At 60.0% G+C, this 101,274-nt stretch carries 81 protein-coding genes and 1 other RNA gene; 45 read left to right on the top strand and 37 right to left on the bottom strand.

What is annotated here, in order from left to right; translation table 11 throughout:
• Positions 1-919: 919 nt before the first annotated feature.
• Positions 920-1,600: an alpha/beta family hydrolase gene (locus CKW18_RS14900; protein ID WP_095189485.1), complete on the bottom strand. Its 681-nt coding sequence runs from the start codon at positions 1,598-1,600 to the stop codon at positions 920-922.
• Between the two features lie 95 nt (positions 1,601-1,695).
• On the opposite strand from CKW18_RS14900, the gene ccoN (CKW18_RS14895) reads away from it, so the two are divergent.
• The 8 genes from ccoN (CKW18_RS14895) to ccoP (CKW18_RS14860) all read left to right on the top strand — a co-directional run bounded on the left by ccoN (CKW18_RS14895) (position 1,696) and on the right by ccoP (CKW18_RS14860) (position 8,593).
• On the top strand, positions 1,696-3,120 hold the full coding sequence (ccoN, locus tag CKW18_RS14895; RefSeq protein WP_095189484.1) for a cytochrome-c oxidase, cbb3-type subunit I: 1,425 nt from the start codon (positions 1,696-1,698) through the stop codon (positions 3,118-3,120).
• A 10-nt stretch (positions 3,121-3,130) separates the two neighbouring features.
• On the top strand, positions 3,131-3,739 hold the full coding sequence (ccoO, locus tag CKW18_RS14890) for a cytochrome-c oxidase, cbb3-type subunit II (protein WP_095189483.1): 609 nt from the start codon (positions 3,131-3,133) through the stop codon (positions 3,737-3,739).
• Between the two features lie 3 nt (positions 3,740-3,742).
• On the top strand, positions 3,743-3,940 hold the full coding sequence (locus CKW18_RS14885; RefSeq protein ID WP_095189482.1) for a cbb3-type cytochrome c oxidase subunit 3: 198 nt from the start codon (positions 3,743-3,745) through the stop codon (positions 3,938-3,940).
• A complete protein-coding gene (gene ccoP, locus CKW18_RS14880; protein ID WP_095189481.1) occupies positions 3,937-4,890 on the top strand; it encodes a cytochrome-c oxidase, cbb3-type subunit III in 954 nt (317 codons plus the stop codon). Before CKW18_RS14885 ends, ccoP (CKW18_RS14880) begins: the two co-directional genes overlap by 4 nt.
• Positions 4,891-5,371: 481 nt before the next feature.
• A complete protein-coding gene (gene ccoN, locus CKW18_RS14875; RefSeq protein WP_095189480.1) occupies positions 5,372-6,814 on the top strand; it encodes a cytochrome-c oxidase, cbb3-type subunit I in 1,443 nt (480 codons plus the stop codon).
• A complete protein-coding gene (gene ccoO / locus CKW18_RS14870) occupies positions 6,814-7,422 on the top strand; it encodes a cytochrome-c oxidase, cbb3-type subunit II (RefSeq protein WP_095047713.1) in 609 nt (202 codons plus the stop codon). The genes ccoN (CKW18_RS14875) and ccoO (CKW18_RS14870) overlap by 1 nt, the downstream gene beginning before the upstream one ends.
• Before the next feature lie 5 nt (positions 7,423-7,427).
• Positions 7,428-7,613, top strand: a complete 186-nt coding sequence (locus tag CKW18_RS14865; RefSeq protein WP_003175465.1) for a CcoQ/FixQ family Cbb3-type cytochrome c oxidase assembly chaperone — start codon at positions 7,428-7,430, stop codon at positions 7,611-7,613.
• Positions 7,610-8,593, top strand: coding sequence for a cytochrome-c oxidase, cbb3-type subunit III (ccoP, locus tag CKW18_RS14860; RefSeq protein ID WP_095189479.1), 984 nt, complete (start codon positions 7,610-7,612; stop codon positions 8,591-8,593). Before CKW18_RS14865 ends, ccoP (CKW18_RS14860) begins: the two co-directional genes overlap by 4 nt.
• A 55-nt stretch (positions 8,594-8,648) precedes the next feature.
• On the opposite strand, the gene CKW18_RS14855 is transcribed toward ccoP (CKW18_RS14860), so the two are convergent.
• Entirely contained in the window at positions 8,649-9,650 is a 1,002-nt protein-coding gene (locus tag CKW18_RS14855) for a metallophosphoesterase (RefSeq protein ID WP_095189487.1), read from the bottom strand.
• 318 nt (positions 9,651-9,968) lie between these two features.
• On the opposite strand from CKW18_RS14855, the gene CKW18_RS30580 reads away from it, so the two are divergent.
• From CKW18_RS30580 to hemN, 7 genes are all read left to right on the top strand, one after another.
• Positions 9,969-10,145: a hypothetical protein gene (locus CKW18_RS30580; RefSeq protein ID WP_157815152.1), complete on the top strand. Its 177-nt coding sequence runs from the start codon at positions 9,969-9,971 to the stop codon at positions 10,143-10,145.
• 257 nt (positions 10,146-10,402) lie between these two features.
• Complete coding sequence (gene ccoG, locus CKW18_RS14850; RefSeq protein ID WP_095189478.1) at positions 10,403-11,818, top strand: cytochrome c oxidase accessory protein CcoG; 1,416 nt, start codon at positions 10,403-10,405, stop codon at positions 11,816-11,818.
• 11 nt (positions 11,819-11,829) lie between these two features.
• Positions 11,830-12,369, top strand: coding sequence for a FixH family protein (locus tag CKW18_RS14845; protein WP_095189477.1), 540 nt, complete (start codon positions 11,830-11,832; stop codon positions 12,367-12,369).
• 123 nt (positions 12,370-12,492) lie between these two features.
• On the top strand, positions 12,493-14,943 hold the full coding sequence (locus tag CKW18_RS14840) for a heavy metal translocating P-type ATPase (protein ID WP_095189476.1): 2,451 nt from the start codon (positions 12,493-12,495) through the stop codon (positions 14,941-14,943).
• A 22-nt stretch (positions 14,944-14,965) separates the two neighbouring features.
• Positions 14,966-15,178: a cbb3-type cytochrome oxidase assembly protein CcoS gene (ccoS, locus tag CKW18_RS14835; RefSeq protein WP_095189475.1), complete on the top strand. Its 213-nt coding sequence runs from the start codon at positions 14,966-14,968 to the stop codon at positions 15,176-15,178.
• The gene (locus CKW18_RS14830; RefSeq protein WP_095189474.1) at positions 15,171-15,854 is read left to right on the top strand and encodes a sulfite exporter TauE/SafE family protein; all 684 of its coding nucleotides are present in this window, start codon (positions 15,171-15,173) and stop codon (positions 15,852-15,854) included. The genes ccoS and CKW18_RS14830 overlap by 8 nt, the downstream gene beginning before the upstream one ends.
• 200 nt (positions 15,855-16,054) lie before the next feature.
• Positions 16,055-17,437 carry an oxygen-independent coproporphyrinogen III oxidase gene (hemN, locus tag CKW18_RS14825; protein ID WP_095189473.1) on the top strand — a complete coding sequence of 461 codons (1,383 nt, stop codon included), beginning with the start codon at positions 16,055-16,057 and terminating at the stop codon, positions 17,435-17,437.
• Here hemN and CKW18_RS14820 read toward each other — a convergent pair.
• Positions 17,434-17,916, bottom strand: a complete 483-nt coding sequence (locus tag CKW18_RS14820; RefSeq protein ID WP_095189472.1) for a hypothetical protein — start codon at positions 17,914-17,916, stop codon at positions 17,434-17,436. The two genes, hemN and CKW18_RS14820, sit on opposite strands and share 4 nt — an antisense overlap.
• Before the next feature lie 154 nt (positions 17,917-18,070).
• Between CKW18_RS14820 and fnr the strand changes: the two genes are divergently transcribed.
• Entirely contained in the window at positions 18,071-18,805 is a 735-nt protein-coding gene (gene fnr, locus CKW18_RS14815; protein WP_095189471.1) for a fumarate/nitrate reduction transcriptional regulator Fnr, read from the top strand.
• Positions 18,806-18,883: 78 nt separating this feature from the next.
• Positions 18,884-19,432, top strand: a complete 549-nt coding sequence (locus CKW18_RS14810) for an adenine phosphoribosyltransferase (RefSeq protein ID WP_007918333.1) — start codon at positions 18,884-18,886, stop codon at positions 19,430-19,432.
• A 110-nt stretch (positions 19,433-19,542) separates the two neighbouring features.
• Here the strand turns inward: CKW18_RS14810 and CKW18_RS14805 are convergent, their stop codons facing one another.
• From CKW18_RS14805 to dnaX, 5 genes are all read right to left on the bottom strand, one after another.
• The gene (locus tag CKW18_RS14805) at positions 19,543-20,691 is read right to left on the bottom strand and encodes an acyl-CoA dehydrogenase family protein (protein ID WP_095189470.1); all 1,149 of its coding nucleotides are present in this window, start codon (positions 20,689-20,691) and stop codon (positions 19,543-19,545) included.
• 201 nt (positions 20,692-20,892) lie between these two features.
• Complete coding sequence (recR, locus tag CKW18_RS14800; protein ID WP_095189469.1) at positions 20,893-21,495, bottom strand: recombination mediator RecR; 603 nt, start codon at positions 21,493-21,495, stop codon at positions 20,893-20,895.
• Between the two features lie 66 nt (positions 21,496-21,561).
• Positions 21,562-22,596 carry an NADP-dependent oxidoreductase gene (locus tag CKW18_RS14795; RefSeq protein ID WP_095189468.1) on the bottom strand — a complete coding sequence of 345 codons (1,035 nt, stop codon included), beginning with the start codon at positions 22,594-22,596 and terminating at the stop codon, positions 21,562-21,564.
• A 262-nt stretch (positions 22,597-22,858) separates the two neighbouring features.
• The gene (locus tag CKW18_RS14790; protein ID WP_093103000.1) at positions 22,859-23,197 is read right to left on the bottom strand and encodes a YbaB/EbfC family nucleoid-associated protein; all 339 of its coding nucleotides are present in this window, start codon (positions 23,195-23,197) and stop codon (positions 22,859-22,861) included.
• A gap of 67 nt (positions 23,198-23,264) precedes the next feature.
• Positions 23,265-25,358 carry a DNA polymerase III subunit gamma/tau gene (dnaX, locus tag CKW18_RS14785; protein WP_095189467.1) on the bottom strand — a complete coding sequence of 698 codons (2,094 nt, stop codon included), beginning with the start codon at positions 25,356-25,358 and terminating at the stop codon, positions 23,265-23,267.
• 145 nt (positions 25,359-25,503) lie between these two features.
• Here dnaX and CKW18_RS14780 point away from each other — a divergent pair, with 145 nt between their 5' ends.
• Entirely contained in the window at positions 25,504-26,253 is a 750-nt protein-coding gene (locus CKW18_RS14780) for an ABC transporter substrate-binding protein (protein WP_095189466.1), read from the top strand.
• 193 nt (positions 26,254-26,446) lie between these two features.
• On the opposite strand, the gene ffs is transcribed toward CKW18_RS14780, so the two are convergent.
• From ffs to CKW18_RS14750, 6 genes are all read right to left on the bottom strand, one after another.
• An RNA gene (ffs, locus tag CKW18_RS14775) (signal recognition particle sRNA small type) lies at positions 26,447-26,543 on the bottom strand.
• 146 nt (positions 26,544-26,689) lie between these two features.
• Complete coding sequence (locus CKW18_RS14770; protein ID WP_095189465.1) at positions 26,690-27,853, bottom strand: putative zinc-binding metallopeptidase; 1,164 nt, start codon at positions 27,851-27,853, stop codon at positions 26,690-26,692.
• 154 nt (positions 27,854-28,007) lie between these two features.
• Positions 28,008-30,365, bottom strand: coding sequence for an NAD-dependent DNA ligase LigA (ligA, locus tag CKW18_RS14765; protein ID WP_095189464.1), 2,358 nt, complete (start codon positions 30,363-30,365; stop codon positions 28,008-28,010).
• Positions 30,366-30,513: 148 nt separating this feature from the next.
• Positions 30,514-31,374 (bottom strand): cell division protein ZipA, encoded by an 861-nt coding sequence (zipA, locus tag CKW18_RS14760; RefSeq protein WP_095189463.1) that lies wholly within the window; start codon positions 31,372-31,374, stop codon positions 30,514-30,516.
• A gap of 259 nt (positions 31,375-31,633) precedes the next feature.
• On the bottom strand, positions 31,634-35,122 hold the full coding sequence (smc, locus tag CKW18_RS14755) for a chromosome segregation protein SMC (protein WP_095189462.1): 3,489 nt from the start codon (positions 35,120-35,122) through the stop codon (positions 31,634-31,636).
• A gap of 2 nt (positions 35,123-35,124) precedes the next feature.
• Positions 35,125-35,784 carry a GntR family transcriptional regulator gene (locus CKW18_RS14750; RefSeq protein WP_095189461.1) on the bottom strand — a complete coding sequence of 220 codons (660 nt, stop codon included), beginning with the start codon at positions 35,782-35,784 and terminating at the stop codon, positions 35,125-35,127.
• A gap of 290 nt (positions 35,785-36,074) precedes the next feature.
• Between CKW18_RS14750 and xdhA the strand changes: the two genes are divergently transcribed.
• The 4 genes from xdhA to guaD all read left to right on the top strand — a co-directional run bounded on the left by xdhA (position 36,075) and on the right by guaD (position 42,215).
• On the top strand, positions 36,075-37,529 hold the full coding sequence (xdhA, locus tag CKW18_RS14745) for a xanthine dehydrogenase small subunit (RefSeq protein ID WP_095189460.1): 1,455 nt from the start codon (positions 36,075-36,077) through the stop codon (positions 37,527-37,529).
• Positions 37,522-39,921, top strand: coding sequence for a xanthine dehydrogenase molybdopterin binding subunit (gene xdhB / locus CKW18_RS14740; RefSeq protein WP_095189459.1), 2,400 nt, complete (start codon positions 37,522-37,524; stop codon positions 39,919-39,921). The genes xdhA and xdhB overlap by 8 nt, the downstream gene beginning before the upstream one ends.
• A gap of 118 nt (positions 39,922-40,039) precedes the next feature.
• Positions 40,040-40,897, top strand: coding sequence for a xanthine dehydrogenase accessory protein XdhC (gene xdhC / locus CKW18_RS14735; protein ID WP_095189458.1), 858 nt, complete (start codon positions 40,040-40,042; stop codon positions 40,895-40,897).
• A 13-nt stretch (positions 40,898-40,910) separates the two neighbouring features.
• Positions 40,911-42,215 carry a guanine deaminase gene (gene guaD, locus CKW18_RS14730; RefSeq protein WP_095189457.1) on the top strand — a complete coding sequence of 435 codons (1,305 nt, stop codon included), beginning with the start codon at positions 40,911-40,913 and terminating at the stop codon, positions 42,213-42,215.
• 155 nt (positions 42,216-42,370) lie between these two features.
• Here guaD and CKW18_RS14725 read toward each other — a convergent pair whose 3' ends face one another.
• Positions 42,371-43,135 (bottom strand): GntR family transcriptional regulator, encoded by a 765-nt coding sequence (locus CKW18_RS14725; protein WP_007961054.1) that lies wholly within the window; start codon positions 43,133-43,135, stop codon positions 42,371-42,373.
• A gap of 356 nt (positions 43,136-43,491) precedes the next feature.
• Between CKW18_RS14725 and CKW18_RS14720 the strand changes: the two genes are divergently transcribed.
• Positions 43,492-44,682, top strand: a complete 1,191-nt coding sequence (locus CKW18_RS14720; protein ID WP_095189456.1) for a benzoate/H(+) symporter BenE family transporter — start codon at positions 43,492-43,494, stop codon at positions 44,680-44,682.
• Between the two features lie 130 nt (positions 44,683-44,812).
• On the opposite strand, the gene CKW18_RS14715 is transcribed toward CKW18_RS14720, so the two are convergent.
• Entirely contained in the window at positions 44,813-45,157 is a 345-nt protein-coding gene (locus CKW18_RS14715; RefSeq protein ID WP_095189455.1) for a YggL family protein, read from the bottom strand.
• Positions 45,158-45,391: 234 nt separating this feature from the next.
• Here CKW18_RS14715 and dacB point away from each other — a divergent pair, with 234 nt between their 5' ends.
• Entirely contained in the window at positions 45,392-46,852 is a 1,461-nt protein-coding gene (dacB, locus tag CKW18_RS14710; protein WP_095189454.1) for a D-alanyl-D-alanine carboxypeptidase/D-alanyl-D-alanine-endopeptidase, read from the top strand.
• 136 nt (positions 46,853-46,988) lie between these two features.
• Here dacB and CKW18_RS14705 read toward each other — a convergent pair whose 3' ends face one another.
• A complete protein-coding gene (locus CKW18_RS14705) occupies positions 46,989-49,370 on the bottom strand; it encodes a GGDEF domain-containing protein (RefSeq protein ID WP_095189453.1) in 2,382 nt (793 codons plus the stop codon).
• Positions 49,371-49,518: 148 nt separating this feature from the next.
• Positions 49,519-51,789 carry a bifunctional 23S rRNA (guanine(2069)-N(7))-methyltransferase RlmK/23S rRNA (guanine(2445)-N(2))-methyltransferase RlmL gene (rlmKL, locus tag CKW18_RS14700; protein ID WP_095189452.1) on the bottom strand — a complete coding sequence of 757 codons (2,271 nt, stop codon included), beginning with the start codon at positions 51,787-51,789 and terminating at the stop codon, positions 49,519-49,521.
• A gap of 531 nt (positions 51,790-52,320) precedes the next feature.
• On the opposite strand from rlmKL, the gene rmf reads away from it, so the two are divergent.
• Positions 52,321-52,536: a ribosome modulation factor gene (gene rmf / locus CKW18_RS14695; RefSeq protein ID WP_003223300.1), complete on the top strand. Its 216-nt coding sequence runs from the start codon at positions 52,321-52,323 to the stop codon at positions 52,534-52,536.
• Between the two features lie 236 nt (positions 52,537-52,772).
• On the opposite strand, the gene CKW18_RS14690 is transcribed toward rmf, so the two are convergent.
• Complete coding sequence (locus tag CKW18_RS14690) at positions 52,773-53,792, bottom strand: quinone-dependent dihydroorotate dehydrogenase (protein WP_095189486.1); 1,020 nt, start codon at positions 53,790-53,792, stop codon at positions 52,773-52,775.
• A gap of 234 nt (positions 53,793-54,026) precedes the next feature.
• Here CKW18_RS14690 and CKW18_RS14685 point away from each other — a divergent pair, with 234 nt between their 5' ends.
• The 8 genes from CKW18_RS14685 to cobA all read left to right on the top strand — a co-directional run bounded on the left by CKW18_RS14685 (position 54,027) and on the right by cobA (position 65,676).
• Complete coding sequence (locus tag CKW18_RS14685) at positions 54,027-55,238, top strand: CmpA/NrtA family ABC transporter substrate-binding protein (protein WP_095189451.1); 1,212 nt, start codon at positions 54,027-54,029, stop codon at positions 55,236-55,238.
• A 15-nt stretch (positions 55,239-55,253) separates the two neighbouring features.
• Positions 55,254-55,829: an ANTAR domain-containing response regulator gene (locus CKW18_RS14680; RefSeq protein ID WP_095189450.1), complete on the top strand. Its 576-nt coding sequence runs from the start codon at positions 55,254-55,256 to the stop codon at positions 55,827-55,829.
• A gap of 283 nt (positions 55,830-56,112) precedes the next feature.
• Positions 56,113-57,324: a NarK/NasA family nitrate transporter gene (locus tag CKW18_RS14675; RefSeq protein WP_095189449.1), complete on the top strand. Its 1,212-nt coding sequence runs from the start codon at positions 56,113-56,115 to the stop codon at positions 57,322-57,324.
• A gap of 7 nt (positions 57,325-57,331) precedes the next feature.
• Positions 57,332-59,002, top strand: coding sequence for a bifunctional protein-serine/threonine kinase/phosphatase (locus tag CKW18_RS14670; RefSeq protein ID WP_095189448.1), 1,671 nt, complete (start codon positions 57,332-57,334; stop codon positions 59,000-59,002).
• 411 nt (positions 59,003-59,413) lie between these two features.
• The gene (nirB, locus tag CKW18_RS14665; protein WP_095189447.1) at positions 59,414-61,867 is read left to right on the top strand and encodes a nitrite reductase large subunit NirB; all 2,454 of its coding nucleotides are present in this window, start codon (positions 59,414-59,416) and stop codon (positions 61,865-61,867) included.
• Positions 61,864-62,181, top strand: coding sequence for a nitrite reductase small subunit NirD (gene nirD / locus CKW18_RS14660; RefSeq protein ID WP_095189446.1), 318 nt, complete (start codon positions 61,864-61,866; stop codon positions 62,179-62,181). Before nirB ends, nirD begins: the two co-directional genes overlap by 4 nt.
• Positions 62,181-64,895 (top strand): nitrate reductase, encoded by a 2,715-nt coding sequence (locus CKW18_RS14655; protein WP_095189445.1) that lies wholly within the window; start codon positions 62,181-62,183, stop codon positions 64,893-64,895. Before nirD ends, CKW18_RS14655 begins: the two co-directional genes overlap by 1 nt.
• Positions 64,896-64,908: 13 nt before the next feature.
• Positions 64,909-65,676, top strand: a complete 768-nt coding sequence (gene cobA, locus CKW18_RS14650) for a uroporphyrinogen-III C-methyltransferase (RefSeq protein ID WP_095189444.1) — start codon at positions 64,909-64,911, stop codon at positions 65,674-65,676.
• 93 nt (positions 65,677-65,769) lie between these two features.
• Here cobA and CKW18_RS14645 read toward each other — a convergent pair whose 3' ends face one another.
• The 8 genes from CKW18_RS14645 to ppsA all read right to left on the bottom strand — a co-directional run bounded on the left by CKW18_RS14645 (position 65,770) and on the right by ppsA (position 74,029).
• A complete protein-coding gene (locus CKW18_RS14645) occupies positions 65,770-66,804 on the bottom strand; it encodes an OmpA family protein (protein WP_095189443.1) in 1,035 nt (344 codons plus the stop codon).
• Between the two features lie 107 nt (positions 66,805-66,911).
• Positions 66,912-67,502: an RNA polymerase sigma factor SigX gene (gene sigX / locus CKW18_RS14640; protein WP_011333251.1), complete on the bottom strand. Its 591-nt coding sequence runs from the start codon at positions 67,500-67,502 to the stop codon at positions 66,912-66,914.
• 90 nt (positions 67,503-67,592) lie between these two features.
• Positions 67,593-68,417: a mechanosensitive ion channel domain-containing protein gene (locus CKW18_RS14635; protein WP_007916401.1), complete on the bottom strand. Its 825-nt coding sequence runs from the start codon at positions 68,415-68,417 to the stop codon at positions 67,593-67,595.
• A 2-nt stretch (positions 68,418-68,419) separates the two neighbouring features.
• Positions 68,420-68,668: a CrfX protein gene (locus tag CKW18_RS14630; RefSeq protein WP_095189442.1), complete on the bottom strand. Its 249-nt coding sequence runs from the start codon at positions 68,666-68,668 to the stop codon at positions 68,420-68,422.
• Positions 68,669-68,731: 63 nt separating this feature from the next.
• The gene (locus CKW18_RS14625; RefSeq protein WP_095189441.1) at positions 68,732-69,727 is read right to left on the bottom strand and encodes a zinc transporter ZntB; all 996 of its coding nucleotides are present in this window, start codon (positions 69,725-69,727) and stop codon (positions 68,732-68,734) included.
• A 21-nt stretch (positions 69,728-69,748) separates the two neighbouring features.
• Positions 69,749-70,240, bottom strand: coding sequence for a ribonuclease E activity regulator RraA (gene rraA / locus CKW18_RS14620; protein ID WP_095189440.1), 492 nt, complete (start codon positions 70,238-70,240; stop codon positions 69,749-69,751).
• Between the two features lie 224 nt (positions 70,241-70,464).
• The gene (locus CKW18_RS14615; RefSeq protein ID WP_095189439.1) at positions 70,465-71,454 is read right to left on the bottom strand and encodes an alpha/beta fold hydrolase; all 990 of its coding nucleotides are present in this window, start codon (positions 71,452-71,454) and stop codon (positions 70,465-70,467) included.
• Between the two features lie 199 nt (positions 71,455-71,653).
• Entirely contained in the window at positions 71,654-74,029 is a 2,376-nt protein-coding gene (gene ppsA, locus CKW18_RS14610) for a phosphoenolpyruvate synthase (protein WP_095189438.1), read from the bottom strand.
• A gap of 174 nt (positions 74,030-74,203) precedes the next feature.
• On the opposite strand from ppsA, the gene CKW18_RS14605 reads away from it, so the two are divergent.
• On the top strand, positions 74,204-75,022 hold the full coding sequence (locus CKW18_RS14605; protein WP_095189437.1) for a pyruvate, water dikinase regulatory protein: 819 nt from the start codon (positions 74,204-74,206) through the stop codon (positions 75,020-75,022).
• 430 nt (positions 75,023-75,452) lie between these two features.
• On the opposite strand, the gene CKW18_RS14600 is transcribed toward CKW18_RS14605, so the two are convergent.
• Positions 75,453-76,862, bottom strand: a complete 1,410-nt coding sequence (locus CKW18_RS14600; RefSeq protein WP_095189436.1) for a PLP-dependent aminotransferase family protein — start codon at positions 76,860-76,862, stop codon at positions 75,453-75,455.
• 90 nt (positions 76,863-76,952) lie between these two features.
• Between CKW18_RS14600 and CKW18_RS14595 the strand changes: the two genes are divergently transcribed.
• Together CKW18_RS14595 and CKW18_RS14590 are read left to right on the top strand one after the other, a co-directional pair.
• Positions 76,953-77,873 carry a DMT family transporter gene (locus CKW18_RS14595; protein WP_095189435.1) on the top strand — a complete coding sequence of 307 codons (921 nt, stop codon included), beginning with the start codon at positions 76,953-76,955 and terminating at the stop codon, positions 77,871-77,873.
• Positions 77,874-77,903: 30 nt separating this feature from the next.
• Positions 77,904-78,632, top strand: coding sequence for an alanyl-tRNA editing protein (locus tag CKW18_RS14590; RefSeq protein WP_095189434.1), 729 nt, complete (start codon positions 77,904-77,906; stop codon positions 78,630-78,632).
• A 3-nt stretch (positions 78,633-78,635) separates the two neighbouring features.
• Here the strand turns inward: CKW18_RS14590 and prpD are convergent, their stop codons facing one another.
• The 6 genes from prpD to CKW18_RS14560 all read right to left on the bottom strand — a co-directional run bounded on the left by prpD (position 78,636) and on the right by CKW18_RS14560 (position 87,170).
• The gene (gene prpD, locus CKW18_RS14585) at positions 78,636-80,120 is read right to left on the bottom strand and encodes a 2-methylcitrate dehydratase (RefSeq protein WP_095189433.1); all 1,485 of its coding nucleotides are present in this window, start codon (positions 80,118-80,120) and stop codon (positions 78,636-78,638) included.
• A 120-nt stretch (positions 80,121-80,240) separates the two neighbouring features.
• Positions 80,241-81,431 (bottom strand): 2-methylaconitate cis-trans isomerase PrpF, encoded by a 1,191-nt coding sequence (gene prpF, locus CKW18_RS14580; protein ID WP_095189432.1) that lies wholly within the window; start codon positions 81,429-81,431, stop codon positions 80,241-80,243.
• 54 nt (positions 81,432-81,485) lie between these two features.
• The gene (acnD, locus tag CKW18_RS14575; RefSeq protein ID WP_095189431.1) at positions 81,486-84,080 is read right to left on the bottom strand and encodes a Fe/S-dependent 2-methylisocitrate dehydratase AcnD; all 2,595 of its coding nucleotides are present in this window, start codon (positions 84,078-84,080) and stop codon (positions 81,486-81,488) included.
• Between the two features lie 204 nt (positions 84,081-84,284).
• Positions 84,285-85,412, bottom strand: coding sequence for a 2-methylcitrate synthase (gene prpC, locus CKW18_RS14570; RefSeq protein WP_095189430.1), 1,128 nt, complete (start codon positions 85,410-85,412; stop codon positions 84,285-84,287).
• 145 nt (positions 85,413-85,557) lie between these two features.
• On the bottom strand, positions 85,558-86,451 hold the full coding sequence (prpB, locus tag CKW18_RS14565; protein WP_095189429.1) for a methylisocitrate lyase: 894 nt from the start codon (positions 86,449-86,451) through the stop codon (positions 85,558-85,560).
• On the bottom strand, positions 86,448-87,170 hold the full coding sequence (locus tag CKW18_RS14560) for a GntR family transcriptional regulator (RefSeq protein WP_170947258.1): 723 nt from the start codon (positions 87,168-87,170) through the stop codon (positions 86,448-86,450). Before CKW18_RS14560 ends, prpB begins: the two co-directional genes overlap by 4 nt.
• Before the next feature lie 340 nt (positions 87,171-87,510).
• On the opposite strand from CKW18_RS14560, the gene CKW18_RS14555 reads away from it, so the two are divergent.
• The 4 genes from CKW18_RS14555 to pabB all read left to right on the top strand — a co-directional run bounded on the left by CKW18_RS14555 (position 87,511) and on the right by pabB (position 92,229).
• Positions 87,511-88,047 carry an ATP-dependent zinc protease gene (locus CKW18_RS14555; protein WP_095189427.1) on the top strand — a complete coding sequence of 179 codons (537 nt, stop codon included), beginning with the start codon at positions 87,511-87,513 and terminating at the stop codon, positions 88,045-88,047.
• Between the two features lie 5 nt (positions 88,048-88,052).
• Complete coding sequence (locus CKW18_RS14550; protein WP_095189426.1) at positions 88,053-89,588, top strand: inactive transglutaminase family protein; 1,536 nt, start codon at positions 88,053-88,055, stop codon at positions 89,586-89,588.
• Positions 89,588-90,574 (top strand): alpha-L-glutamate ligase-like protein, encoded by a 987-nt coding sequence (locus CKW18_RS14545; protein ID WP_095189425.1) that lies wholly within the window; start codon positions 89,588-89,590, stop codon positions 90,572-90,574. Before CKW18_RS14550 ends, CKW18_RS14545 begins: the two co-directional genes overlap by 1 nt.
• Before the next feature lie 311 nt (positions 90,575-90,885).
• The gene (gene pabB / locus CKW18_RS14540) at positions 90,886-92,229 is read left to right on the top strand and encodes an aminodeoxychorismate synthase component I (RefSeq protein WP_095189424.1); all 1,344 of its coding nucleotides are present in this window, start codon (positions 90,886-90,888) and stop codon (positions 92,227-92,229) included.
• Positions 92,230-92,316: 87 nt separating this feature from the next.
• Here the strand turns inward: pabB and thrH are convergent, their stop codons facing one another.
• Positions 92,317-92,934, bottom strand: coding sequence for a bifunctional phosphoserine phosphatase/homoserine phosphotransferase ThrH (gene thrH, locus CKW18_RS14535; protein WP_095189423.1), 618 nt, complete (start codon positions 92,932-92,934; stop codon positions 92,317-92,319).
• A gap of 164 nt (positions 92,935-93,098) precedes the next feature.
• Here thrH and CKW18_RS14530 point away from each other — a divergent pair, with 164 nt between their 5' ends.
• The 3 genes from CKW18_RS14530 to CKW18_RS14520 all read left to right on the top strand — a co-directional run bounded on the left by CKW18_RS14530 (position 93,099) and on the right by CKW18_RS14520 (position 96,733).
• Entirely contained in the window at positions 93,099-93,833 is a 735-nt protein-coding gene (locus CKW18_RS14530) for a phosphoadenylyl-sulfate reductase (protein ID WP_075949106.1), read from the top strand.
• A 577-nt stretch (positions 93,834-94,410) separates the two neighbouring features.
• Positions 94,411-95,949, top strand: a complete 1,539-nt coding sequence (locus CKW18_RS14525; RefSeq protein WP_095189422.1) for an NCS1 family nucleobase:cation symporter-1 — start codon at positions 94,411-94,413, stop codon at positions 95,947-95,949.
• Positions 95,950-96,004: 55 nt separating this feature from the next.
• On the top strand, positions 96,005-96,733 hold the full coding sequence (locus tag CKW18_RS14520; RefSeq protein WP_095189421.1) for an aspartate/glutamate racemase family protein: 729 nt from the start codon (positions 96,005-96,007) through the stop codon (positions 96,731-96,733).
• 120 nt (positions 96,734-96,853) lie between these two features.
• Here CKW18_RS14520 and CKW18_RS14515 read toward each other — a convergent pair whose 3' ends face one another.
• On the bottom strand, positions 96,854-97,780 hold the full coding sequence (locus CKW18_RS14515; RefSeq protein ID WP_095189420.1) for a LysR family transcriptional regulator: 927 nt from the start codon (positions 97,778-97,780) through the stop codon (positions 96,854-96,856).
• A 126-nt stretch (positions 97,781-97,906) separates the two neighbouring features.
• Between CKW18_RS14515 and CKW18_RS14510 the strand changes: the two genes are divergently transcribed.
• On the top strand, positions 97,907-98,653 hold the full coding sequence (locus CKW18_RS14510; protein WP_095189419.1) for a 3-oxoacyl-ACP reductase family protein: 747 nt from the start codon (positions 97,907-97,909) through the stop codon (positions 98,651-98,653).
• Positions 98,654-98,736: 83 nt separating this feature from the next.
• Here CKW18_RS14510 and CKW18_RS14505 read toward each other — a convergent pair whose 3' ends face one another.
• Positions 98,737-99,432, bottom strand: a complete 696-nt coding sequence (locus tag CKW18_RS14505) for an HAD-IA family hydrolase (RefSeq protein ID WP_095189418.1) — start codon at positions 99,430-99,432, stop codon at positions 98,737-98,739.
• A gap of 245 nt (positions 99,433-99,677) precedes the next feature.
• On the opposite strand from CKW18_RS14505, the gene CKW18_RS14500 reads away from it, so the two are divergent.
• Positions 99,678-101,274 (top strand): DUF6531 domain-containing protein (locus tag CKW18_RS14500; protein WP_256586971.1); only part of this gene is annotated, 1,597 nt, incomplete at its 3' end.

Raw genomic sequence — 101,274 nt, 5'->3', positions numbered from 1 at the left:
CTGTCTGGAAATTATCACGCTCGCTCCTGATCGACATGCCAAAGAGCGAATCCGGCGCTGGCACGGATCCGCTCTGGAAACACCCACGCGTCCACGCGCAATGAGCCTGTCCAAGAAACGAAGTCAGAGGAAAAAATTTAGGCTCTCCACGTAATCCCCGAAGCAGAATCAAAAGCCCCTCACCCTAGCCCTCTCCCGGAGGGAGAGGGAACTGACCGAGGTGATTGCCAGAGTTACGCCGACTTGAAATACCGAGCCGAACTCAAATCCAGAAGCAGATCAAAAGCCCCTCACCCTAGCCCTCTCCCGGAGGGAGAGGGAACTGACCGAGGTGATTGCCAGAGTTACGCCGACCTGAAATACCGAGCTGGACTGAAATTCAGACGCAGATCAAAAGCCCCTCACCCTGGCCCTCTCCCGGAGGGAGAAGGAACTGATCTGAGGTGACCAAACCCAACCACACCCCGCCCCTCACCACTCCACAGGATGAGCGTTAGCTCGGCTGCCGCTCTTGATCTTGCCATGGGCGACGTCGGAAGGCTGAGTGGAGGGATTGATCCGGGGGTGGGAGCGCAGCGACCGTTTGGCGCAGCCAAACACAGCGAGAGGAGGTGCAGCGAAGCAAACCGTAGGCGCTGCGCCCGGATCGATTCCGGAGCGAAGGGACCCCGAGCCTCAGCGAGCGGGCCGCACGTAGGAGCAAGCGTTTTTGGTTACTTTTTAGGCGTTTGTAAAAAGTGACCCGCCGTAGGGGCGGAACCCTAAGTGGCCGTTACCGCAGGAATGGATATGTACCCAAAAAATATGTCGTAGCTGAAATCGATACCCCCCAGCCCTCCCGAAACGTCGGACCGCCCCCATGGGGGCGAGGGGGAAGGGAGCAGATCTTCATGCAGTTCAAAATCTCAGCCCGGCTCGGTCACTTGCTGAGAAACTCGGATACTTTCTGCGCGGCGCTAGCCAAATGCTGCTCATGGGTAAACCCGGAAACCTTCAACGGCTTCAAATCATGATCCCCGGCCGCCAGCCACGCCACCTCAATACCCGGTGACAACGTGTAAGCCTCGACAGCCTCACGATTGCCCAGCGCATCCCGCTCCCCCTGCACAATCAACGTCCGCGTCTGCAAACCAGCCAAATGCTCAACCCGTGGCTTCTCCGGCTTCCCCACCGCATAAAACGGATACCCCAGACACACCAACGCATCAGCCCCCAACTCGTCGGCCAAGAGACTGGCCATCCGCCCCCCCATCGACTTCCCGCCAATGGCCAAAACCCCAGCGACATGACGTCGCACCTCGGCATACACCTCACGCCAGCATTCCTGCAATTTCACAGCAGGATTCGGCGGTCGCTTCACCCCATCAACGCGCCGCTGCGCCATATAAGGAAACTCAAAGCGCAACACGTTGACCCCAAGTGCAGCAAGGCGCCGAGCCATGTCAGTCATCCAGTCGCTATCCATCGGCGCCCCAGCCCCATGCGCCAGGATCAGCGTCGCCGAAGCCCCACCACTGGCGGCATCCCAAAGCCATCCATGATCGAGCACGCACTGCGCCCATTGATCCCCGTCAATACTGGCCTTGTGCTGTTTGTCCATGCTTGCCTCGCTTTTAGTCTGCCTATAACTCCAGACGAAGGATTCGCAGCGTTTTCTGCGTGCGCTCACTTCGGCTGAACCGTGGATGGGGAACCATGAACACTTCTATCAGTACCGCCTACAACTACAAGGTGGTCCGCCAATTCGCCATTATGACGGTGGTGTGGGGCATCGTCGGCATGGGGCTCGGGGTTTTTCTCGCGGCCCAATTGGTCTGGCCCGAACTCAACTTCGATTTACCCTGGACCAGTTTCGGCCGTCTGCGCCCGCTGCACACCAACGCGGTGATCTTCGCGTTCGGTGGCTGTGCGCTGTTCGCCAGTTCGTTCTACTCGGTGCAACGCACCTGCCAGACTCAGCTGTTTGCGCCGAAAATCGCCGCGTTCTGCTTCTGGGGCTGGCAACTGGTGATCCTGCTGGCGGCCATCAGCCTGCCACTGGGTTACACCAGTTCCAAGGAATACGCCGAGCTGGAATGGCCGATCGACATCCTGATCACCATCGTCTGGGTCGCCTACGCCATCGTGTTCTTCGGCACGATCATGCAGCGCAAGAGCAAGCACATTTATGTGGGCAACTGGTTCTTCGGCGCGTTCATCATCACCGTGGCGATTCTGCACATCGTCAACAACCTTGAGTTGCCGGTGAGTTTCACCAAGTCCTACTCGGTGTACGCCGGTGCAACCGACGCGATGGTGCAATGGTGGTACGGCCACAACGCCGTGGGCTTTTTCCTCACCGCCGGTTTCCTCGGGATGATGTACTACTTCGTACCGAAACAGGCCGAACGTCCGGTGTACTCGTATCGCCTGTCGATCGTGCACTTCTGGGCCCTGATCACCTTGTACATCTGGGCCGGCCCGCACCACTTGCACTACACCGCCCTGCCGGACTGGGCGCAGTCGCTGGGCATGGTGATGTCGCTGATTCTGCTGGCACCGAGCTGGGGCGGCATGATCAACGGCATGATGACCCTCTCGGGCGCCTGGCATAAATTGCGCAGCGACCCGATCCTGCGCTTCCTCGTGGTGTCGCTGGCGTTCTACGGCATGTCGACTTTCGAAGGCCCGATGATGGCCATCAAAACGGTCAACGCCCTCTCCCACTACACCGACTGGACCATCGGCCACGTACACGCCGGCGCCCTCGGCTGGGTGGCGATGATCTCGATCGGCGCGCTGTATCACATGATTCCGAAAATCTTCGGCAAAGAGCAGATGCACAGTGTCGGTCTGATCAACGCGCATTTCTGGCTCGCGACCATCGGCACCGTGCTCTACATCGCCTCGATGTGGGTCAACGGCATCGCCCAAGGCCTGATGTGGCGCGCGGTGAACGAGGACGGCACGCTGACCTACTCCTTCGTCGAAACCCTGGTGGCCAGCCACCCAGGCTTTGTCGTGCGGCTGATTGGTGGGGCGATCTTCCTCAGCGGCATGTTCCTGATGGCTTACAACACCTGGCGCACCGTGCGGGCCTCGCAGCCTGCTGACGTCGTCGCTGCCGCGCAGATGGCCTGAGGATTCCGCCATGAAACACGAAACGATTGAAAAGAACGTCGGCCTGTTGATGTTGCTGATGGTGTTCGCCGTGAGCATCGGCGGCCTGACCCAGATCGTCCCGCTGTTCTTCCAGGACGTCACCAACAAACCGGTGGAAGGCATGAAGCCCTACACCGCGCTGCAACTGGAAGGCCGCGACATTTACATCCGCGAAGGCTGCGTCGGTTGCCACTCGCAGATGATCCGACCGTTCCGCGCCGAAACCGAACGCTACGGGCACTACTCGGTGGCGGGCGAAAGCGTGTGGGATCACCCGTTCCTGTGGGGTTCGAAGCGTACCGGTCCGGACCTGGCCCGGGTTGGCGCGCGTTACTCGGATGACTGGCACCGCGCGCACTTGTACAACCCGCGCAACGTCGTACCTGAATCGAAAATGCCGGCCTATCCGTGGCTGGTCACGCAAGCGGTCGACAGCAGCCACACCGAAACCAAGCTCAAGACCATGCGCACCCTCGGCGTGCCATACACCGACGACGACATCAGCGGCGCGGTGGCCAGCCTCAAGGGCAAGACCGAAATAGACGCGCTCGTCTCCTACCTGCAAGTGCTCGGCACTGCGATCAAGAGCAAGAGGTGAGCCATGGTCATTGAAATGAGTGCAGGCCTGATTCGCGGCCTCGGCACGGTCGTGGTGTTCGTCGCCTTCGTCGGGCTGACGCTGTGGGTGTTCAACCGCAAGCGCACCCCGGAATTCGCCGAAGCGCGCCTGCTGCCATTCGCCGACGAACCGCTACCCGACACAACCCCAGTATCTGAACCAAGGAGTACCCGGCCATGACCACCTTCTGGAGTACGTGGATCTGCGTACTGACCATCGGCAGCCTGATCGGCCTGACCTGGCTGCTGATCGGCACCCGCCGGGGCGAGACCAAGGGCAGCGTCGACCAGACCATGGGCCACAGCTTCGACGGCATCGAGGAGTACGACAACCCGCTGCCGCAGTGGTGGTTCATGCTGTTCGCCGGCACGCTGGTGTTTTCCGTGGGCTATCTGATCCTGTATCCGGGCCTGGGCAACTGGAAAGGCATTCTGCCGGGCTACGAGGACGGCTGGACCGGCGTCCACGAGTGGGAAAAGGAGATGAACAAGGCGGATGCCAAATTCGGCCCGATCTTCGCCAAGTTCGCCGCCATGCCGGTGGAAGAAGTGGCGAAGGATCCGCAGGCGCTGAAAATGGGCGGCCGCTTGTTCGCCTCCAACTGCTCGGTGTGCCACGGCTCGGACGCCAAGGGTGCCTTCGGCTTCCCTAACCTGGCTGACAGCGACTGGCGCTGGGGCGGCGATGCCGACACCATCAAGACCACCATCATGGGTGGGCGGATGGCGGCGATGCCAGCCTGGGGCGAAGTACTGGGTGAGGCCGGGGTGAAGAACGTTGCTGCCTACGTTCGTCATGAACTGGCCGGGCTGCCATTGCCGGCCGACAACAAGGCTGATCTGCAAGCCGGACAACAGGCGTTCAGCACGACCTGCGTCGCCTGTCATGGGGCAACCGGCCACGGCACTGAAGCCATGGGCGCGCCGAATCTGACGCACCCGGCCGGATTTATCTATGGCACCAGCCTGACCCAGCTTGAACAGACCATTCGCCATGGTCGCCAAGGCCACATGCCGGCGCAGAACGAACTGCTGGGCAACGATAAAGTGCAATTGCTGGCGGCTTACGTGTACAGCCTAAGCAATGGATTGAATACAGAAAAACTTATTACCGAAGACAATAAACAGTAAATATTGCGTACATCTCTGCCGCACCATTCTCGGTGCGGCAGATCCCGCCCCTTTGCGACGCATTGTCGCACCCCTTTACACCCTCTCCTTTCGGTTCCCCGGATTCGGGTCTACGCTTGGTCGATGCGGACTGGCTCGCGCCGGTTCCAGGTCAACGCTAACCGCTGTGTTCTTCGAACCGGCTGACTGACGTGGCCGCAAAGGCCGGTAGATACCGGCTGTCGTGCCATTTACCGTCCGTCACCCGAACGAATCGTTTGAACACACCCCGTTACGCGCGATCTGAACCCCTCGCTTTTTTCGTCCGCTGCGACATTTTGTCCGAGGCCAATTTTGACCTTACGCGGCGCATGGAAAGGCCGCAGAATCAGCGTTGGAAAGCATTGACCCAGGTCATGGCGCGTTGCAATGACCCCCTGCTCTCTGCATACTTGCGGCCGATTTTAATCCTAATAAAACACCCAAACCGTGGAACCTTAGAATGAGCACAGCAATCAGTCCGACTGCTTATAACTATAAGGTAGTCCGCCAGTTCGCCATCATGACGGTGGTCTGGGGGATCCTTGGCATGGGGCTCGGTGTCTTCATCGCCTCGCAACTGGTCTGGCCGGAATTGAACTTCGGTCTGCCGTGGACGAGCTTTGGACGCCTGCGCCCGTTGCACACAAACCTGGTGATTTTTGCCTTCGGTGGCTGTGCACTGTTTGCCACTTCCTACTATGTCGTGCAGCGAACCTGCCAGACGCGACTGATTTCCGACAGCCTCGCCGCCTTCACCTTCTGGGGATGGCAAGCGGTCATTGTCGGCGCGATCATTACCTTGCCGCTGGGTTACACCACCACCAAGGAATACGCGGAACTGGAATGGCCACTCGCCATTCTCCTGGCCATTGTCTGGGTCACCTACGGTCTGGTGTTCTTCGGCACCATCACCAAGCGCAACACCAAGCACATCTATGTCGGTAACTGGTTCTACGGCGCGTTCATCGTCGTGACCGCGATGCTGCACATCGTCAACCACATGTCGCTGCCGGTCAGCCTGTTCAAGTCGTATTCGGCTTACTCGGGTGCCACCGACGCGATGATCCAGTGGTGGTACGGCCACAACGCCGTGGGTTTCTTCCTGACCACCGGCTTCCTGGGGATGATGTATTACTTCGTGCCGAAGCAGGCCGAACGTCCGATCTACTCCTATCGCCTGTCGATCGTGCACTTCTGGGCGCTGATCACCCTGTACATCTGGGCCGGCCCGCACCACTTGCACTACACCGCGCTGCCGGATTGGGCACAATCGCTGGGCATGGCGATGTCGATCATCCTCCTGGCGCCAAGCTGGGGCGGCATGATCAACGGCATGATGACCCTCTCGGGCGCCTGGCATAAGCTGCGCACCGACCCGATTCTGCGCTTCCTCGTGGTATCGCTGGCGTTCTACGGCATGTCGACCTTCGAAGGTCCGATGATGGCGATCAAGACCGTCAACTCGCTCTCGCACTACACCGACTGGACCATCGGCCACGTACACGCCGGCGCTTTGGGCTGGGTGGCGATGATCTCGATCGGCGCGATCTACCACATGATCCCGAAACTGTTCGGCCGTGCGCAGATGCACAGTGTCGGCCTGATCAACGCGCACTTCTGGCTCGCGACCATCGGTACCGTGCTGTACATCGCGTCGATGTGGGTCAACGGCATCACCCAGGGCCTGATGTGGCGTGCAATCAACGACGACGGCACCCTCACCTACTCGTTCGTCGAAGCGCTGCAAGCCAGCCACCCGGGCTTCATCGTCCGTGCGCTGGGCGGTGCCTTCTTCGCCAGCGGCATGTTCCTGATGGCTTACAACGTTTGGCGCACCGTGCGCGCCTCGAACCCGGCTGAAGCCGAAGCCGCCGCCCAGATCGCTGTCGTTGGAGCTCACTGATGAAGCATGAAGCTGTCGAGAAGAATATTGGCCTGCTGGCCTTCTTCATGGTCATCGCCGTCAGCGTTGGCGGCCTGACCCAAATCGTTCCGCTGTTTTTCCAGGACGTCACCAACAAGCCGGTCGAAGGCATGAAGCCGCGTTCGGCGCTGGAACTGGAAGGCCGCGACGTCTACATCGCCAACGGTTGTGTCGGCTGCCACTCGCAGATGATCCGTCCGTTCCGCGCTGAAACCGAACGCTATGGCCACTACTCGGTTGCCGGGGAAAGCGTCTGGGATCACCCGTTCCTGTGGGGATCCAAGCGTACCGGTCCGGACCTGGCCCGTGTGGGCGGTCGTTACTCCGATGACTGGCAACGTGCGCACTTGTACAACCCGCGCAACGTGGTGCCTGAGTCGAAAATGCCGGCTTACCCGTTCCTCGTGGAAAACAAGCTCGACGGCAAAGACACGGCCAAGAAAATGGAAGTGTTGCGCACGCTCGGCGTCCCTTACACCGACGAAGACATCGCCGGTGCAAAAGATGCCGTGAAGGGCAAAACCGAAATGGACGCGCTGGTGGCCTACCTTCAAGGCCTGGGCACCATCATCAAAAGCAAACGGTGAATTCGATGGATATCGGGATGATTCGTGGCCTGGGCACCGTTGTCGTGATGGTGGCCTTCATCGGTCTGGCGTTGTGGGTGTTCAGTCCCAAGCGCAAGTCGGAGTTTGAAGACGCGACCTTGCTGCCTTTTGCGGATGATCCCGAAGCCATCAAGCACGTCGAGCAAGCTTCTAGGAGTAACAAAGAATGACTACATTCTGGAGTCTGTACGTCACAGTCCTCAGTCTCGGTACGATCTTCGCCCTGACCTGGCTGCTGCTGTCGACCCGCAAGGGCCAGCGCAGCGAACAGACGGACGAGACGGTCGGCCACTCCTTCGACGGGATCGAGGAGTACGACAACCCGCTGCCGAAATGGTGGTTCATGCTGTTCGTCGGCACCATCGTGTTTGCGCTGGGTTATCTGGTGCTGTACCCGGGCCTGGGCAACTGGAAAGGCCTGCTGCCGGGCTACAACTACCTCGATACCGACAAGCAGACCGCGTTCGCCAACGGCCAGACCGGCTGGACCGGCGTTCACGAGTGGGAAAAGGAAATGGCGCGCTCGGACGCCAAGTTCGGTCCGATCTTCGCCAAGTTCGCCGCCATGCCGATTGAAGAAGTGGCCAAGGACCCGCAAGCACTGAAGATGGGTGGCCGCCTGTTCGCCTCCAACTGCTCGGTCTGCCACGGTTCCGACGCCAAGGGCGCCTATGGCTTCCCTAACCTGACCGACGCCGACTGGCGCTGGGGCGGCGAACCGGAAACCATCAAGACCACCATCATGGGCGGTCGTCACGCGGTGATGCCAGCCTGGGCTGAAGTGATTGGTGAGCAAGGCGTTGCCGACGTCGCCGCTTACGTGATCACGAACCTTGATGGCCGCAAGCTGCCGGAAGGCACCAAGGCTGATCCAGCCAACGGCGGCAAACTGTTCGCCGCCAACTGCGTGGCCTGCCACGGCCCAGCGGGCAAAGGCACCCCAGCCATGGGCGCGCCTGACCTGACTCACCCGGGTGCGTTCATCTACGGTTCGAGCTTCGCGCAACTGCAGCAGACCATCCGTTATGGCCGTCAGGGCCAGATGCCGGCGCAGGAACAGCTGCAAGGCAACGACAAGGTGCACCTGCTGGCGGCGTATGTTTACAGCCTGTCCCACGGTGAAAAAGCTCCGGAAGCGAACGCCGAGTAAGGCCGACGCTTGATGCACAGAAAGACCCGGCCAATGAGAATTGGCCGGGTCTTTTTTATGGACGATTGGCCCAGATTGATTTCACCGGGATCGTATCGATCAGCGTACGGCTGCGCCATTGATTGTTCTCCACCAGATAGATCTGCAGTTGCTTGCGATCCTCGGTGAAACTGGTGATCAGGTAGGTTTGTTGAGAGGTGGCCCCGCTCAGGTACATCGGCACCTTGCCCAGCCAATAGGCTTCGCCGCCCCCCTCATGCATATGACCGGCAAAGACGGCAGTAACCTGATACTTGTCGAGCATTTCCCGGAAGCGCCTCAACTGAGCGTTGTCGCCCATCATGCCAAACGGCTTGTGCATGTTGATGATGATCGCGTAACCCTCAACCCTCGCCAGACTGAGGTCTTTCTCCAGCCAATCCAGTGCGCTATTGATCTCGAACGTCGTCGGGTTCAAAAAACTTGAAATCCTGGTTGTGTACGTCGGCTCGTTATTGAGCTGAACCAGATGAACTTCACCAATATTCTTGGAATAAGCAAGGCTCCCGGAATACAGCGGGAATGGCCAGCCAGTAATACTCAGATCAAAACTGTCTACCTTGTTCGCATGATGCTCTTTAAACTCAACAATACTGCCCGCCGCACAATTATTAGTGACACAGTCATCTACATTATTTTCATAATCGTGATTGCCCAAGCCATACAGATAATCCGTCCCAAAGTGCTTCTTCAATGTCGCCGCCATATAGTCACGTTGCCAGCCATGACCGAAAGCGGTGATATCGCCGTTGATCATCAGTGGAACTTGTGCCTGCCCGTCGTGGTGGTCTCTAAAGTCAGCGATGCTGGCGAGTTGAGTCTCTACCAGCCACTTGGAGCGGACCTTGAAGTCTGCGTCGGATTCGGGCTGACGGCGATCGGTCTTATCCGTCCAGGGATATTGTGTATCCGATGCAAACACCATGTGCTTCGGAGTATTCTCCATTGAATGAGCCGGGACAAACGAAAATAACAAACAGACACCCAGAATAAAACATTGAACCTTATTGTTAGTCATCAGATAACACTTCCATTTAATCAAATACAATGACGACCTCATGCCGTCAAATCTCAAACTATTCGAAAAGAACCAAAACCTCAAATACACAATCATGACCAATCAATTACTTTTATTTCAAAACTGTAAACACCGACAACAATCAATGCGCAAAGCAAGCGCATCAACATAAAGTGCCATTCCTCAACTAACAGAAAAATTTACGAATCGAGACGTATGCTCGATGGATTTGATTTTCAACGGTGTGTAAGTTGTCTTTGCACTTGACGAGCATCGTCAGGCCGCCCCATTAACCCACACGTTTCAAGGAAGAAAGCCATGCGAGAATCCGATCACGATTGCGTCCAGCCATTCGAGAATTTCACTTACGCCGAACAAGCTGCTGAGACTTCCACTGCGCATACACCTGCCATCGATGACGCCACGACTGACCACGCCGTCAAAAAAAACAAAGACAGCGGGTTAGACGGGCTTGGCGGCGGAAGGCTGCTCTGACGGGTTTTCGACTCGACTGTCGACACAAAAGAGGGACTCGCTCGCCAGAGCGAGTCTCATGCGTCGTCTATAGTCAATTGATCTGGGTCAGGACTTGTTACATCTGCTACACCATTTCAACCACTCCCCCAACGCGACCAAAGGTCGCACCCGTTCGTCGGCGTGACAGGCGTATCATCACGCCACTGCAACGCCCTTTCTGACCGCGGTCGGCACGTATCGACCGAGGCATTTTTCCACTGCCGTGGGATGCAATGATGAGCAACCAGATTCCGGTACACGACGTCACGCCACCGAGTAAAAACGCGAACAACAGCGTCGATCTTTACGCCTCTCGAGAAAAAATCTACACCCGTGCTTTCACCGGTCTGTTCCGCAATCTGCGGATGATGGGCGGCGCCGCGCTGTTCCTGCTGTATTTCGGCACGGTCTGGCTGAACTGGGGTGGCCATCAGGCCGTGTGGTGGAACCTGCCGGAGCGCAAGTTCTTCATCTTCGGTGCGACCTTCTGGCCCCAGGACTTCATTCTACTGTCGGGCCTGCTGATCATTGCCGCGTTCGGCCTGTTCTTCATCACCGTGTATGCCGGCCGCGTCTGGTGCGGCTACACCTGCCCGCAAAGTGTGTGGACGTGGATTTTCATGTGGTGCGAGAAGGTCACCGAAGGCGACCGCAACCAGCGCATCAAGCTCGACAAGGCGCCGATGAGCGGCAACAAGTTACTGCGCAAACTCGCCAAGCACTCGCTGTGGCTGTTGATAGGCTTCGTCACCGGCATGACCTTCGTTGGCTATTTCTCGCCGATCCGCGAACTGGTGTTCGAGTTCTTCACCGGGCAGGCCGATGGCTGGTCGTATTTCTGGGTCGGTTTCTTCACCCTCGCCACCTACGGCAACGCCGGCTGGTTGCGTGAGCAGGTGTGCATTTACATGTGCCCGTACGCCCGTTTTCAGAGCGTGATGTTCGACAAGGACACGTTGATCGTCTCCTACGACCCGCGCCGGGGCGAAAGCCGTGGCCCGCGCAAGAAAGGCGTGGACTACAAGGCCATGGGCCTGGGTGACTGCATCGACTGCACCATGTGTGTTCAGGTGTGCCCGACCGGTATCGACATTCGCGACGGCCTGCAGATCGAGTGCATCGGCTGCGCTGCGTGTATCGATGCCTGTGACAGCATCATGGACAAGATGGACTACCCGCGCGGCCTGATCAGCTATACCACCGAACACAACCTGTCCGGGCAGAAAACCCATAAACTGCGACCACGCCTGATCGGCTACGCGGTGGTGTTGCTGGCGATGATCAGCCTGCTGGTGACCGCGTTCGTCATGCGCTCGCTGGTCGGTTTCGACGTCAGCAAGGACCGCGTACTGTACCGCGAGAACGCCGAAGGCCGGATCGAGAACGTCTACAGCCTGAAGATCATGAACAAGGATCAGCGCGATCACACCTACGTGCTGGAAGCCGCCGGCCTGCCGGATCTGCGCCTGCAAGGCAAGCGCGAGATCAAGGTCGCCGCGGGAGACATCGTCAGCATGCCGGTCGAACTGTCGAGCGCGCCGGAACAACTGCCATCGAGCACCAACGAGGTGAAATTCATCCTCAAGGACGCCGATGACGACAGCGTCCACGTTGAAGCCAAGAGCCGATTCATCGGCCCACAAATCCGTTGAGAGAACTGAACATGCCCGTAGCAAACGCCGCAAGCCCTTGGTACAAGCACCTATGGCCCTGGATCATCATCGCGATTCTGGCCTGTTCGGTGACGCTGACCTTGTCCATGGTGACCATCGCGGTGAACAACCCGGACAACCTGGTCAACGACAACTACTACGAGGCCGGCAAAGGCATCAACCGCTCGCTGGATCGCGAACTGCTGGCGCAAACCCTGAAAATGCGCGCGGCGGTGCATCTGGATGACGTGACCGGCGAAGTCGACCTGCGTTTGAGCGGCGACAGCCAGCCGAAAACGCTGGAACTGAACCTGATCTCGCCGACCCAGCCGGAAAAGGATCGCAAGATCGTCCTGACGCGCAGCGAGACTGAAACCGGTCGTTACATTGGCCAGTTGAGCGACAAGGTCGATGGCCGCCGGTTTGTCGAGTTGCTGGGTTCGCAGGACGACCATGTATGGCGCATGTTCGAAGAAGAACTGGTCAACCATGACAAGGAGTTGCTGCTCGGTGATGAACCGCTGCAAGGCGCCGAAGACCTGAAGAAGTAAAAAACTGCGCTTCGCGCATTCGCGAGCAGGCTCGCTCCCACAGTGGATCTCCAGTGTCCTCAAAACCTGTGGGAGCGAGCCTGCTCGCGAAGAGGCCCTTGCGGACAATAAAGATTTCCTCTGATGACCACCCCACTGCCCTGCTACCACTGCGCCCTGCCCGTTCCGTCCGGCAGCCGCTTCACCGCTGTCGTACTCGGCGAGTCCCGCGAGTTCTGCTGCCCGGGCTGCCAGGCCGTGGCCGAAGCCATCGTGGCCGGTGGCCTGGAAAGCTACTACCAGCATCGCAGCGAAGCCTCGGCCAACCCCGAAGCGTTGCCGGTGCAACTGGTGGATGAGCTAGCGCTGTACGACCGCGCCGACGTGCAAAAACCCTTCGTCCGCCACGAAGGCGAACTCGCCGAAACCACCCTGTTGATGGAAGGCATCAGTTGCGCCGCTTGCGGCTGGCTGATCGAGAAACACCTGCGCACGCTGCCGGCGGTCGACGAAGCCCGGTTGAACCTGTCCAACCATCGCTTGCATGTACGTTGGGCCGACGGGCAATTGCCGCTGAGCCAACTGCTCGCCGAACTGCGCCATATCGGTTACGCCGCCCACCCGTATCAGGCCGACCGCGCCAGCGAACAACTGGCCAGCGAAAACCGCCTCGCCCTGCGTCAACTTGGCGTCGCGGGCCTGCTGTGGTTTCAGGCAATGATGGCGACCATGGCGACCTGGCCGGAATTCAACATCGACCTCAGCCCCGAACTGCACACGATTTTGCGCTGGGTCGCGTTGTTCCTGACCACACCGATCGTGTTCTACAGCTGCGCGCCGTTTTTCAAAGGCGCGATGCGCGACTTGCGCACCCGTCATCTGACCATGGATGTCTCGGTCTCGCTGGCCATCGGCAGCGCTTACATTGCCGGGATCTGGACGTCGATCACTGGCGTCGGCGAGTTGTATTTCGATGCGGTTGGCATGTTCGCGCTGTTCCTGCTCGCCGGGCGTTATCTGGAACGCCGCGCCCGCGAGCGCACTGCCGCCGCCACCGCGCAACTGGTGAATCTGTTACCGGCGTCGTGCCTGCGTCTCGATGATGCTGGCCAAAGCGAGCGTATCCTGCTCAGCGAATTGCGCCTCGGTGACCGGGTGCTGGTGCAACCGGGTTCGATTCTGCCGGCGGACGGCAGGATTCTCGACGGCCAGTCGAGCATCGACGAATCACTGCTGACCGGTGAATACCTGCCGCAACCGCGCTCCCTCGGCGATGCGGTCACTGCCGGCACCCTCAACGTCGAAGGTGCGCTGACTGTTGAAGTGTCGGCGCTGGGGCAGGACACGCGATTGTCAGCCATCGTGCGTTTACTCGATCGCGCTCAAGCCGAGAAACCGCGCCTGGCGGAAATCGCCGACCGCGCCGCGCAATGGTTCCTGTTGTTGTCACTGATCGCCGCAGCCGCCATCGGTCTGTTGTGGTGGGAGCTGGACTCATCGCGCGCGTTCTGGATCGTCCTCGCCATGCTGGTCGCGACCTGCCCTTGCGCCCTGTCGCTGGCGACGCCGACTGCGCTCACAGCCGCCACCGGCACCCTGCACAAACTCGGCTTGCTGCTGACTCGCGGGCATGTGCTGGAAGGTTTGAACCAGATCGACACGGTGATCTTCGACAAGACCGGCACGCTCACCGAAGGTCGCCTTGTGCTGCGTTCGATTCGTCCGCTGGGTGAGCTGGACAGCGACCAATGCCTGAGCCTTGCCGCCGCACTCGAGAACCGTTCGGAACATCCCATTGCTCGCGCCTTCGGTCGTGCGCCGTTGGCGGCTGAAGAAGTCCACAGCACGCCAGGACTGGGGCTCGAAGGCCTGGTCGGCGAGCAGCGTCTGCGCATTGGCGAGCCGGCATTTGTCTGCGCCCTGAGCGGCGCCGTTGTGCCTGTGATGCCGGACGAGCCGGGCCAGTGGCTGCTGCTCGGCGACAGCTCGGGGCCATTGGCCTGGTTCGTTCTCGACGACCGCTTGCGTGACGATGCCCCCGCCCTGCTCGCCGCCTGCAAGGCCCGTGGCTGGCGCACCTTGCTGCTGTCCGGCGACAGCTCGCCGATGGTCGCCAGCGTCGCCGCTGAACTGGGTATCGACGAAGCCCGTGGCGGGCTGCGTCCGGATGACAAGCTGCAAGTGCTGCAACAACTGCACAAAGAAGGCCGCAAAGTGCTGATGCTCGGCGACGGCGTCAACGATGTGCCAGTGCTGGCCGCTGCCGACATCAGCGTGGCCATGGGCTCGGCCACCGATCTGGCGAAAACCAGCGCCGACGCCGTGCTGCTGTCCAACCGCCTCGACGCCTTGGTGCAGGCTTTTACCCTGGCCCGACGGACTCGCCGGGTAATCATCGAAAACCTGCTGTGGGCCGCGCTGTACAATGGCCTCATGTTGCCGTTCGCCGCCCTCGGCTGGATCACTCCGGTGTGGGCCGCGGTCGGTATGTCGATCAGTTCGTTGACCGTGGTGCTCAACGCCCTGCGCCTGACTCGCCTGCCGAGCGCGCCGGTTTTAAACACCCGATCAGAAACCCGCCCGTTGCCGGCCTGAGCCGCGCGGGCATGGAGTACCGATGCCAGCTCTCTACGTGATGATTCCGGCCGCGCTGCTGATCGTCGCCATCGCCGTGTACATCTTCTTCTGGGCGGTGGACAGCGGCCAGTACGACGACCTCGATGGCCCGGCCCACAGCATCCTGTTTGACGACCAGGATCCGAACCACACCGCCGCCGTCGACGAAGCCAACGCGAGCAAACCGCACGACAAGGCGCCACCCCATGCTTGAACTGGCGCCCCTGCTGGTCTCGGCGCTGATTCTCGGCTTGCTCGGCGGTGGCCATTGCCTGGGCATGTGCGGCGGTTTGATGGGCGCGCTGACCCTGGCGATTCCCAAGGAACAGCGCAGTCGGCGCTTTCGCCTGCTGCTGGCGTATAACCTTGGGCGCATTCTCAGTTATGCCACGGCCGGATTGCTGATCGGCCTCGCGGGGTGGGCAGTGGCCAACAGTCCCGCCGCGTTATTTATGCGCGTATTGGCGGGGCTGCTGTTGATCGCCATGGGCCTGTATCTGGCCGGCTGGTGGAGCGGACTGACCCGCATCGAAAGCCTCGGTCGCGGCTTGTGGCGTTACATTCAACCGGTGGCCAACCGCTTGCTGCCGGTGTCGAGCCTGCCCCGCGCCTTGCTGCTTGGCGCGTTATGGGGCTGGCTGCCGTGCGGGCTGGTTTACAGCACGTTGCTGTGGTCGGCGAGCCAGGGCAATGCGCTGGACAGTGCGTTGCTGATGCTCGCGTTCGGGCTGGGCACTTGGCCGGTGCTGCTCGCCACCGGGCTTGCCGCCGAGCGGGTCACGGCGTTGTTGCGCAAACGCAGCGTGCGCATGGCCGGTGGGATTTTAGTGATCCTGTTCGGCCTCTGGACCCTGCCCGGCCCGCATCAGCATTGGTTGATGGGCCATTAGATCGGCGCCGCGGCCTTCGCGAGCAGGCTCGCTCCCACAGGGGATTTGTGTAGCACCACCGATCCAATGTGGGAGCGAGCCTGCTCGCGAAGAGGCCCGCACGATCAACACACCTCTTTGCTGTTGATGCAAATCAAGATGCCCCGCTACACCCTCCCCTAGACTCGCCACACTGCCAGCCTATCCGGGGGAATGCCCGCATGCTCGACGCCATTCGTTGGGACACAGATCTGATCCGCCGCTACGACCTGGCGGGGCCGCGCTACACCTCGTATCCGACGGCCGTGCAATTCAACAGTCAGGTCGGTACGTTCGATCTGTTCCATGCCCTGCGCGACAGCCGCAAGGCCCTGCGTCCGTTATCGCTGTACGTGCATGTGCCGTTCTGCGCGAACATTTGCTACTACTGCGCCTGTAACAAAGTCATCACCAAGGATCGCGGTCGCGCTCTGCCCTATCTGCAACGGCTTGAACAGGAAATCCAGCTGACCGCCTGCCACCTCGACCCGGCGCAAAAAGTCGAGCAACTGCACTTTGGCGGCGGCACACCGACCTTCCTCAGCCATGACGAACTGCGCCAACTGATGGCGCACCTGCGCAAGCATTTCAATCTGCTCGATGACGACTCCGGCGATTACGGCATCGAGATCGACCCGCGTGAAGCCGACTGGTCGACCATGGGTCTGCTGCGCGAACTGGGCTTCAACCGAGTCAGCATCGGCCTGCAAGACCTCGACCCGGCGGTGCAACGGGCGGTCAATCGCCTGCAAAGCCTGGAAGAAACCCGCGCCGTGATCGACGCCGCACGCACCCTGCAATTTCGCTCGATCAACATTGACCTGATCTACGGCCTGCCCAAGCAGACGCCGGACAATTTCGCCCGCACGGTGGAAGAAGTCATCAGCCTGCAACCGGACCGGCTCTCGGTGTTCAACTACGCGCACTTACCCGAACGCTTCATGCCGCAGCGGCGAATCAACGGCAATGAATTGCCGAGCCCGGCGCAAAAACTGGAAATGCTCCAGCGCACCATCGAGCAACTGACGGCTGCCGGCTACCGCTACATCGGCATGGATCATTTCGCCCTGCCCGACGATGAGCTGGCGATTGCTCAGGAAGAAGAAACCCTGCAGCGCAACTTCCAGGGCTACACCACGCATGGTCATTGCGACTTGATTGGTCTGGGGGTGTCGGCGATCAGCCAGATCGGCGACCTGTACTGCCAGAACAGCAGCGATCTCAACGAATACCAGAATACCCTCGCCTCCGCGCAACTGGCGACCAGCCGTGGCCTTGTGTGCAACGCCGATGACCGCTTGCGTCGGGAAGTGATTCAACAGTTGATCTGCAATTTCAGCCTGGACTTCGCCGAGATCGAGCAGCAGTTCAACATCGATTTCCAGGGTTACTTCCTCGCGCTATGGCCGCAGCTGCAAGGCATGGCCAAGGATGGCCTGATTACGCTGGACAGCGATCGGATCGAAGTATTGCCGGCGGGACGCCTGTTGGTGCGCTCGGTGTGCATGGTCTTCGACGCTTACCTTGAGCAGCAGAACCGCCAGCGGTTTTCCCGGGTGATTTAGTTTTTCATCAGCAGCGAACCCACTTGCATGTTTTGCTCTGACGTCAGACCCGACTGCCCCACCACTTTGGACAAAGCCAGATTGGCGGTGATCAACCCGGTGTTCAACGCGGCAATGGCGCCGCGAAGCGCGGCGACCTTGATAATTTTTTCTTCGTTGGAAAGGCGCTTGTCGGCCATGATCTTTTCGATCTGCGCCTTTTTCTCGGCAATCTGCTTTTGCAACTTGCGGATCATCTTCAGCAATTGCTGGATGTTCTCGGGCAAACCGCTTTCTTCGATGTCGCGATTGTCGCCGCCGGCTCCGGCCGACTTTTCGATCGCGGCACCGGACAGCGACACTTTGACGCCCTCGACCAAGGTCGGGGTTGCATCAATTGTCGAGTCGGTGTCGTGGCCGTGGTCGGCGGGGGATTTAAACGTTTCCGACAGCGTCTCAACGCCGCTGCTACCGGGGCCCAGCGTACCAATGGCAGCCATCGAAGCAATTCCTTGATGCGTGATGATCACAGTTTATCGGCCAGTTGCCCGGCGACTTTACGGCTGAGGGCCAAACTCGCCATACGCTGGCCTGAATGTCCTCCCGTGGGTTACCCTTACGGCTTATGTGTGTTTTCCCACAAGGATTAAAGAAATGTCCGAGCCAGTTAAACTGCGCGCTCACAACCAGGCCCATTGCAAGGATTGCAGCCTGGCCCCTCTCTGCCTGCCACTTTCTCTGAATCTGGAAGACATGGATGCGCTGGACGAAATCGTTAAACGCGGCCGCCCGCTGAAAAAGGGTGAGTTCCTGTTCCGTCAGGGCGACACGTTCGATTCCGTTTATGCAGTACGCTCCGGCGCCCTGAAGACCTTCAGCCTCAGCGACAGCGGCGAAGAGCAACTGACCGGTTTCCACCTGCCGAGCGAACTGGTCGGCCTGTCCGGCATGGACACCGAGAAACACCCGGTTTCCGCCCAGGCACTGGAAACCACCTCGGTGTGCGAAATCCCTTTCGAACGCCTCGACGAACTGGCCCTGCAACTGCCGCAACTGCGCCGCCAGTTGATGCGTGTGATGAGCCGCGAGATTCGCGACGACCAGCAAATGATGCTACTGCTGTCGAAGAAAACCGCCGACGAGCGCATCGCCACCTTCCTGGTCAACCTGTCGGCACGCTTCCGCGCTCGCGGGTTCTCGGCCAACCAGTTCCGTCTGAGCATGTCGCGCAATGAAATCGGCAATTACCTGGGCCTGGCGGTGGAAACCGTGTCGCGGGTGTTTACCCGGTTCCAGCAAAACGAACTGATCGCCGCCGAGGGCAAAGAGATTCACATCCTCGACCCGATCCAGCTCTGCGCCCTGGCCGGCGGCTCGCTCGACGGCTGATCTCGACCCGCGGCCGAGCGAATCGTTTCAGCCGCGGGTATACTGCGCCGTTTGCAGCCCTGCCAGGACACCTCGACGATGGTCTTCGACTCCTTCGACATCAAATCCCTGATCCGCCCCGTGATCGACTTCCCGAAACCGGGCGTGATCTTTCGCGACATCACCCCGCTGTTCCAGTCGCCAACGGCTTTGCGCCTGGTGATGGACAGCTTCGCCCACCGCTATGTGGAGGCCGACTTCACCCACATCGGCGCGATGGACGCCCGCGGTTTCCTGATCGGTTCGGTGCTGGCTTATCAGTTGAACAAGCCGCTGGTGCTGTTCCGCAAGCAAGGCAAACTGCCTGCGGACGTGCTGGCCGAAGGTTACGCGACCGAGTACGGCGAAGCGTTTCTGGAAGTGCATGCCGACAGCCTGTGTGAGGGTGATTCGGTAGTGATGTTTGATGATTTGATCGCCACTGGCGGCACGCTGATTGCGGCGGCCAACCTGATCCGCCGCATGGGTGCGCGTGTGCATGAAGCGGCGGCGATCATTGATTTGCCGGAGCTGCAAGGTTCGCAGCGTCTGGAAGACATGGGAATTCCGACGTTCTGCCTGACGCAGTTCGCCTTGACTGATAAGTAAGTAGCGCCTTTCAGACCGCTTTCGCGAGCAGGCTCGCTCCCACATTTGGAATGCATTCTCCTGTGGGAGCGAGCCTGCTCGCGAAGGCGTCGGCCGCCTCAACGCAAAACCTAAAGCCCCATCTGCTTGCTGATGATCTCGTTCATCACCTCCCGCGTCCCGCCGCCAATCGACAAGATGCGGTTATCCCGATACAGCCGCTCAACCAGACTCTCACGCATATAACCCATCCCGCCCAGAATCTGCACCGCCTCGGTAGTGATCCGGTCTGACGTGTCCGTGGCAAAGTTCTTCGCCATGGAAATTTCCTTGATCACACTTTTTCCGGCGGCCATTTTGGCTGCCTGCCGATACGTGAACTCGCGCGACACTTCCAGCGCCGTGGCCATTTCGGCGAGGCGATGCTTGATCACCTGAAACTTGCCGATCGGTTTGCCGAAGGCCTCACGCTCGCGCGCCCACTTCAGGCTCTCCTCAAGCGCAAGCTGCGCGGTCATGTTGGCCATCAGCGCGAGGGCCAGCCGCTCGCTCTGAAAGTTGCCCATGATGCAGGCGAAGCCCATGTTCTCGGCACCGATCAGATTTCCCACAGGCACCCGGCAATCGTCAAAGAACAATTCAGCCGTGTCCGACGCCCACCAGCCCATTTTCTTCAACTGCCGACCGAGGGTGAACCCCGGCGTACCCTTCTCGATCAGCAACAGGCTGATGCCGCCGAAACCGGGATCGCCAGTACGCACCGCAACCGTGTAGAAATCGGCGCGCACGCCGCTGGTGATAAAGGTTTTGCTACCACTGACCCGGTAGACATCGCCGTCACGCACGGCGCGGGTTTGCAGGTTGGCGACATCTGAACCGCCGCCGGGCTCAGTGACGGCCAGCGCGCTGATCTTCTCGCCACTGAGCACTTGTGGCACCACGCGGTCACGGACGTCGGGGCGTGCCCATTTGACGATTGGCGGCAGGCCGATATCCAGCGAACCCAGCCCCGCTACCAGGCCGCCAGAGCCACAGCGCATCAACTCTTCACTGGCGGCGACCTTGGCGAACAGATCGCCCTCATGACTGCCACCCAGCGCTTCGGGGTAACCGATACCGAGGATGCCGGCAGCGCCCGCCTTCAGGTACAGCTCACGAGGGAAGCTTTCGGCTTCTTCCCACAGATCAATGTCCGGCAGGATCTCGCGTTCGACGAAACGTCTGACGCTGTCGCGGACCAATTGGTGGCCGGGATCGAAATATTCCTGAAAGGCAGGCATGGGCGAGCTCCATCGAAGAGTTCGCCGACGTTAACCGAGCGCTTGCTTGGTTTTCAACTCAATTGTGTGAATCAGATCAACCGAGGCGCCCCGTTCGCGAGCAAGCCCGCTCCCACAGTTGATCGCGTTCATTCAGATTGAATGCGGTCGAATTTCGGAGCGGGCTTGCTCGCGAAGACGTCTATTCAGACACCCTATAACTCAGAGGGCGATCGGTTTACGCCCGGCAAACGAATGCGCCAGCGTCCCGCCGTCCACCAACTCCAGCTCACCACCCAGCGGCACGCCGTGGGCAATCCGCGAGGCGATCAAGCCTTTGTTGTTGAGCAGTTGAGCGATGTAATGCGCTGTCGCCTCACCTTCCACGGTCGGGTTGGTGGCGAGGATCACTTCGGTAAACGTACCGGCCTCTTCAATCCGCGCCATCAACTGCGGAATGCCGATGGCCTCAGGCCCGAGCCCGTCGAGCGGCGACAAATGGCCCTTGAGCACAAAGTAACGGCCACGGAAACCGGTCTGCTCGACCGCGTAAACGTCCATCGGCCCTTCCACCACGCACAGCAACGTATCGTCACGGCGGGTATCGGCGCATTGCGGGCACAGGTCGTCTTCGGTCAGCGTGCGGCACTGGCGGCAGTGACCGACCCCTTCCATGGCCTGACTCAAGGATTGAGCCAGGCGCAGACCGCCACTGCGATCACGTTCGAGCAACTGCAACGCCATGCGCTGGGCAGTTTTCTGACCCACACCCGGCAGAATTCGCAGGGAATCGATCAGTTGGCGAATCAAAGGGCTGAAGCTCATGGGTAAAAAGTCCGACAAAACAACGAGACGCGGTTTATACCCGCGCCTCCGGCCAGCGTCAAATACTCAGTCCTGGGCGACCTTCACCACCAGTTTGCCGAAGTTGCGCCCTTCCAGCAGACCGATAAACGCGTCGGGCGCCTGCTCCAGGCCCTCGACCACGTCTTCGCGGAATTTGACCTTGCCCTCACGCACCCACGGCACCATGTGGCTGATGAATTCCGGCTGACGATCACCGTAGTCGTCGAACACGATGAAGCCCTGAATCCGCACGCGCTTGGTCAACAGCGTGCGCTGCAACATCGGCAGGCGATCCGGGCCTTTCGGTGCTTCGGTGGCGTTGTAACCGGCAATCAGCCCGCACAGCGGAATGCGTGCCTTGGCGTTCAGCAGCGGCACCACTGCATCGAAGACATGACCACCGACGTTCTCGTAATAAACGTCAATGCCATCCGGGCAGGCCTTGGCCAATTGCTCGGCGAAGTCCGCAGCCTTGTGATCGATGCAGGCGTCGAAGCCCAACTCTTCGACCACGTATTTGCACTTCTCGGCACCGCCGGCCACGCCGACCGTGCGCAGGCCTTTGATTTTCGCCACTTGTCCGACCACCGAGCCGACAGCACCCGACGCGGCCGCCACGACCAAAGTCTCGCCTTCTTTCGGCTGACCGATGTCCATCAGGCCCATGTACGCCGTCATCCCGGGCATGCCCAACACGCCAAGCGCCATTGACGGACTCGGCAGCCCGGACGGAATCGGAATGATGTTGCGCCCGTCGCTGATGCTATGGCTCTGCCAACCGGTCGCGCCGACCACCAGATCGCCTTCGTGGAATTTCGGATGACGCGAGCGCTCGACACGGCTGACAGCGCCACCGGTCATCACCTCACCGATTTCTACCGGCGCGGCGTAGGACGGCGCGTCGCTCATACGTCCGCGCATGTAGGGATCTAGCGACAGGTACAGGGTTTTCAGCAGCACCTGGCCGTCTTCCAGATCCGCCAGTGCTTCGCGCTCCAGGCGGAAGTTTTCCGGGGTCGGCGCGCCCACCGGGCGGGAGGCCAGGACGATGCGTTGATTGAGGGTCAGAGGGTCGGACATGTCAGCGTCTCCTGTGAATGAGGAATTCGAAGGTATAGGGAGCAGACCTTTGTGGCGGTGGCGCGTTCGATGTTTATTCCGGTAAATCGTGTTGACGCTTTCGCGAGCAAGCCCGCTCCCACATTTGAAATGCAATCCCATTTGGGAGCGGGCTTGCTCGCGAAGGCGTCATTACAGCCAACACATCTCTACCGACCAGAAACAAAAATGCCAGGCGCGATGCCTGGCATTTTGTGTAGCTCATCTGACGCGCAATGGCGAATCAGAATGGCAGTTTCATACCGGCTGGCAGGTTCATGCCGGCGGTCATGCTGCCCATTTTTTCCTGGCTGTTGGCTTCAATCTTGCGCACGGCGTCGTTGACGGCGGAAGCCACCACGGCCTCCAGCATTTCCTTGTCGTCTTCGCTCATGCCTTCAACCAGGCTTGGGTCGATAGTGACGCTTTTCACGTCGTGACGACCGGTCATTACCACGGTGACCATATCGCCACCGGCCTTACCGATGACTTCGGCATTGGCCAGTTCTTCCTGCATCTTGGCCATTTTTTCCTGCATCTGCTGCGCCTGCTTCATCAGGCCGGCCATGCCACCTTTCATCATGGGAATCACCTCAAAAGTACTTGGATCAAAACAGCGTCCGGCAATCAAGACCGGACACCTTCAGTTATTAGCCTTGGGCGACCAAGGCATCGACAGGTTCAATAGTATCGTGTCGCACCACCGCACCGAACTGCTGGACCATCTGCTGGATGAACGGATCGCCGTGGATCGACTCCTCCGCCTCGCGCTGACGATTGGCACGCCGACGGGAAGCGGCCTGAGCCGGGGTTTCCTGCTCGGGCTTGATCAGTTCGATGGTCAGGCTCAGCGTGCGGCCGTGGAACTGGTTCAACGCATCGTTGAGACGGCGCTGTTGCGTGGCGTTGAACAGTGCACTGTGAGCTGGGTCCAGATGCATCAGCCAATGGTCGCCATCGACGGCGATCAACGTGCAGTTGGCGGCGATGCTGCCGGTCATGCCGGAGATCGGCAATTTCGGGAACAGCTCCAGCCATTGCAGGGCCAGACCGGTGGCGGGTGCCGCAGCAGGCTCAGGCTCGGGTTCCGGGGCCGGTTCTGCGGCGTGTTCACTGGCCAGCTCGTCGAGGTAGCTGTAGGCCGAATCCATGTCCGGCTCGATGTAATCCTCGTCCAGCGGCGGCTCGTCGTCCATGTCCATGCCCGGTGTGGCAGCATCGACGTCGGCGACAGACGGCTCGGGAATCGGCGCGGCAGCCCACTCGGGTGCGTCCGGCACGACGCTGTCCGGGGTCGGCAGCGGCATCGGCGGCAACTCGGGCTGCTCGGCGGCGGTTTCCAGCACAGGCTCGACGGCGGGTTGCTGTACAGGCTCAGGCGCCGGTTCTACCGGGTCGTTCCATGGCAGGTCGACGGCGGCCTCGACGGCAGCCGGTTCGGGCTCAGGCTCAGGCTCAGTTGCAGGTTCCGGCTCAACGGCAAGCACAGGCTCAGGGGCCGGGGCCGGTGCAACCACAGGCGCTGGCGTCGGTGCCGGTGCAACTGCCGCAGCGACTACCGGCGCGGGTTTAGGCGCGGCAGCCACTGAATTTGCGGAATCAACTGTGGCCTGGCTGATCCCCACTGGCTTTAGCGGCTGTCTCGGGGCATCCGTCGTGTCTGCCGGCCGGAAGGCCAGCATCCGCAGCAGCACCATTTCGAAACCACCACGCGGATCCGGCGCCAGCGGCAAATCGCGGCGCCCGATCAGGCCCATCTGGTAATAGAACTGCACGTCTTCGGCCGGCAAGGCCTGGGCCAATGCCAACACGCGATCACGGTCGCCATGGCCATTGTCGACGCCTTCCGGCAACGCCTGAGCGATGGCCACGCGGTGCAGCACATTGAGAATTTCCGAGAGCACGCCGTTCCAGTCCGGGCCCTGTTCGGCCAGGTGACGCACGGCTTCAAGCAATGCCTTGGCGTCGCCTTCGATCAGCGAATGCAGAACGTCATAGACCTGCCCATGATCCAGCGTACCGAGCATCGCCCGCACGTCGGTGGCCAGAACCTTGCCTTCACCGAAGGCAATTGCCTGATCGGTCAGGCTCATGGCGTCACGCATCGAACCGTCAGCCGCGCGACCGAGCAACCACAGCGCGTCGTCTTCGAACGGCACGTTTTCGGCGCTGAGAACGTGGGTCAAATGCTCGACCACGCGCTCCGGCGTCATGTTCTTCAGGGAGAACTGCAGGCACCGCGACAAAATCGTTGCCGGAAGTTTCTGCGGGTCAGTGGTCGCCAGGATGAACTTGACGTAGGGCGGCGGCTCTTCGAGGGTTTTCAGCAGCGCATTGAAGGAATGGCTGGAGAGCATGTGCACTTCGTCGATCAGGTAGACCTTGAAGCGCCCGCGGCTTGGCGCGTACTGCACGTTGTCGAGCAGCTCGCGGGTGTCTTCGACCTTGGTGCGGCTCGCGGCGTCGATCTCGATCAGGTCGACGAAGCGGCCCTCGTCAATCTCGCGGCACACCGAACATTCGCCGCAAGGGCTGGAAGTGATACCTGTCTCACAGTTCAGGCATTTGGCAATGATCCGCGCAATCGTGGTTTTACCCACCCCGCGCGTACCGGTGAACAGGTACGCGTGGTGCAGCCGCTGGCTGTCCAAGGCATTGATCAGAGCCTTGAGCACATGGGTCTGGCCGACCATTTCGCGGAACGAGCGCGGACGCCATTTACGTGCAAGAACCTGATAACTCATCGAAAACCGTCGCAACGAAGGAAGCTGAAGCGGCTAATGCTAGCGGAGCAAGGGCAAAATTGCATCCGGTGTCCTTGTCTAATATGGCTAAGCTGCATCAGCAGGGGCTTTTATCGGCTCGGGATCGGGAATTACCGGAGCGTTTATGCGGTGGGCCGTGGGGGCGTTGCTGGGAATCAGCCTGAATGTGACGGCAGCGCAAGCCCCGTTGCGCTTCGCCATGCCCGACAGCTGGGCGATGCCGATGGTGCAATATGAACGCGGGCGACCGACGCAGGGCATTCTCTACGATCTGATGCTCAGCCTGGCCACGCAGGTCGGCGTACCGGCCGAGTTTCACGTCCTGCCCCGCGCACGCGTGCAGAGCGCCATGGAACATGGCGAAATAGATGTGCGCTGCTATGCCGCGCAGTCATGGCTGCCGAATCAGTCGGGGGATTACATCTGGAGTCTGCCGTTGTTCTTCCAGCGCGATCTGTTGATCAGCCGCAAGGATCAACCTGCCAGTGTCGATCCCGCTCACCTGCCCCGCCAATCCATCGGCACCGTTCTGGGCTACAGCTACCCTACTCTGCAACCGCTGTTTGATGCTGATCGGCTGCAACGCGAAGATGCGCGCAATCAGGAGCAGGTGCTGGAGAAACTGCTGGCCGGGCGCTACCGGTATGCAGTGAGCAATCAGTGGACGCTGGACTGGTTTAACCAGCGATTGATGCCGGAGCAGCAACTGCAAGGCGTGGCGGTGCTGCAGGAGCAGAAAGTCGGTTGTTACGTGAGGAATGATCCGAAGGTGCCGGTGCAGCGCATTTTGCGCACGTTGCTGAGGATGAAAATGTCGGGGGAGATTGATGAGATTATTCGGCTCTATACCGGCAACCCTGAGAACACCCCATAACCCTGTGGGAGCGAGCCTGCTCGCGAAAGCGGTGTCACAGTCAACTCATCTCTGGCAGGGCTGACAGCTTCGCGAGCAGGCTCGCTCCCACAGTTGATTTTGGGTGTTCGTTAAATCGCAGACGCAAAAAAACCGCAGTGGGCGAAACCCATGCAGTTCTGTTGAAGCGTTCTATTGTTCGTTAAGGTGGTAACCCCACCAGCCACACCCCGGCACACAATGTTCCCGCTGTGGCTGCTGCCTTCCGGCTCTGACCAGGTTCACGGGTAATCGTTGCGGGGGGACCGATGGGGTCACCATAACGACACTCGCCAGTCGGCGAGCCGCGCCATTGTACCTATCTGAGATGAAGTTACAACCGTTGGTTGTAGATAAAAAATATGAATGGCTTCAAGGACATGCGATGACGGCAAAAGATTGCAGCCCGCGGCCGCTCCTACAGGGATATCACCTCGTCCGCCCGGCCGCCCACCCGCTGGATCACCAAGTGAATGAAATGCAGCTTGGTGATCGCCGCCGCCGGCAGCACAAACGGGTAGAAATCCGGCTGGCCCATGCTGCGTGACAATTCGTTGAGCATCCCGGCCAGTTCGATCCATGCGTTGACGAAGGACAGAAACGCCTCACCGCCGGGGTGCGACGGATCGAACAAGGTGCTCGGCAGAAACGGCTGGTAGTCGAAGTCCATCTCCCGCGCGCTCATGCCGAAGCCCAGCGCGGTGTCTACCGCGTCCATCATGTGCAGGTAATGCGCCCAGGTTTCCGCCCAGTCTTCCCATGGGTGCATGGTCGCGTAGGCGCTGACGTAGTGTTGCGGCCAGTCCAGTGGGGCGCCCTGCTGGTAGTGTCGATCCAGCGACTCGGCATAACTGGCGCGCTCGTCGCCGAACAGGTTGCGGAATGATTCAAGCCACGGGCCATTGGCGATCAACCGATCCCAATAGTAGTGCCCGACCTCATGGCGAAAATGCCCGAGCAAGGTGCGATAGGGTTCATGCATTTGCGCCCTCACCTGCTCACGGTGGGCGTCGTCGGCCTCCTTGATGTCGAGGGTGATCAGGCCGTTGGCGTGGCCAGTCATCGGCGCATTGCCTTCGAGGTCGACGCCGATGAAGTCGAAGGCCAGCCCGGTTTCCTCGTCCACGGTTTTCGGGGTGACCTGCAGGCCCAAAGTGATCAGTTGTGCGACCAGACGACGCTTGGCGATTTCCACTTTGCGCCAGCGTTCGGGGTTTTCCGGATCAGACAGGTCGGGGATGGTGCGATTGAGGCTACAGGCGATGCACAAAGTGTCATGAGCGTTGAACGGCAGTAACCAGTTGCACGCTGCTGGCGTATCGAGGTTGGCACAACGGCGGAACAACCCGGCGTCGGGGTCGGCGTCTAGCGTCCAGGTGCCATCCTGCGGCCCCGGTTGCAGCGAGGCAAGACGACTTTGTTCCGGTTGATAGCCGAGCAATGCGTTACAGGCCAGGCACTGGCTGTTGCGAAAGAACAGCGACTGACCGCAGCGGCACGGCCAGACTTTGCTGTTGCGCGAGGATTCGCCCATGAACGGCGCGACGATGCGGGAACTGAGCTGCTCGAAAAAGCGGTACATGGCGATCTCTCCTTGGGCTTGCCAAGACTAGATCATTCCCGCCTAGAGATCGTTCCCACGCTCTGCGTGGGAATGCCGCCCCGGACGCTCCGCGTCCGTTGTGACGCAGAGCGTCACGGGATGCGTTACCACGCGGAGCGTGGGAACGATCATCTTAAACGGCGATGCCGTGGGTTTTGAGGAAGGCGATAAACGCCTCTTCATCCATCACTTTTACGCCCAGCTCATTGGCCTTGGTCAGTTTGGAACCGGCACCCGGCCCCGCCACCACGCAATGGGTCTTGGCCGATACCGAACCAGCCACTTTGGCGCCGAGGCTTTCCAGATGTTCCTTGGCCACGTCGCGACTCATTAACTCGACCTTGCCGGTCAGCACCCAGGTCTCGCCGGACAGCGGCAACCCTTCGACGACTTTCTTCTCGCTCTGCCAGTGCATGCCGAAATCACGCAGCTGTTTCTCGGAGTCCAACGCAAGCTGACGATGCTGCGGCACGGCAAAAAACTCGCGCACCGAATTCGCCTGTTTCTCCGGCAACGCCTGACGCATGTCCAGCCAGTCAGCGTTCATCACCGCCTCGAGCGAGCCGAACTTGTCCGCCAGTTTCTGCGCGCCGCCCGGGCCGACCGAAGGAATGTGCAGCTTGTCGAGAAAGCCACCCAGCGTGGTGCTGGCAGCAAACTCGGCGCCCAGTTCGCCCTGATCCTGAATCTGCATACCATGACCGAGCAATTCAGTGATCACCTGCTGGTTATGCGCATCTTCAAAGAAACTGTGAATCTCGTGCGCCACTTCCAGCCCCACGTCCGGCAGGTAGGTCAGCACTTGCGGCAATGCCTGCTGCACACGCTCCAGCGAACCGAGTGAGCGTGCCAGCACCTTGGCCGTTTCTTCGCCGACATCGGGAATGCCGAGTGCATAGATGAAACGCGCCAGCCCCGGTTTTTTGCTGTCGGCAATGGCTGCCAGCAGTTTGTTGCTGGAGACCTCGGCAAAGCCTTCCAGATCGACGATATCGTCAAACTTCAGCGCATACAGATCGGCCGGCGAACTGACCAGCCCTTCGTCGACCAATTGCTCGACGCTCTTGTCGCCCAAGCCTTCGATGTCCATCGCACGGCGCGAGACGAAGTGGATGATCGCCTGCTTCAACTGCGCACCGCAGGCCAGACGACCGACGCAGCGATACACCGCACCTTCGCTGACGGTTTCCTTGCCCTTGCTGCGCTTGATCAGTTGCGTGCGCTCGACATGGGAACCGCACACCGGGCAATTCTCAGGGATCGCTACCGGCCGCGCATTGTCCGGGCGGCGCTCGGTGACCACTTGCACCACTTGCGGGATCACGTCACCGGCACGACGGATGATCACCGTGTCGCCGATCATCAGTCCCAGCCGCGCGACTTCGTCCATGTTGTGCAACGTGGCGTTGGCCACCGTGACGCCCGCGACCTTGACCGGTTTCAGACGCGCCACCGGCGTAACGGCGCCAGTACGGCCGACCTGGAATTCCACGTCGAGCAGCTCGGTGAGTTCTTCCATGGCCGGGAATTTATGCGCGATCGCCCAACGCGGTTCGCGGGCGCGGAAGCCCAGTTCGCGCTGATCGGCAATGCTGTTGACCTTGAACACCACGCCGTCGATTTCATAGGCCAGCGAATTACGCCGTTCGCCGATGTCGCGGTAGTAATCCAGGCACTCGCCAATGCCCTTGGCCAATTTCAATTCGTGACTGATCGGCATGCCCCACTTCTGCAACTGCTTGAGGTTGCCGATGTGGGTGTCGGAAATATCGTGGGAGACCTGACCGATGCCGTAGCAGCAGAATTCCAAAGGACGGTTGGCGGTAATCTTCGAATCAAGCTGACGCAGACTGCCCGCCGCCGCGTTGCGCGGGTTGGCGAAGGTCTTGCCGCCGACTTCCAGCTGCGAAGCGTTGAGGCGCTCGAAACCGGCCTTGGACATAAACACTTCACCGCGCACTTCCAACGTCGCAGGCCAACCTTCGCCGTGCAGTTTCAGCGGAATGTTGCGCACGGTGCGCACGTTGACGCTGATGTCTTCACCGGTGGTGCCATCGCCGCGCGTGGCGCCGCGTACCAATACGCCGTCCTGATACAACAGGCTGACCGCCAGGCCATCAAGCTTCGGCTCGCAGCTGTACTCCACCGCTGCGCCGTTGCCGAACAGATCGCCGGCCGGCAGATCCAGACCTTCGGTCACCCGGCGGTCGAACTCGCGCATGTCGTTTTCTTCGAAGGCGTTGCCGAGGCTGAGCATCGGCACTTCGTGACGTACCTGAGTGAACGCAGTCAGCGCCACGCTACCGACACGCTGGGTTGGCGAGTCGCTGGTGATCAGTTCCGGGTTGGCCGCTTCCAGCGCCTTGAGCTCGTGGAACAACCGGTCGTACTCGGCGTCCGGAATGCTCGGCTCGTCGAGGACGTGGTAACGGTAGTTGTGCTGATCGAGTTCAGCACGCAGCTCTAGAATGCGGTTTTTGGCGGCGGTCATGGGTGTTCTCTCATAAAGCAAAAGAGCAGCCGAGGCTGCTCCAGTTTCATCATTTAAAGATCGCAGCCTCGTTGCTCTCGACAGCTCCTACAGGGATCGCGTTCCTCTGTAGGAGCTGGCGAAGGCTGCGATCTTTTGATCTTGGCCTTTAGCGCTTCTGGGTCAATGCGCGGCGTTCGAATTCGACGATGCGCTGACGGTAGTGCTCGATGGTCTGCGCAGTGAGGACGCTGCGCTGGTCATCTTTCAGCTCGCCGTTCAGTTCCTGCGACAGCTTGCGAGCTGCCGCCACCATCACGTCGAACGCTTGCTTGGGATGACGCGGACCTGGCAGGCCGAGGAAGAAGCTCACGGCCGGGGTGCTGAAATGGTCGATGTCGTCCAGATCGAAGATGCCCGGCTTGACCGCATTGGCCATGGAGAACAGCACTTCGCCGTTGCCGGCCATGCTTTCGTGACGGTGGAAAATGTCCATCTCACCGAAACGCAGACCGCTTTCCAGAATGTTCTGCAACAGCGCCGGGCCTTTGAAGCCGGCGGCGTCGCGGCAGATCACGCTGATCACCAAAACTTCTTCAGCTTGCGGCTGATCCTTGTCGACCACGGCAGGCGCAGGCTTGCTGTCTTCGACGAAGTCGTCACGGCTGCTGAAGCTCGGGCCGCCGTCCAGGTCCAGGTCGAGGTTCAGGTCGCCCTGGGCCGGACCGTTGCTGCCGCGCTTGCCACGTTTCGAACCGGATTCGCGAGGCTCGCGTGCTTCGCGGGCCGGCATGCTCACCGACGGCAGATCGTGCTCGTCCAGTTGCGGTTCTTTGTGCGTATCCAGAACGCGGGCCGGGCCCAACAGCTCGGCGCTGGTGTCCTCGTCCGGCAGGTTGGACAGACTTCGGTCAAGACGGAATTTCAGTTTTCCCTTGCCGCCGCGCATACGGCGCCAGCCATCGAAAAGAATACCGGCTATCACAATGATGCCGATGACGATCAGCCACTCGCGCAGACCGATTTCCATGTAATCCCGTGCCTCTATAAAAAATGCTGAAAAATAAGGGGTTTACACTGTGCAAACCGCTTTAAAACGTGGCGCCAACTCTATGTTCTGACAGGCGTTTTGCCCACGTATACGAAAAATTGACATTAAACTAGCACGACCAAAGACAACTTTACACCGTCTGTCTCATTGGCTTGCGCGAATATGTCGATTGGCCAGCAAGTCGAAGCCGGTAAAAAAGTCCTACAACCCTCTAATACCTTTCCGACACCACATTGGCTCAGGCGTCCACCATCGCCATCGCCTCCTCGACATCCACGGCTACCAGTCGCGAACAACCTGGCTCATGCATCGTTACGCCCATCAACTGCTCGGCCATTTCCATGGCGATCTTGTTGTGGGTGATATAGATGAACTGCACGGTCTGCGACATCTCTTTGACCAATCGTGCGTAGCGTCCAACGTTAGCGTCATCCAGTGGCGCGTCAACCTCATCGAGCATGCAGAACGGCGCCGGATTCAATTTGAAGATCGCAAAAACCAGTGCCAGTGCGGTCAGGGCTTTTTCCCCGCCGGAGAGCAAATGGATGGTGCTGTTCTTCTTTCCTGGCGGCTGCGCCATGATCGTTACCCCTGTATCGAGTAGATCTTCGCCCGTCAGTTCCAAATACGCCCGTCCACCACCGAAAACTTTTGGAAAAAGTGCCTGTAAACCGCCATTGATCTGATCAAAGGTATCTTTGAAACGGTTGCGGGTTTCCTTGTCGATCTTGCGGATAACGTTTTCCAGGGTCTCCAGGGCTTCGACCAGATCGGCGTCCTGAGCATCCAGATAACGTTTACGCTCCGATTGTTGCGTGTATTCGTCGATGGCCGCGAGGTTGATCGCACCCAGGCGCTGAATCCGCGCATTGATCCGTTCGAGTTCTTCTTCGGCTTCGCGTTCACTGGCCTGCGCCGTCAACGTCGCAAGCACGCCAATGAGATCGTAGCCGTCTTCGAGCAGTTGATCCTGCAATGCCTTGCGGCGCACGGTCAGGGCTTGCCATTCCATACGTTGCTGCTCGAGCTGGCCACGGATCAGTTGCGATTGCTGCTCGGCCTGAGTCCGGCGTTTTTCCGCGTCGCGCAGTTCGCGATCAGCATCTTCCAGGGCGATCTGCGCGGTCTTGAGTTCCTCGTCAACCGTCATGCGTTTGTCGAGCAGCTCTTCAAGTTTGAGGCGCAGCTCTTCCAGCGGCGCCTCGCCCTCCTCCAGATTCAGACTCAACTGTTCGCGCTTTTCGGTCAGACGCTCGGCCTGCATTTCCAGACGTTCCAGCGCCTGGCGCGTGGAATCGTGCTGGGCGCGCAACGAGCCGAGCCGCACGGCCAACTGATGCGCATGATCCTTGTGCTGCCGCGCTTCCTGACGCACGCGATCGAGGCGTTCGCGCAAGCTGTCGCGCTGGGCCAGCAACAATTCACGCTGCTCGGTATCCAGCGCCATGGCGTCCAGCGCTTCCTGCAATTGCATGCGCGCTTCGCCGACTTGTTCGTGCTCAAGCTCGCGTTGTTCACCGAGTTCGACCAATTCTTCATCGAGACGCGTGCGGCGCAGCGTCAGTTGTTCGGCCTTGGCTTTGCCGGCAGACAACTGGGCTTTCAATTCACCTTGCTGACGGGCTTCGTCCTGCAGCAAACGACGCAAATGTTCGCGACCGTTTTCCTGCTGACGCTGTTGCGCACGCAGGGTTTGCAGGCGGGCTTCCATGGCCTCGACGGTGGCTTCTTTCTCTTCGCGTTCCAGATGCAGCGCCTCGATTTCCTGGCCACGGGCGAGCATGCCGCTTTCGGCTTCACTGGCGCGACGCACGCGCAGAAAGTGCCGACCGACCCAGTAGCCGTCGCGGCTGATCAGGCTCTGCCCGGCGCTCAACTGACCGCGCAAGGCCAACGCCTGCTCCAGACTGTCGACCGGTTTGACCTGACCGAGCCACGGCGACAGATCGATCTGCGCCTCGACTTTATCCAACAAGCTGCCGGCCACGCGTACGCCATCGGTGCCGGGGCTGAGCAGGCGCAAATCGCCTTGGGTGAAACCGGACAGATCGAAGCCGCTGAAATCATCGACCAGCACCGCTTGCAGATCCGCGCCGAGCACGGTTTCCACCGCCAGCTCCCAACCGGCCTCGACCTTCAGGCCTTCGGCCAGACGCGGACGTTCAGCAAGGTTGTGTTCCGTCAGCCATTGCGCGGTGCCGGTGCCCGGATCGAGCGCGGCTTGCTGCAAGGCCTCCAACGAAGCCAAGCGACCGTTGAGGCGCTGCAAATCACCCTGCGCTTGTTGCTGCGCGGTCAGCGCTTGCTGCAATTCCTGGCGCAGTTGCTCAAGCTTTTCGACCTGAGCCTCTTCGCTGGTCTGCAAATCTTCGAGCGTCGCTTCGGACTCGGCGAGTTGCTCGTTGAGTTCCATGATCGCCGCGTCTTCCGGATCGGCCGACAGCAGCGCGCGCTCTTCGCCGAGGCGTTTCTGCCGGTCGGCCAGACGCTCCATGCTGGTTTCCAGCTGCTGGATGCGCGACTGCTGCACTTCGGCCTGACGGCGCGGTTCGGCGGCGGTCAGGTTGAACGTGTCCCACTGCTCCTGCCAGCCGTGCATGACGGCTTCGGAATCTTCCAGTGCCGCGGCGGCCTCTTCGGCGGCGGCGCTGGTGACTTCCTGCTCGGGCGTGAGCATGTCCAGCTCTTCGCCGAGGGTCAGCAGCAGCGTGCGGTCATGCCCCAGGTGCGATTCGGTTTCCAGGCGCGCGCGCTCGGCTTCTTTCAAGTCGTCCTGCAACTGGCGCAAGCGTTGCTGACCATGCTGGATACTCTGCTCGACCCGGGCGATGTCACCGCCGACCGAATAGAAGCGCCCTTGCACCAGATTGAAGCGTTCCGACAGATCATGGTGCCCGTCACGCAGGCGTTCGATGGCCGCGTCAGCGTTACGCTGCTCGGCGACCAGCGCTTCGAAACTGACTTCCTGAGTGCCGATGATCGACTCGCGCTGGCCGACCTGATCGTTCAGATCCTGCCAGCGCAAGGCCGACAGCTGCGCCTTGAGCTGACGCTCCTCGGCTTTGAATTCCTGATACTTCTTGGCGGCCTCGGCCTGGCGGTGCAAGCGTTCGAGTTGACGCTCAAGCTCGTCGCGCAGGTCGGTCAGACGGGCGAGGTTTTCATGGGTGCGGCGGATGCGGTTTTCGGTCTCGCGCCGACGTTCCTTGTACTTTGAGATGCCCGCGGCTTCTTCAATAAAGTTACGCAGATCTTCAGGCTTGGACTCGATCAGCTTGGAGATCATCCCCTGCTCGATGATCGAGTAACTGCGCGGGCCGAGGCCGGTGCCGAGGAAGATATCGGTGATGTCGCGACGACGGCATTTGGTGCCGTTGAGGTAATACGTGGTCTGGCTGTCGCGGGTGACTTTGCGGCGAATGGAGATTTCCGCGTAAGCCGCGTATTCGCCCAGCAGCGTGCCGTCGGAGTTGTCGAACACCAGCTCGATGCTCGCCTGACTCACCGGTTTACGACTGGTCGAGCCGTTGAAGATGACGTCGGTCATCGACTCGCCACGAAGGTTCTTCGCCGAACTTTCACCCATCACCCAGCGTACGGCGTCGATGATGTTCGACTTGCCGCAACCGTTCGGCCCGACGACCGCCGCCATGTTACTGGGGAAGTTCACCGTGGTCGGGTCGACGAAGGATTTGAATCCCGCCAGTTTGATGCACTTGAGCCGCACGCTTAGGCGACCGTCAGGGCAGACACCACCAGATCGCAACTGCGCTGGGCGTAAGCCGTCAGCACAATGCGGATCTGCGGCAGATCACGGGCAAGCACAGCGGCCAGCAAGCGTTCGAACAGTTCGAGGAATTCGCTCATTTCGGCCTTGCGCTGTTCGAGGGCGAGGAAGTACGCGCGGCTCATGGCCGGTTGCAGGTTCTCGACGGTCTCTTGCAGGTACGGGTTGTTGGCGAACGGATAGGCGGCGCGCATCACCGCGAAGCTGTCATCGACAAACGCGCGGATGTCCTGACGCTCGTAGCTGGCGGTCAGGCGCTGCTGGATCTGCACGAACGGCGCCATGTCGGCCTGGGTCTGCCAGCCATCGGCCACCGAGTTGCCGAGCAGGATGTACAACTCGCTCATCAGCGTGCACAGGCTCTGCACCTTGTGCGCCGTCAGTTCGGTGACGTGCGCGCCACGGCGCGGCAGGATAGCGATCAGGTGACGGCGCTCGAGGATCAGCAAGGCTTCGCGGACCGATCCGCGGCTGACATTCAGTGCCAGCGTGACCTTCTGTTCCTGGATGCGCTCTCCCGGCTTCATTTCGCCACGAATGATGCGTTCGGCGAGGTGGTGAGCAATTTGCTCGGCGAGGCTGTCCGGCGCCTTGAACGTCATGGTTGTCCTTCAAACTCTATCGATCTGCACAAGCGGCGCAGTGTAGCGCAAATGCACGGGCATGGCGGAGTGCCCACTCAGCGGTTTTTGGCACGAATCCCGCAACTTTCTATAGAAAAACAAACAAAAAACCAGGTGACTCAATGAGGGTCAATACTGAATAGACACGTTGCTGATCGACGAAATGCGTTTTCTTGACCTTTAGGTCAGAAAACCATTGACCGAAAAGTCAGAGCTGCTAAATTCGGCTCAAGTCGGTTAACAACAATAATGAGTCTGCGAGGCCTTCCGTGATCCAGTTTTTACTTAACCAGGAACTCCGTAGCGAGCACGCCCTGGACCCGAATCTGACTGTGCTCAATTACTTGCGTGAACACGTAGGCAAATCCGGCACCAAAGAAGGTTGCGCCAGCGGTGACTGCGGCGCCTGCACCGTGGTGGTCGGCGAGTTGCAAACGGATGACGACGGCCGCGAACACATTCGCTATCGCAGCCTCAACTCGTGCCTGACGTTCGTTTCGTCGCTGCACGGCAAGCAACTGATCAGCGTCGAAGACCTCAAGCACCAAGGCGAACTGCACAGCGTGCAGAAAGCCATGGTCGAGTGCCACGGTTCGCAGTGCGGTTTCTGCACCCCCGGTTTCGTCATGTCGCTGTTTGCCCTGCAAAAGAACAGCGATGCCCCGGATCAGGCCAAAGCCCACGAAGCGCTGGCCGGCAACCTCTGCCGCTGCACCGGCTACCGGCCGATTCTGGCCGCTGCCGAGCAATCCTGCTGCGGTAAGCAACCGGACCAGTTCGATGCCCGCGAAGCGGACACCATCGCTCGCCTCAAAGCCATTGCCCCGACCGATATCGGTGAACTCAACAGCGGTGACAAGCGCTGCCTGGTGCCGCTGACCGTCGCCGACCTGGCCGACCTCTACGACGCTTATCCACAAGCCCGCCTGCTGGCCGGCGGCACCGATCTGGCATTGGAAGTCACCCAGTTCCACCGCACCTTGCCGGTGATGATCTACGTCGGCAACGTCGCGGAAATGAAGCGCATCGACCGCTTCGACGACCGCATCGAAATCGGCGCGGCCACTGCCCTCTCCGACTGCTACGAAGCGCTGAACGCCGAGTACCCGGACTTCGGCGAATTGCTGCACCGCTTCGCCTCCCTGCAAATCCGCAACCAGGGCACACTCGGCGGCAACATCGGCAACGCTTCGCCGATTGGTGACTCGCCACCGCTGCTGATCGCCCTCGGCGCACAGGTGGTGCTGTGCAAAGGCGAAACCCGCCGCACGCTGAACCTGGAAGATTACTTCATCGATTACAAAGTCACCGCGCGTCAGGAAAGCGAGTTCATCGAGAAGATCATCGTCCCACGCGCCAGCGCCGAGCAGTTGTTCCGCGCCTACAAAGTCTCCAAGCGTCTGGACGATGACATCTCCGCCGTCTGCGCCGCGTTCAACCTGCGCGTCGAAAACGGTGTGATCACCGATGCGCGCATGGCGTTTGGCGGCATGGCCGCGATCCCGAAACGCGCCGCCCACTGCGAGGCCGTGCTGATCGGTGCACCGTTCAACAACACCGTGATCGAACGCGCCTGCGCCGCACTGGCCGAAGACTTCACGCCGCTCTCGGACTTCCGCGCCAGCAAGGAATATCGCCTGCTCAGCGCGCAGAACCTGCTGCGCAAATACTTCATCGAACTGCAAACACCGCACATCGAGACTCGGGTGACCGCTTATGTCTAACCATCACGCCGTAGAGAAGACCCAGGCTGAATTGGCCGAGCTGTTCGCCAAGGACCTGACCACCGGTGTCGGCCGCAGCGTCAAGCACGACAGCGCCGCCAAGCATGTGTCCGGTGAAGCGCAGTACATTGATGATCGGCTGGAATTCCCGAATCAGTTGCACCTGTATGCACGCCTGTCGGACCGCGCCCACGCAAAAATCATCAGCATCGATACCAAGCCCTGCTACGCCTTCGAAGGCGTGCGCATTGCCATCACCCACGAAGACGTACCCGGCCTGAAAGACATTGGCCCGTTGATGCCCGGCGATCCGCTGTTGGCCATCGATGATGTGCAATTTGTCGGTCAACCGGTGCTGGCCGTGGCGGCGAAAGATCTGGAAACCGCACGCAAAGCGGCAATGGCGGCGATCATCGAATACGAAGATCTCGAGCCTGTACTCGACGTGGTTGAAGCCCTGCGCAAACGCCACTTCGTGCTCGACAGCCACACCCACCAGCGCGGCGACTCGGTCTCCGCACTGGCGACCGCTGAACACCGCATTCAAGGCACGCTGCACATTGGCGGTCAGGAACACTTCTATCTGGAGACACAGATCTCCTCGGTGATGCCAACCGAAGACGGCGGCATGATCGTTTACTGCTCCACGCAAAACCCGACCGAAGTGCAGAAACTGGTCGCCGAAGTGCTCGACGTTTCGATGAACAAGATCGTCGTCGACATGCGCCGCATGGGCGGCGGTTTCGGTGGCAAGGAAACTCAGGCCGCGAGCCCGGCGTGCCTGTGCGCGGTGGTCGCGCACCTCACCGGTCAGCCGACCAAGATGCGCCTGCCGCGCGTCGAAGACATGCTGATGACCGGCAAGCGTCACCCGTTCTATGTCGAGTACGACGTCGGTTTCGACAGCACCGGGCGCCTGCACGGGATCAACATGGACCTGGCCGGTAACTGCGGCTGCTCGCCGGACTTGTCCGCCTCGATCGTTGACCGGGCGATGTTCCACTCGGACAACTCGTACTACCTCGGCGATGCGACCATCAACGGTCACCGCTGCAAGACCAACACCGCGTCGAACACCGCGTACCGTGGTTTCGGTGGCCCGCAAGGCATGGTCGCCATCGAAGAAGTGATGGACGCGATTGCCCGCCACCTCAACCTCGATCCACTCCCCGTGCGCAAGGCCAACTATTACGGCAAGACCGAACGCAACGTCACCCATTACTACCAGACCGTCGAGCACAACATGCTCGAAGAGATGACCGCCGAACTGGAAGAAAGCAGCCAGTACACCGAGCGCCGCGAAGCGATTCGCCGCTACAACGCCAACAGCCCGATCCTGAAAAAAGGCCTGGCGCTGACCCCGGTGAAATTCGGCATCTCCTTCACCGCGAGCTTCCTCAACCAGGCCGGTGCGCTGATCCACATCTACACCGACGGCAGCATCCACCTGAACCACGGCGGCACGGAAATGGGCCAAGGCCTGAACACCAAAGTCGCGCAGGTCGTGGCCGAAGTGTTCCAAGTCGAAATCGACCGCGTGCAAATCACCGCGACCAATACTGACAAGGTGCCAAACACCTCGCCGACCGCTGCGTCGAGTGGCGCTGACCTTAACGGTAAAGCCGCGCAGAATGCCGCCGAGATCATCAAACAACGTCTGGTCAAATTTGCCGCACGGCACTTCAAAGTCAGCGAAGAAGACGTCGAATTCCACAACGGCCATGTGCGCGTTCGCGATCACATCCTGACTTTCGAAGCGCTGATCCAGCAGGCGTATTTCAATCAGGTTTCGCTGTCGAGCACCGGTTTCTACAAGACCCCGAAAATCTACTACGACCGCAGCCAGGCCCGTGGCCGTCCGTTCTACTACTTCGCCTTCGGCGCGGCGTGCTGCGAAGTGATCGTCGACACCCTGACCGGCGAGTACAAGATGCTGCGTACCGACATTCTTCACGACGTCGGCGCCTCGCTGAACCCGTCCATCGACATCGGTCAGGTTGAAGGTGGCTTCGTGCAGGGCATGGGCTGGCTGACCATGGAAGAGCTGGTCTGGAACAACAAAGGCAAGCTGATGACCAACGGCCCGGCCAGCTACAAGATCCCGGCCGTGGCGGACATGCCGCTGGACCTGCGGGTGAAGCTGGTGGAAAACCGCAAGAACCCGGAAGACACGGTGTTCCATTCCAAGGCTGTGGGTGAGCCGCCGTTCATGCTCGGGATTGCCGCGTGGTGTGCGATCAAGGATGCAGTGGCGAGCCTCGGTGACTACAAGCATCAGCCGAAGATCGATGCGCCGGCGACACCCGAGCGGGTGTTGTGGGGGTGTGAGCAGATGCGCCAGCTGAAAGCGGTGAAAGCCGTTGAAGCTGAAACCGAGTTGGCTCCGCTCTAGGACCGAGGCGCGGCCATTCGCGAGCAGGCTCGCTCCCACATTTGGAATGCATTCCCCTGTGGGAGCGGGCTTGCTCGCGAAGAGGCCCGAACAGACAACGATGTTGTAGGGGTGAACTATGTACAACTGGATCGACGCCCTCGCCGACCTGCAGAACCAGGGCGAACCCTGTGTGCTGGTGACGATCATCGAAGAACTCGGCTCGACGCCACGCAATGCCGGCTCGAAAATGGTCGTCAGCGCCAGACAGATCTTCGACACCATCGGTGGCGGGCATCTGGAATACAAAGCCATGCAGATCGCCCGCGAGATGCTCGCCAGCGGCAAGCAGGACACCCATCTGGAGCGCTTCAGCCTGGGCGCCAGTCTGGGCCAATGCTGCGGTGGCGCCACCGTGTTGCTGTTCGAACCGATGGGCCAGGTGCAGGCGCAGATCGCCGTGTTCGGTGCCGGCCACGTCGGCCGCGCACTGGTACCGTTGCTCGCCAGCCTGCCCTGCCGGGTGCGCTGGATCGATTCGCGGGAAGAGGAATTTCCCGAACAGATTCCCCATGGCGTGCGTAAAATCGTCGCCGAAGAGCCGGTGGATGAAATCGATGACCTGCCCGCCGGCAGCTACTGCATCGTCATGACCCACAACCATCAGCTGGATCTGGAGCTGACCGCCGCGATCCTCAAGCGCAACGATTTCACCTGGTTCGGCCTGATCGGCTCGAAGACCAAACGCGCCAAATTCGAACACCGCTTGCGTGATCGCGGTTTCGACGCCAGCGTCGTGCAACGCATGCGCTGCCCGATGGGCATCAGCGAAGTCAAAGGCAAACTGCCTGTGGAAATCGCCATCTCCATCGCCGGCGAAATCATCGCCACCTATAACGCCAATTTCGGCCAGCACACCGCCAGCGCCGAACCGATTGCCAAACTGCTGCCCGTTTCGCGCCGCAGTGAAGCCGCCAAACTCAAAGCCTCAAATTGATTAGAGAACCCTCATGCCTCTGACTCGCAAAGCCTACCGCGCCGCCATCCTGCACAGCATCGCCGACCCCGCCGAAGTCGGGATCGAAGCCTCCTACGAATATTTCGAGGACGGCCTGCTGGTGGTCGATGGCGGCAAGATCAGCGCCCTCGGCCACGCCAGCGAACTGCTGCCGACCCTGCCGGCGGACATCGAGATCAACCACTATCAAGATGCGCTGATTACTCCAGGCTTCATCGACACCCACATCCACCTGCCGCAAACCGGCATGGTCGGCGCCTATGGCGAACAACTGCTCGACTGGCTGAACACCTACACCTTCCCGTGCGAAAGCCAGTTCGGTGACAAGGCCCACGCTGACGACGTCGCCGACATCTTCATCAAGGAACTGCTGCGCAACGGCACCACCACCGCACTGGTGTTCGGCAGCGTGCACCCGCAGTCGGTGAACTCGTTCTTCGAAGCGGCCGAGAAGCTTGATCTGCGCATGATCGCCGGCAAAGTGATGATGGACCGCAACGCCCCGGACTATCTGACCGACACCGCCGAATCGAGCTACGTCGAGAGCAAGGCGCTGATCGAGCGCTGGCACGGCAAGGGTCGTCTGCACTACGCAGTCACCCCGCGTTTCGCCCCGACCAGTACCCCGGAACAACTGACCCTCGCCGGGCAATTGCTGACCGAATACCCGGATTTGTACATGCAGACCCACATCAGCGAGAACCTCAAGGAAATCGAGTGGGTCAAGGAACTGTTCCCGGAGCGCAAGGGCTACCTCGACGTTTACGATCACTACAAACTGCTCGGCGAGCGCTCGGTATTCGCCCACGGCGTACACCTGTGCGATGAGGAGTGCGCGCGTCTGGCGGAAACCGGCTCGGCGATCTCGTTCTGCCCGACATCTAACTTCTTCCTCGGCAGCGGTTTGTTCAACCTGCCGATGGCCGAGAAGCACAAATTGAATGTCGGCCTCGGCACTGACGTCGGCGGCGGCACCAGTTTTTCCCTGCTGCAAACCCTGAACGAAGCTTACAAAGTCATGCAGTTACAAGGTGCGCGGTTGAGTCCGTTCAAGTCGTTGTACCTGGCCACACTGGGCGGTGCGCGGGCACTGCGTCTGGAAGACAGGATCGGCAACCTGCAACCGGGCTCGGATGCCGACTTCCTGGTGCTCGATTACAACGCCACGCCGCTGCTCAGCTATCGCTTGAAGCAAGCCAACAACATTGCCGAGACGTTGTTTGTGTTGATGACGCTGGGCGATGACCGCACGGTGCAGCAGACGTATGCGGCGGGTGCGCTGGTGCATCAGCGCTAAGCTTTTCCCAAGCAAAAAAATCCCCCGGTGGCGTTCACCCCGGGGGATTTTTATTGCCTGTCAGGACGCCTTCGCGAGCAAGCCCGCTCCCACATTTGAAATGCATTCCCCCGTGGGAGCGGGCTTGCTCGCGAAGGCCACGACTCGGTATCAGCTCAAAGCTTCGCCGCTGGACGCCCCGGCTTCTTGGTCTGCAACAAATGCGAGAACACTGCATGCAGATCATCCGAAGCGCTTTCCTCGTCGAGGTTAAGCTTGCTGTCGATGTGATCCATGTGATGCATCATCAGGTCGACCGCCAGCTCACCGTTGCGCGCTTCGATGGCGTCGATCAACTGGGTGTGTTCGTCGTAGGAACAATGCGAGCGGTTGCCGCTTTCATACTGGGCGATGATCAGCGAGGTCTGCGAGACCAGGCTGCGCTGGAAGCTGATCAACGGCGCGTTCTTCGCCGCTTCCGCCAGTTTCAGGTGAAATTCACCCGACAAACGAATACCGGCGCCGCGATCACCGCGCGAGAAGCTGTCGCGCTCATCGTTGACCATCTGGCGCAGCTCGGCAATCTGTTCGGCGGTAGCGTGCTGCACAGCCAGTTCAGTGATCGCGCGCTCGACCAGACGGCGGGCCATAAACACTTGGCGCGCTTCTTCAACGCTCGGACTGGCGACAACGGCGCCACGGTTCGGCCGCAACAGCACGACGCCTTCATGGGCCAGGCGCGATAAGGCGCGGCGAATGATGGTGCGGCTGACCCCAAAGATTTCCCCCAGCGCTTCTTCGCTCAACTTGGTGCCGGGCGCCAGACGCTGTTCGAGGATGGCCTCGAAGATGTGCGCGTAGACAATATCGTCCTGGGTTCCGCTGCGGCCGGCTTTGCCTGCTCGCGGTTGTTTCTTGAGGGGTTGCAACTGTTCGTTCATGGGCACTCGAGTCGGGAGAACTGCGGCGAATAGACCGTGACTGTAATACGGCACAGTAGGTCGCTGGCAAGTATCGCGTAAAAAACAGCGCGATTGTACACAATGGATGGTGGCAACACGACTGTATGGCTGTTTGTGACCACGGCTGTATTGCAACGATCCGTTACGATTGAGTTTAGGCTTGATCGCAGAATCCGCCTTCAGCACACAATCCCTGTGGGAGCGAGCCTGCTCGCGAAAGCCATGTCACATTCAAAATGAATGTCGACTGACACACCGCCTTCGCGAGCAGGCTCGCTCCCACAAGGATTTGCGCTGTGACGGGGATCTTCATTGATATAAGGAACACCGCCGTCATGAACGACGCCACGCACACGCAACTGCGCCCCTTCTCCGACACATCGCCCTCGGCCATCGTCGCCGGGTTCATCGCGATGATGACCGGCTACACCAGTTCACTGGTGCTGATGTTTCAGGCCGGGCAAGCGGCGGGCCTGAGCAGCGGGCAGATTTCTTCGTGGATCTGGGCGATTTCGATCGGCATGGCGGTGTGCTCGATCGGCCTGTCGCTGCGCTATCGCACGCCGATCACCATTGCCTGGTCGACGCCGGGGGCGGCGTTGCTGATCACCAGTCTGGGTGGCGTCAGTTATGGCGAAGCCATCGGCGCCTACATCACTTGCGCCGTGCTGGTGACCATTTGCGGGTTGACCGGCAGTTTTGAACGACTGGTCAAAAAGATTCCGGCCTCACTGGCGGCCGCGCTGCTGGCGGGAATTCTGTTCAAGATCGGCAGCGAAATCTTCGTCGCCGCGCAACACCGCACCGGTCTGGTACTGGGGATGTTCTTCACTTATCTGCTGGTCAAACGCCTGTCGCCGCGTTATGCCGTGCTCGCCGCACTGCTGATCGGTACTGCGCTATCGGGCTTTATGGGCCTGCTGGACTTCAGCGGTTTTCATCTGGAAGTGGCGACGCCGGTGTGGACAACGCCGCACTTCTCCCTCGCCGCAACCATCAGCATCGGCATTCCGCTGTTTGTCGTCGCCATGACCTCGCAAAACATGCCCGGCATCGCCGTGCTGCGTGCCGACGGCTACAACGTCCCGGCCTCGCCGCTGATCACCACCACCGGCATCGCCTCGCTGCTGCTGGCGCCATTCGGCTCCCACGGCATCAACCTCGCCGCCATCAGCGCGGCAATCTGCACCGGGCCGCACGCCCATGAAGATCGCAACAAGCGCTATACCGCAGCGGTGTGGTGCGGAATTTTCTACGGCATCGCCGGGGTGTTCGGCGCCACATTGGCGGCATTATTTTCCGCGCTGCCGAAGGAACTGGTGCTGTCGATTGCCGCACTGGCGTTGTTTGGTTCGATCATCAATGGCTTGAGCATTGCCATGACCGAGGTGAAGGAACGTGAGGCGGCGCTGATCACCTTTATGGTCACGGCGTCAGGGTTGACGCTGTTTTCCATCGGTTCGGCATTCTGGGGGATTGTGGCGGGGGTTTTGACGTTGGTGATTTTGAATTGGCGTAAAGCTTAAAAAGCAAAGATCGCAGCCTGCAGCAGCTCCTACAGGGTGTACACCATTCCCATGTAGGAGCTGCCGCAGGCTGCGATCTTTTGATTCACGAAAAAAAACGGCGACCTTCAGGTCGCCGTTTTTTTCAGTATCACTTTGCCGCGTTGATCGGCTTTTCCGGATACCAAACGTCCAGCAGCGGGCTGATTTCAGCCTTGGTCAGCTCGGAACGGTTTTTCAGCCAGGCTTCAACGGCAGCACGCTGCTCTTCGTTGACCGAGCCACGCTTCTGCAGGCATACCAGACCGAAGTCGTCGCCGCCAACATAACCCAGACCGTTGGCTTCCATGGCTTCTTTGATGAATGCTTCGAGGAAAGCGTCAATGGCTTCTTCGGACAAGTCTTCTTTGAAGTCCAGGTTCAGTTCGAAACCCAGCTCTTGAAATTCATCAACGCACAGTTTTTTGCGCAGACGCTGGGAACGGTTAGTCGCCATTGGAACAATCCTCTTAAGTAAATACGGCGGGCACTTTACCAGTTTAAGACGTCAATTGCCCGCCTCTCTGGACGCTGCGGCCGACCGCCTGTAAAAAAATCACCGATTAGCCCCCTCCGGGACGGCACAAGCGGTAACACCTTGGGGCATAATGCCGACACTTTCATGACCACTGAGGGCTTTTTCATCCATGTCCTCGCCTTTTTTCCCCTCTTCTGCAGGGTTTTATTTCATATGATCAAATCGTTGCGTCCTCTATTGCTGGCCGGCCTTCTTCTTCCTCTGGCCCTGCCTGTTTCTGCTGCCACCATCAACACTTCCCTCACGCCTAACGTCGAAAAAGCCCTGAAGGCCAGCAAGCTGCAGCCTTCGGCCCTGTCGCTGGTCATGGTGCCGCTGGACGGCCCGGGCAACCCGACCGTGTACAACGCCGACGTGTCGGTCAACCCGGCCTCGACCATGAAACTGGTCACCACTTATGCAGCGCTGGAAATGCTCGGCCCCAATCATCAATGGAAAACCGAGTTCTACACCGACGGCGACCTGAACGGCGGCATCCTCAACGGCAACCTCTACCTCAAGGGTGGCGGCGATCCGAAACTGAACATGGAAAAACTCTGGCTGTTGATGCGTGACCTGCGCGCCAACGGCGTGACGCAGATCACCGGTGATCTGGTGCTGGACCGCAACTTCTTCGTGCAGCCGCAACTGCCGGAATTCAATGACGACGGCAACGACGAGAACAAGCCGTTCCTGGTCAAGCCCGACTCGCTGCTGGTCAACCTCAAGGCCCTGCGCTTTGTCGCCCGCAACGATGGTGGGCGTGTGCTGATCTCGGTGGAACCGCCGATTGCCAGCATCCGCATCGAGAACACCGTCAAAGCCCTCAACTCCAAGCAATGCACCGGTGGTGTGCGCTACAACCCGGTGGCGCAACCCGATGGCAGCGTGACCGTCACCGTCGCCGGGCAACTGGGCGAAGGTTGCAGTTCGCAAACCTACCTGTCGCTACTCGACCACGCGACCTACACCGCGGGCGCCGTGCGCGCGATCTGGAAGGAACTGGGCGGCAGCATTCAGGGCAAGGATCGTCTCGCGGCGACCCCGAAAAACGCCAAGCTGCTGGCCCGCGCCTACTCGCCGGATCTGGCGGAAATCATCCGCGATATCAACAAATACAGTAACAACACCATGGCCCAGCAACTGTTCCTGAGCCTGGGGCAGAAATTCCGCAACGACGCCGACGGTGACGACGCCAAAGCCGCGCAACGTGTGGTGCGTCAGTGGTTGGCGAAGAAAGGCATCACCGCGCCACATCTGGTGATGGAAAACGGCTCCGGTCTGTCCCGCGCTGAACGCGTCAGCGCCCGCGAGATGGCTGGCATGCTGCAAGCGGCATGGCACAGCCCGTATGCCGCCGAATACATCAGCTCGCTGCCGATCGCCGGCACCGACGGCACCATGCGCAAACGCCTGAAGACCACCGCGATGCGCGGCGAAGCCCACGTCAAGACCGGCACCCTGAACACCGTGCGCGCGATTGCCGGTTTCAGCCGCGACGTCAACGGCAATACCTGGGCGGTGGTGGCGATCCTCAACGACAAGGCGCCGTTTGGTGCGTCGTCGGTGCTGGATCAGGTGCTGTTGGATCTGTATCGCCAGCCGAAGACGACGCAGACGGCTTCGGTCCTGTAACCCAAGTTCAAGCAACACCACAAAACCCTTTGGGAGCGAGGCTGCTCGCGAAGGCGTCAGGTCAGTCAATAAATGTGCTGACTGATACACCGCCTTCGCGAGCAGGCTCGCTCCCACATTGGTTTGGTGGCAGGGCCTAACTCATCTGCTCGACCCGATCCCGCCCGCGCTGCTTCGCCATGTACACACCGGAATCGGCGCGCAGCAGCAGCGAATCGGCGCCCTCGCCCGGTCGCCAACTGGCGATACCAAAGCTCGCGGTCACCACGCCGACCACATCCACCGGTGCACTGCGCAAGCCACGCCATAACTCCTCGGCCAGTCTGTACGCGTGTTGGCCGTCGATGTCCGGGCACAACACCATGAACTCCTCGCCACCCAAGCGACAGAACACATCGGTGCGCCGCAAGCGATGGCCGATGCGTTCGCACACGGCTTGCAGTACCCGGTCGCCGACGGCATGGCCGTACTGGTCGTTGATGCGTTTGAAATGGTCGATGTCGAGCATGATCACCGACAGCTCACCACCGCCGCGCTCGACTCGGGCCATTTCGGTGGTCAGGCGCTCCTGAAAGTAGCGGCGGTTATGAATCCCGGTCAATGAATCGGTCACCGACAACGCGCGCAGTTCTTCCTCCACGCGTTTGAGGTCGGAAATGTCCGAGATGTAGCCATGCCACAGCACCCCGCCGCCGGGCAGCTCTTCCGGCGTCGCCTCACCGCGCACCCAGCGCAGGCCGCGTTCGGGCAACTGCACACGGTACTCCTCGCGCCATGGGCTGAGGTCGTCGGCCGAATCACGGATCGACGTACGCACACGGGTAATGTCTTGCGGGTGGATGCGAGAAAAGATCGCCTCGGCGTCGAGCAACAGCACGTCCGGCTCCAGCTCGTAAATATCGCGAATACCATCGCTGGCATAGATCACGCTGAAACGCCCGCCGAACTCCATTTTGCATTGATAGATACCGCCCGGAACGTGGGCGCTGAGCTTCTTTAACAACACGTCCCGCGCCGCCAGCGCCTCGTGTACGCGCTTGCGCTCGGTGATATCGATGCAGATTGCCAGATGCCCGACCCACAGGCCCTGCTCGTCCAGGACCGGGGTAGCGAGCATGTTCACCGGCAGATGACTGCCATCGCTGCGCACCAGCGTCCACTCACGGGCCTCATGACCGCCGACTTCACCGCCCTCGACCAGCATCGCGTGACAGTTGGGTATGCGCTTGCCGTACCGCGCGCTCAACTCGGCGGAACGTGCCATCAACTCGCGTGGCAGATGCAGATTTTCCAGGGTCATGCGGCCGACGACATCGCCAGCGCTGTAGCCGAGCATCTGTTCCGCGCCGGGGTTGAAGGTGTTGATCACGCCGCGCAAATCGGTGGCGATGATTGCCACTTGGGTGGCGGCATTCAGCACGCCACGCAGCTGCCCGTGAGTGCCGCGCAGCTCCTGTTCACGCTCGTGCAATTCCTGCGTGCGCAACTCGACCAGGCGCAGGGCCCGCTGGCGTTGGCTGACCAGCACATAAAGCAACGCACTGAGCAGCACACTCAGCAAGCCACCCAGAATGATCACGCTGCCGACCGAGGAATGGTTGGCCTGGATAAAGGCATCGCTTGGCAGGATGTCGACCTGGTAGTCATGGTCAGCCATACGCACCAGCCGCGTCGCCGCCAGATCACTGGGGGCCGGTTCATTGGTGGACTCGAACAACACCTCGTGTTGATCATTGGTCGACAGGTCGAGAATGCGCACTGACAAATAGTCGTGGAACGCATCCGGCAAGCCATCTGCCAACAACTGGCGCATGCTGATCACTGCCATCACGTAGCCCGACGGCGGTCGCTTGCCTTCGCGCAGCACCGGCGCGACCAGCAGCACACCGCGCGCATAGGACGGCTCGATGCTCACCAAATGCAGCGGTTGCGACACTGCCAGATTGCCGAGTTTGTCGGCACGCTGCAGGGTGTCGCGGCGCAGGGGTTGCGCCAGCAGGTCGTAACCCAGCGGCGAGCCAAGGCGGCTTTGCGTCTGGCTGTATAGCACCGGCACGTATTCATCACGGTCGGCGGCCAGTTGCAATTCGCCCTGCGTGTTGAGTTCACGAATCGTAAAGGTGCTCAGGCCTTCATCACGCACACGCTGTTCGAACGCGGCGCGCTCGGCAGCGCTGACCCTGGGCGCAAACGAATAGGCCTGGGTACGCAGCAATAAGGGTTGGGTATAACCGTCGAATTCGGCACGGGACACCGATTCGGAGTTGGCGAAGAAGCGGCGCAGACCATCGAGCCGTTGTTCCTGATCCTGAAAGCGCTCTTCGATGCGGCTGTAACGCTCATTGGCCAGCAGTTGGAAGCGCTGACGCAGTTGGTGCTGAAATTGATTGAAGGTCGCCCAGGCAAGCAGCCCCGTGAGAATCCCGCCGGCGAGCAATACCAGCATCGCGACCAGCCAGGCCGAGACGTCTTCGCTGATAAAACCCAGAATCTTCGGGCGCACGGGGTGCAACAACATAAGGGCAACTCACTACGCCAGTTATTCCGGGGAAGGCCCCCCTTTGGCCATGAGTGATTTATAGCTATTAGCCATTAATTTGGCTAGCGCTGAACGGATACAAGAGCCTTTAAAAATCAAGGCTCTGTGGATCCAACCAGCTCAAGCGTCAACGAGCCGTGATTTTCCAGGCGCGGTGGATCTTGGTGTTGCGCGCGAAATCCGGATCAATGGTCTGCGCGCTGATTTCCTCGACCGCATAACGCTCGGCGAGGTTCTCCTCCAACTGGAACTTGCGGAAGTTGTTGGAGAAGTACAGTACACCGCCCGGTGCCAGACGGGCCATGGCCAGGTCGATCAACTGCACCTGATCACGCTGCACGTCGAAAATACCCTCCATGCGCTTGGAGTTGGAGAACGTCGGCGGATCGATGAAGATCAAATCGTACTCTTCGCGGCAGCTTTCCAGCCACGCCATCACATCGCCCTGCTCCAGACGATTCTTATCCGAGTAGCCGTTCAGCGACAGGTTGCGACGTGCCCAGTCGAGGTAGGTTTTCGACAGGTCGACACTGGTGGTGCTGCGCGCGCCACCCTTGGCCGCGTGCACACTGGCCGTCGCGGTGTAGCAGAACAGATTGAGGAAGCGCTTGCCGGCGGCCTCTTTCTGAATGCGCATGCGAATTGGCCGGTGATCGAGGAACAGACCGGTATCGAGGTAGTCGGTGAGGTTGACCAGCAACTTCACGCCGCCCTCGCTGACTTCATTGAACTTGCCCTGCGCGGCCTGACGCTCGTACTGCTTGGTGCCGCTCTGACGCTCGCGGCGTTTGACCACCACGCGGCTCTTGTCGACGTTCAACGCCTGAGGAATCGCCGCCAGCGCGTCAAACATGCGGGCCGAGGCTTTTTCCGGGTCGATGGACTTCGGCGCGGCGTATTCCTGGACGTGCACCCAGTCGTGGTACAGGTCGATGGCCATGGCGTATTCCGGCATGTCGGCATCGTAGACGCGGTAGCAATCGATGCCTTCGCGCTTGACCCACTTGCTCATCGCCTTGAGGTTCTTTTGCAGACGGTTGGCAAACATTTGCCCGCCTTCGCTCAAGCGCGGCTGCTCGATCACGGGCGCCGGGGCTGGCGTTGGTTTGATCGGGTTGCCGTTCTTGTTGAACTTGCGCTCTTGCGGCTCGTCCGGAGTTTGATCGTAAGCGGCCTGCTCACGCTCGGCCTGACGCTGCTCCGGAGTACGACGCTCGCCAGTGACGAACTGATCCGGCAACACTTTGATCAACAGCAGCTTGCACGGCAGCGCGCCGTTCCAGAACGAATACTGTTTGTGGCTGCGGATGCCCATGCGCTTGCCCAGATCCGGGGCGCCGGTGAACACCGCCGCTTCCCAGTTCAGACAGGCCTGACGCAGACGCTCGCCGAGGTTCTGGTAGAGATACAGCAGGCTGGCTTCATCACCCAGACGCTCGCCGTACGGCGGGTTGCAGATGACCAGACCTTTCTGGTTCTGATCCGGACGCGGCTCGAACGTCGCCACTTCGCCCTGATAGATCTTGATCCACTCGCTCAGACCGGCACGTTCAACGTTGTTGCGGCCCGGCTGAATCAGGCGTGGGTCAGCTTCGTAACCACGAATCCACAGCGGCGGCTTGGCCAGACCGGCGGCGGCACGTTCGGTGGCCTCTTCGTGAAGTTTTTTCCACAGCGCCGGCACGTGGCCCAGCCATGCGGTGAAGCCCCACTGCTCACGACGCAGGTTCGGCGCCATATCGGCGGCGATCATCCCCGCTTCGACGAGGAACGTACCAACACCGCACATCGGGTCAGCCAGCGCGCCGCCATCGGCAGCAATGCGCGGCCAGCCGGAACGGATCAGGATTGCTGCTGCGAGGTTCTCCTTCAGCGGCGCTGCACCCTGCTGCAAGCGGTAGCCGCGCTGGTGCAGGCTGTGGCCGGAGAGGTCGAGGGAGAGAATCGCTTCGCCGCGATCCAGGCGCAGGTGAATGCGCAGATCCGGATTGAGCTTGTCAATCGACGGACGGTCGCCCTGCGGGGTGCGCAGTTTGTCGACGATGGCGTCTTTGACTTTCAAGGCGCCGAAGTGGGTGTTGTCGATGCCTGAGCCGTGGCCGCTGAATTCGACGGCCAGGGTGCCATCGCTGAGCATGTGATCCTGCCACTCGACGTCGAGCACGCCGTGGTACAGGTCTTCAGCGTCCTTCATCGGGAAGCGCTTGAGCACCAGCAACACGCGGTTGGCCAGACGCGACCAGAGGCACAGGCGATAAGCGGTTTCCATGGTCGCCATGCCACGCACGGCGGAGGTGTGCTCGCGGGCTTCTTCAAGGCCAAGCCCGACGGCTTCCTCGATGAGCAGGCCTTCAAGGCCTTTGGGGCAAGTGAGGAAGAGTTCGAAACGGTCGGACATGGTATTTCCAGAGCCTTTGGCTAGTGGATCGGCAACGCATTGCCGACCCGGTTTTCAATCAGGCGCTTTTCTACAAGAACGCCCGCGTGGCACGAAGGTGTGCCGTTCCATCCCCGCTGCTCGGGTTAAAAGAGCTTAGATGCAAGGACAGAGAAAAAAGTTGGTGCAACAAAATGACTCAAAGCAACCCTTCGTCGAATAGTACCCGACTGCACCCGTAGGTCATTCTCACTAAAGAATTAACCCCATCATCCAGCGCGAGGCCGATCATACCGGGGTTTGCTCAATAAACATTGAACAAATACACGGTTACTTATCGCCATAGCATCTTTTTCGTTACGTCCTTATGACAAAACGGTCATTCCATCGCTGTGACTCATTGGTTAGAACTGACCACAGGTTGACGTCGCAACGGCGTCAACACCTTGGCTCGCCACGCCGGCAGCGAGCCGCCCAAGGCAGAGTTTTTTCTGCCAGACCTCGGTTGAGGTCAACGCGACACAAACAGTCAACAAGTGAGGGAAACACCCTATGAGAAGACTTAAGCGTGATCCGTTGGAAAGAGCATTTTTGCGCGGATATCAATATGGCGTTGGTGGCAAATCCCGTGAGCTTTGCCCATTTACTCTACCGTCGGTACGTCAAGCCTGGATCAACGGCTGGCGAGAAGGACGCGGCGACAACTGGGACGGTATGACCGGCACTGCGGGAATCCACAGACTCAACGAACTTCACGCCGTCGGCTGACACAGGGCATTAATTCCGACACGACAATCTGAATTTGTACCGCATTAACCACGCACGTCCTTCCCGGACGGCGGGCTTCGGCCCAGGGGCTCCTTCGAGGAGCCCTTTTTTATGCCTGCAGTTTCTTGTGCCGGGCACAACCCTGTGGGAGCGAGCCTGCTCGCGAAAGCCTTCGTCCAGTCACATTATTAGCGACAGATACACTGCCTTCGCGAGCAGGCTCGCTCCCACAAGGATCAGCGCAGGGCGGCGATCGCGTCGACGGATTCGCGAATCAACGCCGGGCCCTTATAGATGAAGCCGGAGTAGATCTGCACCAGGCTCGCACCGGCAAGAATTTTCTCGGCCGCGTGCTTGCCTTCAGTAATCCCGCCCGCCGCAATAATCGGCAACCGACCACCCAACTCAGCCGCCAGCACTTTCACCGTGTGGGTGCTCTTGTCACGCACTGGCGCGCCGGACAGGCCGCCCGCCTCGTCGCCATGCTCCATGCCTTCAACGCCAACACGGCTCAGGGTGGTATTGGTCGCGATCACCGCGTCCATGCCGGTTTCAATCAACGCCTGGGCGACCTGCGCGGTTTCTTCATCAGTCATGTCCGGCGCGATCTTGATCGCCAACGGCACATGCTTGCCATGACGCAAGGCCAGTTCAGCGCGGCGCGTGGCCAGGTCCGCGAGCAACTGCTTGAGCGAATCACCGAATTGCAGACTGCGCAGGCCCGGGGTGTTCGGCGAGCTGACGTTGACCGTGATGTAACTGGCGTGGGCGTAGACCTTGTCCAGGCAGATCAGGTAATCGTCCACCGCACGCTCAACCGGCGTATCGAAGTTCTTGCCGATGTTGATGCCCAGCACGCCTTTATATTTTGCTGCAGCCACCCGCGCCAGCAGGTTATCGACACCGAGGTTGTTGAAGCCCATGCGGTTGATGATCGCCTCGGCTTCCGGCAGGCGGAAGATCCGTGGTTTCGGGTTGCCCGGTTGCGGACGCGGGGTCACAGTGCCGATTTCGACAAACCCGAAACCCAGTTGCGCAAAGCCGTCGATGGCCGCGCCGTTCTTGTCCAGACCGGCCGCCAAACCTACAGGGTTCGGGAAGTCCAGACCCATGACTGTCACCGGCACCTTCGCCGGCGCCTTGCACAGCAAGCCGTTGAGGCCCAAACGCCCACCCGCGCCGATCAGATCCAGCGACAGATCGTGGGAGGTTTCCGGGGAAAGTTTGAACAACAGCTGACGGGCCAGGGAATACATGGGCGGCGATGACTCGGGCGGCGAAAAGAGGCGGCGATTATAGCCGGGCATCCACCTGCCGCGCGAGGCGCATGCGCAAATCAGCGCGACTGGCATATGCCTTGCACCCTCCTTGTTATCAGCCTGCAGGCCAATGACGGCGTGCAGGCAAGGACAATGGCGTCGTCTTCGGGTTTGCCTGCGCAAAGCCTGGGGCGACGTTTTTTTTCAAGGCGGCTTTTGCAGGTGCATGCGATGAATGAACCCTCCGTCGGGCCACTGGCCTGGGTCAACGGCAGCGACGCCCCGGAAAAAAGCGCGATCAACCTCGGTTTCATGGCCCTGAGCGATTGCGCCTCGGTGGTCGTCGCCGCCACTCAGGGTTTCGCCCAGCCTTATGGCCTGACGCTGAACCTGAAACGTCAGACGTCATGGGCCAATTTGCGCGACAAACTGGTCAGCGGCGAACTCGATGCCGCCCACAGCCTGTACGGACTGATTTACGCGGTGCATCTGGGCATCGGCGGCGTGGCCCCCACCGACATGGCGGTGCTGATGGGCCTCAATCAGAACGGCCAGAGCCTGAACCTGTCCCATGGCCTGCAAAACCTCGGCGTGACCAGTCCTGAAGCGTTGGATCGCCACGTGCACCAAACCCGCGCAAAACTGACCTTCGCCCAGACCTTTCCTACCGGCACTCACGCCATGTGGTTGTATTACTGGCTGGCAAGTCAGGGCATTCACCCATTACAGGATGTCGACAGCGTGGTGGTGCCACCGCCGCAAATGGTCGCGCACCTGCAGGCCGGGCGCATCGACGGATTCTGTGTCGGCGAACCGTGGGCCGCCAGCGCGGTGCAGCAGGATCTCGGTTTCACCCTGGCCACCAGCCAGACCATCTGGCCCGATCACCCGGAAAAAGTCCTCGGCTGCACCCGCGCCTTCGTCGAGCAGTACCCGAACACCGCGCGGGCGCTGGTGATGGCGATCCTTGAAGCCAGCCGCTTCATCGAAGAAAGCCCGGAAAACCGCCGCAGCACCGCGCAACTGTTGAGTGCGCCGGAATACCTCGACGCCCCCGCGGCCTGCATCGAGCCGCGTTTTCTCGGCGATTACGCCGATGGCCTCGGCAATCGCTGGCAGGATCCACACGCGTTGCGCTTTCACGCTAAGGGAGAAGTGAATCTGCCGTACTTGTCCGACGGCATGTGGTTCATGACCCAGTTCCGTCGCTGGGGTTTGCTGCGCGAAGACCCGGATTACCTCGCCGTGGCGGGTCAGGTGCAGCAACTGGACATCTATCGCGAAGCGGCAACCGCCGTGGGCGTCGCCGCGTGGGGCACGGACATGCGCAGCAGTCAGTTGCTCGACGGCAAAATCTGGGACGGCAGCGATCCGGCCGGGTACGCCCGCAGCTTCAAGCTGCACGCCCTGAGCGACGACGCTCGCCTTCTCGCCCGCCGCTGACAGGAGACCGCTAACATGCTGCGCATTCTGCTGATCAACGACACCGCAAAAAAAGTCGGGCGCCTGAAAGCCGCGCTGATCGAGGCCGGCTTCGAGGTGATCGACGAGTCGGGCCTGACCATTGACCTGCCGGCACGCGTCGAAACAGTGCGCCCGGATGTGATCCTGATCGATACCGAGTCACCGAGCCGCGATGTGATGGAACAAGTGGTGCTGGTCAGCCGCGACCAGCCTCGGCCGATCGTGATGTTTACCGACGAACATGACCCCGGCGTGATGCGTCAGGCGATCAAATCCGGGGTCAGTGCCTACATCGTCGAAGGCATTCACGCACAGCGTTTGCAGCCGATTCTTGATGTGGCCATGGCCCGTTTCGAGAGCGATCAGGCCTTGCGCGCGCAGTTGCAGGCCCGCGACCAGCAATTGGCTGAGCGCAAGCGCATCGAACTGGCCAAGGGTTTGTTGATGAAGATGAAGGACTGCAACGAGGAAGAGGCCTACACCTTGATGCGCCGCCAGGCGATGAGCAGGCAGCAGAAGCTGATTCAGGTGGCGGAGCAGATCATTGCGATGAGTGAGCTGCTTGGCTGAGGTTTGCTGAGCCTGTACGGGCCTCATCGCTGGCAAGCCAGCGATAGGCTGCGCCTCGGTCTCAACCTGTTGGCACAAATCTCGCTAAGCATTACGCACAGGTAACCAACGGCGGTTGCCCCACCCACGACAAAGACGTCGCTCACCTCCATCGCTTTCAGGCGATCCAGGTAGCGGCGTTTTTGCGTTTTGGCCCCACAGACCGGGGCCGGTGGTGCGGCCGTGGCGGCGCCCCACCTGCTGTGCATGACTCCTTTCGAGACTCTTTCAGTTGAGGTGCGCGATGAATTCAAGCTTCTGGAAATCCGGCCACACCCCGACACTGTTCGCGGCCTTCCTCTATTTCGACCTGAGTTTCATGGTCTGGTACCTGCTCGGCCCGCTGGCGGTGCAAATCGCCGCCGACCTGCACCTGACCACGCAACAACGTGGGTTGGTGGTCGCCACGCCGATCCTTGCCGGCGCCGTGCTGCGCTTCGCGATGGGCATGCTCGCCGATCGCCTGTCGCCGAAAACCGCTGGGCTGATCGGTCAGGTGATTGTCATCTGCGCACTGTTTGGCGCCTGGAAACTCGGCATCCACAGTTACGAACAGGCGTTGGTTCTGGGCCTGTTCCTCGGCATGGCCGGCGCGTCGTTTGCCGTGGCCCTGCCGCTGGCTTCGCAGTGGTATCCGCCGCAGCATCAGGGCAAAGCCATGGGCATTGCCGGTGCGGGCAATTCCGGCACCGTGTTCGCTGCACTGCTCGCACCGGTACTCGCCGCGTCCTTCGGCTGGGGCAACGTCTTCGGCTTCGCAGTGATTCCGTTGATCATCACGCTGGTGTTGTTCGCCTGGCTGGCGAAAAACGCGCCGCAACGCCCGAAAGCCAAATCCGTCGCCGACTACTTCAAGGCCCTCGGCGACCGCGACAGTTGGTGGTTCATGTTTTTCTACAGCGTGACTTTCGGCGGCTTCATTGGCCTGGCCAGCGCCCTGCCCGGTTACTTCAACGATCAATACGGCTTGAGCCCGGTGACGGCGGGTTATTACACCGCTGCTTGCGTGTTCGGCGGCAGCCTGATGCGGCCCTTGGGCGGCGCATTGGCGGATCGCTTCGGCGGCATCCGCACGTTGTTGGGGATGTACACCGTGGCGGCCATCTGCATCGCCATCGTCGGCTTTAATCTGCCAAGTTCCTACGCGGCGCTGGCCCTTTTCGTCTGCACCATGCTCGGTCTGGGTGCAGGCAATGGCGCGGTATTCCAACTGGTGCCGCAGCGTTTTCGCCTGGAAATCGGCGTGATGACCGGACTGATCGGCATGGCCGGCGGTATCGGTGGGTTTGCCTTGGCCGCCGGCATGGGAGCAATCAAACAAAGCACCGGCAGTTATCAATTGGCGCTGTGGTTGTTCGCCAGCCTGGGGGTATTGGCGTGGTTCGGTCTGCACGGTGTCAAGCGCCGCTGGAGAACCACCTGGGGTTCGGCAGCCGTGACGGCGGCGCGGGTCTGAGCAATCAATGGCCCTGCAACTGAGTTTCGCCGAAGCCAGCGCCACCGGCCCGCGAGCGGAGAATCAGGACGCCTTGCGTCTGGTCACGCCCGCTCCGGCGCTGGCAGCGAGCAAAGGCTATCTGTTCGCCATCGCCGACGGCGTCAGCCAGTGCGCCGATGGCGGCCTCGCCGCGCGTTCGACTTTGCAGGCACTGGCGCTCGACTACTACGCCACCCCGCAAACCTGGGGCGTGGCACAGGCCTTGGATCGCTTGCTGCTCGCGCAGAACCGCTGGTTGCAGGCCAATGGTGGTAGGCAGCCGCTGCTCACCACTGTCAGCGCTTTGGTCATCCGCGGTCGGCGTTTTACCTTGGCCCATGTCGGCGATTGCCGTGTCTATCGCTGGCACGCCGAGAGCTTGCAGCGAATCACCAACGATCACGTTTGGGATCAGCAGGGTATGCAGCATGTACTCAAGCGTGCGCTGGGGCTGGATCAGCACTTGGTACTGGATTTTCTCGATGGGGAATTGCACGAAGGCGAGTGTTTCGTGCTGCTCAGTGACGGCGTCTGGGCGACGCTGGGCGATAGCGCGATTGCGGCGATTCTGCGCGATCAACCGGATCTGCACAGCGCCGCAAAAACACTGGTCGCCGCCGCCCATCTGGCCGGCAGTCAGGACAACGCCAGCGCTTTGCTGGTGCGGGTCGATGCCGTCGGTGAAGCGAGCATCGGCGATGCCTTGATCCATCTGCAGCAATGGCCGCTGCCGCCGCCGCTCAAACCCGGCCAGTCTTTCGAAGGCTGGCAGGTGCAGGGCGTAGCCGGACAGAGCCAGCAGTCGCTGCTGTATCGGGTCCTCGATGGACAAGACCAGACGTGGCTACTGAAAACCCTTCCCGCGCATTCAGCCGATGACCCCATGGCGGGGCAAGCGCTGCTGGCGGAAGAATGGTTTCTCAAGCGCGTGGCCGGGCGGCATTTTCCTGAAGTCCACGCCTGCCCTCAGCGACAGCATGTGTACTACGTGATGCGGGAATATTCGGGGACGACGCTGGCGCAGCTGTTCGCGCGCAACGGCCCGCTGCCATTGGCGCAGTGGCAGGAATTGGCGGAGCGACTGCTGCGTGCGGTGGGGCTGCTGCATCGGCGGCAGATTCTGCATCGGGACATCAAACCGGAAAATCTGCATGGGGGGGATGACGGTGAGCTGCGGCTGCTGGATTTTGGCCTGGCGTATTGTCCGGGACTGTCCGAAGACGCACCGTCAACGCTGCCGGGAACACCGAGTTATATCGCCCCGGAAGGCTTTCGCGGTGATCCGCCGAGTGCGCAACAGGACTTGTATGCAGTGGGCGTGACCCTGTATTTCCTGCTCACAGGGCACTTTCCCTATGGCGAGATCGAAGCCTTTCAGCGGCCACGCTTTGGTCTGCCGGTGAGTGCCGGTCGTTATCGACCGGATCTGCCGGAATGGCTGGCACAGAGCCTGGAGCGCGGGGTGGCGGCTGATCCGCAGCAACGCTTTGAAACAGCGGAAGAATGGTTGTTGGTACTGGAACAGGGAGAGCGCCGCAGTTTGAGCGTGCGGCCTCGGCCGTTGCTGGAGCGTGAGCCGTTGAAGGTGTGGCGGACGATGGCGTTGGTGGCCCTATTGGGAAATCTGGTGCTGCTGGTTTTGTTGTTTCACAGTTGAACCGCGTCGCGCCACTCGCGAGCAAGCCCGCTCCCACAGGGGAATGCATTTTAAATGTGGGAGCGAGCCTGCTCGCGAAGGCGTCCTTACAGGCACTGAAATTCCATCAGTTCAACGCCCCACGAACGAGCAACCCGCCTCGATTCAGTGCAGAAAATCACCCTCAAAACCCGCGAACCCCCAATAAACCCGCCCCCACCCCCACTTGGCACAACCACTGCATTACCCCTCTCAACACACACATAAAGCCCAGCCTTCAACGACGAAGGCTGCGCTTCCCGAGAGAACGGGACCAGGACAAAGGCGTCCTCGCTAGGCAACTAGCGGGACGCCTTTTTTGTTTGCGCAAAATTTCTCGAGCAAGGCCTGACTGCCCACAAGAGGCCAGCCGCCGCTCCCCCGGAGAACCTGATGAAAAAACTCAAACTGGTGATGATCGGCAATGGCATGGCCGGGGTCCGCACCCTGGAGGAACTGCTCAAGCTGAGCAACGAGCTGTACGACATCACAGTCTTCGGTGCCGAACCGCACACCAACTACAACCGCATTCTGTTGTCGCCGGTGCTGGCCGGCGAGCAAACCTTTGAAGAGATCGTGCTCAACGACCTCGACTGGTATCTGGAAAACAACATCAAGTTGCTGCTCAACCGCAAAGTGGTGGAGATCGACCGGGTCAAGCGCCGGGTAATCGCCGAAGACGGTACCGAGGCTGAATATGATCGTTTGCTGATCGCCACCGGTTCAACGCCGTTTATCCTGCCAATCCCCGGTAACACCTTGCAGGGTGTGATCGGTTATCGCGACATCGCCGACACCCAGGCGATGATCGACACCGCAAAAACCCACAAGCACGCCGTAGTGATCGGCGGCGGCCTGCTCGGCCTCGAAGCCGCCAACGGCCTGATGCTGCGCGGCATGCACGTCACCGTGGTGCACCTCGGCGAATGGCTGCTGGAGCGGCAACTGGACAAAACCAGCGGCCAACTGCTGCAAACCGCCCTCCAATCCCGTGGCCTGCACTTTCGCCTGTGCGAACAGACTCAGGCCCTGCACGACGCCGGCAATGGCCGCGTCGGTTCGGTGCAATTCAAGAACGGTGACATCATCCCTGCCGATCTGGTGGTGATGGCTGCCGGCATTCGCCCCAACACCGAACTGGCGGAAAAGGCCGGCATCCCCTGCAATCGCGGGATTCTGGTCAACGACACCCTGCAAACCTACGATCCGCGCATCTACGCGATCGGCGAGTGCGCCAGCCATCGCGGGATTGCCTACGGTCTGGTCGCGCCGCTGTTCGAACAGGCCAAGGTTTGCGCCAACCACCTCGCACAATTGGGCTTCGCCCGTTATCAGGGTTCGGTGACCTCGACCAAACTGAAAGTCACCGGCATCGACCTGTTTTCCGCCGGCGACTTCATGGGTGGCGAAGGCACCGAGACCATCACCCTCTCCGACCCGATCGGCGGCGTGTACAAAAAACTGGTGATCAAGGATGACGTGCTGGTCGGCGCCTGTCTGTACGGCGATACGGCAGATGGCGGTTGGTATTTCCGGCAGATTCGTGAGAATCACGCCATCGGCGAGATCCGCGATCACTTGATGTTCGGCGAAAACGCCCTCGGCGACGTAGGACATCAGGGCCAGGACAAAGCCATGGTCATGGCCGACACCGCCGAAGTCTGCGGCTGCAACGGCGTGTGCAAAGGCACCATCGTCAAAGCCATTCAGGAACACGGCCTGTTCAGCGTCGACGAGGTGAAGAAACACACCAAGGCTGCCAGCTCCTGCGGCTCTTGCGCCGGGCTGGTCGAGCAGATCCTGATCAACACCGTCGGCGGCGCGGCCGACGTCAAACCGAAAAGCGAAAAAGCCATCTGCGGTTGCAGCGACCTCAATCACGGGCAGATTCGTCAGGCCATTCGCGAACAGCATCTGCTGACCATCGCCGGCACCATGAGCTACCTCAACTGGCGCACGCCGAACGGCTGCGCGACGTGCCGCCCGGCGCTCAACTATTACCTGATTTCCACCTGGCCCGGCGAAGCCAAGGACGATCCGCAATCGCGCCTGATCAACGAACGCGCCCACGCCAACATCCAGAAAGACGGCACCTACTCGGTGGTCCCGCGGATGTGGGGCGGCGTGACCAACCCTTCGGAACTGCGGCGGATTGCCGACGTGGCGGACAAGTACAACGTACCGATGGTCAAGGTCACCGGCGGCCAGCGCATCGACTTGCTCGGCATCAAAAAGCAGGATCTGCCCGGCGTCTGGAAAGACCTCGATATGCCTTCCGGCCACGCCTACGGCAAATCCATTCGCACGGTTAAAACCTGCGTCGGCAGCGAGTTCTGCCGCTTCGGCACGCAGAACTCGACGCAACTGGGCATTGAGCTTGAGCACGACCTGTTCAACATGTGGTCGCCGCACAAAGTGAAACTGGCCGTCTCCGGATGCCCACGCAACTGCTCGGAAGCCGGCATTAAAGACGTAGGAATCATCGGCGTCGATTCCGGCTGGGAGATGTACATCGGCGGCAACGGCGGGATCAAAACCGAAGTCGCCGAGTTCTTCGTCAAACTGAAAACCGCTGAAGAAGTCCGCGAGTACAACGGCGCGTTCCTGCAGCTCTATCGCGAAGAAGCCTTCTACCTCGAACGCACCGTGCACTACCTGCAACGGGTCGGCATGGAGCACATCAAGAAAGCCGTGCTGGAAGACCCGGAACGTCGCAAAGCGCTGAACGAACGCCTGCAATTCTCCCTGTCGTTTGAACAGGATCCGTGGAAAGAACGTCTGGCGCAGCCGCAACTGAAGAAAGAATTCGACGTGATTTCCGTGAAAAACCTGGAGGTGCCGGCATGAACTGGCTCGATATCTGTGCTCTGGAAGACATCAACGCCCTCGGTTCGCGGATCATTGCCGGGCCCAAAGGGGACATCGCGATTTTTCGTACGAGTGACGATGAGGTTTTCGCCCTCGACGACCGCTGCCCACATAAGGGCGGGCCATTGTCACAGGGATTGATCTACGGCAAACGTGTGGCCTGCCCGCTGCATAACTGGCAGATCGATCTGGCGTCGGGCGAAGCTCAGGCACCTGACGTCGGTTGCGCGCACCACCACCCGGCCCGGGTTGAAAACGGCCGGGTGCAACTGGCCCTGCGGGACGCAATCTGATGAACCGCCAGACGACCGCCTCGACCTGCTGTTACTGCGGGGTCGGCTGCGGCGTGCTGATCGAGCATGACGGCGAGCGCATCCTCGGCGTCAGCGGCGATCCGGCGCATCCGGCCAACTTCGGCAAACTCTGCAGCAAAGGCTCGACCCTGCACCTGACCGGCGACCTTACGGCGCGAGCGCTGTACCCGGAACTGCGCCTGGGCAAGGGGCTGGCGCGCAGCCGCACGGATTGGGATACGGCGCTTGAGCACGCCGCCAATGTATTCGCCGAGACCATCGCCGAACACGGCCCGGACAGCGTGGCGTTCTACATCTCCGGGCAATTGCTCACCGAGGATTACTACGCGTTCAATAAACTCGCCAGGGCGCTGGTCGGCACCAACAACATCGACAGCAATTCGCGGCTGTGCATGTCTTCGGCGGTGGTCGGCTACAAACGCAGCCTCGGCGCCGATGCGCCGCCGTGCAGCTATGAGGACCTGGAACTCAGCGATTGCGTGATGATCGTCGGCAGCAACATGGCCTACGCCCATCCGGTGCTGTTTCGTCGGCTGGAAGAAGCCAAATCCCAGCGCCCGCAGATGAAAGTCATCGTTATCGATCCACGACGCACCGACACCTGCGACCTGGCGGATCTGCATCTGGCGATTTTGCCTGGCACCGATGTCGCTTTATTCCATGGGATTTTGCATCTGCTGCTGTGGGAAGACTGGGTCGACCGCGACTTCATCAAGGCCCATACCGACGGTCTGGCGGAACTGAAAAGTCTGGTACGTGATTACACTCCGCAAATGGTTTCGCAACTGTGCGGGATCAGTGTCGAGCAGTTACAGCAGTGCGCCGAATGGGTGGGCACTTCGCCCAGTTTCCTGTCGTTGTGGTGCATGGGTTTGAACCAGTCCACCGCGGGTAGCGCGAAGAACAGCGCGCTGATCAATCTGCACCTGGCCACCGGGCAAATCGGCCGTCCCGGAGCAGGACCTTTCTCCCTCACCGGTCAGCCGAATGCCATGGGTGGGCGAGAAACAGGCAGTCTGTCAAACCTGTTGCCCGGCCATCGTGAAGCCGCCAATCCTGAGCATCGTGCTGAAGTGGCGACTTATTGGGGCGTTGACCGGTTGCCGGAGACCACGGGGCTGAGCGCCATCGAACTGTTCGAGCAAGTGCGCAGCGGCCAGATCAAGGCCTTGTGGATTGCCTGCACCAATCCTGCGCAATCGATGCCGGACCAGAGCTCGGTGCGGGCGGCGCTGGAAACTTGCCCCTTTGTGGTGTTGCAGGAAGCATTTCGCACCACCGAAACCGCTGCATTCGCCGACCTGCTGTTGCCCGCCGCCAGTTGGGGCGAGAAGGAAGGTTCAGTCACCAACTCCGAGCGACGGATTTCCCAAGTGCGCAAAGCCGTTCTCGCACCGGGTGAAGCGCGGCCGGACTGGGCGATCACCGTGGATTTCGCACAGCGCCTGGAGAAACGTCTGCGCCCACAAGCGCCAAGCCTGTTTGCCTTTGATCAACCCGCGCAGCTGTTTGATGAGTTCAAACTGCTGACCCGTGGACGTGATCTGGATCTGTCGGGGATCAGCCATGCCTTGATCGACCAGATCGGGCCGCAACAGTGGCCCTTCCCTGCCGGCGCCAAACAGGGAACGCCACGCTTGTATGGCGACGGTATTTTTCCTACGGCCAATGGGCGGGCACAGTTCATCGCCGATCCGTATCGTGCCGCCAAGGAGCAACGCGATGCGCGCTTCCCGCTGACGTTGATCACCGGCCGCCTGCGCGATCAGTGGCATGGCATGAGCCGCACCGGCACTGCCGCGCAATTGTTCGGCCACGTCAGTGAAGCGGTGTTGAGCCTGCACCCGGACGAATTGCGCAGGCATCGTTTGCAGCCGGGGGATCTGGTCAATCTGAAAAGCCGTCGCGGCGCAGTGATCGTCGCGGTTGGCAGCGATGACAGCGTGCGCCCGGGTCAGGCGTTTTTGCCGATGCATTGGGGCGACCGTTTTCTCAAGGGCGGCGTGAACAGCCTGACCCTGTCTGCCTTCGATCCTCTGTCCAAGCAACCGGAACTCAAGCACAGCGGCGTGCGCCTGGAGTCGGTCAATCTGCCGTGGCAGCTTTTCGCACTGATCGAGGGTGACGTTCAACGGCATTTCGAGGCGCTACGACCGCTCTGTGAGGCGTTTTCCTACGTGAGTCTCAGCCTTGTCGGACGTGAGCGATCGGCATTGCTGATACGCGCAGCCAGCAGCGAAGCGCCGGATCCGCAATTGCTGCGTGAAATCGACCAATGTCTGTCACTGATCGAGGGGCCGGTGTTGGCCTACGACGACCCACGCCGGGCCATCGGCAAGCGTGTACGCATTGAAAACGGCCGGATCACCGCCATTCGCCTGGCCGGCGAAACCCTTGCCCGGCACTGGCTGCAAGGCCTGTGGCTGGAAGGCCGTGCAGACGAGCAACTGCGCCGCTGGCTACTGGCGCCAATGAGCGCGCCGCCGGGCAGCGCCGCGGGCTACATCGCCAGCGACAGAACCTTGTGCAACTGCAAAAACGTCAGCCTCAACGCAGTCTGTGCCGGCATCCGCCAAGGCCTGGATCTACAAGGTTTGAAAAACCAATTGGGATGCGGCACGCAGTGCGGCTCGTGCGTCCCGGAAATAAAACGCTTGCTGGCCGCCGATGTGCAGCCGATTGCCGCCATCTGATGAGGAAAACACCATGAATGCAAAAGTCTGGCTGGTGGGCGCAGGCCCTGGCGATCCGGAACTGCTGACCCTCAAAGCAGTGCGCGCCTTGCGCGCAGCCGATGTGGTGTTGATTGATGACCTGGTCAACGACGCGGTGCTTGAACACTGCCCCACCGCGCGAATCATTGCGGTGGGTAAGCGTGGTGGTTGCCGCTCGACACCGCAGGCGTTCATCCACCGCTTGATGTTGAGATATGCCCGTCACGGCAAATGCGTGGTGCGACTCAAGGGCGGGGATCCATGCATTTTCGGCCGGGGCGGCGAGGAAGCGCAGTGGTTGCGTGAACGTGGTGTCGAGGCAGAGCTGGTCAACGGCATTACCGCCGGGCTGGCGGGGGCGACGCAGTGCGATATTCCTCTGACGTTGCGCGGTGTGGCGCGCGGCGTAACGCTGGTGACCGCACATACCCAGGACGACAGCCAATTGAACTGGCAGGCACTGGCGCAGGGCGGGACGACGCTGGTGATTTACATGGGGGTGGCCAAGCTCGGCGAGATTCGTGAACAACTGCTGGCGGGGGGCATGGCGGCGGATACGCCAGTGGCGATGATCGAGAATGCATCTTTGCCAGAGCAGCGGGAGTGCCGCAGTGATCTGCTGGCGATGGAGTTGGATGCCTCTGCGTTTGAGCTGAAAAGTCCGGCCATCCTGGTGATTGGTGCTGTTGCTGCTGTTGCGCAAGATCAAAAAATCGCAGCCTTCAGCAGCTCCTACATGGGAAGTGCATACGTCCTGTAGCAGCTGCCGCAGGCTGGGATCTTTTAGTAGTAGCCAAATCGCAGACAAAGAAAAGCCCGGCCTAAGCCGGGCTTTTCTCGCAGCGGCAGCTAATTACTTAGCTTGAGCTTCAACCTGCGCTTCTACGCGACGGTTAACAGCACGGCCAGCTTCAGTTTTGTTGTCAGCAACTGGGCGGGATTCGCCGTAGCCAACAGACTGAACGCGGGACGATTCAACACCGTACTGGTTGGTCAGAACTTGCTTAACGGCGTTTGCACGACGCTCAGACAGTTTCTGGTTGTAAGCGTCAGGACCGACGGAGTCAGTGTGACCTTCAACAGTAGTGCTGGTGGATGGGTACTGCTTCATGAAGTCAGCCAGGTTCTTGATGTCGCCGTAGCTGTTTGGCTTCACAACCGACTTGTCGAAGTCGAACTTAACGTCCAGCTCAACACGAACAACTTCAGCAACTGCTGGGCAGCCGTCAGCATCAACAGTTACGTTGGCTGGGGTGTCTGGGCACTTGTCAACGTTGTCGCAAACGCCGTCGTTGTCGCTGTCGGAGCAGACTTCAGCTGGTGCTGGAACTGGAGCAGCAGCAGGCTTGGAGCCGCCACCGAAGTTCACACCGATACCGACGCTTGGAGCCCACTCGGTGTCGCCCTGGTCGATGTTGTACTGAGCTTCAACGCCAGCACGGGCGTAGAAGTTGTCAGTGAAGTACAGCTTGGCACCGCCGCCGATGTTGGCGAAGGTGGAACGGTTGCGACCGTTCGAACCGTTCTGGTCGATGCTCTGGTCAGAGAAACCGGCCGAAACGTACGGACGCAGCATGTCGCCCGGGTTGTTGAAGTGGTACAGAGCGTCCAGAGCGGTGTTAGCGCCCTTTACGTTCTTGCCATCGTTGGCACGTACGTTGTGCACTTCGTCGTAGCCCAGACGCAGTTCAACGTCGTCGGTCAGGAAGTAACCGATCGAGCCGCCGAACAGGTTGCCGTTGTTCTTGAAGTTACGAGCGCTGTCGAATTGTTCTTTCTTAGCGAAGCCTTCGATTTCAACTGCGCCTTGGCCTTGTGCCAGAGCGCCGAACGAAGTGGCGGCAATCAGAGAACCAATGGCCAAGCCCAAGGTGTTTTTCAGTTTCATCCGTTAAATCCCCATCTGGTGATTGTGAAGCAGTCCCGCAAACCGGGGGACAACTCGGCGGCAAGTCTATCAGAACTTGCCTACACGTAAGAGATATTTGCGCTGAACTAAGTTTCAGCAATGCCTGCAAATTTCTCACGCAATTTATCTAGAGCACGTTTGTAACGCATTTTTGTCGCACTCAAACCCATGTGCATGATGTCTGCGATCTCCTGAAACTCCAGCTCTGCGACAAATCGCAGCACCAGAATTTCACGGTCGATCGGGTTCACATACACCAGCCAGCGATCAAGCCCGCCCTTCTCCTCAGGTTTTGGCGCCTTTTCTTCGGACGCCTCCTCGAGGGGGTCAAGACTCAATGCGTCCATCAAGCGACGCTTTCGCCGTTCCTTCCGATACTGCGTAATACATTCGTTGTACGTGATGCTGTATAGCCACGTTTTGAACTTTGATTTCCCCTCAAAGTTCTTCAGGCCGTACAGCACCTTCAACATGACTTCCTGACAGACATCGTCTGCGTCGCGATCGTTCCCAAGATATCTCGCGCAGACGTTAAATAATGTTCGCTGGTAACGCCGCATCAGTTCTTCATAGGCGCGCGTCACGTGAAACAGCTCGGTATGCGAGCGCGCGACCAACTCCTCATCAGAGAGCTCGCGGGGGTCGTAGCGCGTGGATAGCGTTTGGGCTTTATTCAAAACAAGTCGTGCCGACAGTCAGGTCAATGTCCGCCGCAACCAGCATCAGCTGGCATTTCGCGGCGGCATACATTAGCAGGGTTTGCCGGGTTAGCGGCTACTCACATGCTGTTCCAGCAGGATCCGATTGGAGAGAGAGACTAGCTCACCCTCATCGGTCAGCAATGTGGTTTTAACCGTGCCGATCTCTTCGATCTGGCCTTCGACCTCGCCAACACGCACTTGTTGCCCAACCTGATACAGCTCACGCACATAGATTCCCGCAAGAATCTGACCGGCAATTTCCCGGCTTCCCAGGCCCATGGCCAGCGCAACGGCCAGACCAACGGTAATCAATACGATGACAATCACATGGTTCAGCAGGTCAGTCTTCACTTCAAGCTGACTGATCGCGACCGAGATGCTGATGATGATCACCAGCCCCTGAGCAATTCGCCCCAGCCCCGAAGCGTAGTCCAGGCCTACGCCTTCTGCCGCCCCGCGCACCAGCCCATTGGCCAATTGTGCGAGCAAAACACCCACCAGCAACACCAGCGCGGCGCCAAATACCTTCGGCAAATACAGCGCCAACATGTCCAGCGTAGCTGAAACTCGCTCAAGTCCAAGGGATTCTGCTGCAGAAACCAGGAAAATCAGCAGAACAAACCAATAGACGATTTTACCGATCAGAGTCGAGATCGGCACTTGCAGCCCTGCACGCGACATCAACTTGGTCAGCCCGGTGCCACCCATCAGGCGATCAAGACCGAGTTTGGCGAGCAGCTTGGACAGCAAGGTATCGAGCAGCTTGGCCACAACGAAACCCAGCAACAGCACGACCAGTGCGCCGAACAGGTTCGGGATGAAGTTGGCGACTTTGGTCCACAACGCAGTCATTGCAGTGACGAGGCTCTGAGTCCAGAGATCAAGTTCCATATTCAATCAGCCTTATCAGCAGTGCGAGCAACAGGTTTACGAAGACGGGAAACCGGCGACACATGGGCCGATCCATTATTCAGGGCGATCATCAGCGCGGGCAGCCAGCGGCCCAGCAGGCTGAACAGATCACCGGCACCCACCTGGCGGTTGGCGGTTTTGAGTACGCGCCCCAGGCATGCATCGTCGTCGCGGCTGGACGGCGAAGCGTTGAGCATGTCGCGCAAAGACTGTTCAAACGGATCGTGCATACGCACCTCTCGTGATGTCTGTGAAAGACGCGGGCAAATTTGGTCGGGTCACATGCGCCATTTTCAAACCCAGCGCAAACGGCGGAATAACCACCATTGTCCGAAGGCCATTGCGAGCACCGTCAAACAGGCAATCAGGAAACCATAAGGGCTACTCGCGAAGGGAATTCCGCCGACATTGATACCCAGTAGCCCGGTGATAAAACTCATCGGCAAGAAGATGCAGGTGATGATGCCGAAGCGATACATCGTGCGATTCATGCGCAGGCTCAAACGCCGGTCTTCAGCCTCCAGCACAAGCCCCACGCGCTCTCGTGTCAATTCGAGCTCTTCAAGATAGCGGGTCAGGCTGTTGTTCAATTCGTTCCAGTAATCGGCATCGTCATCGACAAACCAGGGCAGTTTTATCCGCGTCAGTTGTCCGAAAATATCCCGTTGCGGAGCGAGAAACCGCTTCAGTCCGGCCGCCCTGCGACGGATGTGCAAAATGGCGCCATGCTCAGGGGTATACCGTTCGTCGGCATCCATTTTTTCTTCTTCCTCATCGGCGATTTCCGAGAGGCAAGTGACCAGATCCTGCACCTTGTTAGTGAGCAACTGCGCCAGATAAAGCATCAGCTCAGAAGAGGTTTTCGGGCCCTTGCCCTCCTCCAGCATCGCCAGCAATTCATCAGTGGCACGCAACGGACGCAAACGCAGGGAGATAACGCGCTGAGCGGAGGCAAAAATCCGCACCGAGACCATGTCTTCCGGCTCGGCGCCCGGATTGAGGTTGACCCCGCGCAAGAACAGCAGCAGCTCGGAATCCGGCAACGGCAACAGGCGCGGCCGGGTGTTCTCTTCCAACAGCAGGTCGCAGGTGAACTCATTGAGGCCGCTGGATTTGCGTAGCCAGGTCTGGGTTTGCGGATGACTGCGATCCCAATGCAGCCACAGGCTTTCATGGGCCTGCAGCTGCAAATCGTCGAGTTCAGTCCGGGCTATCGAACGCGCACCACCTTTACCGTCCAGCACCAGGGCGTGCACCAGCCCCCATTGCGCGTTTTCTTCCTCGAACATCCGCATCCCTTTGTCGAAAGCTTATTCAGGCATCTTCAGCGGGCTCGGCGAGATGATTACGCCGTTGTTGTCCGCATAGATGTAGTGGCCCGGGTGGAACGTCACACCGGCAAAAGTGACTGCAACGTCAAGGTCGCCGAGCCCGCGCCTGTTGGACTTCCTCGGGTGGCTAGCAAGGGCCTGCACGCCCAGATCGGTCTGCGCAATGATATCGACGTCGCGGATGCAACCGTAGATCACCAACCCTTCCCAACCGTTTTTCGCGGCTTTCTCGGCCAGCATGTCCCCCAACAGGGCGTGACGCAGCGAACCACCACCGTCGACCACCAGTACCTTGCCATTCCCTTTGAGTTCGACCTGTTCCTTGACCCGCGAGTTGTCTTCGAAGCATTTGATGGTCACGATTTCGCCGCCGAACGAATCACGGCCGCCGAAATTGCTGAACATCGGTTCCAGCACCTGCACCAGCTCCGGATAGGCGTCGCACAGGTCAGGCGTGAGGTAATGGTTCATCGAAAAACTCCTGTAAAAAGGAAGACGATCAAGGATGTCGCACTCTTTTGAAACGAGTCCCGGCGGTCGCTGTTTACCTTAGTTCATCCAATGGTCGCTGAACGAACCTGAACAAACGCTGAAACGTAATAGCGAAACAGCCACCCAATATGACCAGAACCGCACAATGCGTCATATCTTAGCCGCAAGCCGATCCGAACGAAACGCCCTTTTAGAGCGCTCCATCAGACGGCAGCGGCCAGATCCGGCTTCTCGCCCAGCAATGGCGTGCGCTGATCGTTCAACCAACACGCCACCAACGGCCAGACTTCGGCCTGCGCGGCCTTGCTCACGAGCATCTCGACATGCCCGAAGTTGTCTTTGAAGCCCTGAGTGCGCCCCAACTCGATGAACTGCTTATGCTCTGAGCCCACCTGTTCGAACAGTTTGCGGCAAGCCCAACTCGGGTCCTGGTGATCCCCCGCAGCGCTGACTGCCAGCACCGGCACCTGAACGTCGGCAAGCCCTGCCCACCAATCCTTGTTCTTGTCGCCAAAGCGACCGAACAGGCCATACCAACGCATGCTTTCAATGGCCAGGCCGATCGGCTCGTCTTCCGGGCCGCGCTTGAGACGTGAACCGGACAGCTGCGCAAAGCGCTTGAGAATGAAGCGGCTGCTCCACTCCACCGGCGGAATTTTCAGCGGCCAATAGGTGCGGCTCACTTGCGTGCCGAAAAACGCTGCAGAAGCCACGGCAGGCTCGCCCAGGTATTCGCCACCGAGCGCGGCCGCCAGCGTGATGCCACCCAGCGAGTGACCGATCCAGTGCGGCACCTGCCCGCTCTGCTCACGGACAAACGCGGCAATCGCCGGCAGATCGTAGCGAGCGTAGTCGGCAACACGATTGCGCCGGTACTCCTCGTTACGCTGCGACAGGCCGTGGCCGCGCATCTCCGGAATCCACACGTCGAAGCCCAGACGCGCCAGATACGCGCCCAGCCCCAGACCTTTGGGCGAAAACCAGAAGCGCCGGTTGGAAAAACTGCCATGCAGCAGAATCACCGGCACGCCGCGCACCGCCGGTTCATCGGCCATGCCCAGTCGGGTGACGGCGATTTCCACAGACCAGTCCGGGCTGTTGCCGGGTTTCAATCGATAAACGTCTTCGCTCAGATCGCCGCGTCGTTCGGCGCTGATCAGGGCGACAGGAAATAGGTTGCTGCTGCTTTGCATAATGCTCTTGCACAAAAAAGGGCGGCATCTACAGGAGCCCGCCCTACTTGAATCTCAAAACCCGCCTCCTGTGGGAGCGAGCCTGCTCGCGAAAGCGGAGTGTCAGCCAACATCACTGTTGAATGTTGCTCCGTCTTCGTCGGAACGCCGCCCGGAGCAGGCTCGCTCCCACAAGGAAAGCGGGCCGTTCACATACTCTTTAAGCCGGTGTCTGGCCTTCCGCGAGGAAGAACCAGGTTTCCAGCACAGTGTCCGGGTTCAGCGACACGCTTTCGATGCCCTGCTCCATCAGCCACTTGGCCAGATCCGGGTGGTCGGACGGGCCCTGACCGCAGATACCGATGTACTTGCCAGCCTTGTTGCAGGCGGCAATCGCATTGGCCAACAGTTTTTTGACCGCCGGATTACGCTCGTCGAACAGGTGCGCGATGATGCCCGAATCACGGTCCAGACCCAAGGTCAGTTGAGTCAGGTCGTTGGAACCGATCGAGAAACCGTCAAAGAATTCAAGGAATTCTTCCGCGAGAATCGCGTTCGATGGCAGTTCGCACATCATGATGACGCGCAAACCGTTCTCGCCGCGCTTCAAGCCATTCTCGGCCAGCAGATCGACCACCTGGCTGGCTTCGCCGAGGGTGCGCACGAACGGCACCATGATTTCGACGTTGGTCAGGCCCATCTCGTTGCGCACGCGTTTCAGCGCGCGGCATTCGAGTTCGAAACAGTCACGGAACGACTCACTGATGTAACGCGAAGCGCCACGGAAGCCCAGCATCGGGTTTTCTTCTTCCGGCTCGTACAGCTTGCCGCCGATCAGGTTGGCGTATTCGTTGGACTTGAAGTCCGACAGACGCACGATGACCTTCTTTGGTGCAAACGCGGCAGCGAGGGTGCTGATGCCTTCAACCAGCTTTTCTACGTAGAAGCCGACCGGATCGTCGTAACCGGCGATGCGCTTGTCGACGCTTTCCTTGATTTCCTGCGGCAGACCGTCGTAGTTCAGCAGTGCTTTCGGATGCACGCCGATCATACGGTTGATGATGAACTCCAGACGGGCCAGGCCCACACCGGCGTTCGGCAGTTGCGCAAAGTCGAAAGCGCGGTCCGGGTTGCCGACGTTCATCATGATCTTGAACGGCAGCTCCGGCATGGCGTCGACGGAGTTCTTCTTGATGTCGAAGCCCAGCTCGCCTTCGAAGATGTAACCCGTGTCGCCTTCGGCGCAGGACACGGTCACGCCTTGGCCGTCCTTGAGCAGTTGGGTGGCGTTGCCGCAACCGACAACGGCAGGAATGCCCAATTCACGGGCGATGATCGCCGCGTGGCAGGTGCGGCCACCACGGTTGGTGACGATGGCGCTGGCGCGTTTCATCACCGGTTCCCAGTCCGGGTCGGTCATGTCGGAGACCAGCACGTCGCCCGGCTGGACTTTGTCCATCTCGGACACGTCCTTGATGATGCGTACCTTGCCAGCGCCGATGCGCTGGCCGATGGCGCGACCTTCAACCAGCACGGTGCCGGTTTCTTTCAGCAGGTAACGCTCCATGACGTTGGCCTGAGTGCGGCTTTTCACGGTTTCCGGACGAGCCTGCACGATGTACAGCTTGCCGTCATCACCGTCCTTGGCCCACTCGATGTCCATCGGGCAGCCGTAGTGCTTTTCGATGATCATCGCTTGCTTGGCGAGTTCGCTGACTTCAGCGTCGCTGAGGCAGAAACGTGCACGATCAGCCTTGTCGACGTCGATGGTCTTGACCGAACGACCGGCCTTGGCCTCGTCGCCGTAAATCATCTTGATCGCTTTGCTGCCCAGGTTGCGACGCAGGATCGCCGGGCGCCCCGCTTCCAGCGTGCCCTTGTGCACGTAGAACTCATCCGGGTTGACCGCGCCTTGTACAACGGTTTCGCCCAGGCCGTAGGCGCCGGTGATGAACACCACGTCACGGAAACCGGATTCGGTATCGAGGGTGAACATCACGCCGGCGGTGCCGGTTTCCGAACGCACCATGCGCTGCACGCCTGCCGACAGGGCGACCAGTTTGTGGTCGAAGCCCTGGTGCACGCGGTAGGAGATCGCACGGTCGTTGAACAAGGAGGCGAACACCTCTTTGGCGGCGCGGATAACGTTTTCCACACCACGGATGTTCAGGAAGGTTTCCTGCTGACCGGCAAAAGAGGCGTCCGGCAAGTCTTCGGCGGTGGCGGAAGAACGCACGGCCACGGCCACGTCAGGGTTACCGGCCGACAGCGCGGCGAACGCGGTGCGGATCTCGGCATTCAGTTTTTCGGGGAATTCGGCTTCCATGATCCATTGACGGATCTGCGCGCCGGTCTTGGCCAGGGCATTGACGTCATCGACGTCGAGAGCGTCGAGGGCCTGGTGGATCTGATCGTTCAAGCCGCTCAGTTCGAGGAAGTCGCGATAGGCCTGCGCGGTGGTGGCAAAGCCGCCAGGGACCGACACACCGGCACCCGCCAGGTTGCTGATCATCTCGCCCAGGGATGCGTTCTTGCCCCCCACATGCTCAACATCGTGTTTGCCGAGCTTATCGAGGGAAACTACGTACTCTACCAAGGTGATCTCTCCACTAACTGTGTTGGAAAAGCTCAGAAACCGGCAGCTCGGGGGAGCGTTGGCCGGTTGTATGGCCTGGACCTGGAAAATAAGTGAGAATGCGGGCCAATGGCGGCCGGCAAATCGCGCCTATCATATCCAAGATTGATGACTAGCTTAAGGCCCAAGGTGCAAATGAAACGATCTGCTTTCTTTATCTCCGATGGCACCGGCATCACCGCCGAAACCCTGGGTCAAAGCCTCTTGGCGCAGTTCGAAAACATTACCTTCAGCAAATTCACGCGACCGTACATCGACAGCGTGGATAAAGCGCGGGCCATGGTACAACAAATCAACAAAGCCGCCGAAACAGACGGCTTTCGGCCGATTATCTTCGACACCATCGTCAATCAGGACATCCGTGAGATTCTCGCAACGTCCAATGGTTTCATGATCGACATTTTCTCGACCTTCCTGGCGCCTCTCGAACAGGAACTGACCGAGCATTCTTCCTACACCGTTGGCAAATCCCATTCGATCGGCCATAACTCCAATTACATGGAGCGTATCGAGGCGGTGAACTTCGCCCTCGACAACGACGACGGCGCGCGCACCCACTATTACGACAAGGCCGATCTGATACTAGTGGGCGTGTCGCGATGCGGTAAGACGCCGACGTGCCTGTACATGGCCATGCAATTCGGCATCCGCGCGGCCAACTACCCGCTGACCGAAGACGATATGGAGCGCCTGACCCTGCCAGCGGCCCTGCGCGCGCACCAGCACAAGCTGTTCGGCCTGACCATCGACCCGGACCGCCTCACCGCAATCCGCAACGAGCGCAAACCCAACAGCCGCTACTCGAGCTACGCCCAGTGCGAATTCGAAGTACGCGAAGTGGAAAACCTCTTCCGCCGCGAGAACATCCCGAACATCAACTCCACGCATTTTTCGGTGGAAGAGATTTCGGCGAAGATTCTCGTGGAGAAAGGCGTGGAGCGGCGGTTCAAATAGATTGGCGGTGTCTGGTCTGACGCCTTCGCTGGCAAGCCAGCTCCCACAGGGATTTGTGGTGAATGCGCGTTTTGCAAACACCAGAGAAACCTGTGGGAGCGGGCTTGCCCGCGAAGAACGATTACGCGGTTTCAGTCAATGCCCTCCCACAGGGATTTGTGGTGAATGCAAGTTTTGCAAACACCAGAAAAACCTGTGGGAGCGGGCTTGCCCGCGAAGAACGATTACACGGTTTCAGTCAATGCCGTCCCACAGGGATTTGTGGTGAATGCGAGTTTTGCAAACACCAGAGAAACCTGTGGGAGCGGGCTTGCCCGCGAAGAACGATTACGCGGTTTCAGTCAATGCCCTCCCACAGGGATTTGTGGTGAATGCAAGTTTTGCAAACACCAGAGAAACCTGTGGGAGCGGGCTTGCTCGCGAAGAACGATTACGCGGTCTCTGTTAATGCCCGGGCCAAAGCCTCAAACCCACCCAGCAACAACCCATCATCCCCCACCGAATTACACACACTCACCCGAATACACTGCGGCACCGCCGCATGCCCCACCGCAAACGCCTCAGCGGTCGCCACCAGATAGTTGTTCTCTTTCAATTCCGCGGCAATTTGCGAGGCGCGCCACAACTCAGGCACTTGCAGCCAGAAATGCGGGCTGTGGGTATGTGTCTTGTAGCTCAATCCCACCAGCGCTCCCGCCACCAATGCCTTGCGCCGGCCGATCTCGCCGATCTGCTCATCCAGCAAGCGCTCGGCCATGCCGTTTTCGATCCACAGACTCGCCACCTCCATGGTCAATGGATTGGCCATCCAGCAGGTACCGCGAATGGCTGAACTGATACGCCCGATCAACGCTTGCGGCGCATGCAGATAACCAACCCGCAAACCCGCTGAAACCGCCTTGCTCAAGCTGCCGATCAACACCGATCGTTGCGGGGCGAAATAACTCAGTGGCAACGGCCGCTGGCGATCCAGGACCGCGTGGGCGTCGTCTTCGAGGATCAGCAGATTGTGCTGGCGACATACCTCGGCAATCGCCTCACGCCGAGGGACCGACATGACCGCAGCCGTCGGATTCTGGATCGTTGGCGTGCAATACAGCGCCGAGACGCGGTGCTGACGGCAAACTTCCTCCAGCGCAGACGGCAACAATCCTTCGTTATCCATCCCTATACCGATCAGTTTGATCCCGAGCTGACGTGCGACGCTGATCAATCCGGGGTAGGACAAATGCTCGGTGACCACCGTGTCACCGGCCTTGAGCAAACCCATCAATGCGCAAAGCAGGCCATGCTGGCCACCGTTGACGCACAGCACCTGATCGGTGTGCGGGACAAAGTCACCGTGGCGCAGCCATTCGGCACCCGCCGCTCGATGCCGTGGCAGCCCTCCTTCGGCGGTGTATCCCGTCAACTGCTGCAAGCGGCGCGGATCACCGGCCAGCGCCTGTAGGGTCTGGCTCATCAAAGCCGTTTCCTGCCCGGGAATCGGCTGATTCCGACTCATGTCGAGGCAGGCTGGCGGCTCATCGCTGACATTGCGAAAGCCCTTGTCCTGCGGGCGCTCCATCCCGCGCTGACGCACGTAAGTGCCGTCTCCTACACGGGCCACGACCCATCCCACACGCTCCAGTTCGCCGTAGGCACGACTGATGGTGCCGATGGTCACGCCGAGGCTATCGGCCAACAACCTGTGGGGCGGCAACTTGCAACCCGCCTCGATAACACCGGCAGCGATGGCCTTCTCGACCGCGTCGGCGAGACGCTTGTACTTCACGCCAACGCCATGGGCGAGGCCGTCACGGAGGATTGACACCATGGCAATACTTACTTTGACAGTCATTCTTGCCCCGAATAGCGTGTTTAAAACAGGTTCAATCAGGGATAGACCTTTTCAATGACCAGGTCAATTCTGCCGTTCGGAGCACAGCGTATGTCGATCACCCTCAGCACGCCGTTGAACACCAGCAAACCGTGGCTCGCCGGGTTGGTTACCAGTGCGCTGTTCCTGATCGTTTGCGTGAGCTGGGGCACGACCTGGCTGGGGATCAAGATTGCCGTGGAAAGCGTGCCACCCCTGACCGCCGCCGGGCTGCGCTTTCTGATTGCCTTTCCGCTGTTCCTCGGCTTCGCCGTATTGCGCAAGGAGCCGCTGCTGTTCCCCCGGCAGAGTCGGTGGTTTTTTGTGTTCGTCACGCTGTCGTATTTCAGCCTGCCCTACTACCTGCTCAACTATGGCGAGATGCATGTGTCGTCAGGCCTGACAGCCTTGCTGTTCAGCTGCATGCCGGTGTTCATCCTGATTTTCTCTGCGCTGTTTCTGCGCGAGAAAATCCACCCGGCGCAGATGCTCGGCATCGCTATTGGTTTCGGCAGTCTGTTCATGATTATCCGCAGCCAGGGTTTGCATCTGGATCAGGCGGAATGGCTCGGTGTGGTGGCGATTCTCAGCGCGGCGATCATGCATGCGCTGTGTTACGTGGTGACCAAAAAGCACGGCAGCGCGATCAGCGTGATCACCTACAACACCCTGCCCATCGGCATCGCCGGTTTGATGCTGCTGGTCGCTGGCCTTTCACTTGAAAGCCCGACGTTCGCCACCATCACCCCACGCTCGTGGGGCGCCCTGCTCTACCTCGGACTGGTGGCGTCGGTCGGCGGCTTTATTGTCTATTTCGTCCTGCTCAAACGCCTGAGCCCGGTGCTTCTGTCATTCGTGTTCATCATCTTTCCGGTGTTCGCCGTGATCATCGGCGCCTGGTACGAAGGCACGGAAATCTCTCGGGAGCTGATGCTCTATTCGGCCATCCTGCTGGGCGGTTTTGCGATCACCAAATTGCCAGCCAAACGTTGAAAAACCATGCATTGAACATCGGAGGTTCAAATGTCGGTACACACCATGGAAACCCTCAGCCTGTTTAACAACGCCCCCTACCAGCGCGAGTTCAGCGCGCGGGTGATCGCGGTGGTTGATCAGGCCGTCGTCCTCGAACACACGCTGTTCTATCCCACCGGTGGCGGGCAGCCGGGGGATACCGGGCACTTCAGCCTGCCGGATGGCACACGGATCGAAGTGACGGAAACACTGCGCGACCCGTTGCTGCCGTCGATCATCTGGCACAACGTGGCGCAATGCCCGCCTCAACTGTGCGTCGGCACACTGCTCAATGCCAGCCTCGACTGGGCGCGGCGTTATCAACATATGAAGATGCACACCTGCCTGCACCTGCTGGGCTCGATCATCAATGCACCGGTGACGGGATGCAGCATCAGCGCCGACAAGGGACGTCTGGACTTCGACCTGCCGGAAATGACCCTCGACAAGGACAGCCTCACCCGCGACCTCAACGCGCTGATCGAGCAGGCCATTCCAGTCACCACTCTGTCGATGCCCGCCTCGGAATACCCCGCACTGCTGGAAAAAACCGCCAGCCAAACGGTTAAACCCCCGGCGATTCAGGGTGAGCTGCGGCTGGTTGAAGTCATCGGCATCGACATCCAGCCCTGTGGCGGCACCCACGTGCAGAACACCCGGGAAATCGGCCGGGTGTTTTGCGAAAAAATCGAGAAAAAGAGCAGGACCAACCGAAGGGTGATCCTGCGGTTTGCATGAGCCTTAGATCACGAATAGATCGACAAAGCGGTTCACCGGAGTCGCCTCAAGCTGCGCCTGATCTTTGCACAGCGCGAAGATCTCGCCGCTGCGTTGCCCAGTGAAACGAGTGGCCAGGTTCGCCTTGAACTTGTCTTCGAGCAACGCAATGCCCTCGGCGCGGCGGCGACGATGGCCGATCGGGTATTCCACCACCACGTTGTCGGTGCTTGAGCCGTCCTTGAAAAACACCTGCACGGCGTTGGCGATCGAGCGTTTGTCGGCCTCCAGGTATTCGCGGGTGAAGCGCGGCTCTTCGACGATGACCATTTTTTCGCGCAGCACATCGATGATCGGATGGGCCTTGTGGAAGTCATCTTCGTATTGCTCGGCCACCAGATTGCCAAACGCCAGCGGCACGGCGGTCATGTACTGGATGCAGTGATCGCGGTCAGCGGCGTTGGCCAGCGGCCCGACCTTGGAAATGATGCGGATCGCCGATTGGTGGGTGGTGATGACGATCCGGTCGATTTCATGCAGACGATTGCGCACTTGTGGATGCAAAGTGACGGCGGCCTCGCAGGCCGTTTGCGCGTGGAATTCGGCAGGGAAGCTGATTTTGAACAGGACGTTTTCCATTACGTAACTGCCAAACGGCCGTGAAAAGCTGAAGCTGCGTTTGTCCTCGGGCTTCAGCGCCAGATCGCTGTTGGTGTGGCTGAACAGCACGTCGTAGAAGCCCCACTGTTTAGCGCTCAAGACACCGGGAATGCCCATCTCGCCGCGAAGGGCGATGTCGGCCAGACGCACGCCACGACTCGACGCATCCCCCGCCGCCCAGGATTTTCGCGAACCGGCATTCGGCGCATGGCGATAGGTGCGCAACGCCTGCCCATCAGCAAAGGCATGGGACAACGCCGACAGCAGTTGCTCGCGGTTGGCGCCCATCAGTTTGGCGGTCACAGCGGTCGAAGCGACTTTCACCAGAATGACGTGGTCGAGTCCTACGCGATTGAAGGAGTTTTCCAGGGCGATGATGCCTTGAATCTCGTGGGCCATGATCATCGCTTCGAGCACATCGCGAATCGTCAGCGATGCTTCGCCATTGGCCAGACGTTTTTGCGAGAGGTGATCAGCCACCGCAAGAATGCCGCCAAGGTTGTCCGACGGATGCCCCCATTCAGCGGCGAGCCAGGTGTCGTTGTAGTCGAGCCAACGGACGATGCAGCCGATATCCCACGCGGCTTTCACCGGGTCGAGGCGATAACTGGTGCCCGGAACCCGCGCGCCAAACGGCACGACAGTGCCTTCGACGAGGGGGCCGAGGTGTTTGGTGCATTCGGGGAAACGCAGGGCCAGCAAGCCACAGCCGAGCGTGTCCATCAGGCAATTGCGGGCGGTGTCGAGGGCTTCGGTGGATTCGACTTTGTAGGTGAGGACGTAATCGGCGATGTCCTGCAGGACACGGTCGTAGTCGGGGCGGTTGTTCAGGTCGACGTTGGCGCTCATGTTCGATTCACTCTTGAAGTGGTTCGTTGATGGGACCTCGGTTCAGGGCTAGATTTTCTTATTTTTGAAATGCAATCCACTGTGGGAGCGGGCTTGCTCCCACAAGGTATCAAGTGTTATTTAAAAAGCGTCGCCGGGGATCCGCACGTAGCCTTCCATCAACACCCGCGCACTGCGACTCATGATGGCTTTCTTCACCACCCACTCACCGTTTTCAAGGTTGGCCTCAGCGCCGACGCGCAAGGTCCCGGACGGGTGACCGAAGCGCACGGCGTTGCGCTCAACACCGCCCGCGGCCAGGTTGACCAAGGTCCCGGAAATGGCTGCTGCGGTACCGATCGCCACCGCCGCCGTGCCCATCATCGCGTGGTGCAACTTGCCCATCGACAACGCGCGCACCAGCAAATCAACATCGCCAGCCGCCACGGCTTTGCCGCTGGACGCCAGGTAATCCACAGGCTTGGCCACGAACGCCACTTTGGGTGTGTGTTGGCGCTTGGCCGCGTCATCCAGATTGGAGATCAGGCCCATGCGCAGCGCACCGTAAGCACGGATGGTTTCGAACATCTGCAACGCTTTCGGGTCGCTGTTGATCGCGCCTTGCAGTTCGGTGCCGGTGTAGCCGATGTCTTCAGCGTTGACGAAGATCGTCGGGATCCCGGCATTGATCATGGTTGCCTTGAACGTGCCGACACCCGGCACTTCCAGCTCATCGACCAGGTTGCCAGTGGGAAACATCGAACCGCCGCCGCCCTCTTCTTCCGCCGCCGGGTCCATGAATTCGACCTGCACTTCGGCGGCGGGAAAGGTCACGCCGTCGAGTTCGAAATCACCGGTTTCCTGCACTTCGCCGTTGGTGATCGGCACGTGAGCGATGATGGTTTTGCCGATGTTGGCCTGCCACACGCGCACCACGGCAACACCGTTGTGCGGAATGCGGCTGGCGTCGACCAGACCGTTGCTGATGGCGAACGAACCGACCGCTGCCGAGAGGTTGCCGCAGTTGCCGCTCCAGTCGACGAATGGTTTGTCGATGGAGACCTGACCAAACAGGTAATCGACGTCGTGATCAGCCTTGATGCTTTTCGACAGGATCACGGTTTTGCTGGTGCTGGACGTAGCGCCGCCCATGCCGTCGATCTGCTTGTCGTACGGGTCGGGGCTGCCGATCACCCGCAGCAGCAAGGCATCACGGGCCGGGCCGGGAATCTGTGCGACTTCGGGTAGATCCTTGAGGCTGAAGAACACGCCTTTGCTGGTGCCGCCGCGCATGTAGGTGGCGGGGATCTTTATTTGAGGTGCGTGGGCCATGGTGCTCCTTAACGAAGGCGCGGGACTTAAAATCCCACGCCCACATCCGATGATTTAAACGGCAACCGCCGACTCTTCGAGGAAATCCTGGGCGAAGCGCTGCAACACGCCGCCGGCCTCGTAGATCGACACTTCTTCAGCGGTATCGAGACGGCAAGTCACCGGCACCTCGACACGCTCGCCATTCTTGCGGTGGATCACCAGCGTCAGATCGGCGCGCGGCTTGCGATCGCCGATCACGTCGTAGGTTTCGCTGCCGTCGATGGCCAGAGTGTGACGGTCGGTGCCGGGTTTGAACTCCAGCGGCAACACGCCCATGCCCACCAGATTGGTGCGGTGAATGCGCTCGAAACCTTCAGCGACAATTGCTTCAACACCGGCCAGCCGCACGCCTTTGGCCGCCCAGTCGCGGGACGAACCCTGACCGTAATCGGCGCCGGCAATGATGATCAGCGGCTGTTTGCGCTCCATGTAGGTTTCGATGGCTTCCCACATGCGCATCACTTTGCCTTCCGGCTCGACACGGGCCAGCGAACCCTGTTTGACCTTGCCGTTTTCCACCACCATTTCGTTGAACAGTTTCGGGTTGGCAAACGTCGCGCGCTGCGCGGTCAAGTGGTCGCCACGGTGCGTCGCATAAGAGTTGAAGTCCTCTTCCGGCAGGCCCATTTTCGCCAGGTATTCACCGGCGGCGCTGTCGAGCATGATCGCGTTCGAGGGCGACAGGTGATCGGTGGTGATGTTGTCCGGCAGCACCGCCAGCGGGCGCATGCCCTTGAGCGGCCGCGCCCCGGCCAGCGCGCCTTCCCAGTACGGCGGACGGCGGATGTAAGTGCTCATCTCGCGCCAGTCGTACAGCGGCGTGACTTTCGGGCCGGTGTCTTCGTGGACAGCGAACATCGGGATATAGACCTGACGGAACTGCTCAGGCTTGACCGAAGACTTCACCACCGCGTCGATTTCCTCGTCGCTCGGCCAGATGTCTTTGAGGCGGATTTCCTTGCCATCGACCACGCCCAACACGTCTTTTTCGATGTCGAAACGGATGGTGCCGGCAATCGCGTAAGCGACCACCAGTGGCGGCGAAGCGAGGAACGCTTGCTTGGCGTACGGGTGAATACGGCCGTCAAAGTTGCGGTTGCCGGACAGCACAGCGGTGGCGTACAGATCGCGGTCGATGATTTCCTGCTGGATCACCGGGTCCAGCGCGCCGGACATGCCGTTGCAGGTGGTGCAGGCGAACGCGACGACGCCGAAACCGAGCTGTTCCAGCTCAGTGGTCAACCCGGCTTCGTCGAGGTACAGCGCCACGGTTTTCGAACCCGGCGCCAGCGACGATTTCACCCACGGTTTGCGGGTCAGGCCAAGCTTGTTGGCATTGCGTGCAATCAGGCCGGCGGCAATCACGTTGCGCGGGTTGCTGGTGTTGGTGCAACTGGTGATGGCGGCGATGATGACTGCGCCGTCGGGCATCTGGCCCGGCACATCTTCCCACTGACCAGAGATGCCTTTGGCGGCCAGATCGCTGGTGGCGACGCGAGCGTGCGGGTTGCTCGGGCCGGCCATGTTGCGCACGACCGATGACAGATCGAAGGTCAAACCACGCTCATATTGCGCGCCTTTGAGGCTGTCAGCCCACAGGCCGGTGGTTTTGGCATAGTGCTCGACCAGTTGCACCTGCTGGTCTTCGCGCCCCGTCAGTTTCAAGTAATCGATGGTCTGCTGATCGATGTAGAACATCGCGGCAGTGGCGCCGTATTCCGGGGCCATGTTGGAGATGGTCGCGCGGTCGCCGAGGGTCAGCGCGCAGGCGCCTTCGCCGAAGAACTCCAGCCACGCGCCGACGACTTTCTGCTTACGCAGGTATTCGGTCAGCGCCAGCACCATGTCGGTGGCGGTGATGCCAGGTTGCAGCTTGCCCGTCAGTTCGACGCCGACGCTTTCCGGCAGGCGCATCCACGAGGCGCGGCCAAGCATCACGCTTTCGGCTTCAAGCCCACCGACGCCGATGGCGATCACGCCCAGCGCATCGACGTGCGGGGTGTGGCTGTCGGTGCCGACGCAGGTGTCGGGGAACGCTACGCCGTCACGCACCTGGATCACCGGCGACATTTTCTCCAGGTTGATCTGGTGCATGATGCCGTTGCCCGGCGGGATCACGTCGACGTTCTTGAAGGCCTTTTTGGTCCAGTTGATGAAGTGGAAACGGTCTTCGTTACGGCGATCTTCAATGGCGCGGTTTTTCTCGAACGCCTGCGCATCAAACCCGCCCGCCTCTACCGCCAGCGAGTGGTCGACGATCAGTTGCGTCGGCACCACCGGGTTGACCTGCGCCGGGTCGCCACCCTGCAACGCAATCGCGTCACGCAGGCCGGCGAGATCGACCAGTGCGGTCTGACCAAGAATGTCGTGGCACACCACACGCGCCGGGAACCACGGGAAGTCGAGATCGCGTTTGCGTTCGATCAGTTGTTTCAGGGAATCGGTGAGCGTGGCCGGATCGCAGCGACGCACGAGGTTTTCCGCCAGCACGCGGGAGGTGTACGGCAGGGTGTCGTAGCTGCCGGGCAGGATCGCATCGACTGCCGCGCGGGTGTCGTAGTAATCCAGCGGGCTGCCGGGCAGGTTTTTGCGGAATTCTGTGTTCATCGGGTCAGGACTCGGGTCACGGTGATTGCAAAGGGTGAGCACTGCACCGGCACTGAAGTGGACTCGGTCAATGGTGGGAGGGGGCTTGCTCCCGAATGCGGTGTGTCATTGAAGCCTCATTGACTGATACACCGCATTCGGGAGCAAGCCCCCTCCCACATTGGTTCCCGGTTTATCCAGTTACCGATGCGGAGGGCTCACCATTCAGCGACGTTCGATTGGCACGAACTTGCGCTGTTCGACGCCGGTGTACTCGGCGCTTGGGCGGATGATGCGATTGTTGGCGCGTTGCTCGAACACATGCGCGGCCCAGCCGGTCAGGCGCGAGCAGACGAAGATCGGCGTGAACAGCTTGGTCGGGATGCCCATGAAGTGGTACGCCGAGGCATGGTAGAAGTCGGCATTCGGGAACAGCTTCTTCTGCTCCCACATGGTCTTGTCGATGGCTTCGGAAACCGCGAACAGCACCTCGTCACCGACTTCGTCCGCGAGTTTTTTCGACCAGCCCTTGATCACCTCGTTGCGCGGATCGCTGTCCTTATAGATCGCATGGCCGAAGCCCATGATCTTGTCTTTGCGCTCAAGCATGCCGAGGGTGCCTTTGATCGCCTCTTGCGGCGACGTGAAGCGCTCGATCATTTCCATCGCGGCTTCGTTGGCGCCGCCGTGCAGCGGGCCACGTAGCGAACCGATGGCCGCCGTGACGCAGGAATACAGATCGGACAGGGTCGAAGCGCAAACACGGGCGGTGAAGGTCGAGGCGTTGAATTCGTGCTCGGCGTAGAGGATCAACGAGACGTTCATCACTTTGACGTGCAGCTCGCTCGGTTTCTTGTCGTGCAGCAAGTGCAGGAAGTGGCCGCCGATGGTCGGTTCGTCGCTGACGCAGTTGATGCGTTTGCCGTCGTGGCTGAAGCGATACCAGTAGCACATGATCGCCGGGAACGCGGCCAGCAGACGGTCGGTCTTGTCCCGTTGTTCGGAGAAGTCTTTCTCCGGTTCGATATTGCCCAGGAACGAGCAACCGGTGCGCATCACGTCCATCGGGTGGGCGTCGGCGGGGATGCGTTCCAGCACTTCTTTCAGCGCTGGCGGCAGGTCGCGCAGCTTGCTCAGCTTGTTCTGGTAGGCGTCGAGTTGCGCCTGGGTCGGCAGTTCGCCGTACAGCAGCAGGTACGCCACTTCTTCGAATTGTGCGTCTGCGGCCAGTTCGCGCACGTCGTAGCCGCGATAAGTCAGCCCGGCACCGGCCTGGCCCACGGTGGACAGTGCGGTTTGCCCGGCAACCTGGCCACGGAGCCCGGCGCCACTGAGTACTTTTGCTTCGGCCATTGCTGTCTCCAATTCTTGAATTTGTTAGGGGAAACTTGTGGGAGCGAGCCTGCTCGCGAAGGTTGTCGCAACACCTCGGTCCATCAAGGACACCGCGTTATCGTTGGCGTCCTTCGCGAGCAGGCTCGCTCCCACAGGGTTTGAATCAGCCTTTCTTTTGTGCAAACAACGCGTCGAGCTTCTGCTCGAAGGTGTGGTAATCGATACGATCGTAGAGCTCCATGCGAGTCTGCATGGTGTCGATGACATTCTGCTGCGTGCCGTCGCGGCGGATCGCGGTGTAGACGTTTTCCGCCGCTTTGTTCATCGCGCGGAACGCCGACAGCGGATACAACACCAGCGACACGTCGGCGCCGGCCAGTTGCTCGGTGGTGTACAGCGGCGTCGCGCCGAACTCGGTGATGTTGGCCAGAATCGGCGCCTTCACACGGTTGGCGAACAGCTTGTACATCTGCAGTTCAGTGATGGCTTCCGGGAAGATCATGTCGGCGCCGGCCTCGATGCACGCCGCAGCGCGATCCAGTGCCGATTCCAGGCCTTCAACGGCCAGCGCATCGGTGCGCGCCATGATCACGAAGCTGTCGTCGGTACGCGCATCGACGGCTGCCTTGATGCGGTCGACCATTTCCTGCTGACTGACGATCTCTTTGTTCGGACGGTGGCCACAGCGCTTGGCGCCGACCTGATCCTCGATGTGAATCGCCGCCGCGCCGAACTTGATCATCGACTTGACGGTGCGCGCCACGTTGAACGCCGACGAGCCGAAACCGGTATCGACGTCCACCAGCAGCGGCAGATCGCAAACGTCGGTGATGCGGCGCACGTCGGTCAGCACGTCATCCAGACCGGTAATACCCAGGTCCGGAACGCCGAGCGAGCCTGCGGCCACCCCGCCACCGGACAGGTAGATCGCCTTGAATCCGGCACGTTTGGCCAACAGCGCGTGATTGGCGTTGATCGCGCCGACCACTTGCAAGGGGTGCTCGCTGGCGACCGCATCGCGGAAACGCTGGCCTGGAGTGTTCGGGTTGGAACTCATGACTCACCTCGTTCAGTGGCTGTCTTATTGTGGGCGCCGTCCTGGTAATGACGGGCGATGTTGCGTTTCGAGGCGCCGATGTGGCGGCGCATCAACAATTCCGCGAGCTCGCCGTCACGGTCGGCGATGGCATCGAGAATCCGGTGGTGTTCGGCGAACGCCTGGCGTGGGCGGTTCGGCGTGGTGGAAAACTGGATGCGGTACATACGCACCAATTGATAAAGCTCGCCGCAGAGCATCTGGGTCAGCGTGCGGTTGCCGCTGCCCTGAATGATCCGGTAATGGAAATCGAAATCGCCTTCCTGCTGGTAGTAGCCGACGCCCGCTTGAAACGCCGCGTCGCGCTCATGGGTTTCCAGCACCCGGCGCAGCTCGTGGATTTCTTCGACGCTCATGCGCTCGGCCGCCAGACGGCAAGCCATGCCTTCGAGGGATTCGCGGATTTCGTAGAGTTCTATCAGTTCGGCGTGGCTCAGCGACACTACCCGCGCACCGACGTGCGGTACACGTACCAGCAGGCGCTGGCCTTCCAGACGATGAATGGCTTCACGCAGCGGCCCGCGGCTGATGCCATAGGTGCGCGCCAGTTCCGGCTCGGAGATCTTGCTGCCCGGGGCGATCTCGCCTTTGACGATTGCCGCCTGAATGCGCCGGAAGACGTTTTCCGAGAGCGTCTCGGAATCGTCGCCGCTGATGACCGGGGGATCGAGTTGATCCAGCATGATTGTCGACACCTTTAAATCCAGTGCGGCAAAAACTAGCCAATTAGCCCGCATCAGTCAAAGGATAAATAGATATTGTCGACAATCGTCTAATAACCGTAGGCAATCTCCCATTGGTCGATTAATCCCTGTGGGAGCAGGCTCGCTCCCACAAGGTTCCCAAAGGGTTATAGACCGGCGCAGGCGCTGGCGCCATAAAACCACCGTGCTAGAATGCCGCCCGCATTTGCTGGCCATTTGTACGGCTTGTCATAAAAAGCTGATAGGCACACGAAGGGTCTTGCGCAACTTTTGCCAACGACCTGAACCGAAAACGGAACGCTGCGCACCAGGATTTATGAGACTCAAGCCTTTCCCCACATTTTTTGCTCTGTTCTGCCTGCCCGGCCTCGCTGCGGCGGGGGAAAAAACCGTGTACGGCCTCAACGAATACGCGTCCCTTGATGGCATCAATCTGGAAGTCGCGGCCAAGCTCGACACCGGGGCGAAAACCGCGTCGCTGAGCGCCCGCGACATCAAACGTTTCAAACGCGACGGCGAATCCTGGGTGCGCTTCTATCTGGCCATCGACGCCGCGCATTCGCACCCGATCGAACGACCGCTGGCCCGGGTCAGCAAGATCAAGCGTCGCGCTGGCGACTACGATCCGGAAGAAGGCAAAAAGTACACCGCCCGCCCGGTAATCGAGCTGGATATTTGCATGGGCACGGCGCTGCGCAGCATCGAAGTGAACCTGACCGACCGAAGTGCGTTCCAATACCCGCTTTTGATCGGCTCCGAAGCGCTGAAACGCTTCGACGCGCTGGTCGATCCAAGCCTTAAATACGCTGCAGGCAAACCCGCCTGCACCATCGCCGCTCATACCGCCGAGTAATTTTCATGCGTTCTCTAACCTTCCACCTGAAAATCCTGATCACCATTCTGGTGTTACTGGGCGTTTCGGTTACGGCCTATCAGATTTTCGTGCTCGGCATCCCGGTGACCGAAGACGCCACCGACGACTTGTGGAACATCGACGCCAAAGTCGAGTTCGTCGCCAGCACCAAGGATCCGGTGAAGATCCAGATGTTCGTGCCGCCGCTGAGCCGCGATTACGTCAGCCTCAACGAGAGCTTCATTTCCAATAACTACGGCGTGGCCGTGAACCGCGTCGATGGCAACCGCAAGGTGACGTGGTCGGCGCGACGGGCCAAGGGCAACCAGACCCTTTATTACCGTCTGGTGCTGACCAAGCGCTACACCGCCGAAAAATCCAAGATCAAGGGCCCGACCTTCCGCGACAGCATCGCCATTGAAGGCCCGGAAAAGATCGCTGCCGAAGCCCTGCTCGCGCCGATCCGCCAACACTCGGCCGACGTCGAAACCTTCATTGGCGAGGCGATCAAACGGGTCAACAACGTCAACGATGACAACGTGAAGCTGCTGCTGGCCGGCGACCCGTCGACGCCGCACAAAGCCAAAATCGTCGAACTGCTGTTGTCCATCGCCCACGTGCCGGTGGAAAAAGTCCACACCATCCGCCTCGTCGCCGACCAGCCACAAACCCCTGAACTGTGGCTGCGCAGCTTCAACGGCAACGACTGGCTGTACTTCAACCCGGAAACCGGCGAACAGGGCCTGCCGACCGACCGCCTATTGTGGTGGACCGGCGATGAAAACCTGATCACCGTCGACGGCGGCAAGAAAGCCAACGTGACCTTCAGCCTGAACAACAGCGAGATGAACGCAATTCGTCTGGCCAAGCTGACCGACGAAAACACCGACGCCAACTTCCTCGAATATTCGCTATACGGCTTGCCGCTGCAGACTCAGCAAACGTTCATGATCATGGTGATGATCCCGATCGGCGTGCTGGTGATCCTGATCCTGCGCAACCTGATCGGCCTGCAGACCCTCGGCACGTTTACCCCGGTACTGATCGCCCTCGCCTTCCGTGAAACGCAACTGGGCTTCGGCATCCTGCTGTTTACCGTGATCACGGCGCTGGGCCTGTCGTTACGTTCGTACCTGGAACACCTGAAGCTGCAAATGCTGCCGCGACTGTCGGTGGTGCTGACCTTTGTGGTGGTGTTGATCGCGGCGATCAGTCTGTTCAGCCATAAGCTCGGGCTGGAGCGCGGTCTGTCCGTGGCGCTGTTCCCGATGGTGATTCTGACCATGACCATCGAACGCCTGTCGATCACCTGGGAAGAACGCGGTGCCAGCCATGCGATGAAAGTCGCGATCGGTACGCTGTTTGCGGCGTCTCTGGCACACCTGATCATGACTGTGCCGGAACTGGTTTACTTCGTGTTCACTTTCCCGGCGATCCTGCTGATTCTGGTGGGCTTCATGCTGGCAATGGGTCGCTATCGCGGTTACCGCCTGACCGAGCTGGTGCGTTTCAAGGCGTTCCTGAACAAGGCTGATCACTGATGTTCGGTTTCTGGAAGACCTGGAAGGCTCTGGAGGCCCGGGGCATCATGGGCATCAATCGGCGTAATGCCGACTACGTGCTCAAGTACAACAAGCGCAGCCTGTACCCAATCGTCGATGACAAGATCATCACCAAGGAACGCGCCATCGCGGCTGGCATTCATGTGCCGGAACTGTATGGCGTGATCTCCACCGAGAAGGAAATCGACAAGCTCGGCGAGATCATCGGCGGGCGCAGCGACTTCGTGATCAAACCGGCCCAGGGCGCCGGCGGTGACGGCATCATCGTGATTGCCGACCGTTTCGAAGGACGCTATCGCACGGTGTCGGGCAAGATCCTTGCCCACGAGGAGCTGGAACATCACATCTCCAGCATCCTCACCGGTCTGTATTCGCTGGGCGGCCATCGCGATCGCGCGCTGATCGAATACCGCGTGACCCCGGATCAGATTTTCAAAAGCATCAGCTACGAAGGCGTGCCGGACATTCGCATCATCGTGCTGATGGGTTATCCGGTGATGGCCATGTTGCGTCTGCCAACCCGTCAATCCGGCGGCAAGGCCAACCTGCACCAGGGCGCCATCGGCGTCGGCGTCGATCTGGCGACCGGCCTGACACTGCGCGGCACCTGGCTGAACAACATCATCACCAAACACCCGGACACCACCAACGCGGTGGACGGCGTGCAACTGCCCTACTGGGACGGTTTCATGAAACTCGCCGCTGGTTGTTACGAGCTGTGCGGGTTGGGTTACATCGGCGTGGACATGGTGCTCGACCAGGAAAAGGGCCCGCTGATTCTGGAGCTGAATGCGCGGCCGGGGCTGAACATTCAGATTGCCAACGACTGCGGGCTGACGTTGCGTACCCATGCGGTGGAAGCACGACTGGAAGAGCTCAAAGCGCGTGGCGTGACCGAGTCGGTTGAAGAGCGGGTGGCGTTTACCCAGGAAATGTTTGGGCATATTCCAGCCGTCGAAGGCTGATCCCCCCGATGATCGTTCCCACGCTCTGCGTGGGAATGCATCCCGTGACGCTCCGCGTCACAGTGGACGCAGAGCGTCCATGGCGGCGATAAGGTTGATCCGAATCTGAGTCACGGCCTTTGCGAGCAAGCCCGCTCCCACTTTGGAATGCATCCTCCTGTGGGAGCGAGCCTGCTCGCGAAAGCGGCTCCCCTGCCACCACAAGGCTCAACCCTGCCGCCAATCTGCCAATCCCCGACATCCCCTCTAGGAGCAATTCCCACAGAAGACTACAATCCCCACCCCGCCTCGATGGCCGATCTGCCCCGCCCATGTTGACCTGTTCCGTACACCCACTGCCCTACCGTGCCAATCCCGCCGACTACTTCGCGGCAATCCGCAACGCCCCCGGTGCCGTGCTGCTCGACAGTGGCCGGCCGAGTGCCGAGCGTGGCCGTTATGACTTGCTCAGCGCCTGGCCGCTGGAACAATTGGCGGTGTCGCCGGATGAAAGCGGCAGCCATTTTCTGCAACGCTTGCGCGACATTCTGAGCCGTTTGGGTGAAGCGCACATACCTGCCGGTTATGAACTGCCGTTCGCCGGCGGTTTGATCGGTTACCTGAGCTATGACTTCGGTCGGCACCTGGAAAACCTGCCGAGCCAGGCACGGGATGATCTGCAATTGCCCGACGCGCGGTTCGGGTTGTATGACTGGGCCTTGGTCAGCGATCACCAGAACGCCACCAGCCAATTGGTCTTTCATCCGTCGGTGGGCGACAGTGAGCGGCAACGCCTGATCAAGCTGTTCTCTGAACCGGCCTCGACCTCGCTGACACCGTTCACGCTGAACCAGCCGATGAGCGCCGACCTTTCGGCTGACGACTACCGTCAGGCGTTCGAACGCATTCAGCATTACATTCAGGCCGGCGACTGTTATCAGGTCAACTTTGCCCAGCGTTTCCGTGCGCAATGCCAAGGCGATCCATGGCTGGCCTATTGTGCGTTGCGCAAAGCCTGCCCTACCCCGTTTTCCGGCTTCCAGAGCCTGCCCGACGGCGGCGCGGTGTTGAGCCTGTCCCCAGAGCGCTTCGTCAAAGTCAGCCAGCGCCAAGTGGAAACCCGCCCGATCAAGGGCACCCGCCCCCGTGGCCTGACGCCCGCCGAAGACGCCGCCAACGCCGCCGAACTGCTGGCCAGCCCCAAGGATCGCGCGGAGAACCTGATGATCGTCGACTTGCTACGCAGCGACCTCGGTCGCAGCTGCCGCATCGGCTCGGTGCGGGTGCCGGAGTTGTTCAACCTGGAAAGCTATCCGAACGTGCATCATCTGGTCAGCAGCGTGACCGGCGAACTGGCGCCGGATCGTGACGCGCTGGACCTGATCGCCGGCAGCTTCCCCGGCGGCTCGATCACCGGCGCGCCGAAGATTCGCGCGATGCAGATCATCGATGAGCTGGAGCCGACCCGGCGCGGGTTGTATTGCGGCTCGCTGCTGTATCTGGACGTGCGCGGCGAGATGGACAGCTCCATCGCGATTCGCAGTCTGCTGGTCAAGGATGGGCAGGTGTGCTGCTGGGGTGGCGGCGGGATTGTCGCGGATTCGGACTGGCAGGCCGAGTATCAGGAGTCGATCACTAAAGTGAAAATCCTCCTGAAAACCCTGCAGAACCTCTAAAAGCATCGCGAGCAAGCCCGCTCCCACACTTGGAATGCATTTCAAATGTGGGAGCGGGCTTGCCCGCGAAAGCGTCCTTCCAGACGACTACAAACTCAGGTCGCGATTAGAAGCCTTGAGGAATTCCTGTTTCAGTTCATCGAAGGTGTGCACCGCCGGAAACTGCGGGAACTCACGGATCACATTGTCCGGCGCATGGAACAGAATCCCCGCATCCGCTTCGCCCAGCATCGTCGTGTCGTTATACGAATCCCCCGCCGCAATCACCCGGTAATACAAACTCTTGAACGACAGCACCGACTGCCGCTTCGGATCCTTCTGACGCAACTGATAGCTGGTTACCCGCCCGGTTTCATCAGTAATCAGACGATGGCAAAGCAAGGTCGGGAAGCCCAGTTGGCGCATCAGCGGCTGGGAGAACTCATAGAAGGTGTCCGAGAGAATCACCACCTGGAAGCGCTCGCGCAGCCAGTTGACGAACTCCACCGCGCCGTCTAGCGGCTTGAGCGTGGCGATCACTTCCTGAATGTCCGACAGCTTCAAGCCGTGTTCATCGAGAATGCGCAGACGCTGCTTCATCAGCACGTCGTAGTCGGGGATGTCCCGGGTGGTGGCCTTGAGGGATTCGATTCCGGTTTTTTCGGCGAAGGCGATCCAGATTTCCGGCACCAACACCCCTTCAAGATCCAGGCAAGCAATTTCCACAAAACACTCCCGTTTGTATTGATTATTTGAGTCGAGCGAAGCCGAACTCTAGCGACTCAAACTCAAGCACGCAACGCACAGGACGCCCCGAGCGCCGCCACTTTTTGTTAACATCGCCGCCATATAGAGCGCCCAGCGCCACCGACCTGTAGGAAGCCGCCCTGATGAGCCCAACGTTCGATGTCGTGGAACTCGCCACGACCTATGCCAACAAATCCGCTCAAGACATCCTTAAACTCGCGTTTGCCGAGTTCGGTGATGAGCTGTGGATATCTTTCAGTGGCGCCGAGGATGTGGTGCTGGTGGACATGGCCTGGAAGCTGAACAAGAACGTCAAGGTGTTCAGTCTCGACACTGGCCGCCTGCATCCCGAGACCTATCGCTTCATCGATCAGGTGCGCGAGCACTACAAGATCGACATCGAACTGGTCTCGCCGGACTACACGAAACTCGAGCCGTTCGTGAAGGAAAAAGGCCTGTTCAGCTTCTACAAGGACGGCCATGGCGAATGCTGCGGGATCCGCAAGATCGAACCGCTGCGGCGCAAACTGTCTGGCGTCAAAGCCTGGGCCACCGGCCAGCGCCGCGACCAGAGCCCGGGCACGCGCAGCGCCGTTGCCGTGATGGAAATCGATACGGCGTTCTCCACGCCGGAACGCACCCTGTACAAGTTCAACCCGCTGGCACAGATGACCAGCGAAGAGATCTGGGGCTACATCCGCATGCTTGAGCTGCCGTACAACAGCCTGCATGAACGCGGCTTCATCAGCATCGGTTGCGAACCGTGCACCCGCCCGGTCCTGCCGAACCAGCACGAGCGCGAAGGCCGTTGGTGGTGGGAAGAAGCGACCCAGAAAGAATGCGGGTTGCATGCGGGGAATATCATCAGCAAGGCGTAAACCTTTACCGCAATGACGTCCCCTGTGGGAGCGGGCTTGCTCGCGAAAGCGGTCTTTCAGTCACTGGATTTGTTGACTGAAAAGACGCCTTCGCGAGCAAGCCCGCTCCCACATTTGTTTCGCAGTGGCACGCCAAAAATGTGTACACAGGAATGTCACCATCAGTGCCATTTATGTGTGCACTTTTTGTTTGCGCGCCCTGAAAAGTTACATCCCTTCTAAAAAGCCCGTTCGTTCCATCCCCGCCATACCCTTCTGCAAAAAATAAATACCTGTTCAAGTGGTCAATTTTTACTCACCTGATTTCAGGCACTTAGCGTCAGTCGATAACTTTTCGAAATGAGCGGCGCTATTCATAGATCGCCAACTGGCACAGATCTGGCTTTAGTGCATACATGTTTTGTATACAAAACTGCAAAACATGCACACTTTCGATCCGCAAGCCTGAAGCGCCCTATCCCGTACAGGCTGCAGATGCCCCGTAACCAGTGATGCTTTCACTGCCGCGACGAAGATATGTCGAGCCCGACGGCTCATGCACAGTCATCGCGGCCCTGAACATCAGGAGCCTGCCGGAATGCGTACAAGTCTCTCAAATAACATCGCGCTGAATCTGCCCTCCTCTGCCCTCGATCAACCCTTGCCCCACGACGGGCTGGACGAGCCGCTGCAACTGAGCCCGCGCCTGCACAACAGGGACCTGGCACCAACCAAGGCCGAAGGTCGGCGCTGGGGCAAATACAGCATCTTTGCCCTGTGGACGAACGACGTGCACAACATCGCCAACTATTCATTCGCCATCGGCCTCTACGCGCTGGGCCTGGGCGGCTGGCAGATTCTGCTGTCGTTGGGGATCGGCGCGGCGCTGGTGTACTTCTTCATGAACCTGTCCGGCTACATGGGACAAAAAACCGGGGTGCCGTTTCCGGTGATCAGCCGGATCAGTTTCGGCATCCACGGTGCGCAAATTCCTGCATTGATCCGGGCGGTTATCGCCATCGCCTGGTTCGGGATTCAGACGTATCTGGCGTCCGTGGTGTTTCGCGTGTTGCTCACGGCAGTGCATCCCGGCTTCGCCGATTACGACCACAACTCGATCCTCGGCCTGTCGACGCTGGGCTGGGTGTGTTTCGTGGCGATCTGGTTGGTGCAACTGGCGATCCTCGCCTACGGCATGGAGATGGTTCGCCGCTACGAAGCGTTTGCAGGTCCCGTGATTCTGCTGACTGTTGCCGCTCTCGCCGTGTGGATGTACACGCAAGCCAACGCAACCATCGCCTGGTCGATCCGTGAGCCGCTGACCGGCGGCGAGATGTGGCGCAACATTTTTGCTGGCGGTGCACTGTGGCTGGCAATCTACGGCACGCTGATCCTCAATTTCTGCGATTTCGCCCGCTCCTCGCCGTGCCGCAAGACCATCAAGGTCGGAAATTTCTGGGGCTTGCCGGTGAACATTCTGCTGTTCGCGGCAATTACCGTCCTGCTGTGTGGCGCGCAATTTCAAATCAACGGCCGGATCATCGAAAGCCCGACCGAGATCATCGCCTCGATCCCCAACACGTTCTTCCTGGTGCTGGGTTGCCTGGCGTTCCTGATCGTCACGGTGGCGGTGAACATCATGGCCAACTTCGTCGCCCCGGCGTTCGTGCTGAGCAACCTGGCGCCGAAGTACCTGACCTTCCGCCGCGCCGGGCTGATCAGCGCGACCATCGCGGTGCTGATCCTGCCGTGGAACCTCTACAACAGCCCGTTGGTGATCGTGTACTTCCTGTCCGGCCTCGGCGCCCTGCTCGGCCCGTTGTACGGGGTGATCATGGTCGACTACTGGCTGATCCGCAAAGGCCGGATCAACGTCCCGCAGCTCTATAGCGAAGACCCGAATGGCGCTTATTACTACAGCCGAGGCGTCAATTTACGCGCCGTGGCGGCGTTTATTCCGGCGGCATTGATCGCCATCGTTCTGGCCCTGGTACCGGGTTTCCACAGCGTCTCGCCGTTCTCCTGGCTGATCGGTGCCGGCATCGCCGCCATGCTCTACCTGATCATCGCCAAACGCCAAGCGCACTACGCCGACGTCAGTGGGGAAGCCATCGCGGTCGACAACGTCTGTCACTAAACCTTTGGCGGCCCGCTTTTCGGGCCGCAGAACCACCCTGCCATAAGGACTTTCCATGCGTATTCTCGTGGTCAACGTCAACACCACCGAATCCATCACCCAGGCCATCGCCCGCTCGGCGCAGGCCGTCGCCTCACCCGGCACGGAGATCGTCGGCCTGACGCCGCACTTCGGCGCCGACTCGATTGAAGGCAACTTCGAAAGCTATCTGGCCGCCATCGCCGTAATGGATCGGGTGATGTCTTACGATCAGCCGTTCGACGCGGTGATTCAGGCCGGCTATGGCGAACATGGCCGTGAAGGCTTGCAGGAACTGCTCAACGTGCCAGTGGTGGATATCACCGACGCGGCGGCCAGTACGGCGATGTTTCTCGGTCACGCTTATTCGGTGGTGACGACGCTGGATCGCACCGTGCCGCTGATTGAAGATCGCCTGAAACTCTCTGGCCTTTGGGATCGCTGTGCATCTGTGCGGGCCAGTGGCTTGGCGGTGCTGGAACTGGAACATGAGCCACAACGCGCGCTGGAGGCGATCGTGCATCAGGCTGAATTAGCAGTGACACAGGACAAGGCCGAAGTGATTTGCCTCGGTTGTGGCGGTATGGCCGGGCTGGATGAGCAGATTCGTCGACGTACCGGGGTGCCGGTGGTGGACGGAGTGACGGCGGCGGTGACCATTGCGGAGGCGCTGGTGCGCTTGGGGTTGTCGACGTCCAAGGTGCGGACATATGCGACGCCGCGCCCGAAGAAGATCATTGGCTGGGCGGAGCGGTTTGCTCGCTGAGTTCATCATCGGAGACCGAGTCGACCCATTCGCGAGCAGGCTCGCTCCCACAGGGGAAATGCATTCCAATTGTGGGAGCGAGCCTGCTCGCGAATGGGGCAACTCGGTCTCAAGCCTTGCTCAAACAGCACTGAACCGCTGAGCCAGCCCCTGCTGCGCAAACTGCTCAATCACAAAATCCACAAACGCCCGCGTCTTGCCCGGCAACAATTTATGCTCGGCGTAGTAGATCGAAATATTGCCGTCATCGATGTACCAGTCCGGCAGCACCCGCTGCAACGTGCCCGCCTCCAGATAACCCACCGCAAACGGCATGCTCACCAGTGCAATCCCCAGACCTTGCGCCGCCGTCGCGCAGGCTGCCTCGGAATCGCTCATGGTCATTCGCGTCTTCAGGGTCAGTGGTCGACAGAGCTGACTGCCACTACTGATCAACTGCCAAGAGCGCACTCGACCGGTTTGCGGCGAACGAATCAGAATGCCATCGTGATATTGCAGGTCGTCCGGCTCGGCGATCGCCTCGTGCTTTTCCAGATAGTCAGCAGACGCCACCAACACGCGATGCGCGGGTGCCAATTTGCGTGCGACGACGCCTTGGGGCAATTCAAACCCTCCGCCAATCGCCGCATCGAACCCCTGCCCGATCAGATCGACCTGACGGTTATCAAAATGCCAATCAGGATTGATCGCCGGAAAACGACGTAAAAACTCTTCCAGCAACGGCACGACGTACAAGCGTCCGAACACCGTGCCCATACTGACTTTCAAAGTCCCCGCTGGCAGGCCTTCGACACTGGCCAGATTAGCCACCGCGTTCTGGATGGTCGTCAGACTGGCACTGACCTGACTCAAAAATAGCTGCCCCGCCTCGGTCAACGTCAGGCTACGCGTACTACGCTGAAACAAGCGCACGCCGAGCCGCGCCTCAAGTTTCGCCACACTTTTACCGACCGCCGCCGGGGTCAGGCTCAAGCGCCGTGCCGCTTCGGCAAAGCTGCCGACTTCAGCGCTGCGCACGAAGCATTCGATACTGTTGAAGTTTTCCATGCTCACCACTGTAAACTTTCGGTTTACACAGACTATAGCAATCATGGGCTAGTGGGTTGTGGATCAGAGGTCGATACTCGGCTCCAACAACAAGGCTTCCCGCCTTGAATATTCTGGAGATCGAACATGACCACTCAACACCTCGGCGGCAAAGTCGCTCTGATTCAAGGCGGTTCCCGCGGTATCGGCGCCGCCATCGTCAAACGCCTGGCCGCTGAAGGCGCTGCAGTTGCCTTCACTTACGTCAGCTCCAGCGCAAAAGCTGAAGAATTGCAGAACAGCATCACCGCAAACGGTGGCAAAGCCCTGGCGATCAAAGCCGACAGCGCTGACGCCGCAGCCATCCGTCATGCCGTCAGCGCCACTGTCGAAGCCTTTGGCCGCCTCGACATCCTGGTCAACAACGCCGGCGTACTGGCCGTCGCCCCGCTGGAAGACTTCACTCTGGAAGATTTCGACCAGACCCTGGCGATCAACGTGCGCAGCGTATTCATCGCCTCGCAGGAAGCGGCCAAACACATGGGTGAAGGCGCCCGCATCATCAACATCGGCAGCACCAACGCCGACCGCATGCCCTTCGCCGGTGGCGGTGTGTATGCGATGAGCAAATCAGCACTGGTCGGCCTGACCAAAGGCCTGGCCCGCGATCTCGGCCCACGCGGCATCACCATCAACAACGTGCAACCCGGCCCGGTCGACACCGACATGAACCCGGCGCACGGCGAATTCGCCGACAGCCTGATTCCCTTGATGGCCGTGGGTCGCTACGGTAAAGCCGAAGAAATCGCCAGCTTCGTCGCCTATCTGGCGGGGCCGGAAGCCGGCTACATCACCGGTGCCAGCCTGACCATCGACGGTGGTTTCGGCGCCTGACCGGTCTGCGTCGTCTGTACGAAAAACGCCGCCCCTCCTTTAACAGAGGGGCGGCGTTTTTCGTTTATCGATTTATCGCTTGATCAGCTCCACTCCAGTGCCGGCAGGCCGCAGGCGCTCGGGATAAACCCTTTCAACGAGCGAAGAATCCCGTCGGCGTGGGCGTATTTTTCATCAGCCATGGCCGCATCGGGAATGGCGATCGCGGTCATCCCTGCCGCTTTCGCAGCCGTCACGCCAAACGGCGAGTCCTCGAACACCAGACAATCCTCAGGCGCTACACCCAGGCGACGTGCTGCGGTGAGGAAAATATCCGGTGCCGGTTTGGCCGCACCGACTTCCGGATCGTCCGCCGTAACGATGAAATCGAATAGCGCAAACCAGTCACGGTGCAACGTGGTCTTCTGAGCGAACGACTGACGCGACGAACTGGTGCCCACGGCGATTGGAATGTTGTGCGCCTTGAGGTGGCGAATCAGCTCCTCGGCACCGGGCATGGCTTGCGCCGTGGGAAAACGCTCACGCATCAGCGGCTCGCGGATCACCAGAAATTCTTCGGCGGTGATTGGCAGATCCAGCGCTTGCACCACGTAGTTGGCCAGATCGTTGGCGCCACGGCCAATGATGTTCTGCTTGATGCTCCAGTCGAAAGTCCGCCCGTAGCGCCCGGCAATCAGCGAGGTGACCTCGGTGTAAATGCCCTCGGTGTCCAGCAACAAACCGTCCATATCGAAAATCACGGCCTTTATCGGGCCGAACGCCTTCAGCGGTGCATTCATCATCGGATCCGTTATCAAAGACATCCCGGGCGGCGAATAGCGCCGCGGCGCGGATCTGATTAATGGGTTCAGCAGCATAACGAGCGCAGCAGACATTGAGCAACGGTCAATGTCCGTTGTGACGATGAACAACTCGCGAACATTTAGCGAAACATCCTACAAGCATCGCCTACTCGCCCGACTTCTTTCCTGATTGATCCCCCGCAAAGTCCCCGCACCTTTTTGACGTGCGCGAGAGACTGCGAATGCTTCCACCCGATCGGCTTCTGCCCCTGAACAACAGCATCGGCCTGCTGGTGGTTGCCGCCCTCAACCCCCAACACCCCGACTTCGACACCCTGATCCGCGAGTTCCGTCTGTGCCTGAACAACTACGAGGCCTGGGCCGAGCAGTTCTGGACAGGAACCGCGCTGGATGTCGAACAGGTATTTACCGTCGGCAACGACGTGCGCCTCAGTGCGCCACTGGGGTCCCGCAAACCACTCAGTTCATCGGTGGTCATGTGCCCCGCCAGTGGGCCGCTGACGTTGGTGCACATGTTCGACGCCGCGCGGTTCGTGCCAATTGGCAACACCCCGGTAACGCTCGAACCTGTGGTTGCCGATGTTGGCGGTGTTCTGACCTTTGGCGAACCGCTCAATCACACCATCGGGCCAAGCGGCATTCTGCAAGTCAACGATTGTGATCGGGGCCAGCGTTATCGCATCACCTTCTTTCCCGATGTTTCCCCCGATCATGTCAAGACGTTGTATGCCTCCTATCAGGGCATCATCGATGGCCTTGAGGGCTGGTTGCGCGGTGAGTGGACAGGGTTTCAACCGCTGTGGACGGCGTTTTCCAGCGCAGGATTTGTTGACCGTTACGGTCAGTTGCAACAAGCCGATTGGCGCGGTTTCGAGAGCGCCCTGAATGGCGTTTGGGATGACATCAGGCAAGTGTTCGCCCTGCTTGCCGACTTGCAGGCCAACAGCGAAAAGCTGCTGGAATACCTGAGCGATAGTGAACTCCAGGCACTGCTGCAAGCCTCCAGCGAGGCCATCGCCAACGGTCTGCTGATCCTCAGCGACGAGCCGCTGCTGTTCATTCATCTGGCTGCGTTCACCAGTTGGCTGAAGATGCTGCCGCCGCAATATCTGGCCGAAGTGGTTGCCGAAGTTCGTGTCGAACTGCTGATCAGCTTTCTGCTGATGGGGTTGTCGGGTGGCGTCGGCGTGCCCTTGCGTTTGAGCAGCAAGGTGCTGGCAAAGATCAAGTCGCCGAGGGCGCGGGAATGGTTGGCGGCGTCCGCGTTGCGGCTGGCGGAGCTGACTTCTGCGCCGCAACTGAATAACCACGCGGGCGCTTTAAAGCCGCTGATGTTCCACGCGCGTGACGTTGAGCTGAAACCGACGCCGTCGATACCGCTGAACATTCGTCAAGCCGATTCGCTCGTGTTGACGGTGCCGAACCCGGCGCCTCTTGCGCGAGACAAGTCTGGCGGTTCGAGCCGGATGGAGCGTCATGAGCCTCATGACGACGCACCGAATCAGGCGAAAAACCCCAACGGCGACAGCGCCGATTGCGTGCCCTCGACCTGCACCAATGGCTGCCCGGTGTCGATGGTCACGGGTGAAGAACTGTTGACCCTGACGGATGGCACGCTCGATGGCGTGTTGCCGTTCGAGTTCACCCGGTTGTATCGCACCAGCGCCGCCGAGATCGATGTCGGGCTGGGGTTTGGCTGGAGCCATTCGCTGGCGCATCGGCTGGAGTTTGATGGCGATTTTGTTGTTTGGGTGGATCACGAAAATCGTCGCACTCAGTTTCCAGCGCCGAGTGTCGAGCGGCCGGCGATTCACAACA

Source organism: Pseudomonas sp. Irchel 3E19 (genome assembly GCF_900187585.1).
Lineage (GTDB): Bacteria > Pseudomonadota > Gammaproteobacteria > Pseudomonadales > Pseudomonadaceae > Aquipseudomonas > Aquipseudomonas baetica.
Note: the sequence above shows the minus strand (reverse complement) of the source record. Positions and strands in the feature narration are given on the sequence as shown.

Coding starts and splice junctions, on each gene's coding strand:
- CKW18_RS14900 (WP_095189485.1), bottom strand. CDS start 1,600: ATGGACAAACAGCACAAGGCCAGTATTGACGGGGATCAATGGGCGCAG.
- ccoN (WP_095189484.1), top strand. CDS start 1,696: ATGAACACTTCTATCAGTACCGCCTACAACTACAAGGTGGTCCGCCAA.
- ccoO (WP_095189483.1), top strand. CDS start 3,131: ATGAAACACGAAACGATTGAAAAGAACGTCGGCCTGTTGATGTTGCTG.
- CKW18_RS14885 (WP_095189482.1), top strand. CDS start 3,743: ATGGTCATTGAAATGAGTGCAGGCCTGATTCGCGGCCTCGGCACGGTC.
- ccoP (WP_095189481.1), top strand. CDS start 3,937: ATGACCACCTTCTGGAGTACGTGGATCTGCGTACTGACCATCGGCAGC.
- ccoN (WP_095189480.1), top strand. CDS start 5,372: ATGAGCACAGCAATCAGTCCGACTGCTTATAACTATAAGGTAGTCCGC.
- ccoO (WP_095047713.1), top strand. CDS start 6,814: ATGAAGCATGAAGCTGTCGAGAAGAATATTGGCCTGCTGGCCTTCTTC.
- CKW18_RS14865 (WP_003175465.1), top strand. CDS start 7,428: ATGGATATCGGGATGATTCGTGGCCTGGGCACCGTTGTCGTGATGGTG.
- ccoP (WP_095189479.1), top strand. CDS start 7,610: ATGACTACATTCTGGAGTCTGTACGTCACAGTCCTCAGTCTCGGTACG.
- CKW18_RS14855 (WP_095189487.1), bottom strand. CDS start 9,650: ATGACTAACAATAAGGTTCAATGTTTTATTCTGGGTGTCTGTTTGTTA.
- CKW18_RS30580 (WP_157815152.1), top strand. CDS start 9,969: ATGCGAGAATCCGATCACGATTGCGTCCAGCCATTCGAGAATTTCACT.
- ccoG (WP_095189478.1), top strand. CDS start 10,403: ATGAGCAACCAGATTCCGGTACACGACGTCACGCCACCGAGTAAAAAC.
- CKW18_RS14845 (WP_095189477.1), top strand. CDS start 11,830: ATGCCCGTAGCAAACGCCGCAAGCCCTTGGTACAAGCACCTATGGCCC.
- CKW18_RS14840 (WP_095189476.1), top strand. CDS start 12,493: ATGACCACCCCACTGCCCTGCTACCACTGCGCCCTGCCCGTTCCGTCC.
- ccoS (WP_095189475.1), top strand. CDS start 14,966: ATGCCAGCTCTCTACGTGATGATTCCGGCCGCGCTGCTGATCGTCGCC.
- CKW18_RS14830 (WP_095189474.1), top strand. CDS start 15,171: ATGCTTGAACTGGCGCCCCTGCTGGTCTCGGCGCTGATTCTCGGCTTG.
- hemN (WP_095189473.1), top strand. CDS start 16,055: ATGCTCGACGCCATTCGTTGGGACACAGATCTGATCCGCCGCTACGAC.
- CKW18_RS14820 (WP_095189472.1), bottom strand. CDS start 17,916: ATGGCTGCCATTGGTACGCTGGGCCCCGGTAGCAGCGGCGTTGAGACG.
- fnr (WP_095189471.1), top strand. CDS start 18,071: ATGTCCGAGCCAGTTAAACTGCGCGCTCACAACCAGGCCCATTGCAAG.
- CKW18_RS14810 (WP_007918333.1), top strand. CDS start 18,884: ATGGTCTTCGACTCCTTCGACATCAAATCCCTGATCCGCCCCGTGATC.
- CKW18_RS14805 (WP_095189470.1), bottom strand. CDS start 20,691: ATGCCTGCCTTTCAGGAATATTTCGATCCCGGCCACCAATTGGTCCGC.
- recR (WP_095189469.1), bottom strand. CDS start 21,495: ATGAGCTTCAGCCCTTTGATTCGCCAACTGATCGATTCCCTGCGAATT.
- CKW18_RS14795 (WP_095189468.1), bottom strand. CDS start 22,596: ATGTCCGACCCTCTGACCCTCAATCAACGCATCGTCCTGGCCTCCCGC.
- CKW18_RS14790 (WP_093103000.1), bottom strand. CDS start 23,197: ATGATGAAAGGTGGCATGGCCGGCCTGATGAAGCAGGCGCAGCAGATG.
- dnaX (WP_095189467.1), bottom strand. CDS start 25,358: ATGAGTTATCAGGTTCTTGCACGTAAATGGCGTCCGCGCTCGTTCCGC.
- CKW18_RS14780 (WP_095189466.1), top strand. CDS start 25,504: ATGCGGTGGGCCGTGGGGGCGTTGCTGGGAATCAGCCTGAATGTGACG.
- CKW18_RS14770 (WP_095189465.1), bottom strand. CDS start 27,853: ATGTACCGCTTTTTCGAGCAGCTCAGTTCCCGCATCGTCGCGCCGTTC.
- ligA (WP_095189464.1), bottom strand. CDS start 30,365: ATGACCGCCGCCAAAAACCGCATTCTAGAGCTGCGTGCTGAACTCGAT.
- zipA (WP_095189463.1), bottom strand. CDS start 31,374: ATGGAAATCGGTCTGCGCGAGTGGCTGATCGTCATCGGCATCATTGTG.
- CKW18_RS14750 (WP_095189461.1), bottom strand. CDS start 35,784: ATGACGTTCAAGGCGCCGGACAGCCTCGCCGAGCAAATTGCTCACCAC.
- xdhB (WP_095189459.1), top strand. CDS start 37,522: ATGTCTAACCATCACGCCGTAGAGAAGACCCAGGCTGAATTGGCCGAG.
- xdhC (WP_095189458.1), top strand. CDS start 40,040: ATGTACAACTGGATCGACGCCCTCGCCGACCTGCAGAACCAGGGCGAA.
- guaD (WP_095189457.1), top strand. CDS start 40,911: ATGCCTCTGACTCGCAAAGCCTACCGCGCCGCCATCCTGCACAGCATC.
- CKW18_RS14725 (WP_007961054.1), bottom strand. CDS start 43,135: ATGAACGAACAGTTGCAACCCCTCAAGAAACAACCGCGAGCAGGCAAA.
- CKW18_RS14720 (WP_095189456.1), top strand. CDS start 43,492: ATGAACGACGCCACGCACACGCAACTGCGCCCCTTCTCCGACACATCG.
- CKW18_RS14715 (WP_095189455.1), bottom strand. CDS start 45,157: ATGGCGACTAACCGTTCCCAGCGTCTGCGCAAAAAACTGTGCGTTGAT.
- dacB (WP_095189454.1), top strand. CDS start 45,392: ATGATCAAATCGTTGCGTCCTCTATTGCTGGCCGGCCTTCTTCTTCCT.
- CKW18_RS14705 (WP_095189453.1), bottom strand. CDS start 49,370: ATGTTGTTGCACCCCGTGCGCCCGAAGATTCTGGGTTTTATCAGCGAA.
- rlmKL (WP_095189452.1), bottom strand. CDS start 51,789: ATGTCCGACCGTTTCGAACTCTTCCTCACTTGCCCCAAAGGCCTTGAA.
- rmf (WP_003223300.1), top strand. CDS start 52,321: ATGAGAAGACTTAAGCGTGATCCGTTGGAAAGAGCATTTTTGCGCGGA.
- CKW18_RS14690 (WP_095189486.1), bottom strand. CDS start 53,792: ATGTATTCCCTGGCCCGTCAGCTGTTGTTCAAACTTTCCCCGGAAACC.
- CKW18_RS14685 (WP_095189451.1), top strand. CDS start 54,027: ATGAATGAACCCTCCGTCGGGCCACTGGCCTGGGTCAACGGCAGCGAC.
- CKW18_RS14680 (WP_095189450.1), top strand. CDS start 55,254: ATGCTGCGCATTCTGCTGATCAACGACACCGCAAAAAAAGTCGGGCGC.
- CKW18_RS14675 (WP_095189449.1), top strand. CDS start 56,113: ATGAATTCAAGCTTCTGGAAATCCGGCCACACCCCGACACTGTTCGCG.
- CKW18_RS14670 (WP_095189448.1), top strand. CDS start 57,332: ATGGCCCTGCAACTGAGTTTCGCCGAAGCCAGCGCCACCGGCCCGCGA.
- nirB (WP_095189447.1), top strand. CDS start 59,414: ATGAAAAAACTCAAACTGGTGATGATCGGCAATGGCATGGCCGGGGTC.
- nirD (WP_095189446.1), top strand. CDS start 61,864: ATGAACTGGCTCGATATCTGTGCTCTGGAAGACATCAACGCCCTCGGT.
- CKW18_RS14655 (WP_095189445.1), top strand. CDS start 62,181: ATGAACCGCCAGACGACCGCCTCGACCTGCTGTTACTGCGGGGTCGGC.
- cobA (WP_095189444.1), top strand. CDS start 64,909: ATGAATGCAAAAGTCTGGCTGGTGGGCGCAGGCCCTGGCGATCCGGAA.
- CKW18_RS14645 (WP_095189443.1), bottom strand. CDS start 66,804: ATGAAACTGAAAAACACCTTGGGCTTGGCCATTGGTTCTCTGATTGCC.
- CKW18_RS14635 (WP_007916401.1), bottom strand. CDS start 68,417: ATGGAACTTGATCTCTGGACTCAGAGCCTCGTCACTGCAATGACTGCG.
- CKW18_RS14630 (WP_095189442.1), bottom strand. CDS start 68,668: ATGCACGATCCGTTTGAACAGTCTTTGCGCGACATGCTCAACGCTTCG.
- CKW18_RS14625 (WP_095189441.1), bottom strand. CDS start 69,727: ATGTTCGAGGAAGAAAACGCGCAATGGGGGCTGGTGCACGCCCTGGTG.
- rraA (WP_095189440.1), bottom strand. CDS start 70,240: ATGAACCATTACCTCACGCCTGACCTGTGCGACGCCTATCCGGAGCTG.
- CKW18_RS14615 (WP_095189439.1), bottom strand. CDS start 71,454: ATGCAAAGCAGCAGCAACCTATTTCCTGTCGCCCTGATCAGCGCCGAA.
- CKW18_RS14605 (WP_095189437.1), top strand. CDS start 74,204: ATGAAACGATCTGCTTTCTTTATCTCCGATGGCACCGGCATCACCGCC.
- CKW18_RS14600 (WP_095189436.1), bottom strand. CDS start 76,862: ATGACTGTCAAAGTAAGTATTGCCATGGTGTCAATCCTCCGTGACGGC.
- CKW18_RS14595 (WP_095189435.1), top strand. CDS start 76,953: ATGTCGATCACCCTCAGCACGCCGTTGAACACCAGCAAACCGTGGCTC.
- CKW18_RS14590 (WP_095189434.1), top strand. CDS start 77,904: ATGTCGGTACACACCATGGAAACCCTCAGCCTGTTTAACAACGCCCCC.
- prpD (WP_095189433.1), bottom strand. CDS start 80,120: ATGAGCGCCAACGTCGACCTGAACAACCGCCCCGACTACGACCGTGTC.
- prpF (WP_095189432.1), bottom strand. CDS start 81,431: ATGGCCCACGCACCTCAAATAAAGATCCCCGCCACCTACATGCGCGGC.
- acnD (WP_095189431.1), bottom strand. CDS start 84,080: ATGAACACAGAATTCCGCAAAAACCTGCCCGGCAGCCCGCTGGATTAC.
- prpC (WP_095189430.1), bottom strand. CDS start 85,412: ATGGCCGAAGCAAAAGTACTCAGTGGCGCCGGGCTCCGTGGCCAGGTT.
- prpB (WP_095189429.1), bottom strand. CDS start 86,451: ATGAGTTCCAACCCGAACACTCCAGGCCAGCGTTTCCGCGATGCGGTC.
- CKW18_RS14555 (WP_095189427.1), top strand. CDS start 87,511: ATGAGACTCAAGCCTTTCCCCACATTTTTTGCTCTGTTCTGCCTGCCC.
- CKW18_RS14550 (WP_095189426.1), top strand. CDS start 88,053: ATGCGTTCTCTAACCTTCCACCTGAAAATCCTGATCACCATTCTGGTG.
- CKW18_RS14545 (WP_095189425.1), top strand. CDS start 89,588: ATGTTCGGTTTCTGGAAGACCTGGAAGGCTCTGGAGGCCCGGGGCATC.
- pabB (WP_095189424.1), top strand. CDS start 90,886: ATGTTGACCTGTTCCGTACACCCACTGCCCTACCGTGCCAATCCCGCC.
- CKW18_RS14530 (WP_075949106.1), top strand. CDS start 93,099: ATGAGCCCAACGTTCGATGTCGTGGAACTCGCCACGACCTATGCCAAC.
- CKW18_RS14525 (WP_095189422.1), top strand. CDS start 94,411: ATGCGTACAAGTCTCTCAAATAACATCGCGCTGAATCTGCCCTCCTCT.
- CKW18_RS14520 (WP_095189421.1), top strand. CDS start 96,005: ATGCGTATTCTCGTGGTCAACGTCAACACCACCGAATCCATCACCCAG.
- CKW18_RS14515 (WP_095189420.1), bottom strand. CDS start 97,780: ATGGAAAACTTCAACAGTATCGAATGCTTCGTGCGCAGCGCTGAAGTC.
- CKW18_RS14510 (WP_095189419.1), top strand. CDS start 97,907: ATGACCACTCAACACCTCGGCGGCAAAGTCGCTCTGATTCAAGGCGGT.
- CKW18_RS14505 (WP_095189418.1), bottom strand. CDS start 99,432: ATGAATGCACCGCTGAAGGCGTTCGGCCCGATAAAGGCCGTGATTTTC.